Genomic DNA, 107,239 nt, shown 5'->3' with positions numbered 1-107,239 from the left:
GCCCGCGATGCGGCTCGGGGGCGAGGAACGGCGCGTCGGTCTCCACCAGGATCCGGTCGAGGGGCACGCTCCGGGCGATGTCGCGCAACGCGTGCGCGCGCCGGAAGGTGACGATGCCGGAGAACGAGATCGACAGCCCGAGCTCGAGCCCGGCCTCGGCGAGGCGCCGGCCCGACGAGAAGCAGTGCAGCACCGCCCGGAACGGCGTCCGACCCATCTCGTCGGTGAGCACCCGCTCCATGTGCTCGTCGGCATCCCGGGCGTGGATGACGAGCGGCAGGCCGGACAGGCGCGCCGCCTCGATATGGGCGCGCAGCACCCGTTCCTGCACGGCCTCGGGGGCGCCGTCGGGGTAGTGGTAGTCGAGCCCGGCCTCGCCGATCCCGACGCAGCGGGGATGCGCGCGCGCGAGGCCCGCGATCGTCTCGGCGGGCACATCCGGCTCCTCGGCGGCCCCGTCCGGATGGGTGCCGACGGTGAACCAGATCTCGGGGTGGGCCTCGGCGATCGCCCGGTAGGTCCCGGCCCGGGCGACCCGGGTCGAGATGGTCAGCATCCCGGTGACGCCCGCCTCCCGGGCACGGGCGATCACCCCCGGCAGGTCGGCGGCGAAATCCGGGAAATCCAGATGGCAGTGGCTGTCGATCAGCATCGTGTCTCGGATCGCTGTCAGGCCGCCGGCGCTTCGGGCCGCTCGAACCTCGGGAAGACCGGAGCCGGGGCGGGGAGCGCCGTGCCGGGTACCAGGCGTCCGCCCTCCCCCGCATCGGCGAGGTTGCGCCGGTCCGCCGGAACGGCCAGCAGGTCCAGGAGCTTGGAGGCCGCGGTCGGAACGAACGGCTGGACCAGGATGCCGAACGCCCGCAGCGATTCCAGCGTCGTGTAGAGCACCGCGTTCATCCGGGCCGGATCGGACTTGCGCAGGCGCCACGGCTCCTGCCCGGCGAAGTAGCGGTTGGCCTCGGCCACCACCGCCCAGATCTCGGCCAGGACGCTGTGGAGCGCGAGATCGCCCATCAGGCTCCGCACCCTGTCCGGGAGAGCGTCGGCCTGGGCCAGCAGGGCACGATCGGCCTCGTCCAAGGAACCCGGCAGGGCCCCGGGATCCGGCACCGCGCCGTCGCAATTCTTGGCGACCATCGAGAGCGAGCGCTGGGCGAGGTTGCCGAGGTCGTTGGCGAGATCGGCGTTGATCCGGCCGATGATCGCCTCGTGGCTGTAGCTGCCGTCGCCGCCGAACGGCACCTCGCGCAGCACGAAGTAGCGCACCGGGTCGACCCCGTAGGTGTCGGCGAGCTCGAACGGGTCGAGCACGTTGCCGAGCGACTTCGACATCTTCTCGCCCTTGGAGAGCAGGAAGCCGTGGCCGAAGACGCGCTTGGGCAGGGGCAGCCCGGCCGCCATCAGGAAGGCCGGCCAGTAGACCGCGTGGAACCGGACGATGTCCTTGCCGATGACGTGCAGGTCCATCGGCCAGAACTTCTTCAGGGGATTCTCCGCGTCGGGGAAGCCGGTGACGCTCAGGTAGTTGGTCAGGGCGTCGACCCAGACATACATGACGTGGCCGGGATGCCCCGGCACCGGTACCCCCCAGTCGAAATTGGTGCGGCTGACCGAGAGGTCCTTGAGGCCGGAGCGCACGAAGCTCGCCACCTCGTTCCTTCGGGTTTCCGGGCCGATGAAGTCGGGCTGGTCCTCGTAGAGCTTCAGCAGCCGGTCCTGATAGGCGGACAATCTGAAGAGAAAATTCTCCTCCTCCATCCACACGACCGGGGTGTCGGTGGCGAGGCTGCGGCGGCTGCCATCCTCGAGCAGGCGGGTCTCGGCCTCGTCGTAATAGGCCTCGTCGCGCACCGAGTACCAGCCGGCATACGTGTCGAGGTAGATGTCGCCGTTGGCCTCCATCCGTCGCCAGATCTCCTGCGCGGCTTCGTAGTGGCCGGGCTCGGTGGTGCGGATGAAGCGGTCGTAGGCGCAGTCCATCCGGTCGGCCATCGCCTGGAAGCGCGCTGCGGTGCCGTCGACATACGCGCGCGGGCTGGTGCCGGCCCGGGTCGCCGCCTGCTGGATCTTGAGGCCGTGCTCGTCCGTGCCGGTGGAGAACAGCACGTCGTAGCCGTCGAGCCGGTGGAAGCGGGCGATGGCGTCGGCGGCGATCACCTCGTAGGCGTGACCGATATGCGGCGCGCCGTTGGGGTAGGAGATCGCGGTCGAGAGGCCGAAGGTTTTTTTGGAGTGCGCCGGGGCGTTGGACGTCACGTCGGGGTGTTCCGGATCATCGCAGGAGGTTGCCCGCGTTGTCGCGCGGCAGCGGCGGGGACGCAACAGCCGCCGGGATCGGGAACCGCCCGGACGATCGTGACCCCAGACGGTCCGGGACCTTTTGCGGGTCCAGGGCAGCGCCCTGGTCGTCCCGGCGCGCAGAGGGGTTACGAGGCCGCCTCGGCGAGATCGCCGAACAGCGACAGCACCACCGGGCGCCGGTCGAGATTGTAGATCGCCGCCTCCCGGGCGGCGCGGCCGAACCGGTCCGCGACGTCCACCAGGGCGGCGAGGCGGGCGGGCGGCTCGTTCCGGCGGCGGTCGAGTTCGGCCGAGACGAAGCGCAGGACCGCGTCCTGGGCGGCCTCGAACCGCGCCTCGGCGTCGCGCCCGGCCAGGGTCTCGGCGAGCTTGAGCACCCGGCCCCAATCGGGCGTCTGCGCCCGGGCGAGCAGGGTCTCGACCTCGGCGACGAGGCCGGCCGTGACCGGGTCGAGCATCGCCAGCGCCCGGGCGACCGAGCCCTCGCACTGGGCGACCGCCCGGGCCAGGGCGGCCTCCTCCGGCTGCGGGAACGGCTCGGGCAGGCCGCGCACCACCTGGGCCACCGCCTCGGGCGCCAGCGGGCGCAGCATCAGCACCCGGCAGCGGGAGCGGATCGTCGGCAGCAGTCGGCCGGGCTGGTGGGCCAGGATCAGGAACAGGGCGCGCGGCGGCGGCTCCTCCAGGACCTTGAGCAGGGCGTTGGCCGCGTTGGCGTTGAGGTCGTCGGCGCTGTCGAGGATGCAGACCCGCCAGCCGGAATCGGTGGCGGTCGAGGAAAACAGGTCCAGGGCCCGGCGGACCATGTCGACCGAGATCTTGGTGGGCAGCGTCTTGGCGCCGACGGTGCGGTGGCGGCGCAGGGCCACGAGGTTCGGATGCGACAGGCCCGCGACCTTGCCGGCGACGGGGTTCTCGTCCGGCACATCGAGCCCGGCCGGCCCGCCGCCGGCGGGATAGGCCAGCAGGCGGCGGGCGACCCGGTAGGCCAGCGTCGCCTTGCCGATCCCGGGCGCGCCGCCGATCAGCCAGGCATGGTGCAGGCGCCCCGCCGCGATCCCCTCCGCGAAGGCGGCCGCCGCGGCCGCGTGGCCGACCAGCGCCCGGGTCTCCCGCGGGCGCGCGATACCGGGGAGGTCGCCGGGCTCGACGTCGTCGGCGGCCCGGTCTGCCGGTTTCATGGCGCGGGGTTCAGGCGGCATCGCCGCGGCTTTCCTTGAGCGGCAGCAGGCCCGGCAGGCGGGAGGCCACCGCGGCGCGGATCGCGGCTTCCACCGCATCGGGGTCGCGGCCGGCATCGATCACCGCGCAGCGTTGCGGCTCGGCCCGGGCGATCGCCAGGAAGGCATCGCGCAGCCGCGTGTGGAAGGCGAGCGATTCCGCCTCGAACCGGTCGGCCCCCTGCCCCGTCCCGGCGCTGCGCCCGGCCGCGCGGGCGAGCCCGGCTTCGGGTGGCAGATCGAGGATCAGGGTCAGGTCGGGCCGGGTCGGGCCGACCACGACCCGCTCCAGGGCGGCGATCACCGCCGGGTCGAGGCCGCCCGCCGCGCCCTGGTAGGCCCGGGTCGAGTCGATGAAGCGGTCGCACAGCACGATCTCGCCCCGGCGCAGGGCCGGGCGGATCAGGCGGTCGAGGTGGTCGATCCGGGCTGCGCTGAACAGCAGCGCCTCCGCGAAGGGGCCGTAGGGCTTGGCGACGCCGCCGAGCAGGGCCACGCGGATTTCCTCGGCCCGGGGCGAGCCGCCGGGCTCGCGGGTCACGCGGACCTCCCGGCCCGAGCGGGACCGCAGGGTCGCGGCCAGGCGGGCGACCTGGGTCGACTTGCCGGCGCCCTCCCCGCCTTCGAAGGTGATGAAGGTTCGCTGCGAAGCGTCCTCGAAGCCTGGCACGATCACGGGCGTCCAATCACGTCGGATCGGCCGTACGCTCGCCGGACTTCGCGTCCTTCTTGCCGACGCGGTCGAAGGCCTTGCGCACGAGGCCGGTACCGAACTCCAGCGCCGCGTCCATCGCCCGCTGCGACAGCGTGCCAGGCTCCACCGTCGCGCCGGCGAAGAGCGGCTGGTCGAGGGCGACCGTGTCGCCGCGCTGGATCCGCAGGGTGCCGACCTGCTGGCCCTCCTCGACGGGGGCCATCAGCGGCCCGGTATAGACCACCTTGGCGCTGACCCGGTCGCTGGAGCCGCGGGGCAGCAGGACCCGCACCGGCTTCTTCGAGACCAGCGGAACGGAGCCCGCCTGGCCGCCGAACACGGAGGCGTCGGCGACCGTCTCGCCGGCCCCGAAGATCTGCCGCGTCTCGAACGCGCGGAAACCCCATTCCATCAGCTTGCGCGCCTCGGAGGCCCGGTCCCGGGCGGTCTTGAGCCCCGAGATCACCAGCACCAGGCGCTGGCCGTTCTGCACCGCCGAGCCGGTCAGCGCGTAGCCGGATTCCTCCAGGTACCCGGTCTTCAGCCCGTCGGCGCCGATGTCGAGCGCCAGGAGCGGGTTGCGGTTCTGCTGGCGGATCTTGTTCCAGGTGAACTCCTTCTCGGCGAAGATCTTGTACAGGTCCGGGTAGGTGTCGATCAGGTGGATCGCGAGCTTGGCCATGTCCCGGGCCGTGACCTTCTGGTCGGGGGCCGAGTAGCCGGTGGCGTTGCGGAAGGTCGAATTCGTCAGCCCGATCTCCTTGGCCCGCCGGTTCATCAGCCCGGCGAAGGAATCCTCGGTGCCGGCCATGTTCTCCGCGATGGTGATCGCGGCGTCGTTGCCCGACTGGACGATCAGCCCGCGCAGCAGGTCCGACATCTTGATGCGGCTGTTGACCTGGGCGAACATCGATGAGCCGCCGCCGCCCGCCCCGCCCCGCTTCCAGGCGTCCTCGGTGACGGTGAACTCCGTATCCATCGCCAGGCGGCCGGATTTCAGCGCCTCGAACACGATGTCGGTGGTCATCAATTTGGCCATGCTGGCCGGGGAGAACCGCTCGTCGGCGGCCTTCTCGAACAGCACCGAGCCGGAATCCGCATCGATCAGGATCGCGTGCGGGGCCGCCGTCTGGAAGCCCTGAGCGGTCGCGCCCGCGAGGCCGGCGCCCAGCGCGCAAGCGGCCGCCAGAAGGGTGAGAAGGGTCCTGCGCATCACCGGTCCGTCCCGCGCCTGCCGCCCGGCCGGAGAAACTCCCGCCGCATCCGGATAACAAGCGTGACCATATTACGGTTTCAGCGCCGGATCGAACGCGAAATGCCGCATTGCGGAACGGCGTGCCGTCCGGGACGCGCCGGGGCTGCCCTCAATAGATCCCGGCGAGGCGGGCATGCCCCCCGCCCGACGCCGTCCGGGTGGGGGCCCCGGCTTTCACAGGGGCCGGAGCCTTCGCGGCCGCCGCGACCTTGGTTGGCACCGCCGCCTTGGCCGAGGCCGGGGCCGCGGTCTTGGAGGCGAGCATCGTCGACCCCTTGGCGGCGCCGGAGGCCAGATGCGCCAGGGTGGACTTGGCCGAGGCCGGCAGCGCCGCGGGGGCCGCCGCGGCGAGTTTCGTCGGGGCGGGCGTTCCGGGCCGTGCCGGCCGGCCGGCGGCGACGGTCTTCGCGGCCGCGCCGTGACCCTGGGCCGGGTTGAGGCCCGCGACCTTCAGGTCCGCCCCCTTGAGGCTCGCGCCTTTGGCGCCGGCCCCCGCATGCTCGGCGACCTGGATCGGCGCGGGCCGGAAATCCCGCACCTTCTGGGCGGTCGGCTGGACGGCCGCCGGTACCCGCATGGCGGCCGAGGCGAGCACGATCGGAGCGCGCACCGGGGCCGGCCGCTCGGGCCGCGACGCCGGGGCCTCGTCGGACTGCGCCCGCTCGGGGGGCGGCTTGAAGGCCAATGGCTCGGCGGCCGAGCGGGCGTAGCGCTCAGGCTCCTCCGAGGGGCCGAGATCCGCCATCATCACGGTCGAGCGGCCGGCCGGCTGCCCGTCGGTGCGCAGGCTGGCGAGCAGCTTGCGGTCGTCGCTGCCGGCGACCGCGGCCTTGCCGGCATACTCGACCCGCACCCGCGCGGTGCCGCGCCGGTGGAAGCCCAGGGCCTCGGCCGCCTCCTCGGAGACGTCCATGACGCGGCCGGCATGGTAGGGGCCCCGGTCGTTGACCCGCACGATCATCGAGGCGCCGTTGTCGAGGTTGGTCACCCGGGCGTAGCTCGGCAGCGGCAGGGTAGGGTGGGCGGCCGCGATCGAGTGGCGGTCGAACACCTCGCCGTTGGCGGTCATGCGGCCGTGGAAGGCCGAGCCGTACCAGGAGGCCAGGCCCTCTCGCACGTAGCCGCGGGGATCTTCCTTGGGCACATAGGTCTGGCCGGCCACCACGTAGGGCTTGCCGGTGTAGCGGCGCCCGCCGCCCTTCGGGATCACGTCGCCCTCGTTGTAGAGGCGCGGGCTCGCCTTGACCCCGTATTTCGGGTCGATGCCGTTGCCGGAGCTGAGCTTCTGCTGCTGGGGATTGGTGGCGCAGTTGGCCGTGGCCAGGGCCACGCCCGAGACGGCCAAGAGCCGCAGGGCGAGGCGCGCAGGCCGGGGAAGGGTCGTGCGCACCATATCGGGGTTCACCAAACGCGACGCGGGACAACGGCCCGGAAACGGGCCGGCACCGGCCGCGCCCCAAGGGCTCAGCCAGTCCACCCAGAATTGTAGCGGTCGCGTAAAGGAAGCCTGAACGATGTCGGCTGTCGCGGTTCAGGCGTTGCAGCCGAGCCGCTCTAAAACCTCGCGTGCCACATCAGGATTTGCCAGCAACGGTCTGATAAATGGATGCTTTGAGGTTTATGTAATCAAGACCGGGCGCTCTCGAGGTGCTCGCATTGCGCTGCCCGAAAAGACCCGCGCCAGCGGCGCCGGGCGGTCGAGAGCGCGCAGGACCGGCCTGATGGCCCGGGCGCATCCATCGCCCGGGTGGCTGTCGAAGGGTCTGCACGGAAACGGGCGACCCGCTACGGATCCCGGATGTCCGAGGACGCATCGGCATCCGCCCCGTCATTTCGGGGCTTGGCTGCGCGGCCCCGATGACGGGGTTGTTGTCAGAGCTGCCTCTGCAGACACCCTGCACGGATCGCGTTCGGGATCCTGTGCGGAGGCAGGGTCGAGCCTCGCCGGGGTCAGCGCGGCGGGGTGTCGGTCAGCTGCGCGATGGAGCGGGCGCCGCGCTGCTTGAACAGCAGGTCGAGCCCTTCCAGCATCAGGGCGTGCATCTTGGTCCGCTCGGCATAGGCGAGGTCCCGGAGCTGGTCGTAGACCGGGGGCTCCAGGTAGACCGACATCTGCCGGGCGCGCTGCTTCAGCGTGGCGGCGGGCTTCGCCGCCGGGGGCGCCAGCGCCAGGGTCACGATCTCGGCGCCCTGCGGCCGGGCCGCGTGCCGGTCCGGCGGGTTCGCCGAGGCGACGATCGCCGCGAGGCTGAGCTTAGGCGGCTTGGACATGTCGGCCCGTCTTCAGCGACTGCGTGCGGCGCTCGATCCACGACCAGAGGCGCCGGACCTCTCCGGCGGCCTGGCCCTTGGGGTTGAATTCGGTGACGCCCTGGCCGAGGCCGATCGCGTCCTGGTGGTCGGTGCGGGCGACGATGTTCACGTCCGGCAGGATGCCGAGCACCGCCAGCCCGTCGGCTGCGTCCCGGACCCGGTAGGAGCGGGGCGGGGTCTGGTTCAGCACGAAGGCGAACTTCTTTTCGAGCCGGTAGACCGCCGCCAGCGTCGGCTTGAACGCCCGCAGGTCGGCCGGGGTCGGCCGGCACGGGATGATGCACAGGTCCGCCGCACGGATGGCCGAGAGCGTGCCGGTTGAATCGACCCCCGGCGTATCGATGAACACGTAGTCGTAGGCCGAGTCGCGCAGGCGCTCCATCACGGCGTCGATCTGCGTCGCGTCGATCTGCGCGACCTCGGGACCGTCGGCGGTGCGGTGGTCCAGCCAATCCGAGATCGTGGCCTGGCGGTCCATCTCCAGGATGCAGACCGTGTGGCCCGCCTCGCGGGCGGCGACCGCCAGGGAGATGCACAGCGTGCTCTTGCCGCTGCCGCCCTTCTGCGTGACGAAGGTGATGGCTTTCATCCTGGGCATCCTCCAGAAGGCCCCGCGCATCCGCCGGAAGCGCTGGCATTCACGAATGCCGCGCCCTCGTCGGGCAACCTCAGGTGCGCAATCACGGGCTGCCGCGATCCTGTGACCCAAGGATGTCGAGCGGCACGGTGCGTCCAGCATGGTTAACGAGGCGTTAAGATGCCCTGCCGCCGGTGCACCGCTGGATCGGGTCAGGGTGTTCGGTCATCGCATGCAATCTAAACCTCAGGTTCATATGTCGGCAGTCTTGTTCCGGAACGGCCTTTTCAGCAGCTCTAGGATGCCGTAGCGTCAAGGTAGCCGGCGCCGGAGCTGCGATGGATTTTATAACCTCAGGTTTGGCGGCGTTCGAAACCCCGGCGAGGAATGGCATGGCCGACGCCCCGATCCCGCAATCCGTTCTGGACGCCTCCGGCGTGGTCGGGACGTGGGTCCACGATCACTGGGCCGATCGGCTGGCGCTCTCGGGCTCCCTGGCGGGGCTGCTCGGCCTCGACCCGGTGGCGGCCGCCACGGGGGTGTCCCTCGCGGCGTTCCTCGACCGCACCCATCCGGAGGACCGCATCCGGATCGAGAGCTACCTGCACGCGGTGTCGGAGACCGGCGGCACCTTGGAGGCGGAGTTCCGCACCCGTGACACCCGCACCGGCGTCCGCACCTTGCTGATGCGCGGCCGGATCGACCGCGATCCCTCGGGCCGCACGCTCCAGGGGCGCGGCATCGCCATCGACCGGACCGAGGTGCAGGCGGCCAACCTCGTGCAGAGCGAGCGGGTGGTGAACCGGATGGCCGAGCACGTCATCGCCCTGCGCGACCTCGCCCACGTCCTGGAGCGGCCGGCGCTGGTCGAGCGGATCGAGCGCCTGATGATCGAGATCGGCTTCGAGCTCGCCCGGTTCCTGCCGGAGCCCGAGGACGAGCCGCGCCACTGAGCGCAATGCCCCGAACGATGGGTTCCGGCATTCGGCCCAAGACGATGCCGCGCCCGAGCCCGTGCGCAGGGTCGAAGTGCGATTGATCGCGCCCACGCCCCCAAGCTACGGTCCCGGCAAGACTTTGCCGGGAGGATTCCGATGGCCCGCGACACGATCTACGACCGCGATCTCGACCGTGTGCCGGCCAACCACCAGCCGCTGACCCCCCTGCTCTATCTCGACCGGGCGGCGCGGGTGTTTCCCGACCAGGTCGCGGTGGTCCACGGCCCCCTGCGGCGCTCGTACCGGGACCTCTACGCCCGCGCCCGGCGCCTGGCCTCGGCGCTGGCGCGGCGCGGGCTCGGCCGCGGGGATACCGTGGCGGCGTTCCTGGCCAACACCCCCGAGATGGTCGAGTGCCATTACGGCGTGCCGATGACCGGGGCGGTGCTCAACACCCTCAACACCCGTCTCGACGCCGCCGCGATCCGGTTCTGCCTGGAGCACGGCGAGGCCAAGGTGCTGATCACCGATCGCGAGTTCTCGAAGACCGCCGCTGCGGCCCTCGAGGGCCTGGCGACGAAACCGTTCGTGATCGACGTCGACGACCCGGATTACGACGGCCCCGGCGCGCGCCTCGGCGAGACCGACTACGAGGCGTTCCTGGCGGGCGGGGACCCGGAGCACGACTGGGCGCTGCCCGACGACGAGTGGGACGCGATCACGCTGAACTACACCTCGGGCACCACCGGCGATCCGAAGGGCGTGGTCTACCACCACCGGGGCGCGGCGCTGCTGGCGCTCGGCAACGTCATCACCGGGGGGCTCGGGCAGCACCCGGTCTATCTCTGGACGCTGCCGATGTTCCACTGCAACGGCTGGTGCTTCCCCTGGACCCTGTCGATCGTGGCCGGCACCCATGTCTGCCTGCGCCAGGTCCGCGCGGAGGCGATGTACCGGCTGATGGCCGAGCACGCGGTCACGCATCTCTGCGGCGCGCCGATCGTGATGCAGATGCTGATCAACGCCCCCGATGCCGAGCGTCGGGACCTGCCCCGACGGGTGGCGTTCTTCACCGCCGCCGCCCCGCCGCCCGAGGCGATCCTGGCCGGCATGTCGGAGGCCGGGTTCGACGTGACCCACCTGTACGGGCTGACCGAGAGCTACGGCCCGGCCGTGGTCAATGCCTGGAACGCGGATTGGGACGCGCTCGCGGCCGACCAGCGGGCGGCCAAGAAGGCCCGCCAGGGCGTGCGCTACCCGGTTCTGGAGGCGCTCGACGTGCGCGACCCGGACACGATGGTGCCGGTGCCGGCCGACGGCACGACGATCGGCGAGGTGATGATGCGCGGCAACGTGGTGATGCGCGGCTACCTCAAGAATCCGGCGGCCACGCAGGCCGCCTTCAAGGGCGGCTGGTTCCGCACCGGCGACCTCGGGGTGAAGCATCCGGACGGCTACATCCAGCTCAAGGACCGCTCGAAGGACATCATCATCTCGGGCGGCGAGAACATCTCGTCGATCGAAGTGGAGGACGCGCTGTTCAAGCATCCGGCGGTGTCGGCCGCCGCGGTGGTGGCCAAGCCCGACCCGAAATGGGGGGAGACGCCCTGCGCCTTCGTGGAGCTGAAGCCGGGCGCGTCGCCCAGCGCCGACGAACTGATCCAGTGGTGCCGCGGGCGGCTGGCCGCCTACAAGCTGCCCCGCCACGTGATCTTCGGCGACCTGCCGAAGACCTCCACGGGAAAGGTCCAGAAATTCATCCTGCGCGAGCGGGCCCGTCAGGACGAGGCCTGAGCGGCCTCATTCAGGCCTGCGGGGGCTGCCGAGGCTCCGCGCGGACCGTGGCGCGCACGGGTTTGGCGGCACGCAGATCGGACGCGACCTGGGCGATGAAGGCCTGGATCGACATGAGGCTGAACAGGGCGATCGAGGCGACCAGGGCTGCGGAAACCAGGATCTTGGCGGTAGCGGGGTCCACGGCGTGACGTCCTTAGCTCGTCTCGCCGCGGGCTGACCGGGCGAGGGGCGCCGATCCCGGCGCCTGCGATGACAGGAAGGTGGGCGCGCGGCCGGGCTTTCACCAGCGTCGCCGTGGTGGGCCTGGCATGCGTGTGGGTTCGGGCTCTCCGTCACCGGGCCGGATCCTGCGTCAACCGGAGGTGCTGGCCGTACGCCCCGATTCCCGCAATAAGCCCGCGCGATGCGACGTGCATCCGGGGAGGGACGTATGGCCGGTAACGGGATCGCTGCGGGGATCGCGGGCCGCATTTTTGGAGCGTTGCTGGCCGTTCAGGGCACGATCCTGGCCGCGCTGCCGGTGCGGGCCGAGGCGCCCGCCCCCGGGCCGGTCACCCGGGCGAGTTATTTCTACATCGGCGGGCGGTATCAGAAGCTCGGCGACAAGACCGTGATGGTCGGCCAGATGTTCGTGCAGGCGCGTGCGCCGGCCGAGATCACCCAGCCCTACCCGGTGGTGATGGTGCACGGTCTCGCCCAGACCGGAGTGAACTTCCTGGCCACCCCGGACGGCCGGCCCGGCTGGGTGCAGCGCTTCGTCGAGAAGGGCTATCAGGTTTACGTGGTCGATCAGGTCGGACGCGGGCGTTCGGGCACCAACCCGGAGGTCTACGGCCCCTACGACCGGCTCGGCACCCGCACCCTCGAGAAGACCTACACGGCACCGGAGGTCTACGACCTGTTCCCGCAGGCGAAGCTCCACACGCAATGGCCGGGCGGTACCGGGGTGCAGGGCAATGCCGGGTTCGACCAGTTCTTCGCCAGCCAGGTCCCGTTCCTGGCCAACAGCCAGCAGACCGAGGAACTTGTCGCCCCGGCCCTGCTCGCGCTCCTGGAGAAGGTCGGGCCGGCGATCCTGCTCACGCATGGCCAGGGCGCCCTGTTCGGCTGGGCGGCCTCGGATGCGCGGCCCGATCTGGTGAAGGCCCACGTCACCGTGGAGCCGAATGGGCCGCCCTTCTTCGACGTGCAGTTCCGCGGCGGCAAGGAGTTCTGGGAGAAGTCCGGCGACGGCCGCGCCCGCGCCTATGGGTTGACCCGCATGCCCCTGACCTTCGACCCGCCGGTCAAGGCGCCGGAGGATCTGATGGTGGCGCAGCAGGCGAAAGGATCCGATCCCAAGGCGGCGGAGGGCCAGATCCGCTGCTGGCTGCAGGCCGAGCCGGCCCGGACCCTGCCGAACCTCGCCAAGGTGCCGGCCGCATTGGTGACCGCCGAGGCCTCGTTCCACGCCACCTACGATGCCTGCACGGTCGCATTCCTGACCCAGGCCGGCGCCAAGCCCGACGCGATCCGGCTGGCCGAGCGGGGCCTTCACGGCAACGGCCACATGGTGATGCTCGAGTCCAACAGCGACGCCGTAGCGGATGCCGTGGCCGCCTGGATCGCGGGCCGCGTGAAGTAGCCGCCTCGGGATCAGGCGCCGCGGCGCGTCCCCCCGGCGTCCACAGGCATTTCCGCCGCAGCGTTGGTGACAGCGCCCTCCCCGCTCTGGCGGCCCCTCCATCGCTGCGTGTTGAAACCGCAACAGCATTCGCCTTCCGCGCGCGACCCGCTTGCGGCCAAGCGTGGCGGATCGTACTGAAAGTTGTAGAAACCTCAATAATAACAGCAGTTTATCACAATTCTAAAGAGCGGGGCAGCCCCGCCGGGCCCGTCCCGGCGCATGCGGGCGGCTGCCCGAAGCGTCGTGCAGGGCCCAGTCAGATGCCAGTCGTTCACCCCCGTCCCGGCGCCCTGCGCGCCCGCCGCGCCGGCGCCTTCCTGGCCGGCGCCTCCCTGGCCGTTCTGGCGCAGGTCGTCCCGGCCCTCTCCCAGGACGCGACGCCGCCGCGCCGCGGCATCGCCAATCCACCCGCCGGGGGCAGCGTGCAGCTCGACGAGATCAGCGTCGAGAGCCGTGGGGGCGGCCCGGTCCAGGCGGGGCGCTCCAATACGGCCTCGCGCAGCGTGGAGAGCCCGACCGGCCCAATCGACGGGTTCGTGGCGAAGCGCTCGAACACCGCGACGAAGACCAACACCCCGCTGATCGAGGCGCCGCAATCGATCACCGTGATCGGGCGCCAGCAGCTCGACGCCCAGAACGCCCAGACTTTGACCCAGGCCACCCAGTACGTCGCGGGGGCCTATGGCGGCGTGTTCGGCGCGGATTCGCGCATCGACTACCTCACCCTGCGCGGCTTCGTGGTGAGCGATTTCGGCATCTACCGGGACGGGCTGCAGCAGCTGAACTACGGCTTCGGCTACTTCAAGACCAACACGTTCGGGCTCGAGCGCATCGAGGTGCTGCGCGGCCCCGCGGCGGTCCTGTTCGGGGCCGGCAGCCCCGGCGGCATCGTCAACCAGGTCACCAAGCGCCCGACGCTCGATCCGTTCGGCTATGCCGAGGTCGGCGGCGGCTCGTTCGGCCAGAAATACGCCGCCTTCGACTTCGGCGGCCCGGCCGACCAGGAGGGCCACTGGTTCTACCGGCTGACCGGCTACGGCCGCCAGGGCGGGACGCAGGTCGAGGGCGCCCCGGACGACAGCTTCTACATCGCACCGGCCGTCACCTATAAGCCGGACGGGGCGACGCGCTTCACCTTCCTGTCGAGCTTCCAGCACGACAACACCGCGGTGACGTCGAACTTCCTGCCGTATCTCGGGACCGTGCGGCCCAACGCCTCCGGGCTTCGGATCCCGCGCTCGCTCAACGTCGGCGATGCCGGCTTCAACACCTTCCAGCGCGACCAGGCGTTCCTGGGCTACGAGTTCGAGCACGACTTCAACGAGACGTGGACCTTCCGGCAGAACCTCCGGTACTCGTTCCTCAAAAGCTTCCAGAACTCGGATATCGGCCAGCTCGGCTACAGCAACCCGGCCCAGACGCTGCTCGCCCGCTACCAGTTCCGCGACAGCGCCAAGGTCAACCTGTTCCAGGTCGACAACCAGGCCGAGGCGCGGTTCTTCGATGGATACTTCCGTCACGACCTGCTGATGGGCTTGGACTACAAGGATTACCGCCTGAACGACAACCAGGCGTCGCTGTTCCCCGCGAGCGACCTGAACATCCTGGCCCCGGTCTACGGCCTGCCCACCGGGACGCCGTCGCCGTACCTGATCAATTCCGACGCGTTCAAGCAGCTCGGCCTCTACCTGCAGGACCAGATCAAGGTCACCGACCGGCTCACCCTGCTGGTCGGCGGCCGCCAGGACTTCGCGGACAACCGGGTGGTCGACAAGCTCAACAACGGTCTGGGCAACAACGGCCGCAGCGACAACGGCACGACCTACCGGACCGCACTGATCTACAACTTCGACAACGGGCTCGCCCCCTATGTCAGCCTCTCGACCTCGTTCCAGCCGCTGATCGGCACCGACATCAACAACCAGACCTTCAAGCCCGAGACCGGCAAGCAGGTGGAGGGCGGCGTCAAGTTCGAGCCCCCGGGCCAGGGCTACTTCCTCACCCTGGCGGGCTTCGACATCCACCGCCAGAACGTGCTGACCGCCAATCCCGGCAACCCGCTGTTCAACGCCCAGCTGGCCGAGGTGCGGTCCACAGGCTTCGAGGCCCAGCTGGTCGCGAGCCTGGCCGAGGGCCTCAACGTGGCGGCCTCGTACACGATCTACGGGCTGACCAACGAGCGGGGCGGCCCGGAGCTGATCGGCAAGGTCCCGGTCAACATCCCGGAGAACTTCGCCAACGTGTTCGTCGACTACACCATCCCGAACGGCGACCTGCGCGGCTTCGGCTTCGGTGGTGGCGTGCGCTACGTCGGGCGGTCCTTCGCCGACGTCGGCAACACCCTGCGGGTGCCGGACTACGTGCTGTTCGACGCGCAGGTCCACTACGACTGGGAGCGCTGGCGCCTGCAGGTCAACGCGACGAATATCGGCGACCGCCGCTTCGTCTCGTCCTGCCAGACCTCGACCTCCTGCTTCTACGGCGACGCGAGGCGGGTCCTGGCGAGCGTGAGCTACAAGTGGTGAGACGCGGGCCGCGCGTGGCCTGAGTCACGCGCGGCGGGATCGTGAAGGCGGGGCGACCGGGCCAGCCGCGATGCGGAAGGCCTGGGCTCAGCGGCCGTGGCGGCGCATCATGTGGCGGCGATGGTGCCGGCGCATCATGTGATGGCGGCTCCGCATCACGCCCCGGGAGGACATCCGGGCACCGCGGTGCATGCCACCGAAATTGCCGTTGCCGGTGGCGGCAGCGTTCCGGTCGAGGCCGTCGCCCGGGGCGGCGAGGCTCGGGCTGGCGGCGCCCAGGACGAGGCCGAGCGCGAGGGTCGCGCCGAGGAGGATCTTGTTCATGGGGTCCGGTCCCTTCGCGACCCTGCGCCGCGCCGACCGAACGGATCAGTGATGCGCAAGTTCCAGGCCGTCAGGCGGCCGGACCCTCCACGATCGCGAACAGGGCGGGCTGCACGGCCTTCGCGTCCGGCACCGGGACCGCCCGGATGCGCGATGGCAGCGGCCCTCCGAGCAGATCCAGGAAATCCCCCGAGGCGGCGATCTCGAGCTCGGCGGCCTTGGCCCGGGCCTCGAGGCGCGACAGGGCGTTCATGGCGGGGCCCAGCACGGTGTACTCGGCCCGCACCCCGTCGTCGAACACGCCGACCAGGAGGTCGCCGGCATGCAGGGCGACCACCACCCGCAGGGTGAACATCCCCGCCTCGGCCCGCGCTTCGTTGAGGGCGGCGATCCGGTCCTGGAGCGACAGGGCGCAGGCCAGCGCCGCACGGGCCTGCGCGCGCGGTCGGCCGACCACGAACTGCACCAGCACGGCGTCGCCGACATACTTGTCCACGAGGCCGCCCTGCTCGGCCACCGCGGCCTGGGCGGCCGCCCGGACGGCGAGCAGGGCCGTCACCATCGCCTCGGGCGGATGCTCCCGGCTCAACCGGGAGAAGCCGCGGATGTCCAGCACCATCAGGCAGGCATGGCGCCGGTGGATGCCCATGGCGGCGTCGGCGTCCTCCGCGGCGAGGTCCAGGGCGACCGTGTCGGGCACGAAGCGCGCGAGCTGGGCGCGCTCGTGCTCCATGCGCAGGGCCCGGGTGACCGCTTCGCGCAGGCGGGTCATGCCGTCGACCACGAGCAGCCCGGCCGCCACGAAGGTGGCGAGCCCGGTGACCTGCGCGGTCGGGAACGAATCCGGCCCCGGGAACAGCCCGGGATCGGCCAGCCCGACCAGGAAGGCCGCGCTCCAGCACGCCGTCACCACCCCGCAGAACAGCAGGGTCTGGGCGACCCGCATGCTCAGGCCGGTCTGGAGCAGGAGCAGGAAGGCCGGCAGGCGGCTCACCGCGTCGGCGCCGAGGCCGGCCCCGCCGCCGGCCAGCATGTGCTCGATGATCACGTAGACGGCGAGCCCGGCGTTGAGCAGCGTCCCGGCCCAGCTGTAGGCCGCCGCCGCGGGGCCGCCGCCCCGCTCCCCGAGCCCGAACCAGATCGTGCCGACGCCGTAGAGGCCGAGGATGAACCAGTGGCTGAAGGCGTGCAGCGAGCCGTCATAAGCCTGGGCCGCCATCAGCAGCACCAGCACGATCACGATCCGCAGCCCGAGCAGCCGCAGCCCGCCGCCCGCCTGCATGGCGCGCAGGACCGCGGCGTCGTCCTGGCTCGTCTCCGCCTTGCGCGCAGAGAGGTCCCGGGCGGGCTTGGGGGCGCAAAGCGGTTGGGTCCGGGCGCCGCCCGTGGCCATCACGCGCCCCGGTCGAGGCGCCGGGCCGCGCTGAAGCGGTTGAGGAAGCGCGGCTCCTTCTCGGGGGCGATCCGGATCGCGAGGTGCACGGTGCCGTCGGCTTCCGCGCGCCGATCCAGGATCTCGGCGTTCTCGTAGAGCCAATTGAGCGCCGCCCCGTCCTCGGGGGGCAGCGACACCGCGAAGCTCGTCCGGTGGCGGCCGATCCGCGCCTCGATCCGGGCGGTGAGCGCGGCGAGCCCCTCGCCGGTCAGCGCCGAGACCAGAACCGGCGCGTCGCTGTCGCGGTCGTTGCGGGCCTTGGCCTGGCCGCTGAGGTTCATCAGCCGGGTGCGCTCGTCGTCGTCGAGCAGATCGGACTTGTTCCAGACCTCGATGATCCGCTCGGCCGTGGTCTCGATGCCGAGCTCGCGCAGCACCTCGCCGACATCCTCGGCCTGGGCCTCGGAATCGACGTGGCTGACGTCGCGCACGTGCAGCAGCACGTCGGCCTCGATCGCGTCCTCCAGGGTCGCCCGGAACGCCGCGATCAGGGCGGTCGGCAGGTCGGAGATGAAGCCCACCGTGTCCGACAGGATCACGGTCTCGCCGTGGGGCAGCTTGGTCGCGCGCGCGGTCGGGTCGAGGGTGGCGAACAGCATGTCCTTGGCGGTGACCTCGGCGCTGGTCAGGGTGTTGAACAGGCTCGACTTTCCGGCATTGGTGTAGCCCACCAGCGCGACGATCGGGTACGGGACCCGGGCCCGGCTCTGCCGGTGCAGGCCGCGGGTCCGCACCACCGCGTCGAGGTCGCGCTCGATCCGGGTCATGCGCTCCTGGATCATGCGCCGGTCGGCTTCGATCTGGGTTTCGCCGGGGCCGCCCAGGAAGCCGAAGCCGCCGCGCTGGCGCTCCAGGTGGGTCCAGGACCGGACGAGGCGGGACTTCTGGTAGGCGAGGTGGGCGTGCTCGACCTGAAGCGTGCCCTCGCGGGTCGAGGCGCGCCGGCCGAAGATCTCGAGGATCAGGCCGGTGCGGTCGATGACCTTGGCGCCCCATGCCTTCTCGAGGTTGCGCTGCTGCACCGGCGAGAGCGCGCAATCCATCACCACGAGACCGATCTCGCCGGCCCGGATCAATCCGGCGATCTCCTCGACCCGGCCCTTGCCGAGATAGGTCGAGGGGCGGATGCGCGGCAGGCTGACCGCGAGGCTCTCGACCACGTCGAGCTCGATCGCGGCGGCGAGTCCGGTCGCCTCGTCGAGGCGCGCCTCCACCGAGCGGGTCGGCTGGGCGGGCCCGTGACCCGGTCCCCCGGGCCCGGGGGCGCCGCGGGCCAGATAGGGCCCGATCACCAAGGTGTGGGTCGCCGCGGCAATCTCGCCCTCGGGCGCGGCCTGTGCCTGGAGCCGGGCCTCGCCGGACGTCAGCGTCTCACTCATGCAACCTTTAACGCCGCCCGCGCGCCGGCAGCTTCGTTCGAGAATTCGGATTTTCGAGATGGGGATTGGGCGGGGCCGGGCCAAGGTGCCGGGCTTCAAGATGCCGGGATTCGAGAGGCTGGGATCGGAGAGCCCGTTCGACCGGGAAACTCCGTGTTCCTCGTCCTCCGCGTGCGGGGGAGGGATGCCTGCGAAGCGGGTCGGAAGAGGGAAGCAACGCTTCCGGAAAGGCAGTGTCCGGCGTGAAATCCCGAACCGTCGCGCTGCCCCCTTGCGGGACTTCATCCCGACCCGAGCCGGTCTGACGGCCGGCCCATCCCCGCATAGGGGAGAGGAGCAGAGGGGAGAGGAATGGCGCCTGTCATCTCCGGGCTTGAGCTGGTCCCGATCACAATGCGATCGGGACCAGCTCTAAGGCCTTGATGTACCGCGCTCGCTTACGACGAGCCGGCCTCCACGTCGGCGGCGGGCGCTCTAGGCGCCCTCTCCAGCCTTGGCATGATCCGGAACGCGATCTGTCGATCCGCCAGCCTACTCCGCAAGTCCACAGAGGAAGACAGGCAAAGCCGCCCTCCCCCACAAGACAATCACGCCTTCTCGGCGGTCTCGTCCGGCTCGAACAGCTGCACCGGGTGGCCCGGCATGATCGTGGAGATCGCGTGCTTGTAGACGAGCTGCGAATGGCCGTCCCGGCGCAGCAGCACGCAGAAATTGTCGAACCAGGTGACCACACCCTGGAGCTTGACGCCGTTGACGAGGAAGATGGTCAGCGGGATCTTGTTCTTGCGGACATGATTGAGGAACGTGTCCTGAAGGTTTTGTGCGCGTTCGCCCGCCATCTTTTTTGCCTTTTTGTTGTCCCGGCGCGAAAGGCTCGGGTTGGGTACGCGACGTCGGAATCTGTCACGTGGTTGGGGCCGTCACGTGCGGGATCGTCCGATCATCCCGCACGGACCGAGTCTACAGCATGACGGCGTGAAAGCCCGGGGGCAAGCAAGCCCCGTTCCGCCCGATCCGTGACGGATCGGCTTCAGTTTCACGGTTCGTCCCCCGTCTCCGCCCCCTCTCGGCCCGGCGTGCTACGGGCCGATGCCCAGGGACTTCAGCTTGCGGTGCAGCGCCGAGCGCTCCATCCCGATGAACTCGGCGGTGCGCGAGATGTTGCCCGAGAACCGCGCGATCTGCGCCACGAGGTACTCGCGCTCGAAGATCTCGCGCGCCTCGCGCAGGGCCAGGCTCATCAGCTTCTCGCCGCCCGCCCCCCCCGGGGTGGTCGGCACCAGGGCGCCGATCTCGGAGGGCAGCATCTCGGAGGTGACCTCCTGGTCCGGGTCGGCCTGGGTCAGGATCATCAGCCGCTCGACGTTGTTCTTGAGCTGGCGGACGTTGCCCGGCCAGTTGTGCGACTGGAGCACCGCCATCGCGTCCTCGGCGATTACGCGCTTCGGCAGGCCGGTCTGGGACGAGATGTTGTCCATGAAGAACTGGATCAGCTCGGGCACGTCCTCCCGGCGCTCCGACAGGGCCGGCACGCGCACCGGCACCACCGAGAGCCGGTGGAACAGGTCCTCGCGGAAGCGGCCCGCGGCGATTTCCTCGGCCAGATCCCGCGACGAGGACGAGATGATCCGGACATCCACGTGGACCCGGGTGGTGCCGCCGACGCGCTGGAAATTCTGGTCGACCAGGACGCGCAGGATCCGGTTCTGGCTCTCGCGCGGCATGTCGGCGACCTCGTCGAGGTAGAGGGTGCCGCCATGGGCCTCCTCCAGGGCACCGACCCGTCGGCCGGACTCGCCCTCGACCCCGAACAGCTCCGCCTCCATGGTCTCGGGCAGGATCGCGGCCGCGTTGAGCAGCACGAACGGGCCGTTGGCGCGGGCCGAGGCCTTGTGCAGGCTGCGCGCCGCGAGTTCCTTGCCGGAGCCCAGCGCCCCGGTGATCATCACCCGGGCGTTGGTCGGCGCGACCCGGTCGATGGTCTGGCGGAGCTGGTTGATCGCCAGCGAGCCGCCGACGATGCGGTTGGGATTCCCGGAGCGCGCCGTCAGGTCGCGGACCTCGCGCCGGAGCCGGGAGGCTTCCAGCGCCCGCTCGGCCACCAGGATCAGCCGGTCGGCCTTGAACGGCTTCTCGATGAAGTCGTAGGCCCCCGCCTTGATGGCCGAGACCGCGGTCTCGATGTTGCCGTGGCCCGAGATCATCACCACCGGCAGGTCGGGGTTGGCGGCCTTGATCAGGTCGAGCACCTGCAGGCCGTCCAGGCGCGAGCCCTGCAGCCAGATGTCCAGGAACACCAGGTGGGGCCGGCGCGCCTCGATGGCGGCCAGCGCCTCGTCGGAGCCGCCGGCCGTGCGGCAGCGGTGGCCCTCGTCGTCGAGGATGCCCGCCACGAGGTCGCGGATGTCGGCCTCGTCGTCGACAATCAGGATATCGGCGCTCATGCGTGCATCTCCGCGATCCGGGGGGCCGTCGGTGCGGCGCCCTTCTCCTCTGTCGTGACGGGGCTGGTCTCGGGGCCGGACGGCTCGGGCCCGTGCTCGCGCGGGACCCGCATCTGCACCTGCCCGCCACGGCCGGCGGGGTTGTCGTTCAGCGCGATCCCGCCGCCGTGCTCCTCAAGCACCTTGCTGACGATAGCAAGTCCCAGCCCGGTGCCACCTTCGCGTGTGGTCATGTAGGGCTCGAGCAGCCGTTGGCGCCCCTCCACCGGAAAACCCTTGCCGTTGTCGGTCACCGTGATGACCGCGAAGCCGTCCTCGACCGCGAGACCGAGCGCGATCTTGCCCTTGCCGAGCTCGTCCGCCGGCACCTCGGCCACCGCCTCGACGGCGTTCTTCAGGATGTTGGTGATCACCTGGCTGAGCAGCCTGATGTCGAAGGCCGCCACGATCTTCTCCGCGTTGCCCGCCCCGCCCTGCGCCGAGAACGCGAAGTCGATGTCCGGGTGCGCCACGCGCATCATGAACAGGTTCTGCTTGGCGATCTCTGTGAGGTCGTTCGGCGCGATGGCCGGCTTGGGCATCCGGGCGAAGGCCGAGAACTCGTCGACCATGCGCTTGATCTCGTCCACTTGGCGCACGATCGTGGCGGTGCACTGGTCGAACACCTCCTTGTCGGCGGTGATGACCTTGCCGTACTTGCGCCGGATGCGCTCGGCGGAGAGTTGGATCGGGGTCAGGGGGTTCTTGATCTCGTGGGCGATGCGGCGGGCGACGTCGCCCCAGGCGGAGCTGCGCTGCGCCTGGACGAGGTCGGTGATGTCGTCAAGGGTCACCACCGAGCCGCGCGACGTCCCCTGGGCCTGCTCGCTCGTGACCCGCACGGTCACGGTGCGCTCGCCCCGCGACCGGGTGAGCTGGAGTTGCTGCTGCTGGAGGGCGCGCGGGCGGTTCTCGCTCTCGGCGAGCACGGGGGCGAGCTCCGGCACCGCGCGGGCCAGCGGCTGGCCGATCAGGGTCTCGCTCTCCAGGTCGAGCATCCGCTCGGCGGCCGGGTTGGCGATGGTGACGAAGCCCGCCGCGTCGAGGCCGATCACCCCGGGCGAGACCCCCGACAGAACGGCCTCCGTGAAGCGGCGGCGGGTGTCGATCAGGTCGTTGGCGGCGATCAGGCCGGTATGCTGGCGGCGCAGCTCCTGCGTCATCTTGTTGAACGCCTCGCCGAGATGGGCCAGGTCGCCGCTGGTCTTCTTGGTCGGCACCTGGGCGTAGAAGTTGCCGGACGCGACCTGGTCGGCGGCGTTGATCAGCCGCCGGATCGGCGCCACGAACCGGTTGGCGAAGTTCATCCCGAACCACACCGCCGACAGTAGCGCGATCAGGGCGATCAGCAGGAACACCGACGCGAAGGTGATCTGGATCGAGCGCCGGAGCGAATCGTAGGTCAGGTACTCGGCCGCCGCAGCTCGGGAGACGCCCGGGAATTCGATGGCCAGCTGGCTGACCTCCCGCTGCACCATCAGTACCGCGTCGTCGTAGGCCGGCATCCGCAGGAGCGCGGCGAAGACGCGGCCCTCCGAAGGCAGCAGGCAGATCGGGTCGGTCGATGTCGCCGCCTCCTCGAAGGCCGCCGCCGAGGGCAGCCGCACCTGCTTGAGCACGTCGATCTTGGCCCGGGCGACCACGTCGGTGGGCCCGCGCATGATCTGCGCCACCGGCAGGCCGAGATTGGTCGCCCGCGTGGTCAGGAAGTTCTCGAACCAGGCCCGGTCCCGGTCGAAGTTCGGGCGCGCCCGGGTCAGGTCGTCCACCAGGATGCGGATCTCCCGGGCGAGCGACTGGCACTGGTTCTCCTGGTAGGCGTCGGCCACCTCGACGGATTTGAGCACCACGTCGCGGACCCGGTCGGTGAAGCCGAGCGACAGGCCCCGGTCGATGGTCACCGACGCCACCACGGCCAGCAGCACGGTGGGCAGGATCGCGATCAGCGAGAACAGGCCGACGATGCGCGAGTGCAGCCGGGCCACCGCAGCGTTGGCCTTGCGGGCGTGCAGGAAGACCCGCGCCTCCCAGGCGATGACGAAGACCAGCCCGAGCACCAGGACGGCGTTGATGCCGAGCAGCGTGACGCCGTAGGCCGGCGTCGGGGTCACCCGGATCACCCCGGCCAGGATCAGGAAGGTCGCCAGCGCCGAGATCAGCGCGGTCACCACCACGGCGGCGCCGATCCAGCCCGGCCCGCGCGGCCCGGGCCGCAGCGATTCCGCGAGCGGCGTGCTCAGCTCCTGGGACTGCGGCGAATCCGGTGTGGTCTCCTGGGATGCGATTGCTTGGGATGCCGCTTCTTGGGATGCGGTCTCTTGGCCCGCATCCCCCGCGGTATCCTCGCCCGCCCAATCGCCCGCCCCCTCGCCCGGCGGCTCAGCGGACGACGGTGCAGCCCCCTCGGGGGCCGGCGCAGGGCCTTCCACAGGCTTTGAGCGTCGCAGGAACGGCATGACTGGTGCAGGGCCACAACAGTGTGGCGGAATTAATACGAATCGCGGCGTCAGGGCGGCGACCGGTGATCCATTCCGCCGCAGAGCATCCTGCTTGACCCCGCCGGAAGTGGCCCGTACCCCCGCCTTCGGAGGCGAACGGGGTCTGGTGGCCCCCCTGGTCTTCAAAACCAGTGGTACGCCAACAGCGTACGGTGGGTTCGATTCCCATCCGCTTCCGCCATGTATGCTCATAAGTCTTTGTAATCGATCTGCAATTTGGGCTGCATCAAGTTCGGTCCCAATCCCGGTCCCAACTCGAATTTGTGATCTTTGGCGGATCTCTGCGGACGATAGCGGACGAGACGATCGTGTCTTCTCGGTGATTAGGTCTGGTTCGATGGCGACCGTAATGGTCGTCTAGCTTGTCAACGAAGGCACGGATGTCGGCCTCGGCATGGCAAGAGCTGCATTGTGGATCAAAAGTGACAGCCTGAGCCTCCACCCGTAGGGCCAGGGCCGGTCTGCGTTCGAAGCGTAGTCGCTCTATCGCCGTCGGTCACAGTTGACGCATTTCATGCGTCGCCATCGAGATGCGTCTCTGCGCCACCCGGGCTAACTCCACGAGGGCTAGCGCAGGTAATGCGTCGGTCGGTCGCGCCGAAATCGAAGCGCAGCTGTAAATTTTCGTCGGGCTTGCGGGAAACTCACTCATCGGCTCCGCCCGAGCCGCGGAGACTCGGTTCAATGCCCCCCGCCATCGCCCTCGATGCTATCCCGACGCCCGCTCGGTCCGCTCATTGACTAGGCGCGCCATGACCACGGACAACGCCGCCGGTCCGGACCCCGGCTTTCCCGTAAATGCAAAGCCCCCGCCGAGCGTCGGCATCTTCTGGGGTGTGCCAGAGGGCGATCGCACCGTGCTGGTAATCGACCGTACCTCCCTGGCGGGGGCGGAAGCCTACGGCGATTGCCTCACCCACCCCCGTGGACACCATGAGGTCTGGGAGGCCTGGCGCAAGCTGGGGGCCACGATGCTGCGCCGCCGCGGCCTACCGCCGGCCATCGCCGGCCACGAGTACGAGGCGTTCCCGCGCGGGCGGGTGGTCTACATGCGCGGACCCGCGCTGTTCACGCTGTACGCCGACCGGCACCTTCAGCGGCCGGAGGCAATCGCCGAACTCGTGCGGCTGTTCGGCCTTGCCGGGGAGCGCCACGCGGTGCGCTCGGACGCGCACTACCGCACCAACACCTAAAGAGGTCACACAACATGGGCGGTAGCTCAGACGACATTGAGGCGCTCCTCGTCGACTGCCACGACCTAAGCAACCCGACGCCGGGGATGCTGCCGGCGATCTTCCGCGACATCGTCGGACGGCTCGACGCGGAGCGCTACGCCTACGCCGTTGTCGGACGCATCGCGCTGACGCTGCACGAGCAGGCGCGATACGTCGGCGTGATCGAGATCGTCGCCGACCTCGGCGCGGACGGGCGCGAGCGTGCCGCGGATCTCGTTCAGGCGACACGGGTGCGGTTCGCGCCGCACATGGACCCGAAGCTGTGCCCGCGGCCCATCGAGGTGACGCTGCGGCCCTGCGTCTGCGCGACCGAGGTCGGTTTGCTGGCGAAGGCGATCACCCGCCCGTGGTTCGGCGTCCCTGCGCGGCTGGCGAACGCGGAGCACCTGCTCTGGCTGTGGTGCCGAACGGACGGCATCGATCATCCAGCGGACGCCTCCGCGCTGATCACGGGGGGCACGGTCGACCTCTACCGCGTGCAGAGCCTTCTGCGTGAGACGGACGACCTGGAAGAGACGGGGCAGACGCGGCTGCGGCTGGCGATTGGCAACGCTGTCCTGTCGACGACGTCTTCGTTCAACCGGTATATGAGCGAGCGGCGCGCCCGGCTCGACCCGTACTATGTGCCGGTCTGGCGCCGCATCCTCGAAGATGGTGACGAGTCAAAGCCTGGCTGATCAAGTGCAAGTTTGCTCTGCCCCCACTTTCTGTGGCGTCGGCAGCGACCGAAGTCTTTGGCAGTTCGCGTTGCAAATGCAGGACGTCGCTGTGCGCTCGGACGCGCACTGTCAGCCGGACGTGAAGACGTAGGTAACTCACGCGTCACGGCGACCGGCACCCGCGCGAGGACATCGGCGCCATCGCTACAGAGGCCAGCGGCGGATCCGCCTGCGCACCACACTCCGGACGGGGCTATGTTTCTCCGAAACGCGCACAGACCGGATGTGAAGAGCGCCTCCCCGCCGGACTGCCTACCCCCGCCGGCTGGCGGACCGCCGACGCCGGCTACACCTGCGGCCATCCCCGCCGACGTACCAACTGGCTCGACGCACGTCAGGCCCCGTCCGCCCTTCAGGGGTCCGACGATGGCCAGCCCCCGCTCGGCCCCAGACACGGCAGCCTCCTTGCTGAATGCCGGTCGTGCTCACCTCTTGGGCGGCGATCACCATCCGGCGGCCCCCCTCACCCCGACAACGGCGTTTCCGGACGTTTCGCGGCCCCGCCAAGTGTTTGAAACTTGAAGAGTCAGAATGGCCTAGTTCGGCCGACAAAGGGGCTACGCGGCGACCTGCGAGCTGTAGCTCGCCCCTAGCGCAACAACCGCCCTTCTACCCCACTTGACCCGTCTTAGCCGTCTCGCCAGTTGGCAAAATCTTCGAGGACCGGACGCTCTCATTCGGCTCAAACGGCGACCCGTGAAGATACCATCTGTCAGCCAATTTCGGGCATCGAGGGCGGCCTCCCATCGACCACCCCATACGGAAGGGCTGAGCCCACGATGCGAACGATCGTTTATGCTGATGGCGGTTGCGACCCTAACCCCGGGCCAGGGGGTTGGGGGGTCGTCGTTGCGGCCCCGGACGGCACGGCCGAGCTGTGCGGCGGAGAGCCCGGCACCACGACCAACAACCGCATGGAGCTGACAGCTGCGATCAAGGGCCTCGAGCATTTCCCGGCCGGGGCCGCGATCGAGATGCGGTGCGATAGCCAGTACGTCGTCAAATCGGTGACCGATTGGATGCGCGGTTGGAAGGCGAAGGGCTGGCGCACAACGACGGGTGACGTGAAGAACGTCGACCTCATGAAGCGCCTCGACGAACTGAACGCGGCGCGCGACGTGAAATGGACCTGGGTCCGGGGGCATGCCGGCGACCGTCTCAATGAGCGCGCTGACGCTCTCGTCCACCGGGGCCGTCGCGAAGCGAAGCTCGGCAAGCTCGAGTCGCGGAACAGTGCTGCGCCCCTACCTGCGACTTCCCCTGCCCTTGCCGCTGCGCCAGCTTCGCCGAGCCAAGGCGCCGCCCTCCGCGTCGATCTTGCGCTTGGCCTCCAGGTCACTCGGGCTGCGAAGGCGGCGGGTGTCACGCCCGACGCTCTGGTCGACGATGCAATCCGGTTCTACCTCGAGATCGGACCGAGCGAGGTCGCCCGCCTGCGGGCGAGCCGAGCATAGGCGACGAGACCGATTGCGGCGACGCCTGGTCACCGGTTCGATCCCGGCTCCGCTAAATGCCTGCGCCGCTCGAGCACCAGACGGTCCATTCCTGGGCAAATAGCGGTCGATCAGCGAGGCATCCCTGAAGGTCTGCTTCGTTTCGACACCGGATGGTCACCCACCTGAAGCTGACTGTTCGCTGCCGGGCGGCGGGCTGATGTCTGCTCATGGCGCATCTCGGACCCAAGTGACCGGACGGCGCTTTGACGCACGGCTGCGCGTGTCGAGCGCGTGTCCCACCGGCTACATCACATCCAACCCGTTTCACCTGCGCCTAGACCCCGGGCAGGCCCACCGCCGCTCCCCACCGCCAAGCCTCGCTTGCCGTGCGATCGCCGCCGCTCCCCGCCGCCGTCCCACACCTGCCTACCCTGCGCCAGTGTCGGCCGCCGACCGCGGCGCCTGTTCATCTCTCCGCCCCTCCCGGGAACCCCGTCTCGGCCGCACCCCCGCGGCCGTCACGAGGCCCCTGACCATGCACGTCAGCATCACCCTGCCCCGGCTCGCCGAAACCGGCGACCTGCATGACACCCGCGGCATCCCGACCGCACTTGCCGACACCGCCCGCACCATCCTCGACCCCTCCGGGCTCGGCGCACCGCCATCCCACCTCCCCGTCATCCCCGAAGCCGCCCGCCGCCGTCACCACGTGTTCGTCCCCGCCGACCACCGCTTCAAGGCCGCGGCCCGCTTCCTCCAAGCGCTCTGGCGCGAGGACTGTGACCTGCCAATCGGCACCCATCTCGACCGCGCTAATTCGCACCGTGTCCGCCGCCTCGGCTCACGCATCTCCCTCGCCGCCGGCCGCACCGGCGCCAACTTCATGACGCCCTCCATCGCCGCCGTGGCCGCCCGCGCGCTCGCCTACCGCGAACCTGGCGCCGCGTATGACATCAGCCGCCTGCGCACCAACCTGCTGTCCTCGCAGCCGCTCGCGTTCAACCTGTTCGGCCCCCTCGCCGCCGACCCCGCGCTCGCCACCCGCTTCATGGCAGAGCTGTTCCCCGGGACTCTGGCAGAGGTCACCGAAATCCTGTTCGAGCACTCGCCGGGCCGCGGCGATCCACGCTTCACCGCCGACCGAACCGCGTTCGACATCGTCCTCCGCGGCATCACCCCCACCGGCGCCCGCGCACTTATCTGCATCGAGATGAAGTACAGCGAAGCCGGATATGAACCTGCCCCACCGCCCAACCCGCGGCACACGGAGATCGCGCATACGACCCCGGGCCTGTTCATCGCGCCCGACGACCCGACCCTGACCGGCCCAGCCTGCCAGCAGCTCTATCGCCAGCACTGCCTCGCGAGCGCCATGCTCACCGCCGGCCTCGCGGACACGGCCACGCTCGCCTTAATCGCCCCCGCGCACAACCAACTCGCACACGCAGCCACCGCAACTTACAAGCGCCAACTCCTGGACCCGGCGGCCGGCCTAATCCCATTCGTCCCGCTCACACTGGAGCACGCGTTCACCGCCATGGCCGCCGCCGGCCTGCCTGTACAAGCCGCGGCGCTTCATCGCCGTTATACTGACTGGTGGCTCCTCGACGGTGAACTCGAACTCGCGATAGGAGCCGGCGCATACGCACCCGCTGCTGAGGCACTGGCAGCGCCCGCGCACATGCAGACCGTTGACACCATCAGCGCGAGCAAGCCGGTCAACCGTTCACGACCGCAGCGCACGCGGCCCGCGACCCGGACCCGAGCTGCTGCGTGATGGCAGAATAAACAATGCACGATACGAGCCGGCGGCAAGCACTTGCTGTCGGCTCGAACCCGTCTCTGACGCAAACTCACACCGCCGCGCATGCTTAAGCGCCACTAGCCTACCCCACGCAGGCACATCTCTGGTTCTACCCGCTTCGTGCACCGTGCAAGTGTTTGAAACTTGAGAGGTTCGAGCGGCGCGGTTCTGCACACAAGCGGCCTTATCCACGACCGGCGAGCTGTAGCTCAGCCCCGCCGTGACAACCGCCCATTTCGCAACGACACCATCGCCGCCGCCGGCAGCCGCCTGATCCGCGTTCAGGTGACGACAGCTAGGCCAATCCAAGCTTCTCATGCGCCTCGGCGGGCGTCATCTGCCGTATGGATTCTTCGGAAAAGCCAAGCTCACGAAGCGCTGCTCGCTGACGGTTCGTGATCATCAGCGACACCGCAGGAGACGTTACAGACGCGGTGCCCATAGCGTTCAGCCCGGCGTCCTCGGCGCGGCCGGCCGGGTCGAGGAACGCTTCCTCTTCCGCAGCCAGATTGAGGACCAACCGAAGATAGTCGTCAGTTCCCGCCATTCACGACCCTCATTGCTCATATGCCGGCCTGAGGAGTGCGCCGGATCAGCCTCAGGACGGCGGTACCGCCCGCTCTGACGAAGCAGCAGGCTATAGCCGTCGGGGTTGTTCCATCAGGGCTGTGTCTTGCCTACCGTCGCCCCGAGTGGAAACGGTGACGCCAGCCCTCATCCAGCCTGCGTTCCTCCGCGCTCTCCTCCGGGACAGCTTCCAGACGCAGGAGGATCATCGCAAACTTGTTCTGCTCAAGGTAAACCTGCTCGTAGAGGGACGGCGCGCGGAGGTCGCGCTTCACGTCGATCCAGAGATCGGAGCTACACGCATCGATGTCGCTCGCGATGTTCGGCTGATGTGGACCACTGTGATAGAGCGAGCCTGTCGGGACCGGGCTGCCGACCGCGGAGATGATGGCCGGAAAGGAGAGGCTGCGGTAGCACCGCTGCACCCGGCCATTGCCCGCCACGACGATGGCGATCCTCTCGGGTTGGTATTGCACGTAGGCCCGAGCCGCCACCTCCTTGCCGACCGCGAAGTCGCGCGCGAGCATGAGAACGTGCTGCAGATTGGGCTCGCGAAAGGCCGCCATGGCTCCCCGCAACAGGTGCGGGGGCATCAACATGAGAGTGGCGAAGCGATTGGCCTCGACCTCCCTGCGCTGCCGCTGATCACCCTCCTTCGCTGTGACGCGGAGAAGGTCAGAGCTCTTGCACATGAACCGGCCGGATTGATCCGGGACGTGGTGCGCCATCAGAAAGTGGGCGAGTTCATGCGCGATGGTGAAGCGGCGACGCGGTTCGCCCCCGCGCTTGACGAGGATGGTGCCTTCGGACCGCTTCGCGTCGGTAACGAGGCCACCCTCGAACTCGTCGGTGTAGAGGTCCTCTATTCCGAGAATGCCAAGGCGCGCGCACAGGTCTTGGATCGGCACGGGCACCGAAAGGTTCGGCTCAGCCTGTAGGATGCGTTTGACGAGCGCCTCAGGCGAGGCCGCGTCTACGAGGTCCATCCTGCTGATTGGCATCCGCGCAGCCCCATCCCGTCCCTACAGGCCGCTACCCACCCGCGATCCCAGGACGGGACTACAGGGAGTTCGTGCAGGCGGTAAGCCGAAGGACCGGTTTTGCGCCTGTCGGCGATCCGGCATGGCGTAGTCTGGCCGAAAGCGGCTCGTCTGCTTCCGAAACGGTCCGACGCAAAAGCAGACTATCCCTTTACGACCCTGATCGAGCATAGCGGTTCAACATTTGCCAAACCGAGAGCGGACGCGCTCTCACGGCCTTGTTTTAAGGCTGTCATGCTCGCGATTGGCCGCCTCAATCGCCTCGCCATTGTCGAGTGCCCACGCGCAGAGCGCCTCGAAGGGTTGGCGCAGGGAATGGCCAAGCGGGGTGATCGCATACTCGACGCCAATGGGCGCGGTCGGCAGCACTGTCCGGGTCACCATACCGTTGCGCTCCAGCCGCTTGAGCGCGTCCGCCAGCGCCTTGTGCGTGATGCCGTCGAGCCGCCGCTTGATCGCGTTGAACCGTGCCGGTCGCGGGCAGAGCACCGTGAGGATCAGGATCGTCCACTTGTCGGCGATCTTGTCCAGCACCGGGCGGACCTGCGCCATGTCGGCGAGCGCGCACGCGGATAGGATATCGAGATCAGTATCATCGGCCATATCTAGGCTAACCTAAGTGCGTTCTTGATAGCAGATATATGCCGTGTATCTCATGCGCCGTTGCAGATGAAGGGATGCCGCGATGGCTCGCATGGTGGACAAGGTTGCGCTCGTGGTCGGCGGGGCGAAGGGCATCGGCCTTGCGGTCGCCGAGAGGCTGGCGGTCGAGGGCGCGTCGGTCGTCTTCACCGGACGGCGCGCCGACGAGGTCGAGGCAGCCGCCGCGAGGATCGGGCGCGGTGCGCGGGGTCTCGTCGCGGATGCGGCCCTACAGGAAGATTTGCACCACGTCGTGGCGACGGTGCGGGAGACACATGGCCGGATCGATGCGCTGGTCCTCAACGCGGGCATCTCGGAACCGGCGACCCTGCGCGACGGGACGCCCGAGCATTTTGACCGGCACTTTGCGGTCAACGTCCGTGGGGCCGTCTTCGGGTTGCAAGCGGCGTTGAGTGCGATGGGACGGGGTGGCTCGGTCGTGCTGATGGGGTCGATCGCCGATGCCGCAGGAATCACGCCCTACGGGACCTATTGCGCGACGAAGGCGGCGCTGCGCTCTTACGCGCGCACATGGACAGCAGAACTGGCTCCGCAGGGTATCCGCGTGAACGTGGTGGCCCCCGGCCCAACTGACACCGCCATGATGGCCAGCGTGCCTGAGGAGCAGAGGGCCGCACTGATCGCGCCAATCCCGCTCGGCCGCATGGCGCGTCCCGAGGAGGTGGCGGCGGCCACACTGTTCCTTCTGAGCGACGAGGCGAGCTTTGTCGCGGGGGCCGAACTGTGCGTCGATGGTGGGATGCGACAGATCTAACCCCTCAATCGCAGTTTCAGCGTGTCCGCTTCGGTCAGTTTGCATCCCCGAAGCGGACCGTCGCAAAACCACGATTTTTGAGACCCTCCGGACCGGTTGCTTGCGACCCAAACTGTCGTGCATTCCGAAGCGGATCAATCCCAAAAGCATTCGTCGAGCGGAGCGTGCTGCGCACGTGGCTGTCGAGCCATCTTTGCGAAGGAATTCCCCCATTTGCGGAACCGCTATGCGGCTTCCGCGACCTGCTCCCTTTGGAGGTCCGGTGCGCTGCCGCCATGCTGCTTGAGCGGCCGGTTGCCGGAGAGGCGACGCAGCAGGACGTAGAACACCGGCGTCAGGAAGAGCCCGAAGGCGGTGACGCCGATCATGCCGGAGAACACGGCGACGCCCATGGCGCTGCGCATCTCGGAGCCGGCGCCGGTGGCCGTCACCAGGGGCAGGACGCCCATGATGAAGGCCATCGAGGTCATCAGGATCGGGCGCAGCCGTAGGCGGCTCGCCTCGATCGCGGCCTGAAGCGGGGAGCGACCGGCGAATTCCAGTTCGCGGGCGAATTCGACGATCAGGATCGCGTTCTTTGCCGAGAGGCCGACGAGGACGATCAGGCCGATCTGGGTGAAGACGTTGTTGTCGCCGGCCGAGAGCCAGACGCCGAACATCGCCGCGAGCAGGCCCATCGGCACGATCATCAGGATGGCGAGCGGCAGCGCCAGGCTCTCGTACTGGGCGGCGAGCACAAGGAAGACCAGGAGCAGGGCGAGCGGAAACACCCACATCCCGGAGTTGCCCGCGATGAACTCCTGATAAGTCAAGTCGGTCCACTCGAAGGCAAAGCCCCGCGGCAGGGTCTCGGCCGCGATGCGGGCGGCCGCCGCCTGGGCCTGGCCCGACGAGTAACCGGGCGCCGCGCCGGCGTTGATGTCGGCGGAGAGAAAGCCGTTGTAGCGCATGGCGCGCTCCGGACCGGCCGTCTGCCGGACGTGCAGGAGAGCCGCGAGCGGCACCATCTCGCCCGAGCCCGCACGCACCTTCAGCGCCCCGATGTCGTCCGAGCGGGCGCGGAACGGCGCGTCGGCCTGGACCCGGACCGAGTAGGTCCGGCCGAACCGGTTGAAGTCGTTGACGTAGAGGGAGCCGAGATAGATCTGCAGCGTGTCGAACACGTCGGTGACCGGGATGCGGAGCTGGCGGGCCTTCGTGCGGTCGATGTCGGCAAAGAGCTGCGGCACGTTCATCTGGAAGCTGGAGAACAGGCCGGCGAGCTCGGGCGCCTGCGCCGCCTTAGCTAGGAAGGCCTTGGTCGCGTCGTTCAGCGCCTCGTAGCCGAGGCCGGCTCGGTCCTCGATCTGGAGCTTGAAGCCGCCGATGGTGCCCAACCCGTTAACCGGCGGCGGCGGGAACATCGCGATGAACGCCTCGGGGATCGCGGCGAACTTCTTGTTGAGTGACTGCGCGATGGCGCCCCCGTTCAGGGCCGGCGAGCGGCGCTCCTCGAAGGGTTTCAGGGTCGAGAACACGATTCCCGAATTCGAGCTGTTGGTGAAGCCGTTGATCGAGAGGCCCGGGAAGGCGACGGCGCTCTCGACGCCCGGCTCCTTGAGGGCGATCTCGCTCATGCGGCGGATCACGTCCTCGGTCCGGTCGAGGGTCGCACCATCCGGCAGCTGCGCGAAGCCGACGAGGTACTGCTTGTCCTGCCCTGGTACGAAGCCGCCGGGGATCTGGCGGAACAGCATCACGGTCAGTCCGACGAGGACAAGGTAGAGCACCATCATCGTCGCCTTGCGCGAGACGACGAAACCGACGCCGCGCCCGTACCCGTCCGAGGCCCGCCCGAAGGCACGGTTGAAGCGCCGGAAGAACCAGCCGAGCAGCCCATCGAGGATTCGGGTGAGGCGGTCCTTGGGGGCGTGGTGGTCCCTTAGGAGAAGCGCCGAGAGGGCGGGCGAGAGGGTCAGCGAATTGACGGCCGAGATGACGGTGGAAATTGCGATGGTGAGGGCGAACTGCTTGTAGAACTGACCCGTCAGGCCACTGATGAAGGCGAGCGGTACGAACACCGCCACGAGCACAAGTGCGATGGCGATGATCGGGCCCGAGACCTCGCGCATGGCCTGGTAGCTGGCCTCGCGGGGCGACAGCCCGCGCTCGATGTTCCGCTCGACGTTCTCGACCACCACGATGGCGTCGTCGACGACGATGCCGATGGCGAGCACGAGGCCGAACAGGCTGAGCGCGTTGATTGAGAACCCGAACGCGTGCATCACCGCGAAGGTGCCGACGATGGAGACCGGCACCGCCAGCAGCGGGATGATTGAGGCCCGCCACGTCTGCAGGAACATGATCACCACGACGACGACGAGGGCAATCGCCTCCAGCAGGGTGTGGATCACGGCCTCGATGGAGGCGCGCACGAACTGCGTCGGATCGTAGACGATCTCGTAGTCGACGCCCTCGGGCATGTTCCGCTTGATCTCCGCCATGGTCTGGCGGACGGCATCGGAAATCTGGATCGCGTTGGAGCCGGGCGACTGAGAGATCGGGAGCGCCACGGCCGGCTTGTTGTCGAGGAGGGAGCGCAGGGCGTAGTCCGAGGCGCCGAGTTCGATCCGGGCGACGTCGCGCAGGCGGGTGATCTCACCGCCCTCGCCGGTCTTGACCACGATGTCGCCGAACTGCTCCTCGCTGGTCAGCCGGCCCTCGGCGTTGAGCGACAATTGGAGGTCGAGCCCCGGGATCGCCGGCGAGGCGCCGATGACGCCGGCCGCCGCCTCGACGTTCTGGGCCTGGATCTCGCGCACGACGTCGCCCGCCGAAAGCCCGTGCTCTGCGACCTTCTGCGGATCAAGCCAGATACGCATCGAATAGTCGCCGGAGCCGAAGAGCTGCACCTGCCCGACGCCGTCGAGGCGGGCAAGCCGGTCCTTGATGTTCAGCACCGCGTAGTTGCGCAGGTACGTCATGTCGTAGCGCCCATTCGGCGAGACGAGGTGCACCACCATGGTCAGGTCCGGCGAGGACTTCACCGTGACGATGCCGAGCTGGCGCACGATCGCCGGCAGGCGCGGCTCGGCCTGCGAGACGCGGTTTTGGACGAGCTGCTGCGCCTTGTCGGGGTCGGTGCCGAGCCGGAACGTGACGGTGAGCGTCATGATGCCGTCGGTCGTGGCCTGGCTCGACATGTAGAGCATGCCCTCGACGCCGTTGATCTGCTCCTCGATCGGCGTCGCCACCGTCTCGACGATGACCTTCGGGTTGGCGCCTGGGAAGGTCGCGCGCACGACGACTGAGGGCGGCACTACGTCGGGGTACTCGGAGATCGGCATCGCGAAGAGCGAGATCAGGCCCATGATGAAGATAAGCACCGAGAGCACGCCCGCAAATATCGGCCGGTCGATGAAGAACTTCGAGAAATTCATGCCGCTCTCCTGAGGGCGAGAGAGATCGCGCGGCGTGGGATTGCGCGCGGCTAGAGAGGGCGGTCGCGAGACGGCCGCCGTGAATGATTTTCGGTAAGGATGCGTCGGCGCCGGCCGTCAGCGCAGGGCGAGCTGGCGCGCGGCGGATGCGGCGTCCTGAGGCCGGGCGCCCATGGAGACGGGCTCGGGCCGCAGGAGCATGCCGGGGCGAACCCGCTGCAAGCCGTTCACGATGATGCGCTCGCCGCCGGACAGGCCCGAGGTCACGACGCGGAGCCCGTCGACGGCCCGGCCGAGGGTGACGGCGCGGAACTCGGCCCGGTCGTCCGCACCGACCATGAGCACGAACTTCTTGTCCTGATCCGTGCCGACCGCCCGCTCGTCCACGAGGAGCAGCGATTGGGGCGCGGCCTGACCAAGACGCATGCGCGCGAACTGGCCGGGGATGAGATGACCGTCGCCGTTGGCGAAGCTGGCGCGGACCCGAATGGTGCCGCTGCGCGCGTCGACTTTGTTGTCGATGAACTGGAGATGCCCGCCCGCCCGGGCACCATCGGCGGTGACCATCTCGACCGGGATACGATCGAGTCGACCGCGCTTGCCCGACGGTTCGGCGAGCGACGCCAGCGCCTTGAGGACGACGGTCTCGTCCGCGTCGAAGCTGGCATAGACGGGATCAACGGAGACGAGCGTGGTCAGAACTGCAGCGCCGGCGCCGGTGGCGACGAGGTTGCCCGGCGTGATCTCACGGCGCCCGACGCGGCCCCCGACCGCAGCGCGGACCTCCGTGTAGCCGAGGTTCAGTCGCGCCGCTTCAAGCGTCGCCTTCGCCGCATCGAGGCTCGCCTTAGCTTCCTTGAATGCGTTGGAGCGCACGTCCAGGTCGCGGGCCGTGACGATCTGCTGGCCCGACAGCCTCTGCCCGCGCTCCAGGTCGCTCGCGGTCAGAGCAACGCGCGCCTCAGCGCCGGCGACCTGCGCCTCCAGGCGCTGCACCTCGGCGGCGTAGGGCGCCGGGTCGATGGTCACCAGCAGGTCGCCGGGCCGGACCAGTTCGCCTTCGATAAAGTGCGTCGCCTGGATCGCTCCGCCGACACGAGCCCTGACCTCGACCCGGTCGACGGCTTCGAGGCGTCCAGAGAACTCGTCCCAGAGAACGACCGCCCGGGGCGCGACGGTCGCCACCGGCACCGGCATCGCTTGCTCGGTCGGTGCCGGGGCGGCGACCGCCTCCATCCCGCGTGGCGTCAGGGATGCCAGGAACTGGACGGAGGCACCCGTCAGCAGGGCGAGTGCGATGCCGACACCGAGGCTGCGGCGGACGCCGGAACGGGTAGGAGGGGAATGAGGCGCAGGGTTCACGACCGGCTCCGACATATGTAAAGCTTGCTACACATGTCGGCATGGACGCCGGCCGTCAAGAGACTTATCTACCACTCGATACAAAAGTTGGAGCCTGCAGACAATGGTGATGGGGCGGCCCCGGTCCTTCGACATGGACAAAGCCCTCGACGAGGCGATGGAGGTGTTCTGGCGCCATGGTTACGACGGCGCCAGCCTCGCCATGCTGACGAAGGCGATGGGTATCAAGGCGCCGAGCCTCTACGCCGCCTTCGGTAGCAAGGAAGGCCTGCTGAAGGCCGCCCTGGATCGCTACGCGCTGCGGCGCTCCGAGCACATGCGCTACGTGCTGACCGGTCCCACCGCGCGCGATGTGGCCGAACGATTCCTCAGTAGCATCGCCGAGAGCCATACCGACCCGGCCAATCCGCCCGGCTGCCTCCTGGTCCAGGGCGGCCTCGCTTGTGGCGCCGGCTCGGAGAACATCCCGTTCGAATTGGCCTCCCGCCGGGCGCAGACCGAGACGGAACTCCTCGGGCGCTTCGTCCAGGCCAAGGAGGCCGGCGATCTCCCGGCCGATGCGGACCCGGTGGCGCTGGCGCGATTCCTGTCGACCGTGGCCTCCGGCATGGGGGTCATGGCGTCGTCCGGCGCGAACCGCGACGCCTTGCGCACGGTGGCGTCCGTCTCGCTTAACGCGTTTAAGAGGAGCGGACAGGCTTAGGCCATCGCAGGGTCTCGCATTTGGTGCATTGACCGAAAGCTGACCTACTGTTCACCACCCCACTCGGACGTGAAGCAGACGGACAGGTCTCAACCCAAGCTGGCCGTACAAGCCGGTCCCTGTCACCCCCTAAAATGGATGTCCGGACGCGCATCGCTGCGGTTCACCCTGCGCGGTCAACCTTCGCTAATCCGTAGCTCCGGCTCCTCGGCGCACATCGCGGCTAGGAAATCGATGAACCGGCGCACACGGGAGGGCATTCGCCGTCCGGCAGCGATAACCGCGTTGATGGGAAAAGGCGGGGGCGCATACCGGTTCAGAATTTGAACGACTTCGCCCGAGGCTCTCTCATTCGTGAACAGCCAACTCGCATGGTGAGCGATGCCGAGACCCGCGAGGACCGCGGCACGAACATGCTCGGCGTCGTTCGTGCGGAACGCTCCCCCGCCATCGACAGTCACCAGCCGGCCATCCACGTCGAAGCCCCACCCGATGAGATCCCCTTGATAGACATAGCTGATACGCTGGTGGTGGCGTAATTCATCCAATGTCTCTGGCGTGCCATGTCGGGCAAGGTAATCGGCGGAGGCCAGGGTGATCATCCGCATGTCGCCGATGTGACGCGCGACAAGCGCGGAGTCCGCGAGCCGGCCGATACGGATCGCGACGTCCATCCCCTCCTCGATGAGGTCGACGTGCCTCCCGGAGACCTCCATCTCGATGGACACGTCGGGGAAGGCGCTTCTGAAGTCGGCCAGCCGGGGAATGACGAACATCCTCCCGAATGCGGGAGAGAGGGTGACGCGAACCAGTCCCGAAGGGGCCGACTGTCCCGCGGACGCCTTCTCTTCGGCAAAGTCGAGATCCTGCAGGATGCGGAGGGTGTCCTCATAATAATCCTGCCCTGCAGGCGTCACGGCGAGGGTACGGGAGTTCCTCGTAAGGAGTTGCGTCCCGAGGCGCGCCTCAAGCGCAGCGAGCTGCTTGCTAGCCGTCGGCTGGCTGACGTTCAGATCTCGCGCGGCTTGCGAAAAGCTTCCGCTTTCGACGACGCGTACGAACATCCGCATCGCATCCAACTTATCCATCATTTCCATTCCGAGAGAGAATATAATCTATAGCCACTGACTGCCTAGAGAGGTTGGGCATATGATGTAGATTAAGGATGAGAGGAAAGTTCATGACCAATCGCAAGATCCTTACGCCGGACACCAGCCATCCCATCGCCATCAGCAAATGTCCGGTGATGGTCCTTGTCAGAAGGGATATGCTGCGCATCGCACGGACACGCAGCGCGCTGACGCTTGCAGAGGCGTCCTATGAGCCTGTTCAATACATACCTTGTGGTGACGTCGACATGTCCCACTTGGAGCGATCACGACACACGACCTACTGCCCGTACAAGGGCGAGGCGAACTACTTCAGTATACCCGCCCTTGGGGAGGCCGGGCTGAACGCCGTCTGGACCTACGAAGCACCCTTCGAGGCGGTAGGCGACATCGTCGGCCATCTCGCCTTCTACCCCGACCGGGTGTCGGTCGAATTTGCTGATTAGGCCAGTCTCCGCGCGGGAACCATCATATCGTCCATTCCCAAATAGAATAGTTCGTATGGCATTACCGTCAATGCCATTCCTGTTTCGAATGTGAAACATCCACTCCCGATGACCCGCTTCGGGTCCGGAATGGAAGGGACGATCATGACGATGAAGATCTACGGCGATCCGGGTTCGGGCAGCTTGCGCCGGGTAACCACCGCCGCGAAGATCATGGGCATCGAACTGGAGCGCGTGAATGTCGACCTATTCAAGGGCGAGAGCCAGACAGACGCGTTCAAGGTGCGCCTCAACCCGCATGGCCTGACGCCGGTCCTGGAGGACGGGGACTTCATCCTCTACGAGGCCGCAGCGATCAACCTGTACCTGGCCAACAAGGTGAACTCGCCGCTGCTTGGGACCACGGAGAGGGAACGCTCTGAGGTCCTTCAATGGATGTTCTGGTCGGGCGAGCAGTGGCGGACCTACACCGTCACGATCTTCGACGAGCGGATCGGCAAGACCATCATGAAGCTGCCGAAGGACGAAAGCCTCATTGCCTTCGCCGAAGGCAAGATCCGCGCGGCGGCGAAGGTGCTCGACAAGCATCTTGAAGGCCGCGAGTTCATGGTCGGCGACGTGTTGACCCTGGCCGACCTCGATGTCGCAGCCCCCTTCTCCCAGGTCGACCGCGCACGGTTCCCGTTCGGGGATTACCCCAACCTAGTTGCGTGGCACGACAACCTGCTCCGGTCTTTCCCAGCGTGGGCTGAAACGAAGGCCGAGGTCGACGACCGGATGGACACCTTCCTAGAGAGCGTCGGCGTGAAGCTCTGACATCCCGCCTCCGGGTCCGGCCTTCTCTCCGACGAGGATGTTGTGCCCCGCCCGAACCATGACGGTCCCTTTCACGTGATGCCGTGCGGTCAATTCCTCGTCGAGATGTCCATCGGTCAAGCCTCGGTCGGGTCCCGCTCATCGACGAACGCCACACGGAACCGACCCCATGCACATCAACCTCACCGGCAGGAAAGCCATCGTGACGGGATCAACCGCCGGCATCGGGCGGGCAACGGCCGAAGGGCTGGCGCGTGCCGGCGCTGCGGTGGTCTTGAACGGTCGCGGCAGCGTGCGCGTCGACGAGGCGGTGCGGCAGATCCGCGACGCCATTCCCGGGAGCGACGTATCCGGTGTCGCGGCCGACCTTTCGACAGTGGAAGGCGTGAATGCGGTCGTCACCCAGGTTCCCGACGCCGACATCCTCGTGAACAACGTCGGCACCGCCTATCTCCGCCCCTATGCGGGCATCGAGGATATCACCGCCATCCCCGACGGGGACTGGCTCAGCCTGTTCCATCTCAACGTGATGAGCGGCGTGCGCGCGACCCGCCACTACCTGCCACGGATGGTGAGAAAGGGCTGGGGTCGGGTCGTGTTCGTCAGCAGCGAGTCCGCGGTCAACACCCCGAAGGAGATGCTCGACTACGGCATGACCAAGATCGCGCAGCTCGCCGTGTCACGCGGCTTAGCCGAGGCCGTCGCGGGTACCGGGGTCACCGTGAATGCGATCCTGCCCGGTCCGACCAGGTCCGAGATCCTCGGCAACTTCATGGCGCAGCAGGCGAGGGATCAAGGCATCACCCAGGAGGAGGCCGAACAGGCCTTCCTGTCGTCGCTGCGTCCGACGAGCCTACTCGGGCGGTTCGCGACGACCGAGGAGGTCGCCAACATGATCGTCTACGCCTGCTCGGAACAGTCCTCCGCGACCAGCGGCGCGGCGCTGCGCGTCGACGGCGGCGTTGTCCGCTCCGTAGCCTAGGTTGGCTCAGTCGGTCGGCGCCGTCCATTGGATCGTGCCGCAGGTCCACCCTTCAGGCCTTCTCAACGGCTGAACCCGCCCGGCTACGCTTCCTTTGTGTATGCCCGATTGTTCGAGGGCGGGTTCGTGACCGACCTGCCGCGTTCTAGCGCTACACGGCGTTCCAAGAGGATGACCACTTGGTGCCCCAGCCGGCGCCTTGCGTTGCCGATCCAGTGCACGCCTTGCCGCAGGATAGTCGAGAGTTCCTCGAAAGGTCCGCCCGGGGCTCCAGTGGCTGCTGACCCGCTTAACGGACGCTACCGGTCAGCTCTCGCTCGTGGACCGTAGTGCCATGCGTAAGCATCCATGACGGACCTCACGAGGTCTCTGAGCGGCTCCTGTAATTCGGGGGTCCGCGACCGATTACGGATCTCGACGCCGTGGCGCTCGCTCCGGATAAGGCCGGCCTCGCGCAGCACCTTGATGTGTTGGGATAGGGATGACCGAGGGACCACGCGCTCGCCCGTGTTCGCCAAAGCCGTGCACGTCCCGCCGGAACAGACGCCCTCAATCTGCGCGAAAATCGCCGCGCGCTCCGCGTCGCCCAGGGCGTGCAGGATCGCGTCAGGCCGTACGTCCTCGATGGCGGGGTGGGATGGCTGGCGCATGGGGTTTCCATAAACGGCCTTGACAGCGAGTTCAATAATCCAGAAAACCTGAATAACGGGATAAAGGAATTTAAAGCTGCCTTGGCGCGGCGGTCCCGGTTCGGAAGGTCTCAACATGGATAAGCTCACTGGGAAGGTCGCGGTCGTGACCGGAGCCTCCAAGGGCATCGGCGCGGCCATCGCCAAGGCGTTCGCCACCGAGGGCGCCAAGGTGGTGGTGAACTATGCGTCGAGCCGCGAGGGAGCGGACGCCGTCGTCGAGGCAATCAGGCAAGCCGGCGGAGAGGCCATCGCGGTCGCCGGCGACGTTTCGAAGGCGGACCAGGCGCAAGGCCTGGTGGACGCCGCGGTCGCGGAGTTCGGGCGACTGGACGTGCTGGTGAACAACGCCGCCATCTACGCCATGGTGCCCATCGAGCAGGTCACTGAGGATTACTACCGCCGCACCTTCGACGTGAACGTTCTCGGTCCCCTGCTGACCACCCAGGCGGCGCTCAAGCACCTCGGCGAGGGCGGCAGCATCATCAACATCTCGTCGAACGCGACGACCCTGTTGCCCCCGACGTCCGCCGTCTATGCGGGCACAAAGGGGGCCCTTGAGGCCATCACCGGCGTGCTCGCCAACGAGTTGGGCGGGCGCAGGATCCGGGTGAACGCGCTCCTTCCCGGCGTCGTCGAGACCGAGGGCACCCGCGCCATGGGGATGATCGGCTCGGACTTCGAGCAATACGCGATTGCCCAGACCCCGCTCGGACGTATCGGACAACCGGACGACATCACCGGCGCCGCGGTCTTCCTGGCCTCGGACGATGCCCGCTGGATCACCGGCGAGCGCCTGATGGCGAGCGGCGGCTTCCGTTGAGCGCGCGAGGAGGTTTCCCAATGTCCGTCCCCGACACCGCTCCGCTGTTTCGCCCCTTCCATCTCAAGTCGCTCGACCTGAAGAACCGCATCGTCATGGCGCCGATGACCCGCGCCATGGCACCGGGTGGCATCCCGCGCGAGGCGAACGCGGCCTATTACAGGCGTCGGGCCGAGGGACAGGTCGGGCTGATCCTCTCGGAGGGCACGGTCGTCGACCGCCCCGCGTCGCGCAATCATCCCGACGTACCGTCCTTCTACGGAGAGGCCGCCCTCGCCGGGTGGAAGGGCGTCATCGACACCGTCCACGAGGCCGGCGGCCGGATGGCGCCGCAACTCTGGCACACCGGATCGACCAAGCACCTGCAATGGGAGCCGGACGCCCCGGTCGAGAGCCCCTCCGGCCTGTTGGCACCAGATGCGCCGCGGGGAGAGGCCATGAGCGAGGAGGCCATCGCCGACACGGTGGCGGCCTTCGCCTCGGCGGCGACCGAGGCCAAGCGGCTCGGCTTCGACGCAGTCGAGATCCACGGCGCGCACGGATACCTCATCGACCAGTTCTTCTGGTCCGGCACGAACCTGCGCACCGACCGGTACGGGGGCGCGACCCTCAAGGAACGGGCTAGGTTCGCGGGCGAGACCGTCGCCGCTGTCAAATCGGCCATCGGGCCCGACCTCCCGCTCATCCTGCGCGTCAGCCAATGGAAGCAGCAGGACTACACGGTCAGGCTCGCCGAAACGCCGAAGCTCATGACCGAATGGCTACTGCCCCTGGTGGAGGCGGGCGTGGACATCCTGCATTGCTCCCAGCGCCGGTACTGGGAGCCTGAGTTCCCGGAGATCGATGGCGAGGACGGCCTCAACCTCGCCGGGTGGGCCAAGAAGCTGACGGGGGCGGCGACGATTGCAGTCGGGTCGGTCGGCCTGTCCGCCGATTCATCGTCCGCGTTCCGTGGCGAGAGCTCCACCAGCGTGGGACTGGATCGATTGGTCGAGCGCATGGGACGGGACGAGTTCGACCTCATCGCGGTCGGACGGGCGCTGCTCAGCGACCCCAACTGGGTCCTGAAAACACAAGGACGGGACCCGGAATCCCTCAAGGGCTTCGACTTCGCCTCCCTCTCCGAACTGGTCTGATCCCCGCAGGCTGGCGCGAAGCATTCCAAGAGAGGCCGCTAACATGGAAACCACGGCTTTGACCGCCAAGCGGTACGGGCAATCCGACGTGCTGGAGTTCACCACGTTCGAACTTCCGCCGCTTGGCGTTGGGCTTGCGCGCATCGCCGTGAGGGCAGCCGGGATCAATCCGGTCGATGCCCGCCGGATGACGGGCGAGCTCCGCCACGGCACCCCTCCGCTGTCGTTCGGCACCGAGTTCGCCGGCACGGTCGTCGCGTTGGACGGCGATGCCGGGGGATGGAGGGTCGGCGACGAGGTCCTGGGATCAGGTGGCGACTTCACCCATGCCACGGTCATCGACGTTCCCATCGCCAACCTGGTGAAGCGCCCGTTGTCGGTTCCCTGGGAGGTCGCCGGCTCGCTGGCCGGGGCGGCGCAGACCGCCGTGACGATTATGGAGGAGCTCGGCCCGATCTCCTCGCTCCTCGTGCACGGCGGCGCGGGAGGCGTCGGGTCGATTACGCTGCAACTGGCACGACGGCAGGGCATCGCCGTCGTGGCCACCGGCTCGGAGGCCAACCAGGATTACCTCGCCTCGCTCGGCGCGATCCCGGTCGTGTACGGACCTGGCCTCATCGAGCGGCTGGAAATGGCCTGGCCGGATCGGTTCGATGCATCCATCGACATGGCGGCTTCGGACGAGGCGACGCAAGCCTCGCTGGACCGCGTGAGACCGGACGGGCTCATCGGGTCCATAGCCGCGATGCAACCCTCCTCGCTGCGCATCAAGCAGATCTGGAGACGGCGGGACCCAAGGGTGGTCGAGCGCATCGTGGACGGCATCGCGGCAGGCGACTTCGCTTGGAAGGTCAGCGCAACCCACCCCTTCGCTGACGCACCGAAAGCCTACGATGCGATCCTGCAAAGGCATGTCCGAGGAAAGAGTGCGCTCGTCTTCTGAGCCGCCGAGGGACCGAGCCCCTCCAACATCAATGGTCCCAACCGCCTGTGCCAATGACCGACACAAGCCTTAAAAAACAACCTTAGATAGAGATATGACCATGAAAGTATTCATGACGGGTGCCACCGGCTACATCGGAAGCGCCATCGTCCAAAGGCTGCTGGAAGCAGGGAACCGGATCGTGGCACTCGCCCGTTCCAACGATTCAGCACGGAACCTGGAAAGCAAAGGCATCGAGCCTCTCCACGGTGCCCTCACCGATACGCAAACCCTCACGCATGCGGCCGAGGCGGCAGACGGCGTCATCCACAATGCCTTCGACATGAGTACGGGCGACTTCGCGGCATCCAATGCCCTCGATGCCAAGGCCGTCGAAGCCTTGATCGCCGGGCTGCAGGGGAGCGACAAGCCGCTCGTCTACACCAGCGGGACGGGGGTGTTGGGAAACACCGGGTCGGTCGTCTTTGATGAGGATACCCCCATTGCGGCGTCGGAACTGCCCGCCGTCCGGGCGCTCCAGATGCGCCTCGAAATCGAGAAGATGGTCCTGAACGCGCCGGGCCTGCGCGGCATCGTGCTGCGACCGCCCAACGTGTACGGGCGTGGCGACGGCCGCGCCGTGTTCTGGATGATACGGGCCGCCGCCGAACGATTGGGGGCAGTCCCCTACGCGGACGGGTCAGCCGACAATCTCTGGACCTTCGTCCATGTCGACGACCTGGCCGACCTCTTCGTACTCGCCCTCGAAAAGGCCCCTGCCGGGCAGCTCTTCCACGCCGGGGCCCAAAACGGCCTACTCACCCAGGACATAGCCGTCGCCCTCAGCCACGGCATGGGGCTGGGCGGGAAGACCGTGGCCCTGGAACGTGCCGCCCTCGCCGAAGCTATCGGCTTTCCGCCGATGGCGGATTACTGGTCTTCGAACAGCCAGTCATCGAGCGCGAAGGCCCGTCGAATGCTGGGGTGGGAACCGCGGCACGTAGACCTCCTCGGCGAGGTGGCCCGGGCCTCGGTCTAGGTCGGTTCCCGCACGGCACGTCCCAGACCCCGCAACCTTCCTCGCTTCATCCGCACATTCGGCTCGCTTCGTCGAGGCATCACCCATGTCGAAAAGCATCTTTGTCATCGGCGCCACCGGCTACCTCGGCGGCGTGCTCGCTCGGCACTTCGTGGAGGAGGGGTACGAGGTCACCGGCCTGGCGCGGACGAAGGAGGCCGGCGCGAAGCTGGCAGCGGACGGGATCACGCCGGTGTCGGGCAACCTCGACGCTGCCATGGCCACCGTGTCGACGGCCGCACGCCACGCCGACGCGGTGGTCTACGCCGCTCAGGTCGAGTTGGATCGCGAACCCGTCGTCCTTGAACAGTTGTGCGAGGCGCTGGCTGGGACGGGCAAGACGCTGATCTTCACCTCCGGAAGCGGCGTCTTCATGAAGCGAACGGGCGGTGAATGGACTTCGGACGCGATGGCCGAAGACGACCCGTTCGAACCCGTCGCATTCCTGAGCGAGCGGGTGAGGACGGAGCGCATCGTGCGTGCGGCGACGGAAACAGGAGTTCGCGGCATTGTTATCCGGCCGCCGGCGATCTGGGGGCCGGGCGACAATGGGCAGGTGGCCCGGGTCTATCGCACCGTCGCGACCGCGGGGGCGGCCTGCTACGTCGGTTCGGGCTTGGCGGCTTATTCGAGCATCCACCACGCCGACCTAGCTCGGCTGTACTCGCTGGCCATCGAGCGTGGCGTACCCGGCGCCCTGTATCATGCAGCCGGTGGAGAGTTTGCCTGGAGGTGGATCGCGGAGGCCGTCGCCCGGGACCTGGGCGTACCGACCCGCAGCCTTTCGATGGAGGAGGCGCACAAGATGTTCGGTCCGCGGGGCGCGATGATCTATTCCGCGTGCAGCCGCTCGCTCGACCACCGCGCCCGGACGGAGCTCGGCTGGAAACCGGTCCATGGCGACATGCTCTCCCAGGTCGGGGAGCCGCGTCTGCGCGCACTCGCGCGGCCCGCCCCGGAGGGACCGGATGCCGCCTCGACCGGACATGCCTTCCCCGGTCAGTGAGCCGCCCTCGCGCGTCGTCGAGCCCGACCTTCGAACACGAATTGACCTTGATTTCGAGACGGAGCGGTTCGAGGGTCGCATGAACCGGCAGGTCGACGCCAAGCTTTCCTGGCGCAGGTCGCTGGAGCCCGACCAGCTCTGGTTCTTCTACTACGAGCACGGGCTTGCCGGCGTCATGCCGGTCTGGGGCGGCTACCACCGGCTGTTCTTCCTCGGTGACGACGCCGGCGTGCCTGACCGCGACCCGACGCTCGACGAAATCCAGGCGTTGGCGCGCGAGGTCGTGGGCGACGAGACACTGACGCTCTCGGACCTCCAGTGGTCCACCCACAGCCGCTTCCAGAGCGGCGTCTCGCCGGGCTACGCCAAGGGACGTGTATTCCTGGCGGGCGACGCCGGGCACCTGTCCCTTCCCATCGGCGGCCAGGGCATGAACGCGGGGCTCCACGATTCCATCGAAATCGCGTGGCGGCTGGCCATGACCCTGCGGGGCGAGGCCGCTCCCGTCTTCCTCGGTTCCTACGATGGCGAGCGCGGTGGCGAGCATGCCCGCCTGTGCGAGCAGCAGAACAAGGGAATGCGGACGTCGGTCTATCGCGGCGCGGTCACCGACACGGTTCTGAGTGTGGCCACCAGGATCCTGCCGAACATCGGTTCGCTGATCCTTGGTACGAACGACCTGCAACAGATCTCCGTGGGCTATCCGAACAGCCTGCTCAACGACGACCACCTGACCGGCATCGGCGACCGGATCACGGGTCGTGGGGTTCGGTCCGGCGAACGCGCGCCGGACGCGGAGGTCGTCCACCGGGGCGAGACCACCACGCTGTTCCCGTTCCTCTACAACCCGGACGGACGCACGACCGGATGGGCGCTGCTGTGCTTCGACGGGCGCTCGGACAAGGCGGGGCAGGCCCTCCCGGATGCGATCCGGGCGGTGGCTCCCTGGAAAAGCCTCCGACCGCGCCTCGTGCTCGCCGGCCCATTGGTCGCCGGCGCCGACGCCCTTGTTCTCTCGGACATGGACGGCAAGGCGCACGGCGCCTACGGGCTCGAAGGGGAGCCGGCGCTGGTGTTGGTCCGCCCCGACGGTCACATCGCCTTCCGCGGTGATGCCGACCGGCCCGACCGCCTTGTCGCGTATTGCCGGAAGGTCTTCGGCACGGAAGTGTAGTCATACGGCTCCGGGGCGGTACCTTCCTCGCAGACGGTATCCTTCAGGCGTAGATGCTTGCGAAGGGCCAGCAGGTCCGGTCCATCCGCGGTCAGCCTCGGCTTGGCCAGGGTCGTCGCGCAGGGAACCTTGCGTCACCCCGCGGCGTAGGAGGCCAGCTCGTCGGGCGTCCCGTTGGGGAATGCTCGCTTCAGGTGGTCCAGGAATGCCGACACACGGGCGCTGAGCAGCCGGCGCGAGGGGTAAAGCGTCCAGAGCGCTATATCGGGGCCATCGACATCGCCCCAGTGGAGCAGGGTGCCCGCGGCGAGGTCGTGGCCGACCAGCGAGACCGGCAGGCACCCGGCCCCGACGCCGGCTCGGACCGCATCGCGGACCATGATGAGTGACGATAGCCGCAGCACCGGCTCGAAGGCGATGCGCGATAGTCCGCCGGGTGCGGCGACCTTCCAGGCATCGCTTCCGCCCGGGCCGCGCACCACGGCCGGTACGGTCCGGTTGCCCGCCGGCCGAGCCAGTTCCGGGCTCGCCACCACGACCAGACGGTCACGCAGGAAGACGCGCCCCACCAAGCTCTCGTCGATGTCCGGGTTGACCCGGATCACGAGGTCGTACCCCTCCTCCACCATGTCGACGCCCCGGTCCTCCGTCGTCACCTCCAGCCGAACTTCCGGATGCTTGGCTGCGAACCCGGCCGCCAGCTTTCCCATGGCGACCTGCGAGAACAGGAGCGGCGCACTGATCCGAAGCCGGCCGCGCGGCTTTGTGCTGCCCGAGGCAATTGCTGCCGCGGTCTCTTCGAGTTCAGCCAGCAGCATGCCCGTCCGCTCGTGCAGGGCACGCCCTTCCTCGGTGAGCTTCAGCGTGCGCGCTCCGCGCTCGAACAGGCGCAGGTCGAGGGCGGCCTCCAAGTCAGCCACCCGGCGAGACAGCGTCGCCTTCGGACGCCCGGCCGCCCGCGCGGCGCGCCCGAACCCGCCGTGGCGGGCGACGAGGTTGAAGTCGGCGAGGGCGAGGAGATCCATGCGTTCCACCAGAGAGACGGACCGTCCAGATATAGCGACTTTCGGAGCGGACGTGGATCGCTAAATTCCGGCTTGTCACCAACAGCAACCCGGAGAAACACCATGACCATCCTCGTCACCGGCGCCACCGGCACCATCGGCCGCCATGTCGTCGACCATCTCGTGCAGCGCGGTGCCGATGTCCGCGCCCTTGTCCGCGATCCGGCCAAGGCCGGCCTGCCGGCCGGCGTCGCCGTCGTCCAAGGCGACATGCTGGACGTCGAATCCCTGAGGAGCACCTTCGCGGGCGTCTCGACCATGTTCCTTCTCAACGGGGTCGTGGCTGACGAATTCACCCAGGCTCTGATCGCGCTCAACGTCGCCCGGGAGGCCGGGATCAAGCGGATCGTCTACCTCTCGGTGATCCACAGCGACGTCTACGTGAACGTGCCGCACTTCGCCGGCAAGTTCGGCGTGGAGCGGATGATCGAGCGGATGGGCTTCGAGGCCACCATCCTGCGCCCGGCCTACTTCATGAGCAACGAACTGACGATCAAGGACGTCGTCCTGCAGCACGGCGTCTACCCGATGCCCATCGGCGCCAAGGGGCTTGCCATGGTCGACGGACGCGACCTCGGTGAGATCGCGGCCATCGAACTGATGCGCCGCGAAGAGGCCACCGGGCCGCTCCCCCTCGACCGGATCAACGTCGTCGGTCCCGAGACGCTGACCGGCGCGGACGTGGCCAAGACCTGGTCGGAGGTGCTGGGCCGCCCGGTCGCCTACGGTGGCGACGACACCGCCGGGTTCGAGCAGAACCTCCGCCAGTTCATGCCGGGGTGGATGGCCTACGACATGCGCCTCATGGCCGAGCGCTTCCTCACCGACGGCATGGTCCCCGAGGCCGGCGACGTCGAGCGCCTGACCGCACTCCTGGGCCGCCCCCTGCGCACCTACCGCAACCTTGCGGCCGAGATCGCGGCCTCGGCCTGACGGCTGGGCCACACGCAATCATCAACGGAAGGACCATCGTCATGATCTACTCGACCGCGACCGTCCCGGTGAACCCGGAAGGCGAGACCAAGTTGAGCCGTACCCAGGCTTGGCAGGGCTTGGTCCTCAAGGCCCGCGACGCCCGCCAGTTCCTGCCGCCCAACCTCTGCACGCGTTGCGACGTTGTGGAGGAAAGCGCGACGCACATCGTGCGCGAGGCCACTATCGCGGGCGTCGACCTGCGCGAGATCATCGCCTTCGAGCCCGAGGCCAAGGTGACCTTCTTCCAGGCCACCGGTCCTCGGGAGGGCGCCATCGTGAACGAGCTGTTCGAGGATGACGCCGGCGCGCTCCATCTCCGGTTCTACTGCTACCTCGGCCTGCGCGGGAAGGCGCCGGGTGGACCCGAGGAGCAGACCGAGCAGGCGCAGTTCGACGGCGACAAGGGCTACAGGGCGGCCCTGCTGTCGACTCTGACGCGCACGCGCGAGCTTCTTGCGGAGGGCAAGCTTTGAAGCTTTGTCACAGGGCTGCCGTCCAAGGCAGCCCTACCCGGCACGGCGGCCGCTTCCGGAAGAACCAACCGAAGCATTGAGCGTCGGTTAGGACTGGGCAGTCACTCGCTACCTGAGCCGCCGACGATCATCATCTTGCGTTGCCGGAATGGGTTCGCCCTGATCGCGAGCTGACGCCCCCTCCGGCTTCGCGCCGTCGTTCATCTGAGGCTTAACTCGGGTCCGCCTGGTGAAGTGACCCGAGCTCGGATGCGGTCCCGCCTTCCGGCCGTCCTGATCAGGGCGTCATCCCCTTGGCCCCGAGATCCTTCAGCGCCTTGTCGGTCTTGCGCAGGTCGAGGCCCATGCCGGCCTGAACTCCAGGCGCCTTGGTGAACTGGATGTCGGCGTATTCCATGACCTCGATGCGGTTACCCCAGGGATCGAGGAAGTCGAGGAAGGCTCCCTCGATCATGCGTGCCCCAGCGGCCTCGGCCAGGGCCCTCGCACGGCTGCGGTCGTCGACCACCAAGCCGAAGTGCCCATCCGGCCGGAAGTCGGGTGGGCGCGCAGCCGCCGCGGACGTCTCGGCAAGCGCGAGGAACTGGTCTCCCAGGTCGATGAAGGCGTGTCCCTCAACCCGGCCGCGTAGGGTGAACGAGAAGATCGCCGCGTAGAAGGTAAGCGCGGCTTCGAGGTCGCCCACCTCAAGCGCGACATGGTTCACGCCGACGAGCCTCGGCTTGGTCTCGGTCCCCATCGGTCGCTTCATCGGGCAGGTCCCTTTCCGAACGCAGGCGGGCAGGCTTCGTGCCACGGCGCATTCAATGTCGAAGGTGCGAGGCCGCCCTTTGGTTCGCCGGCATCGCTCGCCACGCATGGACGCTCGCCGACGCGACCATTTGGGGTTTCGGTGCGAGACTAGCTGGGTGCGGCCGCCGAACGTCAGCCTCGTGCCTTCAGTCCATGATCGTCCGTTCGTTGGTGGCGTCGAACTTGTGGAGACCGCCCACCATCCTGCTCGACCACCTCCCGACGAACGCAACGGTGTCCGATGCCTCAAGGTGAGCCGTCAGCGAGGCCTGGTCCCGCCAACGCTCCACGACCAGCATCCGTCCGGCAGCCGCATCCTCCGCGGCGACTGAATAGAACAGGCATCCCTCCCGCGCCCTCGTTGCGGGGGCAAGCGCCTGAACGTCGGAGAGGAACCGAACCGCATCCATTGCCTGCACCTGGACGTATCCTATCAGGATGATCATCGAAGCCGCCATCCTCATGCGACCGTGAGCACGATCTTGCCTTGGATGTGCCCCTGGGCCGCCCGCTCGTGCGCTTCGCGAGCTTCAGCCAGCGGGTAGGTGCTATCGACGACGACGCGGATCGTCCCGGCATCGAGCAGGCGTGCGAGTTCCGCCAACTGCGCTCCGTTTGAGCGCACCTGGGTCGTCGAGACCGTGACGCCCAGCCTCTCCGCTTCCCCGGCGCCGGTAAAGCCAAGGGGAAAGATCGGGAACAAGGCGCCGCCGCGCTTCAGGGTCCGTAGGAAACGGCCTGTCGTGGGGCCACCGACGGCGTCGACGACCAGATCGACGTCATGCGCGACGTCCTCGGGTGCCGTCTTGGTGTAGTCGTTGAACGCGTCGGCGCCGAGGTCGCGCAAAAACGCCTCATGCTTACCCGATGCCACGGCGATGACGCGTGCACCCTTCAGCTTCGCGATCTGCACCGCGAAGTGGCCTACGCCGCCCGCGGCCCCGTTCACGAGGACGGTCCTTCCTTCGAGCGGCGCCATCTCGTGCTGGGTCGGCTGAAGCGGATTCGGTTCGGCGTGCCCGAGCTCGACCAGGAACTGCCAGGCGGTGAGCAGCGACATCGGTGCTCCGGCGGCGTGTACATGGTCGATGCCCGTCGGCTTGAGGGCAACTTCCGAGGCCGGCACGCTGACATACTCGGCATAGGCTCTGCTGCCCCCCGCGAGGCCGCCGGGAAAGCGGACCATCGCGTACACCGGGTCCCCGACGGAAACGCTCTTTACGTCGTCGGCGATTGCCTCGACGACACCCGAGATGTCGGTTCCCGGAATGGCGGGAAAAGCGACCTGCGGCTGCCACTCGGGAGGAAGCATCCGGTACCCGTCGCGCAGGTACCAGTCGGGGGGATTGAGACCGACCGCATGGACGCGGACGGACACTTCGCCGGACCTCAATTCCGGCTTCGGGGCATCCTCATAGACCAGCACCTCGGGACCACCGAACTCGTGAAATCGGATCGCTTTCATCGTTTCTGTCGCCATAACTTCCACCTCCGCCGCAGATGATGTATCCGTTTACCGGAGCACTGCCCCGCATATCCGGAGCGGTGCTCCGTTTGTCAAGTGAGGGCGATGCGAGCGGACGCGAGAAAGAACTACGACCACCTGCTGGTCGTCGCGCGTGGGGTCGTGGCCGAGGAGGGCGCCGACGCGTCGCTGCGCGAGATCGCCCGTCGGGCGGAGGTGGGCCTCGGAACGCTTTACCGGCACTTCCCGACGCGCGAGGCCTTGCTCGAAGCCCTGCTCCGCACGAGCTTCGACGCCCTCACGGACAGGGCGCACGAACTGGAAGGGTCGACGGCGTCAGAGACCGCGCTGACCTCATGGATGCGCGAGATCGTGGCGCTCACGCATGATTTCAGAGGTGCCATCGCCGCGATGGTGAAGGCCATCGCCGAGCCGGACTCACCGCTCCACGCCTCCTGCGTCACGATGAAGGCGGCCGGCACCCACCTCCTCGTCCGCGCCCAGGAGGAGGGCAAGGCGCGAGCCGACCTCAACGGCACCGACCTGTTCGCGTTGGTGAGTGCGCTCGCCTGGCTCCACGACCAGCCGTCGTTCGCGGCACGCGTCGATCACCTCTCCGACGTCATCGCCAGCGCCATCCTGACCAAGCCTTGACGGTTGCCTCGATCCGTCGCCGCGTGAGGGCTGAGGCGTCGCTGGGAAGGGGTGATGGGAGGCTTCAGGGCTTGGCGCCGCCCGGGGAGCACCGGTGCGGCCCATTCAGGTGAGCATCGTCCTTCTCACTTGCCGGCGAAGTGCTTGCCGATGTTATCCATGCAAACCGCCATGAAACCCTTCCACTGCGTTTTGACGAAGAGCATCAGCGGGAGTTTCGCAAACCGGTTCTTTGCGATGAAGGTGTAGGTCCACCTGACTTGAACGCCGCCATCGCGTTCCTCGAACCAGAACTGCCCACGCGCCTCGACCATCAGATGCTTCAACGAGAAGCTCGGGTTACTGACGCGGTAAGCGAAGTAGGAAGCACGCTGATAGTGCGTCACACCCTCGCTGACGGTGCTGCCGTCCGCGAGGTGTACGGTGCGGTCGGAACCGGGCTCATCCCACGGCCCCGAGACGTTCGAGGTGAATGCGACGGCCGGCACGAGGCCGTAGCCGGTAAGGATCTTCGGGAGGACGTCTTCAGCCGCCACGAAATCGAAAACGTCTTCGATCCGGCCCGGGACCAATCTTTCCTGAGTGACCGCGACTTCAAGGACGTTGGCGAGCGTACGCTTCGAATCGCGGTTCGGGGCGCGGTCGACGATTGCGTGGGACATGTGAACCTCCGTTGGTGACGATCAGGGGGTGGCCGATGCCCAATATCTACGTCTTGCCAATTCATCCGATAATCCGCCATTGTCGGGACGGGCTGTACGGGAATTTGGACATTGGGGGCCAACGTCGACGATCTCACTGCCTTCCTGACGGTCGCGCGGTCGCGAGGATTTCGTGAGGCTGCGCGCTCGTTGGGCGTGAGCCCGACGACGCTGAGCGAGACGGTACGACGATTGGAAGCGCGGCTCGGCGTGCGGCTGCTCCATCGCACCACCCGAAGCGTGACCCCGACCGAAGCAGGCCACAGGTTGGTGGAGCGGCTCGTTCCCGCGCTCGGCGAAGTTCAGGCGGCACTGGATAGCGTGAATGCTTTCCGCGACACGCCCGCGGGAACGCTGAGGCTGAACGTTCCGGTCAGCGCGGCGCGTCTTGTACTGCCTCCCCTGCTTGCCGGCTTCCTGAGGTCGTATCCGGATATCCAAGTCGAGGTCGTCACCGAGGACACCATCGTCGACGTGCTGGCAGCCGGGGCGGACGCTGGTATCCGCTATGACAACCGTCTCGAACAGGACATGATCGCTATTCCCATCGGGCCGCGCGTCCAGCGGTTGGCGGTCGCTGCCGCGCCCTCGTATCTCGCGGCTTGGGGTGAGCCCATCCACCCGAGCGATCTCCTTCGGCATCGGTGCTTGCGCGGGCGGTTCGACAACGGTTCGCTCTTCAGCCCCTGGGACTTCGATCGGGCTGACGAGCTCATTCGCATAGAGCCGCAGGGCCCCCTGATCGTCAGCATCAGTGGTGCGATGGACCTCGCCGTGGATATGGCTGTCGCCGGTTCCGGCATCATCGCCCTGTTCGAGGACTGGCTTAGGCCTCATTTGAAGGCCGGCACCTTAGAGCCCGTATTGCCGGATTGGTGGCCGTCCTTCCCGGGTCCATTTCTGTATTATAGCGGCCGCCGCTTGGTACCGCCGCCGCTACGGGCGTTCCTGGACTTCATCAAAGCCGCCAATGAGGGGAGCGACTTTCCGGCGGGGCAGAGCAAAGAAGGCGGTATCCGGAACCCTTCGTTTCCGGAAGGCTGACGCTGCTGCTCGACCTTCCCGCTGGTATGGGTTCATGGCTTTCGGTGCAGCCTCGACGTCGGTGTCGATTGCCGGAAGCGGCGACTGGTTGCGCTCTGCGAGAAACTTCCGAAGCTGCCCCTGCCTGCTTCTAAGGTCACGCGATGAGCGGCCCGCCGGCACAAGCCCCGGATTAACCAGACAGGCCGACGGCGGATCCGCAGGACCTCGAAATACCGTAGCGCGTAGCGGGTGCCGTTACCCCGCATGCGATACCTTCGGAGTCGCGAAAACGGCTCCCCCAGTCGTTGGCCGACCCGGATCAGCCCATACGCCGCTCGCGGGCGTAGTTGATCGGCGGCTTGCCGACGTGCCGCGCGAAGGCGACGCTGAACGTGCTCGCCGAGCTATAGCCCACGCGTTCGGCCACCTCGGCCATTCCCGCCGGCTCGCGACTCAGCACGTCCTTGGCCAACGCCATGCGCCATGCCAGCAGGTAGTCCATCGGCGTGACGCCGACCTCGCGCCGGAACCGTTCGAAGAACGTGGACCGGGACAGCCCCGCTTCCCTGGCGAGGTCGGCCACCGTCCAGGCTCGGGTGGGATGTTCGTGCATCTGCCGAAGCGCCGCCGCAAGCCGGTCGTCGGCAAGCCCGCGCAGCAGTCCGGATGGCGCCGCCGGCCCCGTGGTCGAGCGGAACGCCTCGATCAGCAGCACCTCCAGCAACCGGGCCAGGACCACGTCACGGCCGGGCCTGTCGCTGCGCGTCTCGCCGTTGACGAGGCTTAGGAGCGTGGTCAGCCGTTCCTCACCGCGGACATGTACGAATCGCGGCAGAAGCGACACGAGCAGATCCGCGTCGTCCGACGCGAAGGCGCAGTGCCCGACGATCATGCGGACGTGCGGTGCCTCACCCGGTGCGCCCAACCGGAAAACCCCCGGGCTTACCTCGACGGGGTCAGGCCAAAAGCCGGGTGCCGGTGGTTCGAGGCTGGAGGTCGTGAAGGCATGGGCTGCCGGGATGAGGACGAAGTCGCCCGTTTGAAGAACGACCTCGGCCTGCCCATCGACGGCAAGACGGCATGCCCCGTCGAGCACGGCGGCGTAGAACGGGCGTCCGTTGTCGGAGCGGCGAACGGCCCAGTGGCCACCGCCGCTGACCAGCTTCGAGAACGAGGCATTGGGCCTGAGCAACCCGACGACATGTGTGAGGGGATCGGTCATTCTCGGACGCTCGCCAATGCAAACCGGACTTCAGCCCGTATCACGTCCGTAGACCCCCGCCTATCACTCTTGGCGCTTCAAACGGGAGGTCCCATGAACACCATCCTCATCACCGGCTGCTCGTCCGGCTTCGGCCTTGAGACGGCACGCCACTTCCTCGATCGCGGCTACTGGGTCGTCGCCACCATGCGCACGCCGCGTGAGGACGTCCTGCCCACCTCCGACCGCCTCAAGGTCCTGGCGTTGGATATCACCGACGCGGGCAGCATCTCCCACGCCATCGAGGCGGCCGGACCTATCGATGCCCTGGTCAACAATGCGGGCGTCGGGCTCCTGAACGCCTTGGAGGGCGTCTCGATGGATGCCGTCCGCGAGGTGTTCGAGACGAACACGCTCGGCACCATCGCCATGACCCAGGCCGTGCTGCCGCAGTTCCGGGCGCGGGGGGCTGGGGTGATCGTCAACGTGACGTCCAGCGTGACGCAGCGTCCCTTGCATCTGCTGTCGGTCTACACCGCGAGCAAGGCGGCGGTGAATGCCTTTACCGAATCCCTTGCCCTGGAGCTGGATCCGTTCGGGGTGCGCGCGCGGCTGGTCATTCCCGGTCGCGCCCCGGAGACCGCGTTCGGCGCCAACGCCCGCGCCCGCATGGGCATGGACGTTCCGGAGGCCTATGCCGGCTTGGCCACCCAGGTCTTCGCTCGGTTCCAGCAGTCGACGGAGGAATTGACGCGAGCCTCGGACGTCGCGGAGGCGGTCTGGCGAGCGGTCACGGACCCGTCATGTCCGATGCGCTTACCCGCGGGCGCGGACGCGGTGGCGGAAGCTATGGCGGCCTGAGCCCTGGGCTCTGCGATCTCGGCTTCACCTTCCTTCAGGTCACGTCAGGAACCATCGCGCTCAACGTCCCGACGATCAGCGGACCGGCGCTCTTGGCTGCCTGCCGTCATCATCACGCCTTTCGGGATGCCGCGCTCGAAGGGCCTCCGGTACGCGTTCTGACCAAGATGTGGGCGGGAGCGGCTCCCGCCCGGCATTCCTCAAGGAGAACGACGATGACGACCGGTAAGGTAGTGGTGGTGGCAGGGGTCGGACCGGGTAACGGGGCAGCACTCGCCCGGCGTTTTGCGGTCGGCGGCAACCGTGTGGCGATGCTCGCGCGTGACAAGGCCCGTGTGGACGCACTCGCTGCGGATATCGACGGAGGGCAGGTTTATGCCTGCGACGTGGCGGATGAGGGGTCGGTCAAGGCAGCCTTCTCCGCGATCAGGGCCGAACTGGGTGAGGTGGACACGCTCCTGTTCAACGCCGGCAGCGGTGCCTTCGCAGATGTCGAGAACATCACGGCCGAACAGTTCGAGGCATCCTGGCGGGTGAACGCGCTCGGCGCCTTCCTCTGCTCCCGCGAGGTGATCCCCGCCATGAAGGCGGCAGGCGAAGGGAACATCGTCTTCGTCGGAGCCACGGCGTCCCGTCGCGGCAGCAAGATGACGGCCGCGTTCGCACCAGCCAAGGCGGCACAGCGCAGCTTGGCGGAGTCGATGGCGCGCTCGCTCTGGCCAGCCGGCATCCATGTCGCCCTCATCATCCTTGACGGCATCGTCGACCTTGAAAGCACGCGCCTGGGGATGCCCGGCAGCCCGATGAATTTTTCTTAGACCCGGCGGGTGTTGCCGAGATCGCGTTGGACCTGACCCGTCAGTCGCGGCGAGCATGGAGCTTCGAGGTCGAGGCTCGGCCGTTCGGTGAAACTTGGTAGGTCAACGGCTAGCCTGAGACGGCGGAAGAGCCTGCCACCTGCGTTCCCGAAGTCGGTCGAGCCGTATACCACCCAACTGCGTCGTAAGAGGGAGCGTACTATCCTCGGAAGTAGTCGTAGGAATGCCACCCTTCAGGTCGTGAAGGCTGACCGGGGCGGCAGACTTACCAACTTCTCCGGGTGTTCGTGCATCAGCTTGCGCTGACGCCGGGTGTAGGGGCCGCCAATCCCATGGCGGCCCATGTGCGATCAGTCCTTCGCGCGATAAGCATCCGGTATAATGAACACATCACCGGCCCGAGCGTAGCCGCCGTCCTTGACCTCTTCTATCAGCACCATGGTGTGTGGTCGAACGGCTTCGCTAAAGTAATCGACGAACAGGTTCGTCACGCGGTGGACGATCTCTTCCTTCTGCGCGTGGCTGAGCGCCGCTTCTGGGACCTTGATGTTAGCAAACGGCATCAGTCTTCTCCACGGTGGGTGAGTTGAACGGCGGCGTGGTAGGCGGGCTGGCCCAACAGCCTCAGCGCTTCTTCTCACGTGCCTTGCGGGCGGCATCGTTCAAGGTCGTCACAGCCTCGTCGAAGCGGTGCTCAGCTTCGGCGTTGCGCTGAAAGGCGACGCGCTGCACGAGGATCTCACGCGGCGTTGGCTGCTGCTGGAACAGAGCCATGACCTCATCGATGAAGTCGGCGAGTGGCAGGTAGCCATCGCGGGTGGCTTGGCCGGGGGTCAGATCGGTCTGTACCGCCGGGGGCACCAGTTCGATCACTTCGATCCTGCCCTTCAGGACCTCTCGTAGCGATACCGTGTAGCTGTGAATGGCGGCCTTCGTCGCTGAGTAGGTCGGTGTCGCCGTCAGGGGAACGAAGGCCAGTCCGGAGGACACGTTGATCAGTGCCGCATCAGGGCGGCCGAGCAGATGCTCGATCAGGGCGTCCGTCAGCCGGATTGGGCCGAGCAGGTTGGCGGTGATCGTCGCTTCGGCGTCTGAGAGGTCGCGGGCCTGATCCAGCGCCTCGAAGCGCATGATCCCGGCGTTGTTGATCACCACGTTCAGGGCCGGGTGCTCGGCCACGATCCGCTGCGCGAACCCGGCGATGTCTCCGGCGTCCGCGATGTCGAGCGGCATCGCGTGCATGCCCGGGCGGCCGCTGGTGACCCGTTCCAGTGCCTCCGCCCGGCGACCGACGACGATGACGGTGTTGCCCAGATCGTGGAAGCGATGCGCGAGAGCCTCTCCGATCCCGGAGCCGCCTCCGGTGATGAGAATGGTGTTGCCTGAGATGTTCATGACGGCGACCTTCGTTGTTGTCGCCGACGAAATTATCGATCACGCTCTCCAGGCTGAAGTAGGCACCGAAAAGATTTGTACTTACCGAAAGGAGAGCGTCGGATGCGTAGGGCTACCCCGGATCCCATCATCGAGGCCCAACGGAAGGGACCGATCCCGAAGGACGTCGATCCGACGATCGAGGTGCTGGTGAACGACATCATTGCCAAGGTGGCCGACAAGTGGACCATGCTGATCCTTGAGGCTCTGGACGAGCATGGCACCCTACGGTTCACGCAACTCGGCAAGGCGGTGGGTCGGATCAGCCAAAAGATGCTGACGCAGACGGTCCGGCAGATGGAACGGGATGGTCTCGTGCGACGCACCGTGCATCCGGTGATCCCGCCGCACGTGGATTACACGCTGACGCCGCTCGGCCAGAGCTTGGGGGCGGCGTTCTGTGGTGTGTGGATCTGGGCTGAGACGCACCACGCTGAGATCGAGCGCGCACGTCGGGCGTTCGCGGCGGCGGTTGAAGCGTCCGATGTGTCCGCCTGCGTCGAAATACCGTGAAGGCTACAGGGTTGCTTTAAACGGTTTGCGGACCCTGACCCTTGCCTGGAAGCGGACATGCCGCATTCGACCCTCCATCGCCGTCCAGGGCAGTGAGGCGATCATCGGTCTGGTGCCTCCGAGTATCCTGGATTGCGTCGACGCACCTGCCTATCGCCGTTACTACCGCTCAATCCGGTCCTGCGAGAGGGTTCTCCTGCTTGCGCGTCAATTATAAGGAAGCGCAACTCATGTGGGGGTATGATCCGGCCTTGCTTGCGACCATGTTCGGCGTGGCGCTGCTGGGTGGCGGTGTGGACGCTATCGCAGGTGGTGGCGGCCTGATAACCGTGCCGGCACTGATCCTTGCAGGGCTCGACCCGGTTAGTGCGGTAGCGACTAACAAGCTGCAAGGCAGCGTTGGCGCCTGCTCGGCGACTATGGCTTTTGCCAGACGCGGGCTGATCGTATGGGCGCAAGTTTGGCCAATCGCGCTCGCTGCCGCCGCCGGTTCAATCCTCGGCGCGCTGTCCATTGGGCTGTTGCCGCGAGCCGTTCTGGATGCTGGCGTTCCGGTACTGCTCGTCGGGATTGCTCTCTATTTCGCCTTTGGACCACGAATGAGCGAACAGGATGCGACCGCGCGCCTTTCACCGGCTGCGTTCGCACTGAGCTTCGCACCAGCTGTGGGGTTCTATGACGGAGTGTTCGGCCCTGGTGCCGGCGCCTTCTACATGATCGGCTTCGTGACGATTCTCGGCCTCGGTGTTGTAAGAGCGACCGCACACACGAAGCTAGCCAATGCCGCAAGCAATCTCGGCAGCCTCGGCCTGTTCGTCGTCGCGGGTCATGTGGTGTGGCCAATCGGATTTGTCATGACGGTTGGTGCCTATCTTGGTGCTCAGATCGGCTCAGCACTCGCGGTCCGCATGGGCGCCAAGCTCATTAGGCCGCTTCTAATCACCATTGCTAGTGCAATGGCTCTACGTCTACTCTCCGATCCCACCAACCCGTTGCGTATGGCGGCAGTAGCCCTGCTGCCGAGTTTTGGAATCTGAAAAAGCGTGAGCATCCGAGCGTGCGCGAACTGCGGGTGCCCAATGACCCGGTTGCTCTAGGGCACGTTCAGCGGACGTATCCGGGTGTCCATGTCAAGGATAGGTGTCGGAGAGGCAGCCGCGACAACCCTTGCGCTTGTCGTGCACGAACTCGCCACCAACTCCCTCAAGTACGGTGCTCTCTCGATTTCTACCAGGACCCTCGACGTCTCCTGCTCCCTCTCCGAGCTTCCGCATTCGCGGGAAGTCGACCGAAAGCGGACCGGCGCCTATCCTGAAGAGTTTCGGTCGCCGCGAGGCGTACGAAAGTCGTGGATGAACGAACCCGCGGGATGGCGGGCGGTCCTATGGGGATTTGGGTTAGGCGTCGCCCCCAGGGGCGGGGCAACGGTGGGCAAACCTCGCCGGTTGCGAGGCTGAGGGCTGCCGGACTGGCGGGCCCCCGGGTCTTGGCGAAGCCGACCGGGGTTCGACGATCGCGGTTGCGCGGCCCATCCTGGCATTCGGCACACGGTGAGGCATGCCCCGGGGCGCGGCTCCGCGGGTGGTTGGCGGCGTCAGGCCATGCCGGGTCATGGCGAACCGGCCCGGTGCGACGTGGAGCGGAACGGCGGCCCCCGGGGCTGATGCCAGCCCGCGAAGGACCCGACGATCATCATGGGACCGCCGCAGCAGGGGCAAGGCGAGCGGGCCTTGCCGGGGCTGTCCTGCGGATCGGGCGCGTCGGCGGTGGGGCGAGGCGGGGCCGGGACGCCGAGGATCGCGCGGATGTGGGCCAGGCCTGCCTTCCGGTTTGCGCCCGTGAGGAGGCCGTAGTGCCGGATGCGGTGGAAGCCGCGCGGCAGGACATGGAGCAGGAAGCGCCGGATGAACTCCGTGGCCGACAGGGTCATGACCCGCGGCCGTCCGGCCTCGTCGCGCCGGTAGTCCTTGACGCGGAAGCTGACACTCGCCCCGTCGAAGGCGAGGATGCGTCGGCTGGAGATTGCGACGCGGTGGGTGTAGCGCGCCAGGTAGGCGAGCACGGCCTTCGGCCCGGCAAACGGCGGCTTGGCGTAGACCACCCAGCGCTTCCTGCGCACCGGGGCGAGCGCGCGGGCGAAGGCTCTGGGATCCGAGAGCGGAGCCAGGGTGCCGAAGAAGACGAGCGTCCCGGCCTCGTGGAGGGCGGCGAGCCCTTCGAGGAACAGGCGGCGGAACAGCATGCCCAGCACCCGCACCGGCAGGAGGAAGGCAGGGCGCAACGCGACCCATCGGGTCCCGTCCGGCGAGAGGCCTCCGCCGGGGACGATCATGTGGAGATGGGGATGGTGGGTCATGGCCGAGCCCCAGGTGTGGAGCACGGCGGTGAGACCGATGCGGGCCCCGAGGTGCTTCGGGTCGGCGGCGATCCGCATCATGGTGGTGCTCGCCGCTCGGAACAGCAGGTCGTAGACGGCGGCCTTGTTGTGGAAGGCGATGGCGGCGATCTCGGCCGGCAGGGTGAAGACGACGTGGAAGTAGCCGACCGGCAGGAGGTCGGCCTCGCGCGCGGCGAGCCAGTCGCGGGCCGCCGCACCCTGGCAGCGGGGGCAATGCCGGTTGCGGCAGGAGTTGTAGGCGATGCGCAGGTGGCCGCACGCATCGCAGCCCTCGACATGGCCGCCGAGGCTGGCCGTGCGGCAGTGCTCGATCGCCGCCATCACCTTCAGCGTGTCCAGGCTCAGATGGCCGGCCTGATCGGCGCGGTAGGCTGGACCGGCGGCGCGGAAGACGTCGGCCAGTTCGATGGTGGCGGCCGTCGTCGTGCCCGTCGTGGCGGGCATCGCCTCAGCCCGGCGCGGGCCCCTGCCTGTGGAACAGGGCGAGCCTGTCGAGGGGGCTGGTCACGGCCCGCACCGTCCGGGTGGCGACCTTGGCGTAGAGGGCGGTGGTGTCGAGCCGGCTGTGCCCGAGCAGAACCTGGATGACGCGGATGTCGACGCCGTCCTCCAGGAGATGGGTGGCGAAGGAGTGGCGCAGGGTATGGGGACCGACGCGCTTGGGGATCCCGGCCGAGCGCGCCGCCTCGACGACGACGCGGTGCAGCTGGCGCGTGCTGATCGGCCGTGTCCAGTCCTGCCCGGGGAACAGCCAGCCCTGGCGCTGCAGGACGCCCTGCCGGTGCCCCTCGCGCCACCAGCGCCGCAGCAGGTCCAGGAGATCGGCCGACAGCATGGCGTTGCGGTCGCGGCCGCCTTTGCCACGCTCGATCCGCAGGAGCATGCGGGTCGAGTCGACATCGCCGATCCGAAGCGCGGCGACTTCGGCCACGCGCAGTCCCGCGCCGTAGGCGAGGGACAGGGCGGCGAGATGCTTCAGGCAGACCGTGGCATCGAGCAGACGCCCGACCTTGCCGGCGCTCAGCACGTCGGGCAGGGTGCGCGGCTGGTTGAGGCGGACCAGCCCCCGGGCGAGATCGGGGCGGTTGAGCGTCTGGACGAAGAAGAAGCGCAGGGCGGAGACGATGGCGTTCATGGTCGGCACGCCGAGGCCGACCTCCTGCTGGGCGATCTGGAAGCGGCGCAGGTCGTCGCCGGTCGCGGTATCGGGTGATCGCCGCAGGAAGGCGGCCAGCCGCCCGACGTCGCGGATGTAGTTGCGCTGCGTCGCCCGGGAGAACCGGCGCAGGGTCATGTCGTCGATCAGGCGCTGGCGCAGCGAGCCGCCGGCAGCGGCGGGAACGGCGAGGATGGTCATGGGATGGCTCCACTCGAAGTAAGGGAGCCGGGATCGTCCGCCCGGGCTGGGCGGCGCTCAATTGGCGCAGGGCGCTCGGGTCAATCCGCTAGCCTCGAAGCTGCCACCCATCCCGCGCGAGCGGGTTCGTTCATCCACCCATCGCGGTCGTTCAAGCAAATCGGGGGGCTTGTGAGCGGAACGACGGCCCCTCGGCGAGGGAATCGCGAAGATCCCGATCCGTGTTGCCATCCTCAATCTAAGGGGCATTACACGGTTCGTTTGACGGTACTGGTCGCATCACCCCGACCGCGGTAGCATCCCACGATGCTCAGGTCCCTCGCCCTTCTCCGGCAGACGGCGCAGCCCTCCTCGGTCATCGGCGACGGGGACGAGCACATCACGATCGTCGACGGCGGCACCGACTACGCAAGGCCCTGGCATTGGCACGACGGCCTCATGCTGCTGTTGCCCTGGTTCGGCGTCCTGAACCTGAAACACGAGGGGCGACGCGACGGTGACTGGGTCTCCGACGACCGTTTCGCCATCGTCCCCGCCATGCACGCCCATGACACGAGCGCCTGTCGTTCCAACCAGACCCACATCGCCCTGTACATCGACGACAAGGCCTTACGCCGCATCGAGACGCGGATCGGCTCGCTCGAACGCGTCCGAGCATCGATCCGCAGGATCGCCATGTTTCCGGTCACACCGGAAATCCGCACCTTGCACTCGCTGTGTCGCGACGGCGGCGGTGACGCGGTAGGGCTGGAGGCCGTTCGCGACCATCTCTCAACCGCGTTGCTCATCCGGCGCCTCGGAGCCATCGAGCGGGGCCGGACCCTCCCCTCGGCTTCGCATCGGGGTCAGGGCGCGGTCTTGGTTCGCGAGGCGAAGGCCTTCGTCGCCGCACGCATGGACCAGGACGTCCCGCTCGACCTTCTGGCCGATCGCCTCGGCGTCTCGCGTCGGCATCTGACCCGCCTGTTCCAGGCCGAGGTCGGTCAATCGGTCGGAGCGTTCCAACGGGCCCACCGCCTCGACGCCGCCAAGGACCTGTTGATCTCCACGGACCTTGCCGTCGACGAGATCGCGTTTCGGGTCGGCTTCGAGAGCGGTTCTGCGCTGTCGCGCGCCTTGCGCCAGCGTGACGGCGTGGCGGCCACGGACATCCGTTCCTCCTTGAACGCGATGGCCCGCCCGGTCGCGAGGTAAGGCCCGCACGGTCGCGCGGCCGCTCCCGGTTCCTGCAACGATACGGGTTCACAGCGCCTCCGAGATTTGGAGCGCCCCGATCGAGGGACGGAAGCCATGAGCGAAGTCGAGGTCGTCCGTGTCTTCACGTCCGGCGGCGCGGGAGGAAATCCCTGCCCTGTGGTCGTTGATGCCGGCGCCATGGACGCGGACGCGATGCGGGCGGTCGCACGGCGGCACGGTCATGAGAGCGGCTTCGTACTGACAGCCGAGGACGACACGCACGACTACAGGTTCCGGTTCTTCGTGCCGAACCATGAGATGGAGATGTGCGCCCACGCCACCATCGGCGCGCTTTGGATCCTGGCCCGGAAGGGACGGGTGACGACAGCCTCGGTCCGGATCGCCACGGCGAGCGGTCCCGTCACCGGGTTCGTGAGAGGGCGCGAGGACGGGTCATGGCGCGTCGAGATCACCCAACCCGCCGGACGGGTGGTGCCGCTCGCGCCGGATCGCGTGGACGCCGTCTGCGCGGCCTTGGGCATCGGTCGCGATGTCCTCGCGGACCTCCCGGTGCACAATGCCGCTACCTCCCGCGTGAAGACCCTCGTGCCGATGCGTCTACCGGAGGGCCTTCACGCCCTTGCCCCCGACCCGGCATCCGTCGAGGCTGCCTGCCGGACCATCGGTTCGACCGGGCTTTACCCCTACGCCGTGGTCGACGGGCCGGGTCGTGCATTCGAGGCGCGCCAGTTCCCGCGGTCGTCCGGTTACCCGGAAGATGCCGCGACGGGCATCGCCGCGGCGGCGCTCGCGTTCGGTCTCCTGCACGACGGAACCATCGAACCCGATGATCGCCCGATCCTGATCCACCAAGGTCGGGCCATGGGCTGCCTGTCGGAGATACAAGTCCGGATCGGCTTCGCCGGGGACCGCCCCGTCGGCTGCCTGCTCGGGGGTGAGGTTGCGCCCGGGGCTGAACTTCGTCCCGGTCCCGAAGGAACGCCGGCATGAACGCCATGATCCTCGCCCGCCTGGCGGCAGCCGGGTTGGCCTTGCAGCGACCGACGATGCCGGCGGCCAACTACGTCCCGTTCGCGCGCGCTGGCTCCCTCCTGTTCGTGGCTGGGCAGACGCCGGTGCAGGACGGCATACCCCGGTATCTCGGCATCGTCGGCGAGGATGTGACGGTCGAGGACGCACAGGCCGCGGCACGCCTATGCGCCCTCAACATCCTCGCCCAGGTCGGCGTCGCCCTCGGGAATGAGCCCCGTCGCGTGCGCTGCCTTCGGCTCGGCGGGTTCGTCCGCTCCCGGGATGCCTTCACCCAACAGGCGCGCGTCATGGACGGCGCCTCGGACAGACAGAAATGCAATGAACGTCGGCGGCACTCCCAGGATGAAATTCATGTGAATGGCCCAGCATGGCAGCCGGCACAATTAATGTCCGCTATGGGGAAGCGGCCGCGGCTGCTCGAATGACCGGGATGGGCGCAAAGCGGAACGTCCGCTATTGGTATTCTCGGGCCTACAGTGAACGGACGGCGCTTCGACGCTCCGCTGCACGCGTCGAACGCCTGTCGCGCCCGCTAAATTCCGTTCACCCTATTCTTAGCAAGCCTATCGCCGGCGTACCGACGACCCTCTCCGCTGGCCTTCCCTTCCCCAGCCCCGAGGCGGTACGCCTACCGCCGCCATAAGCTCTCCGCTGCCCTGCCATCCGCTCAGCCGCTTTCGAGGCTCTCAGTCTAAAGGCAGGCTTTCATGATCAATACTCTTTGTTCATTCGAGCCTGCGGCTGGGATGCCTTAAGTCGTCCTTGGATTCTTAATGAACCCGAGCCACTTTTTAGGCACGAGTGCGTGCAGGCGCGGTACGGTCCGTTGGTTTAAGCCGGGCACGCCAGATGGAGCGCTCGACCAAATCTCCGATCACGCTCGCCAGAACTTCGGCGACAGCCTCGCTGCCGCGGGCGTTGAGAGTCCGCTGAGAGACGACCACGGAGAGCCGCCAGGATGGGGTCGGATCTACGATCGGGATAGCAACCATCTCTCCGCGCTCGATCTCCGCAGCCAATGCGAAGTGCGGCATGACAGTCGCAAACGCCTGAGCTCGCACCAGCTCTGCGATCGCCGGCAAGCTCTCGCAATCCGTAGCAACCGGTGTGACGTCGTGGCGGGCCCCAAGCTGCTCAATCACGACCCGAAGGACGTTCGGCCGCCCTGGAAGTACGACAGGTAAGTTCTGCTTGAAGACTTGTTCGAATTTGATTTCATGCTGCGCCGCCAGCGGGTGGGCTGCCGGGACGACGAACATCAGAGCCTCGACCATCATTTCGGTCCAAGCCACATGCTCGAAGGCCTTGTGGTCGTAGAGCAGCGCCACATCCAGGCGGCCGGATTGAATCCACTCGTCGAGCGTACCGCTCATGGCTTCGACGATGTGCAGTGTGATGTTAGGCAATGCCATCGCCATCGCGCGATGCAACGGCAGGGACAGGCCCCGGCAGGCCGACGTCGGCAGTCCGACCGAAATGCGCCCGCTCGGACTCGTCGATTGGGATCGAACACTCTCTTTGGCTCGCTCGACCTCTTGGAGGATACGTCGGGCATGCTCGTAGAATTTAAGCCCCAGCTCTGTCGGTGTAACGCCCCGGGCATGCCGGAACAGCAACTCGATGCCGAGCTCCTCCTCGAGATTTCGCATCTGCTGGCTGAGAGAGGGCTGTGCGATCCGCAAGACCTCGGCGGCCCGAGAGACATTTCCGCTCTCGGCGATCTGGGCGAAATAGCGAAGCTGACGAAGATCCATGCTGATCCTATCGAATCTTCGGTAGCATCGGCGCAGCGCGCCGCCGATGTCAAACTGCTCTAGCGCTGTGCAATCTGCGCAAGCTATGTGCACGAGGGCATGTTTTTCGATGTGTTCACAGTGGGTTGGTGAGCGCATCCTCCGGTGTAAATCGCCTATGATTAATGCTCATAGGAAATTCCGATACCTCGTATCGGAATTTGGTCTTTGATGATGGCTGTATTCGGCGCGTAGCCTTGCGTTAATTCGCCGAGCATCAGGGCCGAACCCGGGCTGCTATCTGGAAATCGGAGACCATAGCATGGATGCGCACAAGTATTTGCGCGGCCTCTCTCTGGCTGCCCCGCTGATACTCACTATCCCGGATGCGGCCCTGGCGCAGCAGGAGCCGTGTATCGGCAATTCTGCAGCGATAACTGGTCCTGCGGCCTTCGGTGGACAGGCCATCAAGATGGGTGCCGAGATCGCCATCGACGAGATCAACGCCAAGGGCGGCGTTCTGGGCAAGCCGTTGCGCTTCGTACAGTACGACGATGCAGGCGCTCCGCCTCGCGGCGTCGACAACACTCGCCGCATCGCACTCGCTGACAAATGCGTGGTGGTTCTGGGCGGCTACCACTCTACCGTCTCGGTGGCGCAGGTCGAGCCAGTCCATGCCATCGGCATCCCGTTCGTCGGAGTGCTGGCCGCCAACACCCAGGCGATCGAGAACGGTCGCAGCCCGAACTACATGTTCCGCGTCTCAGCCAAGGACAAATGGGTCGCCCGCTTCCTGGTGGAGCAGGCAGCGAAAGTTTCGAAGAGTGGCAAGATCGCGTTCTTCTACGAGAACACAGGTTGGGGCAACGGTGCGGTGCCCGATGTCAAGGCGGCGATCGCCAAGGCCGGCAAGGAGCTTGTCGCTACCGAGACCTTCAACTGGAACGATCAGGACATGACCCCGCAGGCGATCCGCGCACGGGACGCGGGCGCGGATGTGGCCCTTTTCTGGGCTCTCGACCGCGAGGGCAATCAGCTGGTCCGCTCGATGGACAAGGTCGGCTACAAACCCACCGTCATCGGCGCCTGGGGCATCGCCGGCAATCTCGGCGAGCTTGCTGGCCCACTCGCTAACGGCATCGAGGTTGTCCAGACCTACAGCTTCATGGGTGATCTCGACCCGAAGGGTCAGGCGCTCTGGCAGAAGGTTCAGGCCAAGTACGGACTGAAGGATCCCTCGCAGATCAAGATGGGCTCCGGCATCGCCAACACCTACGACGCAGTCCACATCGTGGCTCAGGCGATCGAAAAAGCTGGCGCTTATGATTGGAAAAAGGTCCGCGAAGCTCTCTACCAAGTCAAGTACGACGGCTTGGTCGCCAAGTACGACCCCGCCTTCGACGCCTCCGACCCGGAGCGGCAGGACGCGATCTTGCCGAGCTACTACAAGCTGACCGTCTGGTCCGACGGCAAGCTGCTGCCGATTGGACAGACTCCCTACGGTAAGTCGAACTGAGGCACGCGCCTTTCACCCCTTCCCTAGCGGGAGGGCTGGGGCGGTTCGTCCGGATCCCCCTCGCCGGGCCGGACCGCCCCGACTCCTGTGGACGCTCTGCACGCTTCGCATTGAGAGGCCCGCGCAGTCATGACGACCGCCCTGCAGTATACCCTTTCGGGCTTGGCGATCGGGGGCATCTACGCCTTGGTCGCGCTCGGCTTCCACATCATGTGGTCGGCTGCCAAGGCCGTGAACTTTGCCCACGGCGATACTCTGATGATCGGCGCCGTGATCGCCGTGATGGGCCTTGACGCCGGCATTCCGCTGCCGCTCGCCTGCCTACTGGCAGTTCTGGCGGGGGGAGTATTCGGCGTCGTGCTGGAGCGCCTTGCGGTGCGGCCATTCATCGGCGCTAACGCCTCGATCGGCTGGATGCTCACCACCATCGCGGTCGGCATCATGGCGGAAGCTCTCGCCACCATGCAGTTCGGCGGCTTCTCACGCCCGCTGCCCTCGCCTGGCGTCGCCCGAGCAATCTCGGTCTTCGGAGCGGGCGTCTATCCTCAGGAACTGGTGATCCCGGCTGTCGCAGTGCTGGCGATGATCGGTCTGCACCTGATGCAGCGGCACACGCTCGTAGGGCGTGCGATGCAAGCGGTCGCCCACAACCGCCAAGCCGCGGCCCTTATGGGCATCGACGTCGACCGGATCGTGATGTTCTCTTTCGGTCTTGCCGCCCTGCTTGGCGCTGGAGCGGGCGTACTTGTTGCCCCCGTGATCCAGGCTTCGGCCAGCATGGGCGTGCTCCTGGGTCTCAAGGGTTTCGCGGTCGCGATCATCGGCGGGATCACCAGCGGGCCAGGCGTCGTCGTGGCCGGCCTCGCTTTTGGCATCATGGAGAAGTTCGTCGAAGGCTACGTCTCGACGGCGGCCCGCGAGATCGTCGGCTTCAGCGTGATGATCTTGGTGCTGCTCGCCTGCCCTCAGGGCCTGTTCGGTCGCCGGGAGATCTTCAAGGTATGAAGGCTCTCCACCTCATCGGCTTCGCGCTATTCGCCGCGATCCTCGTCGCCGTGCCGCTCACCTCCGGCAACGAGTACGAGCTACGCCTGTTCATGCTGTTCCTGATCTACGGCCTGATCGCGGTCGGTCTGAACGTCCTGGTCGGCCTCACCGGCCTCGTTTCGCTCGGGCAGGCGGGACTGTTCGCGCTTGGATCCTATGCCGGCGCGATCCTGGCGATCCGTCTCGGCCTGGACCTCGTGCTCGCGAGCCTTGGCGCTGCTGTCGTGGCGGGGGTCTTTGGCGCGGCGCTCGCTTATCCGAGCGTGCGCGTCCGCGGCGTCTATCTCGCCGTGGTGACGATCGCCTTCGGACTCATCGTCGAGAACGTCGCGATCGAGTGGCAGGGGCTGACCGGCGGCACCACCGGGCTCAGCGGCATCCCAGGCCCGAACCTACTTGGTTACCCCCTATCGGGTTACGCCTTCTACGCCGTGCTCGCCGTCACCCTCTTCCTGGGGACGCTCGCGACGCACAACCTGAAGCACTCTGGCTACGGCCGGGCGATGCTGGCTGTCTCTCAGAGTGAGACCGCGGCGCGCAGCCTCGGGATCGGCGCGACGGGCATCCGGACGCTTGCCTTCGCGGTCGCAGCTGTGACGGCGGGCGTGGCCGGCAGTTTCTATGCCTTCCTCAACGCCTACATCTCGCCCGACATTTTCACGTTCTCGGATTCCGTTCGCTTCCTGCTGATGGTGATCCTGGGCGGAGCGGCCTCGACCTTCGGGCCGGTGCTCGGGGCCTTCATCCTCACCTACCTGCCGGAGGTTCTGCAGCGCTTTGCGGAGTGGCAGAAGTTCGCCTACGGCGCGCTGCTCCTCGCCGTGATGTTCGGACTGCCAGGCGGCATCCTCGGCACGCTCGGCAATGTCTACGCCCGGCTGCGCCCGGGTCCGCGCGGTGTCGACCCGGCTGACGGTACGGCCGCCAGCGCGATCCTGGCTGGGCGTGCACCCGCCGCGCTGGAGACGAACGGTCTCACCGTCCGCTTCGGTGGCCTGACGGCTCTCGACGCGGCAACTGTCCGGGTCGCTCCCGGTGAGATCCACGCCTTGATCGGTCCGAACGGTGCCGGCAAGTCAACTTTCGTCAACACGATCTCGGGTTTCTACCGGCCGAGCGACGGTGGTGTGCGTCTCGACGGCACCGAACTCGCCGGTCGGAAGGTCCACGACATCGCCCGGCGTGGCCTGGCCCGTACCTTCCAGAACACCGAGCTGTTCGGACAGATGACGGTGCTGGAGAACGTTATGGTCGGCGGCTTCCCTCATCTTGGCTACGGTTTGCCGAGCGCGATCCTGCGCACGCCCCGCTTCCGCCGCGAAGAGGCTGCTTGCCACGCTGCAGCCATCGGCCTGCTCGACTTCGTCGGCCTCACGGACGCGGCTAACGAGCAGGCGCGCTATCTGCCCTTTGGCCATCAACGCCGTCTGGAGATCGCCCGGGCGCTCGCCACACGACCTCGCCTGCTTCTCCTCGACGAGCCCGCCGCCGGCTTGACCACCGGGGAAATCGACGAGCTGGAGGTCATGATCCGCAAGATCGCCGGACTTGGTGTGTCGGTGCTGCTCATCGAGCACCACGTCGACCTGATCATGGCAGTCGCCGATACCGTGACGGTACTCGACTATGGTCAGATCATCGCGAGCGATCGGCCGGACGTCGTGCAGGCCGATCCGCGGGTGATCGAGGCCTATTTCGGCGGCCCTTCCACCATCCTCAGCGAGGAGGCTGCTTGATGACCGACGCTCCCCTTCTCTCGGTCGATGACCTGGAGGTGCGATACGGCGCGGTCACCGCGCTGCGCGGCGCCAGCTTGAGCGTTCGCCGCGGCCAGCTCGTCGCTGTGATCGGCAACAATGGGGCCGGCAAGACTTCCCTGATGCGCGGCCTCACCGGGCTTGTGCGGCCGAGCGCCGGGCGTGTCCTGTTCAAGGGGGAGGAGATCACGCGGCTTGCCGCCCACGCCAAGGTGGCCCGTGGCCTCGTGATGGTGCCGGAGGGGCGGCTGATCTTCCCCGACCAAACGGTCGAGGACAACCTCATCCTGGGCGCCTATGCCCACGGCGGTCTGAAGACGATGCGGTCGAAGGAGACCCTGGAACGATCGCTCGCCCTGTTTCCGCGGCTGCGTGAGCGTCTTCGTCAGCCCGCAGGCAGCATGTCGGGCGGCGAGCAGCAAATGCTGGCCATCGCCCGCGGCTTGATGGCCGAGCCCGACCTCCTCGTCATCGACGAACTCTCGCTCGGCCTCGCCCCCCGGATCGTCGAGCAACTGATCGGCGTCCTGCGCGACCTCAACCGGCAGGGCCTCACCATTCTTCTCGTCGAGCAGCTCGCATCCTACGCGCTCGCCATCGCCGACCACGCCTTCGTGGTGGCACAGGGGCGCGTGGTGCGGGACGGCCCGAGCGTGCTTCTCGCCCGCGATCCGGAGGTCATGGAAACCTTCCTCGGCAAGAAGAAAGCCGCCTGAGAACGACACCTCGAAGACCCGATCCGACGCGGCACCAGGCGGCGCTGCGAACGGTCTCTCATGCCCGATAAGGAACCGTCATGCCCCAGCGCGTCGTCGACCTGAGCCTCCTGATCGAGGACAACATGCCGGCCCACAAGCTCTTTCAGAGGCCGGTGCTCACCACCCATCTCAGCCACGAGAGCTCCGCTGCCCTTGAACTCGGCGTCCCCGGCGACGCAATGACGTTCCAGACGAACTTCATCGCGATGCTGGACCATGTCGGCACGCACGTCGATGCGTTCCTCCACGTGAACCCGAACGGCCAACCGGTCGACGAGATGCCGCTTGAGATGTTCATGGGTAAGGCGGTGTGCTTCGACCTGCGCCACATCCCCGACCTCGGCGACATCACGGTCGCCGATATGGAGGCGGCTGAGGCCAAGAGCGGCGTGAAGATCGATGGTCACATCGTCCTGCTCTGCACCGGCTTCCACGCTCGCAACTACCCGGGGCCCGACTCGGTCTGGAAGAATCCGCTGCTCACCGCGGAGGCAACCAAGTGGCTGCACGCGCGTGGCTCGAAGATGCAAGGCGTCGAGGGTCCCTCCACCGACAAGCCGAGCGACAACATTTTCGCCCAGCACCGTCTGTGCCGAGACCTCGGCATGAGCCACTGGGAGTGGCTGGTGAACCTGGAGGAACTCCTGGGCAAGGGCGAGGTCCAGTTCTTCGGCGTGCCCCTGAAGTTCAAGGGCGGGTCCGGCTCGCCGGTACGCGCCTTCGCCATCGTCAACGACTGACTCGATCGCGGCGCCTCTTGGGCGCCGCCCAAGACGGGAGGGTGGTTCGATGACGGCCGAATTCGACTTCATGACCGCGCTCGAGTTGCGCCGGCTCGTCGCGACGCGCGCGGTCTCCCCGGTTGAGCTGACTGCGCGAGCCCTCTCGCTGGCAGAGTCCAGCCAAGCGACGCTAAATGCATTCTGCCACCTGATGGGGGACGAGGCCCGCGCCGCCGCCCGGCGGTCCGAGGAGGCGGTGATGCGCGGTGGAGTCCTCGGGCTCCTCCATGGTCTACCGGTCTCGGTGAAGGATCTGATCGCGGTAGCAGGCGTGCCCTATGCTTCGGGCTCGCGCGCCATGGCGGGCAATATTGCGGCCGCTGATGCCCCCTCCGTCGAGCGGCTGCGGGCTGCGGGCGCGATCATCATCGGCAAGACCACGACAAGTGAATTTGGGGCCAAGCCGGTGGGCGACTCGCCGCTCACCGGAATCACCCGACATCCCTGGAATCTCGAAAAGACGCCGGGCGGATCGAGCGCCGGCGCGGCCGCCTCGGTGGCGGCCGGGATCACGCCGTTTGCCGTGGGGACGGACGGCGGCGGATCCTTGCGCATCCCGGCCTCGCTCACCGGGCTCGTAGGACTCAAGGCCCAGTTCGGGCGCGTGCCGGTCTGGCCAACATCGGCGACGCCGACGCTGGCCCATGTAGGCTCCCTCGCACGCAACGTGGTCGATGCGGCCCTGCTAACGACTGCGATATCCGGCTACGACCCGCGCGATCCCTTCGCGGTGGCTGGCCCGGTGCCCGATCTTCTCGGCGCTGCGCAAGCTTCAGTGGCCGGCCTGCGCGTCGCCTGGAGCGCGACCCTCGGCTACGCCCGTCCCGATCCGGAGGTTGCCGCGATCGCCCGCACGGCCGCCCTGGCGCTCGCCGACCAGGGCGCGGTGGTCGAGGAGATCGACACCGTCTTCGAGACCGACCCGGCAGATCTCTGGACCGCGGAATTCTACGCCGGCATCGGGACCAGGCTGCGCGGCATCCTCGAGACCCGCCGCGACCTGCTCGATCCGGCGGTCGCCGACGTGCTCGACGCCGCGCTCGCCCAGGAGATGCGTGGGTACTACGAGACGGTTTTCGCGCGCTACGCGCTGCGTGACCGCATGGTCCGCTTCTTTGCGGACCATGACGTCCTGCTCTCGCCGACCCTGCCGATCTCGTCCCTGGAGGCCGGCCGGAACATCCCCGAGGGGCTCGGCGACCGCAGCCTCGTCTCCTGGGCGTTCTACACTTATCCCTTCAACCTCACTGGTCAGCCTGCGGCCTCCGTCTGCGCGGGCCTTGCCCCGGACGGCATGCCGGTCGGTCTCCAAATCGTCGGCCGCACTCTGGGCGAGGCCGACGTGGTGCGAACGGCTGCGGCGATCGAGCGAACGCAGCCGCCGGGCTACAACATCCGACCAAACCAAGGCTGGTGAGAGGCAGTGCTGGTGGAAGCGGCCCAGGCCAGCGGCTCGACCGAGGGGCCCAATGAGCCCCTCGCCGCGCAACCCGTAGAACCGCGTGCGCTAGACGCGCCCGGTGGTGCTGAGGATCTCTTGAACTCAGGCTGATGAGATCAGGGCTGAGGCGCGCAACTGCGAACGACACCGTTCTCACGAAGATACCCAGTCGAGCATCCGATTATTCGATCACCGTCGAGCTGATGATGACGCAAGTACAAGCGGGCCAGTTGCTTGAGAGCCTCGACCGGTCGGATTTCACGGCGAAGCACTGGCGCATGTACGTGACCGCCGCGCTCGGCCATTTGTTCGACGGCTTCGACATCAACATGATGGGCTTCGCGTTGCCCGGCATCGTCGCGGCCTTCACGCTGAGCCCGGCCGAGGCCGGCGTCCTGGCTTCCAGCGTCTTCATCGGCATGCTGATCGGCTCGACCTGTGTCGGCTTCCTCGCCGATCGGTTCGGGCGCAAATGGACGATGGTCGGCTCGATCGCTGCCTACTGCGTCCTCAGCTGCGCCGTCGCGTTCGCCTGGAGCCATGACTCGCTCCTGGTGCTGCGGATCCTTCAGGGCATCGGACTGGGCGCGGAGGTGCCGCTCGTGTTCACGTACCTCTCCGAATTCATCCCGGCCCGCCGACGCGGGCTCATGCTCGCCTCGACCGTTGCGTTTTGGCAGGGCTCAAGCTTCATCGCGGCGATGGTCGCCCTCCTCGTCATCCCGGCGTTCACGTGGCGGGGGATGTTCATCGCGGGAGCCGTTCCCGGCCTCGTACTGATCGTGCTCTGGGCGCTTTTGCCCGAATCCGTTCGCTTCCTCATCGCTCGCGGTCGCCTCGACGAAGCCGACCGCATCGTTGACGGCCTCAGCACCGTCGACCCGCGGACGCTGCCGCCGACCGTCCATCGACCGCCGGCCGAGCCGGCACGCCTGAGCGCGATCCTGCGCGGCGGCTACTTCCGACCGACCGCGAGCATTTGGCTGATGCAACTCACCGGCGGGGCGGTGTTCTTCGCTGTGGCGATCTGGCTGCCGTCGATTTTCGCACGCATGGGCTTTCCGGTCGTGAAGAGCTTCGCCTTCACCGGCCTGATTGCGGGGACGGGCGCGCTGGGCAACATCGCGGGCGGCCTGCTGCTGGATCGCTGGGGGCGGCGCACGACCGTCCCGGTGTTCCTGTGCATCGGTGGTCTCCTCATGTTCGCTTGGGGGCAGGCCACCGAGTCCTGGTCGATCCTTGGGCTCGGCGCGCTGACGGCGTTCTTCGCCTCGGGTGGTGCGGGCGGACCACTCTTCGCCTACACGAGCGAGGTCTACCCGACGCGGTACCGCGCCGTCGGGACGGGCTGGGCCGCGGCCTGGCAGCGGATCGGCGGGATCGTCGCGGCGCCGGCGCTCGGATGGATGCTGGGTAACGGCGCCCCCAATTACGCCTTCTTCACCGCCCTGGGCATGCTGCTGCTGATCGGAGGCGTCGGGGGCTACCTCCTCGGCTACGAGACCCGCGGTAAATCGCTGGAAGCGGTCACGGCGGAACTCTCCGGTACGACAGGTCAGGTCTGAGACGATGCCGCACTTCGAACGCGACGGACGCCGGCTGCACTACGAACTGCTCGGCCGGGGCGACCCGGTGATGCTGATCCACGGGTTCACAAACGCCGGCTGGTCCTGGATGAACCAGGTCGCCGCTTTGGTATTCGCCGGCTACAGCGTGATCGTGCCCGATCTCCGCGGGCACGGCCTGTCGGATCCGGCAACCGACGTCACGACCGTGGACGATCTGACTCGAGACGTCATCGGGTTGCTCGACCATCTCGCGCTCGAGCGCGTCTCGGTCTGCGGGTTGTCGCTCGGGGGCATGATCGCGCTGACGCTCGCGCTCGAGCAGCCGCAGCGGATTGACCGGCTCGTCGTCGCGAACTCGCGGGCTGCGTTCAACGACCCGGCGACGGCGGATCTTGTCGCCGGCTGGGTAGAAATGTTTTGTCAGCCGGGCGGGCCACTCAAGCGTTTTCAGGCGACGTGGCCTGTGATGCTCAATGCGGCGTACCGGCAGAGCTCGGCCGGACGAGCGACCTTCGCGACGTGGTGCCGCTTAGCCGAGCGACATAACGGATCCTCGCTCGCGAACGTTGCCCTCGGCATGCGCGCGTTCGACGTCGCCGGTCGCCTCCGGACCATCACGCATCCCACCCTGGTGATCGCGGGCGAGGAGGATAAGCTGTTTCCGCCCGCCGTCGCGCGCGAGGTCAGCAACGCCGTGGCCGGTGCGCGGTTCACGGTCATTCCTGGGGCGGCGCATATCTCGTCTCTCGACAGCGCGGAGGCGTTCAATACCTGCCTGCTCGACTTCATCGCCGATTGATCGAGACCGCTGAACCCCTTGATGATGCCTTGCTGGTACGGGTGCTCCGCTCAGTGCGGTGGGACGTTCCAACCCGCTTGCTTCAGCCGGGCGCTGCCGGTCGGGCCCGTCACGAAGGCGATGAAGGCGCGTGCCGAACGCTGGACCTGAGTCCGCGTCGTGACGGCGGCGGCGTAGGGCGTACTCGCGTTGAGGGCGTCGGGCAGGAAGCCCGCGAACGCCACTCCGGGTGCGTCGATGAGTTCGCTGGCTTGTGTCAGGCCGATCGTCCCCCTGCCCGAGGCGACGGCTGCGGCGACCTCGGCTCCGGTGGTGCAGAGAACTGCCTTCGCGTGCACCGCATCGATGAGCCCGAGTCGCGTCAACATCACGTCGAAGAAGGCGCCCGACGTGCCGCCACCCCTCGGATCGATGTAGGCCACGGTGGGTGCCGCGAGGAGCGTCGCACGAAAACCCGCCTCGCCCGTCAGGTCGGGGAGAGCGGTCCCAGACTTGACGGCGGCGCCGAGCCGCATGCGTGCGACTTCGACCTTGGTCTCCGCGCGAACGTCCCCGCGCGCGACGAGCGTGTCGACGCCGGCCAAGGCGGTCATGACCACGTCGGCGTCTTCGTGCGCGGCAAGCTTGGCGAGGACGCCGCCCGCATTGGTGATCGTCAGGACGAGGTGGTCGCCGGTCTGCCGCTCGAACAACGCGATGAGGTCGCGCAGGCTCGACGCGTAGACGCCCGTTGCGAGCACGCGGATGTCGGCGGCCGCCGCGGGCGTGCTCAGCACGGTCGTACAGCAAGCGATCGACAGAAGCTGAGCTCGGCGCATGGCATCTCTCCTTGGGCGCGACGCCTCCGTCTTGCGGACCAGCGGGGCGCGCTTGATTTTGCAGCACGGAGCGCCGTGCTCCACAAACCGTGTGTCGCGTCCGCCGTTGTCTGTCCCTTATTGGGGGAGCCCTCCCCCGTCCGAGCGCGGCCCCGGTGATGCGGGACCCAGTGGTACCCGGACGCGTCTCCTCGCGGCATCGCCGCCCAATCGCCCGGGGGGCAGCACTCCCGGACGGTGATGCCGGGCTGTCGGCTAGATGGCGAAGAGCGGGCGGTAATCGAAGCTAGGGCGTGCTGCTGACATCGTCTCGCGGAACTCCCGCCCGAACCGCGGTGCAGGGCGTCGTTTATGTTCTACGCCTGCTCGCCTGGCAGGACGGGGATCAACGGGGGGCGCGTGCGGCCCAGTCCCAACGCGAGCGCGGCGCCCGTGGCCGTGACCAGCGCGAGCGGCAGCAAGCCCAGCGCGTAGCTGCCGCTCGCGTCCTTGATCACGCCCATCAGATACGTTCCGATGAAGGCGCCGAGGTTGCCGATGGCGTTGACCTGCGCGATCCCGGCCGCGGACGCGCCCGGCGGCAGCCATTCCGTGACCAGCGCCCAAAACGGGCCTTTGACTGCGTAGGTCCCAAGGATTGCCAGGAACAGGATCCCGACTGTCGGCCAGAGCCCCTGCGCAGCCAGCGCTGCCGCGAGACAGAGTGCGGTGAGCGCCTGAGGCCCGGCGACGTGCCAAGCTCGTTCCCCCGTACGGTCCGAGCGTCGGGCCCAGAGCACCATCAGCCCGGCCGCGATCCCGAACGGCACCGAGTTGAGCATGCCGATCTCCATCGTCGTGAGGCCGTAGGACTTGAAGATCTGTGGCTGCCAGATCGACAGGCACGCGCTCGCGCCGACACTTCCGGCGAAGATTAAGCCCGCCGCCATCACGCGCCGATCGGAGATCACCCGCCAGACGGAAGGCCGCACTGTTGGCTGCTCCGCGCGCTCCGCGGCCAGGCGTCCAATCAGCCAACCGCGCTGCGCCTCGTCGAGCCAGGGCGCTCGGTCCGGCCCCTCCGGCAGAAATCGCAGGACGAGCAGGCCGAGAACCACGGCCGGCGCCGCCTCGACGATTGACATCAGCTGCCAGCCGCGCAGACCCAGCCAGCCGTCGAGCCCGAGCAGGGCCGCCGAGATCGGCGAGCCGACGAAGTTCGACAGGGGCACGGCCACCGCGAAGAGGGCGATCACGCGGGCGCGGTAGGCCTTCGGGAACCAGCGCGTCAGGTAGAAGATCACGCCGGGATAGAAGCCGGCCTCCGCCGCGCCGAGCAGGAAGCGCACCGTGCAGAACGAGAGTGGGCCGATGACGAACGCGGTGGCCGCGGAGATGAGTCCCCAGGTGATCATGATGCGGGCCAGCCAGAGGCGGGCACCGAACCGCTCGAGCATCAGGTTGGAGGGCACCTCGAACAGGAAATAGGCGACGAAGAAGAGACCGGCGCCCAGGCCGAAGACCGAGGACGACAGGCCGGCATCGGCGTTCATCTGCAGGGCGGCGAAGCCGACGTTGACGCGGTCGATGAAGGCGACGAGGAAGCCCAGCATCAGGAGCGGCATGAGCCGCATCGTCACGCGCCGCATCGTTACCCGCTCGATCTCGGACAGGATCTCACCGCTCGCCGATGTCACGGACCGCTCCGGGATCTGAGAGACAACCGCGCGCGGCCTTTGGCCCAAGCGCGTGAGCGTGGCAGCACAGGGCGTGCCAGCCCGGATGGGTCCTTTAGGTCCCGACCCTGAGCGGGGCGGCGAGCTTGCGCAGGTAGGCGATGACCGACAGAGCGGTGATGCGACCCGTGCGGGGGTTCTCATCAGTCGGCACGTTCTCGATCGTCATCGAGAATCGCGCCGCGTCGGCCTCGACCTCGATGCGGTGGGTGTTGCGGTCGAGGATGGGGTCGGCCCAGATCTCGAGCTCAGTCCGATCCGGTCCGATGCCGGCGAGCGAGAGCGCGACCGCGACGTTGAGGTTTGCCGGAAACCCGCGGGCCGCCTCGCGTGGGCTGCCGGCAAAAACCCGCATCGGCTCGGTGATCCCAGCGATCTCGATGCCGTTTTCAACGAGGTAGGGCGCGCCGACAAGCCCGCGCACGGGCTTGCGGGTAATCATGCGCACCGTGTGGATCGTGCCCTCCGCGGCGGCCGTCACGGCGTCGAGGCCGAGCAGCGCGCCAGTCGGGACGACGATCTGCCCCCCGTGGGCGCGGGCGAGCTCCACGAGGTCCTCGTTGTCGAGGAGCGCTCCGCAGCTCAGCACGACGGCCGTCTTGCCCGCCCTCACGAACGGCCGCACGATCGCGGGGAGGTGCTGGGATGGTGCGCATTCCAGAACGATATCGGCCCGCGGCTCCAGGGCGTCGAACGCGGTGACGACCTCGGGCGGCTCGGCCAGCGCCGCGAGTTCGGCGCGAGCCTTAGCGGCGTCGCGGACCGCGACGGCGGTCAGGCTCAGTCCCGGTATAGCGCCCCCGTCGAGCGCCCGCGCTACGGCGCGCCCGACCGTGCCGAGGCCGGCGATCGCGACGCGGCCGCCTCGGACCGGCGACCTGGATGCTTCTTGCAGCGCCATTCTGGATTCCCATTCAACATGGCCGGGGAGGCTGGCCACAATCCGTCTGCATCGGCCATGCCGAGGAGCTGAATCGATCGGCCTCTATCGACTCCCGTCGCGGACCAGCGGGCAAACGCGCGGTCGCACAGAAGCCGTTCTGTCGGGCCATCTGTGTCATCAAATCGGATATTCGTTTATGGCATCAGATCGGCCGATTTAAGTTTGCTTGCGAGTCGCGGATAGACCTTCAATGTATTTCCGGCGTAGATCTTCGCCCGATCGGTGTCGGACACTTCAGCCGCATCGACATAGCGCTTGGTGTCATCGTAGGCGTGGCCGGTTTCAGGATCAGTGCCGTTCACCGCGCCCACCATCTCCGAGGCGAACAGCACATTCTCATGCGGCACGACTTTGAGCAGCAGGTCGATGCCCGGTTGATGATAGACGCAGGTGTCGAAGTAAACGTTGCGCATCAACTCGGACAGAGGCGGCCTCTTCAGGTCCTGCGCGAGACCTCTGTAGCGGCCCCAATGGTAGGGCACAGCGCCGCCGCCGTGGGGGATGATCAGGCGAAGCGTCGGGAAGTCCTTGAAGAGGTCCGAGGTGACGAACTGCATGAACGCACTGGTGTCACCGTTGATGTAGTGCGCGCCCGTCGCGTGGAAATTGGGATTGGCCGAGGCGCTGACATGCACCATGCCCGGCACGTCCAGTTCCACCATCTTCTCCCAGAGGGGGTACCAGAATCGATCGGACAGAGGTGGGTCCGTCCAGTAGCCCCCCGAGGGGTCTGGATTGACGTTGCAGCCGACGAAGCCGAGATCATTTACACAGCGCTCCAGCTCGGCCGTGCAGTTTTTTGGCGAGACGCCGGGTGTCTGTGGCAGCTGGCAGACGCCGACGAAATTCTTCGGCATCAGGCTCGCGACACGGTGGATCATGTCATTCGATACGATCGACCAGTCGAGGCTGGTGCGCGCGGTGCCAATATGGTGGCCCATGCCCCCCGCCCGCGGTGAGAACAGGGCGAGTGAGATGCCCCGCTCGCTCTGAAGCTTCAGCTGGCGCCCGCTCACACTCTCGCGGATCTCGTCGTCGCTCACTCGTAGACTGGACGGGCTCGGCGATTGAGCGGGGTCGTTGATGGCATCGATCTGACGCTTGCGCCAAGACAACAGGGCCGGCGGCTCGGTGGTGTAGTGTCCGTGGCAGTCGATCACGAGGCCTGTATAACGGGGCCCCTGCGGCGCTGGCTCGGCGCGTGCGGTGTCCATTGTGATGGCCGCGGCGACAGCTCCAAAGCCCGCGAGGCCGCGGATGAAGCCGCGGCGCTGCAGGCAGCAAGGGCAGGCGGCGGCCCCCGTCGGGTCGGTCGCGGCGATCATCGCGATCCCCCCGCAGAAGCGCGTTGGACCATGTGGGGTTCATCCGGACCTGACGGAGCCGCGAGGGCAGGACGAACGACAATCCCTAAACGTCGTAGCATGCTGGCGCCTCTAGATTTTATGCTTCAATCTCGACCGCACAACTGACGCCGCAAAGTCAAATTCGTCCAGTCGCACGGCTGACACCCCGTCCAGGTTCAGCGACGCATTTGGCCGAATGTCGCTCCCGATGGACCGGCAATCGAAGGAGGTCTGCAACTGAGCTGCCGATGATGTCACGACAACGCGTTCGAACACGATTGACCGGTGACCGTCGCTTCCCGGCACATAGCCGGCGCCCCTGAGCGACCGGCTGGACGCGGCGCCAGAAATCGGCTTGCTGGGGATGTCGGCGCTGTGTTGCCACCGCGCTCGGGGCTTATTCTCGCCGCTAAATCCTCAATCAGCAAACGGCTCGCAGTTCGAGGATATGATCTGCGATTGCGCGTCTTTAGATTAATATGCGGGGTCGCAACATAAATTGGTGCGTAGGTTTAATATTGACATGAAGCATGTTGGGTCTATTTTAATAGCGCCGATATAAATTTGTCGGCGGCGCCTCACTCTTGGTTGCGGGGTTGACTTTTACAATAAATCTAAAATCTTCTGATTGGTCCTGCTGTGCACAGCAGATAGCTCCTCTCGCACCACTTTTGCTCCCCTCAAACCCCTTCTCATCAGAGTGAGGCGTCTCTCAGTGGGGGCGCTCTATATCCGGGAGCCGCCTCGCCGCTTGCCCTGCGGGTAGGACAACGCGAGTTTGCAAGCCGAACGGCATTGGTGAAAGGCGATCACCGAGTTTACGTAGGCGGACCGCAAGGTGTGAGGAACGGCTCGCCTCAGATCTCCAGTCCGAGCCAGAGTGCCAGCTGACCGAAACAGCCGGGTCTGATCGGTCGTGTTGGACAGGGTCATGACGCGTCTCCGTCAGAGGGGGACGTCGTTCAGCGCTCCGGCGAGAACCTCGAGGGCTTCATGCCGCCCCTCCGTGGCCGTCTGCCCGCATGCAAACCCCGTCGGTCTGATCCAGCGTCACACCGTCAAAACGGCCCTCGCCGTCGAGGCGCCCACAGATGCGAAACGTCTGGTTGGCAGTGAGTGCGGACACGCCCCGGTGCATGAAGTGGCGCGGAACGTGGCCGATCAGCCGAGCGGCCTGATTCATTAGCAGCGTCGCCTGGATGGGGCCATGCACGACTAGATCGGCGTAGCCCTCCACCTCGGTGGCGTAGGGGCGATCGTAGTGGAAGCGATGGCCATTGAAGGTCATCGCTGAGTAGCGGAACAGGAGCGTGGGTGTCGCCACGACCGACCGTGTCTCTGCGTAATCAGACGGCAGGTCTCGCTGCGGCGTCGATGCCACGACCGATGAGGCGCCCGGCTTGTCCCGGTAGACGATGTCTTGCTGTTCGCGGATGGCGACGCCGCGTGCCGTCGACACGACATGATCGACTGTTACGAAGCAGAGGCGACCGCTGCGGCCCTCCTTAAAGACCACGTCCCGCACCGTCTCACGGCGCGTCACCAAGTCATCCAGGCGCAGGGTGTCGAGAGTTTCGACCGTGCCACCCGCCCACATCCTTCGGGGAAGTGGCACTGGCGGCAGGAACCCACCCTTGGCCGCGTGTCCGTCCGGCCCAAGGGCGTCGGCCGGCGGCGTTTCGGGCGCCAGACACCAATGGAGCGCTGGCGGAGCAACATCTCCCTCCCCCGGTGCCAGAAGCTGCCCGAACGTAGCGTGGAATGCGTCGAAGATGCGCGGCGTGATCCGGTCCGCCTTCTCGCGCGACCGACCGATCCAGGATCGTAGAAGGTCGATGTCCACCGGCTCCGAGTTGCGCTTCATGGGATCACCCGTCGTCGCGAGGTCGGCCTATCGTTCATGGGTCGAGGAGGTTCGATCGGCCAAGTGCCGGGACCGGGCCATAGGTGCGCTCCTCGCCCCGCACGACGGCAGCCGGAGCCGGGAAGGCGACGGGGCCGGTCGAGGTGTCCACGGTGATCCGCCGTAGGTGCGGATGGCTCGCCAACGCCTCCATATCGTTGACTGACGCGAAAGCGGTATCTGCCTCCGTCAGCCGGGCTATCGCCTGGGCCTCGTCGAGGCCCCCAAAGGCGTGCGCGACCAAGGCGTCGGTCTCGCCGCGGTTGCGCGTGCGCGCGACGTTGGTAGCGAAGCGCTCGTCCTTAGCCACCGCGTCGTCGCACAGAAGTAGGGCGCAGAATTTCACCCATTCCCGGTCGCTCTGGATCGAGATCAGAATCTGTTTGCCGTCCCGCGTTTTGAATACGCCGTAGGGGGCGATGGACGGGTGCGCGAGGCCGACCCGCTTTGGCGACCGTCCACCTTCGTGATGCAACAGTGGCACGGTCAGCCAATCGGCCATCACGTCGAACATCGAGATCCGAATATCGGCGCCGCGGCCGGTAATGCCACGGGCAATCAACGCTTCCAGGATCGCCGCTTGCGCGGTGGCGCCCGTGGCGATGTCCACGATCGAGATGCCGACGCGCGCCGGCTCGTCTGGCCCCCCCGTGATCGAGGACAGGCCGGACTCGGCCTGAATCAGCAAGTCGTAGGCTTTGCGGCTCGCGAGCGGCCCCGTCTCGCCGTAGCCGCTGATCGAGCAGGCGATCAGACGGGGATACTCCACGCACAGGGTCTCGACCCCAAGCCCCATCCGATCGAGGGCGCCGGGCTTGAGGTTCTGCACGAGCACGTCCGCTCCGACGATCAGATCACGCAGTGCGCGTCTGCCCGCGTCCGTGGACAGATCGAGAGTCCGGGATTCCTTGCCGCGGTTGAGCCACACGAAATAGCTGCTCTGCCCGCCGGCCACGACGTCGTCGTAGCCCCGGGCGAAATCGCCCTCCGGCCGTTCGACCTTGATCACTCGCGCCCCCGCATCCGCGAGACGGGCGGTGCAGAACGGGGCCGCCACCGCTTGCTCGATCGCGACGACGACGAGACCCTCGAGGGGAAGCTGCGCCGACATCAGAATGACCGAGGCAGGCCGAGGATATGCTCGGCGACGTAGGAGAGGATCAGGTTCGTGGAAATCGGCGCGACTTGGTAGAGACGGGTCTCCCGGAACTTGCGCTCGACATCGTACTCCGCAGCGAAGCCGAAGCCGCCGTGAAACTGGATGCAGGCGTTAGCCGCCTCCCAGGACGCTTTCGCCGCGAGGTACTTGGCCATGTTGGCCTGGGCGCCGCAGGGCTGGTGCGCATCGTACAATCGGCAGGCCTCGTAGCGCATCAGGTTGGCCGCCTCGATCTCGATGAAGCTCTCGGCGATCGGGAACTGCACGCCCTGATTTTGTCCGATCGGGCGGCCGAAGACATGGCGCTCCTTGGTGTAGGCCGTAACCTTGTCGATAAACCAGTAACCGTCGCCGATGCATTCGGCCGCGATCAGGGTGCGTTCGGCGTTGAGCCCGGTGAGGATGTATTTGAAGCCCTGGCCTTCCTCGCCGATCAAATTTTCGGCGGGGATCTCCAGGTCGTCGAAAAACAACTCGTTGGTCTCGTGATTGACCATGTTGAGGATCGGTCGAACCGTCATGCCCTTTTTCTGAGCCTCGTGCAGGTCGACGATGAAGATCGACATGCCCTCGGACTTTTTGGCAACCTGATCCAAGGGTGTGGTGCGGGCGAGCAGAATCATCAGGTCAGAGTGCTGAACCCGTGAGATCCAGACCTTTTGCCCGTTGATCACGTAGCGGTCGCCTTTGCGAACCGCGAGAGTCTTGATGCGGGTCGTGTCGGTGCCGGCGGTCGGTTCGGTCACACCCATCGACTGGAGCCGCAATTCGCCCTCGGCGATGCGAGGCAGGTACTTGCGTCTCTGCTCCTCCGACCCGTGCCGGATCAGAGTGCCCATGTTGTACATCTGCCCATGGCAGGCACCCGAGTTGCCGCCTGAGCGGTTGATCTCCTCCATGATCACAGAAGCCTCGGTGAGCCCGAGACCTGAACCGCCGTATTCCTCCGGGATGAGAGCGGCCATCCAGCCGGCCTTGGTCAGCGCGTCGACGAATGTCTCAGGGTAGCCACGCGCCTCGTCGATCTTCCGGTGGTATTCCGCTGGGAACTCCGCACAGAGGCTTCGCACCGCATCGCGGATGTCACTGTAGCTGCCGTGATCGATCGTCTGCATGGTTCGTTCCCTGGACGTTTTTGATTTCGATGTCCGAACGTTGCCGTCAACGCATCGCGTGGGGGCCGGGCACGTCCTGCGTGAGCCTGCCTCCAGTCCCTGGATGTCACGCGCCCACCGACGCCGAACCAGTAACGGCACCGGCATCGAGCACGTTAATTCAGTCCCGTGCAGCGCTGACCGGCTGGGCTATTGAGCACTCTCATGTCTCAGGAACGGCACGCACGACGTCGATGACCGTCCCGTCTCGGTACTCGACGACGGCTACGATCCGACCGTCGTGGCTTCGGTCGCGGGGCGGAACTGGCGCCAGTTCCGCCGCACGGTTGGCCAATGCGTCGATGGTGGTGAGCGGTAGGCCAGCCGCGTGGAGCCGCTCGGCCAGCTCCGGGCGACGTGGGTTCACGGCGATTCCGCCGTCCGTTACGACGACATCCACCGTCTCGCCCGGCGTGGTGCGCGTGGTGACACGTTCAACCACCTTTGCGTGGCGCCCGGCGGCGAGCGAGGTCGTGATTACGGTCAGCTTGGCGCCCGCCGCGGTATCGGCGTGCCCTCCGGATCCGCCCAGAATAACGCCGTCGGTCCCGGTGGTCACGTTCACGTCGAAGGCGCGGTCGATCTCGGCAGCACCGAGGATCGTGGCATCGATGCGGTTCACGACGCAGCCGCGGTTGTGCGGGTTGGCATACATCGAGGCCGACATGGTCTGATGCGCCTCGCTGCGGCGAAAGCTGTCCACCGCCGCGTGGTCGAAAGCCTGCACATCCATCAGCGCGCGGAACAGGCCGGCGTCGAACATCTCGACGATGCCCGCCGTGATGCCGCCCGCCGCGAAACTCCCCTGCACACCCCGCTCAGACATGATCCGCCCGAGGTATGCAGCTGCCGCCAGTGAGGCCCCCCCTGCCCCCGTCTGGAACGAAAAGCCGTCCTTCAAGAGGCCGGATGCCGCGATGACTCGGGCGGCCGTGTCTGCGATGCCGAGCGCGATCGGGTTCGTGGTCGCCAGCGTCGTGCCTGAGACGATCTGCGATGGGTCGCCGATCGAATCCACGGCCACCACGAAGTCGACCCAGTCCTGGCCGATCTCGATCGGCACCGTGGGATAAGGCACGAGGGTGTCGGTGATCGCCACGACGCGTTCGGCCCCTTGAGCGTCCGTCACCGCGTAGCCGAGCGGCCCGCAGGCTGCCCGGCCGACCGCGCCTGTGAGATTGCCGTAGGCGTCGGCGGTGGGCGCGGCGACGAACGCCACGTCGATCCGGAGGTCCCCAGATTCGATGCAGCGCGCCCTGCCCCCGTGCGTGTACATCAGCACCGGACGCGCCAGGATGCCGTGCGAGACTGCCTTCGCCAGGGGCCCGTAGATTGTGCTCGCGGCGAGGCCGATGACGACCCCGCTGCGGATATGGCCGATCAACGGCGCGTGGACCGGGAAGAGCGCGCTGGCCGCCACGGTGATGTCTCGCAGCCCCGCGCGCGCGACTGCGTCGAGGACACGGTTGAGCACGCCGTCGCCGTTGCGCAGATGATGGTGGAACGAGATCACCGCGCCGTCGCGCAGGCTGCAGGCGCGGATCGCGGCGTCGATATCGGGCAGGACTTTGTCGGCTCCGGGCCGAGCGGCGTGCACCGTCCGGACGGCACGCCGCAGAGTGCCGAGATTGTCGAAAGCGCCCGTATAGGGCCGGACCGCCCCATAGCCGGCAATCTCGGAGGGAAGCTCACGGACCGTATCGGCCATCAGGTGCTCGCGGACGCCAGGATGTCGGCGGCACGGCGCACCACAGGAGCGTCGATCATGCGCCCGTCGAGTTCGAATGCACCGCGCCCCTCCGCCTGTGCAGCGATGTTGCCGGCTACGACGCGGCGCGCCCAATCGATCTCCGCCGCCGTCGGTCCGAATCCTTCGTTGAGGATAGCCACTTGCGCCGGGTGCACGGCGAGCGAACCACGGAAGCCAAAACGTCGGGCCCGCTCCACCGTCGCACGAAAGGCGTCCAAATCGCGGTAGGCACCGATGCTGTCGATAAAGCCGAGAGGTAAGATTCCTGCGGCCCGCGCCGCCCGCAGGACGGCAAAACTCGGCACCAGCAACGTGTCGGGATCAGGCACGCCACCCATCACGGCGGCGTAGTCCTCGGGGCCAAGAGTCATGGCCGCGATGCGGGGGTGCGAAGCAATCGCATCGAGATGCGGGAACGCCGCCGGCGTCTCGACCTGCAGGACGAGGCGTACGCTACCGTGCAGCATACCTCGCTCGGCCTCGATTCCAGCGACTGCGTCAGCCACTTCCGCAACGTAGCCGGCATGCTCGACCTTCGGTACGACCAGCGCGGTTAGCCCCGGCACCACCGCGGCCTCGAGGTCGCGCACGAGGTCGCGCAGGCCGTGATTGACCCGGACCATCGCCACTGCGCCATCGCGGGAGACCGCGCGGATCGCGTCCGCCAGCCGGTCGCGGGCACCGGCTTTTTCGCCGGCCGGCACGGCGTCCTCCAAGTCGAGGACCAGCCCGTCCGCACCGCGCTTGTGCGCGCCGTCAATGAAGCGCGGCACGTGCGCGGGCACGAACAACAAGGAGCGCCAGCGCGGGGCTGGTTCCGGCGTCGGAATGCTCATGGGCATCTCCTCATATCGCCCCCAGCGCCCTGGGCAGCCACAGCGACAGGCCCGGCCAGTAGGTCACGAGGACGAGGAAAGCCAACATGGTCAGCAGCCACGGCATCACGGCGACGGTGAGTTCGGAGATGCCCATATGGGCGATACCGCTCGCGACGTAGAGGTTGAGCCCGACCGGTGGGTGGCACAGGCCGACCTCCATGTTCACCGCCATGATGATCCCGAAGTGAATCGGATCGATGCCGAGCTTGATCGCGATCGGGAACAGGATCGGCGCCATGATCAGCAGGATCGAGGACGGCTCCATCACGTTGCCGGCGATGAGCAGGATGATGTTGACGACAAGCAGGAAGACCAGCGGGCTGAAGTTCATCGCGATGAGCCACGCCGCCATCGTCTGTGGGATGTTCTCCGATGTCATCAGAAACGAGAACAGCACCGCGTTGGTGATGATGTACAGCAGCATCGCGCTCATGTTGGCCGAGGCCAGCAACACGCGCGGCACGTCGGAAAGTTTCAGGTCCCGGTAGACGAACACTGAGATGACGAAGGCGTATACGGCGGCTGTGGCCGCCGCCTCAGTCGGCGTGAAGATGCCGGCGTAGATGCCACCGATCACCATCACCACGAGGAACAGGCCCCAGGCACTCTCCCGGAAGGCGCGCAGGCGCTCCATCCAAGACGCTTTCGGCATCCGGGGATAGCCGCGCTTCTTGGCAATGATGAAGGTGACGGCAGCCAGCATCGCCGAGAGCACGATGCCCGGCATCACCCCGGCCAGGAACAGGTTGCCGATCGAAGAGTTCGTCGACACCCCGTAGAGCACAAGGATGATCGAGGGCGGCACGAGGATGCCGAGCGCGCCCGAGGTGGTGATCACGCCGGCGCCGAAGCGCTTTGGATAGCCCTCGGCCACCATCGCCGGCAGGATGATCGATCCGATGGCGACCACCGTGGCGACACTCGACCCTGAGACGGCGGCAAAGAGGGCGCAGGCAACGACGCCCGCGAGGCCCAGTCCCCCTGGCCAGTGGCCGACGAGCGACGTGGTGAAGTTGATCATCCGCTTGGCGACGCCGCCATGAGCCAGGAAATTGCCGGCCAGGATGAAGAACGGGATCGCCATGATCGAGAAGTTTTCGATCCCGGTGAACAGCTTGAGCGCAACGCTCTCGATTGGCACCTGGGTCAGGGTGAACAGGAATGTTAGCACCGTCAGGCCGAGCGCGATCGAGATCGGCATGCCGGTGAGCATCAGGGCGATGAGCAGCCCGAAGATGATCAGTCCACTCATGCCGGGCCTCCCTCGCGCGCCAACTGGATCGGGTCGACGCCCTCGACGGTTTCGACGCCGTCGACATGGGCGTGATCGCGCGCTGGCAGGTGTCCCGTCCTGTAGAAGGTCCAGGCTACTTGCAGGAAGCGGAAGCACATCAGGTAGGAGCCGAGCGGGATCGCGAGGTAGACGATCCAGACCGGGATCTCCATGTCCGGCGTGGTTTGCTCGGTGTGGCCAATGCGCCAGACGAAGTTGGTCCCAAGCGTTCCGACAATGCCGGTAAACAGCGCGCCTGCTCCAAGGCTGACGAGAACCATGGTGCGACGCGCGCGCGGTGGCAGGCGGTTGACCAGCACGTCCACGCCGACGTGAATGCCGGTGCGCACGCCGTAGGCCGCCCCGAACTTGGCGACCCAGATGAACATGTAGATGCACAATTCCTGCGACCAACCGAAGTCGAGCCGGTCGGTATAGTCTTGCAACGCTGGGATGCCCGAGAGGAAGCGATGCACCACGGTGGCGAAGGTGATGACCGTGGCTGCCGCCATCAGCGTGCCGATCAGTAATTCTTCGAGCCGATCGAGAATCTTGAGGATCATGGTGTCGAGACCCAATAGCGGATTATCGGATCAGTTGTTCGGCGCGCCCTCGGCTTCCTTGTTCAGGGCCGCGACCAAGTCCTTGCCGACGCGCGAGGCCATCTCCTTCTGGACGGGGTTCAAAGCCTTGCGCCACGCGGCGTTCTCGGCCTCGGTCGGGGTGTAGACCTCAGTCTTACCGGTGGAGCGGATGTCAGCGAGCGCCTTCTCGTTCTGCTTGTCGGCGATCTGGTGCTCGTAGTCCGTCGCATCCTTGATCGCGCCCTCGAGCGTCGTGCGGATGTCGGCGGGCAATCCGTCCCAGAAGCCCTTGTTCACGATCACCGCGTAGCCGACGTAGCCGTGATAGGTCAGGGTCGCGTGTTTCTGCACCTCGTTGACCTTCTGCGTGGTGATGTTGGACGGCGGATTTTCCTGGCCGTCGACCACGCCGGTCTGGAGCGCCTGGTAGAGTTCTGAGAACGCCAGCACCTGCGGCAGCGCGCCGACCGCCTTGAACTGCGCCTCGAGCACCTTCGAGGACTGGATGCGAAACTTCAGGCCTTTCACATCTTCCGGCCCGTGCATCGGCCTGTTGGACGTCAGGATCTTGAAACCGTTGTCCCAGTAGCCGAGGCCCTTGATGCCCTTGGACTCCAGCTTCTTGAACAGGCCTTGGCCGATGGGACCATCCTGTACCTTCCGCAGCACCTGCTCGTTTGGAAAGATGTAGGGGAGATCGAAGGCCTCAAATTCCTTGACGCCGAGCGGCCCGAATTTGCTCGTGGACGGCGCCAGCATCTGCACGGCGCCGAGTTGAAGCATCTCGACCTCTTCCTTGTCTTTATAAAGCGTGCTGTTCGGGTAGATCTCGACCTTGACCGCACCCTTGGTCCGCTCTTCGGCGAGTTGCTTGAAACGCTCCGCACCCTGACCCTTGGGCGTGTCTGTCGTCACGACGTGGCTGAATTTAATGACGATCGGGCTCTGCGCTGCCGCCGGCGCGACCAGGGCGAGCGCACAGGCAAGCGTGCTTAAAATGTGGGCTTTCATCGACGCCTCCCGATGTGATTCCGCGTCGTCGCGCGGTTTGTATTTTGGATAGCCTTACAGCTGACAAAGCATGGGGCAAGTCCTAATGCCTGCCGCGCGCTGACGGATCGCGCACATTCTCTAGGGTGCAGATCATGATATTGGCGATGACGGTATATATTTGGCGTAAATCATAAGTGCCCTCGATCCGTCGTGGGGGGCGGCGTGGCGGCGTGGCGGCGTGGCGGCGAGAGCTAGGCTGATGCCCACCGATGCCGGCATCACCGTCGCCCTCTCGCTCTTGGAACCTTCGACTCTGGAACCCGAGGTCTGGCCAAAGCCGGTCTCCGGCGGACGCGCGGGGGACAGCTGTATTTGTCTGACGGGCCTTGCTCGCCCAAGTTTTCGTCAGGCGCCGGTGCGATATTTTTGCGATTGAGCCCTCACTCGGCACCAAGTCGAGCGGTGAGTTTGAGTCACTGTCAAACGACCTCCGCTGATTTGGCGCCGAATCCCGGCGACCATCTGCAAAACAGCCTACCAGGCGGTCGTTCCGCCATCGGCTGTGAGCACGCTGCCGACGACGAACGCGGAATCGTCGGAGGCGAGGAAGAGAATGGCCCTGGCGATCTCGTCCGGCCGTCCCATGCGTCCGATCGGTGCTCGCCCGTCCAACTCACGCTGCATCGCCGCCGGATCTGGCGCAGCGGCTAGCATCTTGTCGAAGTACGGCGAGAAGATCGTCCCCGGGGCGATGCAATTCACCCGGATGTTCTGATCGATGTGGTCGAGCGCCATGGCCCTGGAAAGGGCGACCACGCCACCCTTCGAAGCGACGTAGGCGGCGCGGTCGCGAATGGCCGCGCTCGCGGTATACGAGCCGGTGTTGACGATGACTCCGCCGCCCTGTTTTTCCATCAGCGGGATGACCGTCCTGGCGCACAGATAGACACCCTTCAGATTGGTGGCCATCAATGCGTCCCAGGCTTCCTCCTCGGTTTCGACGACCGAACCACGTGCCCCGTATCCTGCGTTGTTGACGAGAATATCGATCCGACCGTGGCGTGCGACTGCCGCTGCGACCCCCGCCGTTACCTCGGCTGCACGCGACACGTCCATCTCAACGGCGGTGGCGCGATCTCCGATATCCCGTGCTGCCCGTTCGGCTGCCGCGCCATCGCGGTCTGCGATGACGACAGCTGCTCCCTCCGCGGCGAAGAGCGAGGCGGTCGCACGGCCGATGCCGCTCGCGCCGCCGGTAATCAGAGCGACCTTGTCGACGAGGCGCATGAGGCAGATCCTAGCTCTTCAGATACGGGCAGCGGGTCTCGGATAGGGGCTGCATCGCGTCGCCGCCGGCGATGTGTCCGGTTAATTTGTAGTAATCCCAGGGGCGTGCCGACTCCTTCGGGGATTTTACTTCGACGGTGTAGAAATCGTGGATCAGCCGACCGTCCGGCCTGATCTCGCCATCGCTGACGAACACGTCGTTGACACGCGTGGCGCGCATTGTTTCTGCAACGACCCGGCCGTCGTCGGAGCCAGCTTTCGCGATGCCGCGCAGGTAGTGGAGCACGGAAGAATACACGCCGGCCTGGATCTGGCCGGGCATGCGTTTGGCCCGCTGAAAAAAGCGCTGGCCCCAAAGCCCGCTTTCGTCGTTGCGATCCCAATAGAAGCCGGTCATGAGCAGCAGACCTTTGGCTTGCTCGAGGCCCAGGGCGTGTATGTCGCTGATCACCGCCCCCGGGAGAAATAGTTTCTGGTGAGATGTAATTCCAAATTCGTTCGCCTGTTTGACGCAATTTATCGTATCGCTTCCAGCATTCAGAAGCCCGATAACCTGCGCTCCTGATCCCTGCGCCTGCAGAAGGAAGGACGAGAAATCAGGGGAGGCGGTCGGATGCTGCGCGCTCCCCAAGACTCGTCCCCCTGCACGCTCGACGCTCCGGGTCAGATCTGCGCGCATCTGATGGCCGTAGGCATAATCGGCAACGATCAGGAACCACGTCGTCTTACCCTGATCCATGAGGATGCGGGCGGGGCCAACAGTGTTGGAGTAGGTATCGAGAACCCAGAGGAAACCTGTCTTCGAGCAGCCTTCGTTCATCAGTTGCCCGCTCGCCGGTCCGCATAAGAGCGTGATCTTCCCACGATCCGCAGCAAGGTGCTGGACGGCCAAAGCGACGGATGAGTTCGGCAGATCGGCGATTGCGCCAACGCCCTCCACATCGAACCATTGCCGCGCGATGCCGGCGCCGACATCCGCCTTATTTTGATGATCCGCTGAGATGATCTGAATCGGCCGGCCGAGTACTGTGCCGCCAAAATCTTCGGCCGCCATCTGGGCCGCAATGATGCAAGTCGGGCCACTGTAATCCGACAGTGAGCCGGACAGGTCGCTCAGGACGCCTATCTTGATCGGGTCCGCCGCCGAGGCCGGCCCGGTGAGCAGCGCCGGCATGCACAAACTGCTCGACGCCCCGGCCAGCACAGTGCGACGCGTCAAGTATCGGCGTTCCGCCACCATCGGTGACCCTCCCGTGAGAAGCGCCGATTCCGGCTATTCACACTGACCTACCATCTGTATGACTGTATGACAATACGCTCGAGGAGAGGTTCAGTGAGATCTCGGTCCGCCGTTCTGCGCGCCACGCCATGCGCGAAGCCCTATGCGCAGACCTTGCCCTTGACGATTGAGGAGATTGAACTCGACGATCCGGGGCCGGGAGAGGTGCTGGTGCGCGTTGCAGCGGCCGGACTGTGCCATTCGGACCTTTCGGCCATGAACGGCGATCGCCCCCGGCCCGTCCCGGTGGCTCTCGGGCATGAGGCCTCAGGCGTCGTGGCCGGCCTCGGTGCGGGCGTCGACGATCTTGCGGTTGGCGATCATGTGGTGATGTCGTTCCTGCCGACTTGCGGTGTCTGCGGTCCCTGTGCGGAGGGGCGCGGGGCACTGTGCGAACCGGGGCATGCAGCAAACGGGCGCGGTACGCTGCTGTCCGGGGCGCGGAGATTTCACTGCGACGGCATCGAGCTCAACCATCACAGCGGTGTCTCGGCCTTCGGCGAGCATACTGTCGTCTCACGGCGCTCGGTCGTGCGGATAGGCCAAGATATCCCCCTCGTCGAGGCTGCCTTGTTCGGTTGTGCGGTCATGACGGGCGTGGGCGCCGTCGTGAACACTTGCGCAGTGCGCCTCGGCGAGAGCGTAGCCGTCGTCGGACTCGGTGGTGTCGGACTCTCGGCCGTGCTTGGAGCGGTGGCGTGCGGCGCCAATCGCATCGTGGCGATCGACCTTTCGCCGGCCAAGCTTGACGTAGCGCGCGAGATCGGCGCGACGGATGTGTTCCTGGCTGATGCGCCCAACGTCATCGAGGCCGTCCGGGACCTAACGGGGGGCGGGGTCCACTATGCGGTGGAGATGGCGGGCTCGGTTCAGGCCTTCGATCTTGCGCTGAATGTCACTCGCCGCGGCGGCACCACAGCAACGGCGGGACTGGCGAATGCCGCCCAACGGTTCCAGATCCCGCCGCTGGCTCTCGTCGGCGAGGAGAGGGTCATCAAGGGCTCGTACATGGGCAGCTGTGTGCCCTCCCGCGATATCCCCCGCTTCATCGACCTATGGCGTCAAGGTCGCTTGCCGGTGACGCGGCTTTTATCGAGCACGGGACCGTTGATTGATATCAACGCGGCATTCGACCGGCTCGACCGAGGCGAGGTGATCCGACACCTCGTTGTGATGTGAGGCGGCCTGTAGACAATCGCTACGTGTCAGCCATTGGAAACGAAGGATATTTGACCCCGTGGCCCGTCGAAGAGGATGGCACGCCTGGACCCGTACTCCCCACCCAGGCATCGTAGCGCACTGTGACGGATTGAATGTTGATGAGTGATACTCTGCGGGTAGTCCCCACGCCCATGCGGCGGCAGGTCGAGGAGGGGCTTCGCTCGGCGATCGTGAGCGGGCGCTTCCTGCCCGGAGAGCACCTGTCCGATCGCGTACTCTGCGAGTTGACGGGGGCCAGTCGTAGCGTGGTGCGAGAGGCCGTCCGGCTGCTCGAGGCGGAGGGGCTGGTCACGGTGCAGCCCAACCGCGGCCCATTCGTCGCGCATCTCTCCGTCGAGGAAGCCTCGCAGATTTACGAGCTACGCAGCGTACTGGAGGCGTTGGCCGGTGAAGGGTTCGCGTTGCGTGCGACCGACGAGGAGCGCCGTGCGTTGCGAGAGGTCTTCGAGGAACTCGCTCGCTGTGGGCCAGACACAGAGCGGGAGACCCTGCTTGCGATCAAGCAACGGTTCTACGGAGGGCTGCTGAAGGGCGCGCGCAATGCCTATGTCGCCCGCATGCTTGAGCAGCTGATGAACCGCAATATGCAACTGCGCGCGATGTCGTTGTCGGATCCAGGCCGCCTGCCTTGGACGATCAAGGAGATCCGGCGGGTCGTCGAGGCGATCGAGCGACGCGATCCCAACGAGGCATTCATTGCGTGCCGTGAGCACGTGCAACGGGCTGCAGACGTAGCGCTTCGGATCCTGCGAGCGCAGCGAGACATCCCCTTGAGTGGGCCATCTGGCAGCGACTGAGAGCGAGCGCGTGCCCCGGTCTGATCGCCTGCCGGGAGGGGAGCTTGATGTTCAGGCGACGTATGTGCCGTGAATGGCCGCAAAGCGCGCCATCCACGGCCGCCACGATCAGGCGGGCCCGACGGGCTCACCCGAAACCGCGCCCTCAGCCTTCAGCACCTCGTGTGCGGCTTTGAAGGCATCGAGGCCCGCAGGGATGCCGCAATAGACGGTCGCGTGAAGCAGGATTTCCTTGATTTCCTCCACGGAGACGCCGTTGGCGAGCGCGCCCTTCACGTGAAGTTTCAACTCAGCTGGCTTGCTGAGCGCGGTGAGCATCGCGAGGTTGAGCATGCTGCGCGTGCGCCGATCGAGGCCGTCGCGCGTCCAGGCGTAGCCCCAGCACCACTCGGTCGTGATGCGCTGAAACGCCATCATGAAATCGTCGGCCTTGGCGAGCCCGCCATCGACGTACTCTGCGCCGAGTACGGCGCGCCGCACCGCCAAACCCTTCTCGAACTGTTCGCTCTCAGCCATCACACCCGCTCCATATCACAGACCAATCGAACAGTCCGCAATCGCATACTGTATGTCAATAAGACAAATGCGATTGGTGGTTCAGTCGGAGGTCGCGCTCGTGGCGCGACAGCGATTTCTCGTCTCGCATGACATCGTTTCACGCCACCGGTCGCTCAGCGGGGAATCACGCTGAATTGCAGCATTCCCATCGGCGCCTCCACGCCGATACGGGCGCGGTATGGGCTGCATGTCCGTGAACACTAGGCAGATGGCGGCACGTGAAGTTGAACCGCCTCGACGTCAGGCCGGTCGAGGCGTGGATAGCGCGCCATCACCAGTGGATCGTGTCCCGGAATGATATGCGCTTCGCTTTCGGCAAGTTCATGGAGGCGCGCCCAGCTCTCGGCCATCGCCGCCACGTCAACGACGATCGGGTAAGGATTTCCGGTCTCCATATTGGCGTAATAGTGCGCGGCGTCGGAGGCCAGCACGACGGCGCCCCGGACGGTCTCGACGCGCACGCATTGCAAGCCGCGGGAGTGGCCTGGGACGAGGTGCACCGACACGCCGGGAAAGAGCGTTGCGTCGCCGTTGGTGAAGCGCACCTGGCCGGCGTAGACCCGCCGGACCATCTCAACCACGTCTTCGACCGCGAAAGCGTTGCGTAGCCGGCCGTGACACATGCAGCGGCCGGTAGCGTAGGCCATCTCCGCGTCCTGGAGGTGAAATCTCGCCGCGGGAAACGCCGCCAGATTGCCCGCGTGGTCGTAGTGCAAATGCGTGATGATGACGTCGGTGACGCTTCCTGGCTCGACGCCGACCGCACGCAGCGCATCGCTCGGGTGCTGCAGCAGGACCCGGCCCCGGGCACGGGCTTCCGCCTCGCCAAAGCCCGTATCGACGAGGATCGTTCGCTCGTCGGAGCGCAGCAACCAAACAAAATAGTCCATCGGCATTGGCGTATCGTGCGCGTCTCGGCTGCCATCCGGTGGGAAAATGAAGTTTTCGTGCGCAAATCTGGCATGGGTGGCGTAACGGATCGCAAGGACTTCGTAGGTCATCGTTCTCTCAACCCCCTTCCTCGCCTGAAACAGAGCCGCCAGGCTGGGCCTTAAATTCGTGTGATCGTGGGCCTCTGGGTCTGCCCCGTGGGTCAGCGTGTTGGCGAAACGCCAGAGGCAAGCCCCCAACCCAAATGTGACCACCGTGCTACCCCGCGGACGCGAGCCTCTGCAGTCGACAATCCACGCTGTCTTACAATCAGATTGACGGAGTGTCGATTGACGCGCTGCGACCGGTTTGACAGTGTGCCGGTCAACGATGGGCCGAACACGGACCACTGGGAGGACCACAATGTCGGACAATGCCGCCGGAGATCGGCGTTTGCGGCTCGACCGGAGGCAGTTGGTTGGCGCGCTGGGCGGAGCGGTCGCGGCGCCCTTCCTGATCCGGAGCGCGCAGGCTGCTTCAGCGGTTAGCATTGGGGTTATTCTGCCCCTGTCCGGAGCGAATGCTCAGTTCGGGGTCAATTCCCGGAATGGCATCCAGCTCGTTGCAGATCAGATCAACGCGGCCGGCGGTATCAAGAGCCTCGGCGGCGCTCGGATTGAACTCGTCGTGGCGGATGCCACCTCGACGCCGACGCAGGCCGCGACAGTCGCGCAGCGCATGATCACCCAGAACCGAGTTTCGGCGATCCTCGGCGCATTTGCGTCGTCGCTGACACTCGCAATTTCCGAAGTGACGGAGCGACGCGATATCCCGCTCCTGACGATGTCGTTCTCGGACCAGATCACCGAACGCGGCTTCAAGAGCGTGTTTCAGGTCGTCGCCAAGGCTTCCATGATTGGCGCAGCTCAGTTCGATGGAACGCTTGCGATCGCGAAAAAGGCCGGGACCGACCTGAAGCAGGTCGCGATCCTGTTCGAGGATACCGCCTACGGGACATCTCAGGCGGGCGGGCTGCGCAAGGCTGCGGCGAAGGCCGGCGTGCAGGTCGTGATGGACGAGGGCTACCCGCTCGGCATCACCGACGTGACCCCGCTGATCAATAAGCTGCGCACATCCGGTGCCCAGGCGGTGTTTCCGGTCTCCTACCTCAACGACAGCCTGCAGATCATTCGGGTGATGCGCCAGCAAGGGCTGACCATCCCGGCGATCGGCGGCGCGGCGGGCTACGTCATTCCGGACTTCAAGAGCGGTCTCGGAGAGTACGCGGAGGGCATTCTCTCGATCAGCCCCGCAAGCTGGGACCAGGATCCTGCACTGACCGACGCGTTCAGCAAGCGCTATGGCTACTTCATGGTGCACGAGGCGCTGGAGCACGCGGTCTGCCTCGACGTATTGGCGCAGGCCTTGGAGAAGGCCGGCAAGTCGGACCCGGCCTCCCTGCGCGATGCCCTACACGGCACGCGTTTCGATGGCGGCTGGACCAAGGTGATGACCGGAGGGGCCGTCCAATTCGATGCGGCCGGTCTGAACACGTTGGCTGAGCCGTTGATGGTGCAATGGCGGGGCAAGGAGCCCGTCACCGTTTGGCCGGAGCGGTTCGCCAAGGCTCAGCCGGTCTGGAAAGCCTGACGTGGCGCTCATCCAGGCCATTCTCGACGGGATAATGATCGGCGGCGTCTACGCCGTGATCTCGATCGGTCTGACGCTGGTGTTCGGCGTGATGGGCATCATCAACTTTGCCCAGGCCGAATTTCTCATGCTCGGCATGTTCATCGCGTGGTTTGCCTGGGCCAAGCTCGGGCTCGACCCGCTGATCGGCGCCTTTCTGGCCTTCGGGCTCGTCTTCCTCTTCGGCCTCGCCGTGCAGCACTGGCTGGTCCGTCGGGTGATGCGTGCGCCCGAAGTCGCGCAGATCTTCCTGACAGTCGGCTTGCTGATCGTTCTGGAGAACGCCGCGCTGCTCGCCTTCGGCTCAGATTTCCGCTCGGTATCGACACCCTACCAAACCGCCGCTCTCCGGCTCGGGCCGCTGTTCATCAGCGTGCCCTATCTCGCCGCCTTCGCGATGTCCGCACTCAGTGGCCTGGGGCTGTGGTGGTTTCTGCGGGTGAGCTGGTTCGGTCGAGCGATGCGGGCGACAGCCCAAGACCCGATGGCGGCGCGGTTGTCGGGCATCGACGTCGACCGGATGCGTCGCCTCGCTTTCGGCCTCGGTGTCGGACTCTCCGCGTTCGGAGGCGCGGTGATCCTGCCGTACCTGACGGTCTATCCCACGGTCGGCAGCCAGTTCACGGTCTTGATGTTCACGGTGGTGGTGCTCGGTGGCCTGGGCAGCGTGGCGGGCGCCGTAGTCGGTGGCCTCGCGGTCGGGGTGATCCAATCGCTCTCGGGACTCGTCTTCCCGATCCAGCTTCAGAACCTCGTGCTGTTCGTGGTGTTCATCGCGGTCCTAGCGGTTCGCCCCGAGGGTCTTCTGGGGAAGGCGCGATGAGCGTTTTCGCCACGTCCCTGCCCTCAGCGGGAGCGCCGATCTCACGGCGATTTGTGCCCGCCGTGGCGCTCGCGGCTGCGCTGATCGTGCCGCTCGGGCTCGACGGCGACGGCTACGCGATCCGCGTCATCGCCCTGGTGTTCCTGTTTGCGGCACTGGGCCAGAGCTGGAACATCGTCGGGGGGCTCGCAAACCAGATCTCGCTCGGGCACGCGGCCTTCTTCGGGATCGGTGCTTACACCTCGACGCGACTCCTGATCGACTTCGGTCTGTCGCCCTGGTTCGGGATGCTCGCCGGAGGCGTCCTCGGGGGAGCCGCCGCCGCCTTGATCAGCCTCCCGACGATGCGGCTGCGCGGCCACTATTTCGCCCTCGCCACCCTCGCCTTCGGGGAGGTCATGCGCGTCGTCGCCAACGCCTGGACCGGCCTGACCGGCGGCCCCGTTGGCATCTCCGTTCCCTATTCGGCGCCGGGACTGTGGATGCTGAGCTTCAAGGGCACGCTCCCGTTCTACTACTTGAACCTCGCCGCACTCGTGGGGGTGACGGCGGTGTTTGTCGGCATCCGCCGCTCGGCCTTCGGCTACCGACTCCGCGCCGTGCGAGAGGACGCGAGCGCCGCCGAGGTCGTCGGCGTCGACACCGCGCGTATCAAGATCCAGGCGGCCGTGATTTCCGGGGCGTTGACCGCAATGCTCGGGACGCTCTACGCCCAAATGAACTTCTTCTTTGATCCCGACGCGGTGTTCGGTGCGGCGCCGATCTCGGTGCGCATCGCCCTCATCGCGATTGTGGGCGGCATCGGTACGGCAGCGGGCCCGATCCTCGGTGCGATCCTGATCGTGTCGTTGGAAGAAATCGCCAACGTACTGCTCTCGGGTCAGGTCGCCGGACTGTCGAACCTCGTCTACGGCGTGATCCTGATCTCGGTGATCATGATTCAGCCGCACGGACTCGTCGCCTTCGGACCAGTCTTCCGGTGGTCCCGGCGCGTCCCGGCCGTGGATGCACCGAAGTGACCGCGCCGGGCACGCCGATGAGCTCAATCTTGGCGTTGCGCGGCGTCGGCAAGCGCTTCGGCGGGCTGCAGGCGCTTCAGGATGTGAGCTTTGAGGTCCGGCGTGGGGAGATCTTGGGTCTGATCGGTCCGAATGGCGCCGGGAAAACCACCCTGTTCTCGACACTGGTCGGCCTGCACCGGGCGGATGCCGGGACGATCCAGCTGGAGGGCCGGAATCTCGTCGGGCTCAAACCCCACCGGATCGCACGGCTCGGTCTGACCAAAACCTTCCAAAACGTCGCGCTGTTCATGGACACGGACGTTCTCGACAACGTCGTCATCGGCGCCTTGCTGCACCACCCGTTGCCCGAGGCACGCGTCCGCGCGCTCGCCTGCCTAGAGCGCGTCGGGCTCGCCAGTATCGCGCACAAACGGGCGGGCGACCTCTCGTTTCCCGAACGCGCCCGCGTCGAGGTCGCCCGTGCCCTGTCGACCGAGCCGAAGTTACTCCTGCTCGACGAGGTCATGGCGGCTTTGAACGCCGTGGAGATGGCGGAGATGATGGACCTGATCCGGGCGCTGCGGGCGGACGGGCTCACCGTCATCGTGGTCGAGCATCACATGAAGGCGATCATGGCGCTGTGCGACCGCATCGTCGCGCTGAGCTTCGGCCGGCTGCTGGCGGTGGGTTCGCCAGACGAGATCGTTCGACACCCCGATGTCGTCACCGCATATCTTGGGCGCGCCTATGCCGAGTGAGGCCGTCGACCTCCTGAACGTGCGCGACCTCCATGCGGGCTATGGCAAGGCGGACATTTTGCACGGCGTCTCGCTGCGCGTCGGCGCGGGCGAGTTCGTCTGCGTCATCGGAGCCAATACCGCCGGCAAAAGCACGCTTCTGCGGGCGATCTCCCGCCTCGTGCCCCGGGCACGTGGGGCCATCAGCTTTTGCGGCACCGACCTGATGTCTATGCCGGCCCACGCCGTGCCGGCGCTCGGCATCGCCCACGTGCCCGAAGGGCGTCACGTCTTCGGTGACATGACGGTCGAGGAGAATCTGTGGCTCGGCGCGTTCAGCCGGCGGCGGGAACCGAGCCTCGGCGAGCGGATCGAGACGGTCTACGCCCTCTTCCCCCGGCTCGCCGAGCGGCGCAGGCAGCGCGCTGGCTCGATGTCGGGGGGCGAGCAGCAGATGGTGGCCCTCGGGCGCGCGCTCATGCTCGCCCCGGGTCTGCTGATTCTCGACGAGCCGAGCCACGGACTCGCGCCGATCGTCGTCGAGGAACTGCACCGAGCCCTGTCCGACATACACGCCCGCGGAACCGCCATCCTCTTGGTGGAGCAGAACACGGCGCTCGCCCTCGATGTCGCAAGCCGGGGCTACGTCTTGGAGGCCGGTCGCATCGTGATCGAGGGGACCGCGGAGATGTTGCGGACCAACTCGCAGGTGCGAACCGCCTATCTCGGGATCTGAGCGCCGGATGTTCCATCTCCCTTTCCAGGCTGCCGTCAGAACAAATGATCATCCGGCCGAGGGGGCGACGCGTTTGGCTGCCTCCTGGGCAACGGGCTGAGGGACCGAGATGCTGGATTTTATCGCGACGCTGACAGCGCGCCTCCCCCGCGCCCTAGACGATCCCGAGTTGCGGGCGTCGGCGCGTGGCCTGGACGCGCGCGTCCGACTCGCGTGCGGCGACGCGAAGGTCGACCTCGTGTTCGCGCCGGATACGCCGACGCGATGGTGTGATTCCGCCGGCGGCGTTGTCGACGTCGCTCTGACCGCGCCGCCGGCGGTTTGGGAGGCCGCCCTGGCGGGGGTGCCGCCGCCGCGGCACCAGTCTTTCACCGCCCTGCAACTGGCAAATCCCGACGCCATCGTGTCGGGCGACCCACTGCGGGTGGCCCAGGCGCGCCCGGCCCTGGAGCGGCTGCTCGAGGTCCTGCGGCTGGTGGCAGCACCGACCACCAGCGGTGGTTCGCCGCCTCAGCCCGTTGCCCGGGATATGGGCCAGGTGATCGGACGCTACGTGTCTCTGATCACGCAGGAGGGACCGTGCGAGGTCTTTTTCGAGGCGGCGGGTTCTGGGTCGCCGGTGGTGTTCCTGCACACGGCCGGGGCCGATTCCCGGCAGTACGGCGCGTTGCTGTCGGACGTGGCATTGGCGCGGGACTGGAAGCTCCTGGCATTCGATTGCCCCTTTCACGGGCGATCGCTGCCACCCCTGGATTGGGACGGGGGCGCGTATCGTCTCGACGGCGTACGCTACGCTTCGTGGGTCACGACGTTTCTGGAGACAGTTGTGTCGGCGCCAGCGATTCTGGTCGGCTGCTCGATGGGTGCGGCGATCGCCTTGACGGTCGCTGCCGACCGCCCCGACCTGCTGCGGGGAGTCATCGCTCTGGAAGCGCCGCTGCGCTCATCGGGGCGCCGCAACCCCTATCTCGCCCATGCGGCCGTCTCAGGGGGAATGCACAACAGCGCCTACGTGCGCGGTTTGATGAGCCCGACCAGCCCGGAAGCGTGGCGGCGGCGCGCCGCGTGGATCTACGCGCAGGGTGGACCGGGCATTTATACCGGTGATCTGGCCTTCTACAGCGACGAGTTTGACGGGGCCCGGGTCGCGCCGCAAATCGATGCGGGCCGGCTTCCGGTCCACCTCCTCACCGGGACCTACGATTACTCGGCCACCACCGACGATGGTGCGGCGCTCGCGGCCCTCATGCCGGGCAGCAGTTTTCACGAAATGCCGAACCTCGGACATTTCCCGATGTCCGAAGACCCGGACCTGTTCCGCCCTTACTTCACGCGGGCACTCGAGGCGATCCGGGCTGCCGGCTGACGAATAGAAGATCCATGGAGGAGAGAACGATGGCGGACCACAAGATCATGCCACCCGCGACGCTTGGGTTTATCGGCCTGGGTAAGATGGGACTTCCGATGGCCGTACGGTTGATCGAGGCCGGCTACGCCGTGCGCGGCTACGATCCAGCCCAGCAGGCCCTCGACAACCTGGTCGGCGCTGGCGGCACGGCATGTACGTCCGCCGCGGCAACGGCGACGGGCGCGGCGGCGGTGATCACCATGTTGCCCGATGGCGATACCGTGCGCCGCGTGGTTCTCGACGACACCGATCCGGTCGGCACCGCGATGACCCGGGGCGCAGTCTTGATCGAGATGAGCTCCTCGGCACCACTCTCGACCCGGGCGCTCGGGGAGAGACTGGCGGGGGCTGGGATCGATGTCGTCGATGCGCCGGTCTCGGGCGGTGTGAAGAAAGCTGTCGCCGGTACATTGTCCATCATGGCAGGCGGCGAGCCGGCAGTGATCGAGCGCATCACGGGCGTGCTGGACGCGATGGGCGGCTCCATGTTCCGAACCGGCGCCTTGGGTTCAGCGCATGCCATGAAGGCGCTCAACAACTACGTCTCTGCCGCCGGGTTGATCGCCGCCTGCGAGGCGGTGCAGATCGGCGCTGCGTTCGGCCTCGACCCAGAACTGATGACGGATATTTTCAACGTCTCCACCGGGCGCAACAATTCCACTGAGAACAAGCTCAAGCCCTTCATCATCACGGAAGCCTACAATTCGGGTTTCGGGCTCGCGCTCATGACCAAGGATATCGGTATCGCGGTTGATCTCGCCAAAGAGCTGGCGCGGCCCGCACCCTTTTCCCAGGACGTCGTCGCATTCGCCCGCCGCGCCCTAGAACAGCTGGGACCCGCCGCCGATCACACCGAAGTCGATCGTTATCTCAAGAACTTGGCCGCCAAAGATGTTGGTGAGCCTGGTGCGTCAGCACAAAGCCTTAAGTCATAGCGACACCAGGAACGCGGCAACGGTACCCCCTCACTGTTGCCCTTTAGAGGGTCAGAGGTGTTGGATAGGGCCGGGTCCTCGCAGTGCTACGCGAGAGACTGCGGCCGGGAAGGCTCCGCGGGGCTCACTGCGGAACGGCGCCGATCTCCCGCAGATAGATTGCGGTCGCCGGATGCAGCCACGCGGCCGGCACGTTCGAGACCAGGTTGCGCGGATCGCTCTCGTGTCCCTGTGCATAGTGGCGCGCCAGCGTGTTCCGCCCCTGATCGATCGCCCGCACGAGGCGCGAGACGTAGGCGTCATCGAGCCCTGGCCGGCCTAGAATGAAGCTCCAAGAGCCGACGGTCTCGAGCGCCGCGTCTTGTCCCTTGAACGAGCCCGCCGGGACGGTCAGGCGTCGCAGCGACGAGCGGAGCGCGAGGATCTTCGGGACTGCTTCCGGCGCCGGGCCGAAGAACCGAGCGCCGCCGGGCGCGTCCGCGAGGGTCTTGAAGCCCGGCCAGCCGAGGCTCGCGCCCCACAGGGCAGCCGCTCGGCCATCGCGGACTTGAACGGCGCCGTCGCCGGCATCGTCGAGAAGGATCGGGCGGATGTCGTGCTCGGGATCGATGCCTGAACCCAGGAGCACGGTACGCCCCATCAGCGTAAAGCCGGAGGCGCGCGTGCCGAGCGCGACGGCGCACCCGCGCAAGTCCGCCACGCTGTGGATTGAGCTGGCCGTCGGGACCACGAACAACCCGGGCGATGCGTCGATCGGGGCGACGACGGTCAGGCCGGGTCCGGAAGGTGGCTGAGCATTCAACGCGTCGAAAGCGTACTCGCCTTGCACGAGGGCCAGATCGAGCTTGCCTTCCCGCAGCAGTGCGAGGTTCTCGGTCGAGCCCTTCGTGATGCGAGGCTCGATCGTCAGACCGGGATCAACCTCGTTGACTGCTGCGACGAGCGCGCGACCGAAGGCGGGGAACGAGCCCCCCGGCGTTGCCGTGCCAAGCACGATACGTCTGGTCGCTGCGCCCTCCTGACCCCGGCTCGACGTCGGGGCGAGGGCCAGACATGCTAGGAGAAGACGGCGTGAGATCACGATAATCGGCCTTTCCGTGGATGAGCCAGACCGAACTACGCGACCGTCCCTGGACCGCACCGCGTCTTGTGCCTCGCACCACCATCTTGATGGCGGTGCCCCGGCCCTGCTCAGGAGGCCGAGATACGTGCCTAAGGTTGAGCGATAGGTCCGGTCGGTGATGGCCCCAGCCTGTCGGCCGCACAGGAGGGAGCAGATGATCTTGAAGCTAACAGAGTGGTCGTCACACCGCCTCACTCAGAACGAGCTGCCACGGCGCAATCGCCCCCTGCCCTGACTGGCCGCGGACATGCCGATCCATCGTCCTAGTCCATGTGTACGAGGAAACGTGCGATCGCATCGTGAATCATCGCGACGATCTGTGCCTCCCGTCGCTCGAATTCCTCGAGCAGTCCTGAGACCGCAACGGCGAGGGGACGGCCCTTGCGGTCGATGCGGTTGGGTAGTGGCACCGCGATCGACCCGGCGCCGGACGTGACGAGGCCATGCGAGAAGAAATGGCCGTCCTGCCGCAAACGGGCCACGTTGGCCAAGACGGCTGCGACTTGAATCGGGGGTTGCTCGGGCGGGGCCTCCGCGTTCGTGCGCCGTACGAGTGGGCCGATCTCGGCATCCGGGATCCCGGCGAGAAGCGCGGTGCCAGTTGCCGACCACACCACAAGTCGGCGCGTGCCGGGTGGGACGTGAAAGCGCATCGCGGTTTGCGCCTGCAACACGTGGACGTACTGCGAGTAGATGGTGTTGCGTGCCGCTAGGATCACCGTGCCGCCCGTGCACTCGGACAGATGCTCGAGCATGCGCACGAGACTACCGTCGCGCACCGGCCCCTTGTCGAGCCACGCGCCGAGCAGCGCGACCCGCGGCGACGGCAGGAAGCTGCGGTTATCGGCGTCGTAATCGAGATAGCCGAGTTGGGCGAGGCTCTTCAGGAGCATCGAGGTTGAGGATTGCGGAAAGCCTAGGCGTTCGGCAATCTCCGAGACCCGAGCTTCGCGCTGAAGCACGTCGAACAGCTCCAGGATCTGAAGCACGCGGCCCGCGGACTTCACGAAAGCCAAGGAGGGACCGACTGCATCGGCCCTGACCAAGAGGTCCGTGCTCGAACCCGCTCCGGTCTTTACCCGAGGCGTGAAGCGGTCGGGGGCAATCATACCCGGCTCCAGGCCGGTAGTGCGAGGAGGCTGTGAACGGCCTCGAACGTGATATCCGCGCACCGTGAAGCCCACCAATAGGCTGTCCGCCCGGCAATCATCTGAGTCGCCCGCAACTCGAACGAACATGGCGTCTGCGGCGCGATCTCATGGCATGTCCAATCATCGTGAATGGAGTACGGGCCGCTTGGGTCCAGCTGCCGTCATGAATGCATCACCGCATCCGCGCTCGACGACGTATAGTGCGAATCATCCGCCGCTCCATCACAGATGTGATATCGCTCAGCAGATCCACGATGACGGTTGAAGACCAATCCCGGCTCTGTCCTACTCGAGGGCGAGCGCCGGACAGTGATGCTGTCCGGACGTGCTGAGACCGCGCGCCAAGGGCGGCTCTGCTCGGGAGGAATGCCGATGCCGATCCGCCTCGCGGCCGTCGCCGCGCGTCTCGTCTCCGTGGCGCTGCTATTGTCCGCTTTGAGCGGACCGACCCGCGC

99 protein-coding genes, 1 tRNA gene and 1 pseudogene (2 of these 101 running past the window's edge) are annotated in these 107,239 nt (G+C 66.9%); 50 read left to right on the top strand and 51 right to left on the bottom strand.

Annotated elements, in window-relative coordinates; translation table 11 throughout:
* From ACYQPG_RS17720 to ACYQPG_RS17685, 8 genes are all read right to left on the bottom strand, one after another.
* Positions 1–652, bottom strand: the 5' portion of a protein-coding gene (locus tag ACYQPG_RS17720) for a TatD family hydrolase (RefSeq protein WP_147941692.1). The gene continues 143 nt to the left of window position 1, outside the view; 652 of the gene's 795 nt are visible here — the first part of the coding sequence; its start codon is at positions 650–652; its stop codon lies beyond the left edge, outside the window.
* Positions 653–669: 17 nt separating this feature from the next.
* Complete coding sequence (gene metG / locus ACYQPG_RS17715; RefSeq protein ID WP_147910711.1) at positions 670–2,259, bottom strand: methionine--tRNA ligase; 1,590 nt, start codon at positions 2,257–2,259, stop codon at positions 670–672.
* 170 nt (positions 2,260–2,429) lie between these two features.
* A complete protein-coding gene (locus tag ACYQPG_RS17710; RefSeq protein ID WP_419828422.1) occupies positions 2,430–3,485 on the bottom strand; it encodes a DNA polymerase III subunit delta' in 1,056 nt (351 codons plus the stop codon).
* A 10-nt stretch (positions 3,486–3,495) separates the two neighbouring features.
* Positions 3,496–4,200 carry a dTMP kinase gene (gene tmk, locus ACYQPG_RS17705; protein ID WP_147941695.1) on the bottom strand — a complete coding sequence of 235 codons (705 nt, stop codon included), beginning with the start codon at positions 4,198–4,200 and terminating at the stop codon, positions 3,496–3,498.
* A gap of 10 nt (positions 4,201–4,210) precedes the next feature.
* Positions 4,211–5,431 (bottom strand): D-alanyl-D-alanine carboxypeptidase family protein, encoded by a 1,221-nt coding sequence (locus ACYQPG_RS17700; protein WP_147910714.1) that lies wholly within the window; start codon positions 5,429–5,431, stop codon positions 4,211–4,213.
* A gap of 151 nt (positions 5,432–5,582) precedes the next feature.
* Positions 5,583–6,866 carry a septal ring lytic transglycosylase RlpA family protein gene (locus ACYQPG_RS17695; protein ID WP_419828421.1) on the bottom strand — a complete coding sequence of 428 codons (1,284 nt, stop codon included), beginning with the start codon at positions 6,864–6,866 and terminating at the stop codon, positions 5,583–5,585.
* 557 nt (positions 6,867–7,423) lie between these two features.
* Entirely contained in the window at positions 7,424–7,744 is a 321-nt protein-coding gene (locus ACYQPG_RS17690; protein WP_050736065.1) for a ribbon-helix-helix domain-containing protein, read from the bottom strand.
* Positions 7,728–8,375 (bottom strand): ParA family protein, encoded by a 648-nt coding sequence (locus tag ACYQPG_RS17685; RefSeq protein ID WP_147907815.1) that lies wholly within the window; start codon positions 8,373–8,375, stop codon positions 7,728–7,730. The genes ACYQPG_RS17690 and ACYQPG_RS17685 overlap by 17 nt, the downstream gene beginning before the upstream one ends.
* Positions 8,376–8,755: 380 nt before the next feature.
* Between ACYQPG_RS17685 and ACYQPG_RS17680 the strand changes: the two genes are divergently transcribed.
* Positions 8,756–9,316 carry a PAS domain-containing protein gene (locus ACYQPG_RS17680; RefSeq protein WP_147941115.1) on the top strand — a complete coding sequence of 187 codons (561 nt, stop codon included), beginning with the start codon at positions 8,756–8,758 and terminating at the stop codon, positions 9,314–9,316.
* A 141-nt stretch (positions 9,317–9,457) separates the two neighbouring features.
* A complete protein-coding gene (locus ACYQPG_RS17675; RefSeq protein WP_147907817.1) occupies positions 9,458–11,095 on the top strand; it encodes an acyl-CoA synthetase in 1,638 nt (545 codons plus the stop codon).
* Positions 11,096–11,105: 10 nt separating this feature from the next.
* Here the strand turns inward: ACYQPG_RS17675 and ACYQPG_RS17670 are convergent, their stop codons facing one another.
* Positions 11,106–11,279 (bottom strand): hypothetical protein, encoded by a 174-nt coding sequence (locus tag ACYQPG_RS17670; protein WP_187193607.1) that lies wholly within the window; start codon positions 11,277–11,279, stop codon positions 11,106–11,108.
* Between the two features lie 249 nt (positions 11,280–11,528).
* Between ACYQPG_RS17670 and ACYQPG_RS17665 the strand changes: the two genes are divergently transcribed.
* Together ACYQPG_RS17665 and ACYQPG_RS17660 are read left to right on the top strand one after the other, a co-directional pair.
* Positions 11,529–12,722, top strand: a complete 1,194-nt coding sequence (locus ACYQPG_RS17665) for an alpha/beta hydrolase (RefSeq protein WP_147941114.1) — start codon at positions 11,529–11,531, stop codon at positions 12,720–12,722.
* Between the two features lie 302 nt (positions 12,723–13,024).
* Positions 13,025–15,289, top strand: a complete 2,265-nt coding sequence (locus tag ACYQPG_RS17660; protein ID WP_419828420.1) for a TonB-dependent siderophore receptor — start codon at positions 13,025–13,027, stop codon at positions 15,287–15,289.
* An 87-nt stretch (positions 15,290–15,376) separates the two neighbouring features.
* Here the strand turns inward: ACYQPG_RS17660 and ACYQPG_RS17655 are convergent, their stop codons facing one another.
* The 6 genes from ACYQPG_RS17655 to ACYQPG_RS17630 all read right to left on the bottom strand — a co-directional run bounded on the left by ACYQPG_RS17655 (position 15,377) and on the right by ACYQPG_RS17630 (position 23,366).
* The gene (locus tag ACYQPG_RS17655) at positions 15,377–15,613 is read right to left on the bottom strand and encodes a hypothetical protein (RefSeq protein ID WP_147907819.1); all 237 of its coding nucleotides are present in this window, start codon (positions 15,611–15,613) and stop codon (positions 15,377–15,379) included.
* Positions 15,614–15,683: 70 nt separating this feature from the next.
* A complete protein-coding gene (locus tag ACYQPG_RS17650) occupies positions 15,684–17,006 on the bottom strand; it encodes an adenylate/guanylate cyclase domain-containing protein (RefSeq protein ID WP_419828419.1) in 1,323 nt (440 codons plus the stop codon).
* Entirely contained in the window at positions 17,006–18,427 is a 1,422-nt protein-coding gene (hflX, locus tag ACYQPG_RS17645; protein ID WP_419828418.1) for a GTPase HflX, read from the bottom strand. The genes ACYQPG_RS17650 and hflX overlap by 1 nt, the downstream gene beginning before the upstream one ends.
* Before the next feature lie 587 nt (positions 18,428–19,014).
* Positions 19,015–19,266 carry an RNA chaperone Hfq gene (gene hfq / locus ACYQPG_RS17640; protein ID WP_007563033.1) on the bottom strand — a complete coding sequence of 84 codons (252 nt, stop codon included), beginning with the start codon at positions 19,264–19,266 and terminating at the stop codon, positions 19,015–19,017.
* Between the two features lie 240 nt (positions 19,267–19,506).
* Positions 19,507–20,871, bottom strand: a complete 1,365-nt coding sequence (gene ntrX, locus ACYQPG_RS17635) for a nitrogen assimilation response regulator NtrX (protein ID WP_147907822.1) — start codon at positions 20,869–20,871, stop codon at positions 19,507–19,509.
* Complete coding sequence (locus ACYQPG_RS17630; RefSeq protein WP_419828417.1) at positions 20,868–23,366, bottom strand: sensor histidine kinase NtrY-like; 2,499 nt, start codon at positions 23,364–23,366, stop codon at positions 20,868–20,870. The genes ntrX and ACYQPG_RS17630 overlap by 4 nt, the downstream gene beginning before the upstream one ends.
* A gap of 130 nt (positions 23,367–23,496) precedes the next feature.
* Here ACYQPG_RS17630 and ACYQPG_RS17625 point away from each other — a divergent pair.
* From ACYQPG_RS17625 to ACYQPG_RS17605, 5 genes are all read left to right on the top strand, one after another.
* Positions 23,497–23,589 (top strand) — tRNA-Sec (locus tag ACYQPG_RS17625).
* Positions 23,590–24,160: 571 nt separating this feature from the next.
* On the top strand, positions 24,161–24,601 hold the full coding sequence (locus tag ACYQPG_RS17620; RefSeq protein ID WP_147899555.1) for a hypothetical protein: 441 nt from the start codon (positions 24,161–24,163) through the stop codon (positions 24,599–24,601).
* 14 nt (positions 24,602–24,615) lie between these two features.
* Positions 24,616–25,320, top strand: a complete 705-nt coding sequence (locus tag ACYQPG_RS17615; protein WP_461231390.1) for a hypothetical protein — start codon at positions 24,616–24,618, stop codon at positions 25,318–25,320.
* A gap of 821 nt (positions 25,321–26,141) precedes the next feature.
* Positions 26,142–26,816, top strand: a complete 675-nt coding sequence (gene rnhA, locus ACYQPG_RS17610) for a ribonuclease HI (RefSeq protein ID WP_461231389.1) — start codon at positions 26,142–26,144, stop codon at positions 26,814–26,816.
* 517 nt (positions 26,817–27,333) lie between these two features.
* Complete coding sequence (locus ACYQPG_RS17605; RefSeq protein WP_461231388.1) at positions 27,334–28,575, top strand: PGN_0703 family putative restriction endonuclease; 1,242 nt, start codon at positions 27,334–27,336, stop codon at positions 28,573–28,575.
* A 322-nt stretch (positions 28,576–28,897) separates the two neighbouring features.
* On the opposite strand, the gene ACYQPG_RS17600 is transcribed toward ACYQPG_RS17605, so the two are convergent.
* The 3 genes from ACYQPG_RS17600 to ACYQPG_RS17590 form a co-directional block, all read right to left on the bottom strand.
* Positions 28,898–29,149, bottom strand: coding sequence for a hypothetical protein (locus ACYQPG_RS17600; RefSeq protein WP_461231387.1), 252 nt, complete (start codon positions 29,147–29,149; stop codon positions 28,898–28,900).
* Between the two features lie 130 nt (positions 29,150–29,279).
* A complete protein-coding gene (locus ACYQPG_RS17595) occupies positions 29,280–30,155 on the bottom strand; it encodes an ImmA/IrrE family metallo-endopeptidase (protein ID WP_461231386.1) in 876 nt (291 codons plus the stop codon).
* 264 nt (positions 30,156–30,419) lie between these two features.
* Positions 30,420–30,812: a winged helix-turn-helix transcriptional regulator gene (locus ACYQPG_RS17590; protein WP_419829782.1), complete on the bottom strand. Its 393-nt coding sequence runs from the start codon at positions 30,810–30,812 to the stop codon at positions 30,420–30,422.
* 82 nt (positions 30,813–30,894) lie between these two features.
* Here ACYQPG_RS17590 and ACYQPG_RS17585 point away from each other — a divergent pair, with 82 nt between their 5' ends.
* Positions 30,895–31,626, top strand: coding sequence for an SDR family NAD(P)-dependent oxidoreductase (locus tag ACYQPG_RS17585; RefSeq protein WP_147942017.1), 732 nt, complete (start codon positions 30,895–30,897; stop codon positions 31,624–31,626).
* Positions 31,627–31,850: 224 nt separating this feature from the next.
* Here the strand turns inward: ACYQPG_RS17585 and ACYQPG_RS17580 are convergent, their stop codons facing one another.
* Together ACYQPG_RS17580 and ACYQPG_RS17575 are read right to left on the bottom strand one after the other, a co-directional pair.
* Positions 31,851–35,045, bottom strand: a complete 3,195-nt coding sequence (locus ACYQPG_RS17580) for an efflux RND transporter permease subunit (RefSeq protein WP_461231385.1) — start codon at positions 35,043–35,045, stop codon at positions 31,851–31,853.
* A gap of 117 nt (positions 35,046–35,162) precedes the next feature.
* The gene (locus ACYQPG_RS17575; RefSeq protein WP_461231384.1) at positions 35,163–36,422 is read right to left on the bottom strand and encodes an efflux RND transporter periplasmic adaptor subunit; all 1,260 of its coding nucleotides are present in this window, start codon (positions 36,420–36,422) and stop codon (positions 35,163–35,165) included.
* An 88-nt stretch (positions 36,423–36,510) separates the two neighbouring features.
* On the opposite strand from ACYQPG_RS17575, the gene ACYQPG_RS17570 reads away from it, so the two are divergent.
* On the top strand, positions 36,511–37,110 hold the full coding sequence (locus tag ACYQPG_RS17570; RefSeq protein ID WP_461231383.1) for a TetR/AcrR family transcriptional regulator: 600 nt from the start codon (positions 36,511–36,513) through the stop codon (positions 37,108–37,110).
* A gap of 176 nt (positions 37,111–37,286) precedes the next feature.
* Here the strand turns inward: ACYQPG_RS17570 and ACYQPG_RS17565 are convergent, their stop codons facing one another.
* Positions 37,287–38,201: a LysR family transcriptional regulator gene (locus tag ACYQPG_RS17565; RefSeq protein ID WP_461231382.1), complete on the bottom strand. Its 915-nt coding sequence runs from the start codon at positions 38,199–38,201 to the stop codon at positions 37,287–37,289.
* Between the two features lie 89 nt (positions 38,202–38,290).
* Here ACYQPG_RS17565 and ACYQPG_RS17560 point away from each other — a divergent pair, with 89 nt between their 5' ends.
* The 3 genes from ACYQPG_RS17560 to ACYQPG_RS17550 all read left to right on the top strand — a co-directional run bounded on the left by ACYQPG_RS17560 (position 38,291) and on the right by ACYQPG_RS17550 (position 40,463).
* Positions 38,291–38,665, top strand: coding sequence for a DUF427 domain-containing protein (locus ACYQPG_RS17560; protein ID WP_461231381.1), 375 nt, complete (start codon positions 38,291–38,293; stop codon positions 38,663–38,665).
* A gap of 144 nt (positions 38,666–38,809) precedes the next feature.
* Positions 38,810–39,481, top strand: a complete 672-nt coding sequence (locus tag ACYQPG_RS17555) for a glutathione S-transferase family protein (protein ID WP_461231380.1) — start codon at positions 38,810–38,812, stop codon at positions 39,479–39,481.
* Positions 39,482–39,650: 169 nt separating this feature from the next.
* Complete coding sequence (locus tag ACYQPG_RS17550) at positions 39,651–40,463, top strand: SDR family NAD(P)-dependent oxidoreductase (protein WP_461231379.1); 813 nt, start codon at positions 39,651–39,653, stop codon at positions 40,461–40,463.
* A 299-nt stretch (positions 40,464–40,762) separates the two neighbouring features.
* Here the strand turns inward: ACYQPG_RS17550 and ACYQPG_RS17545 are convergent, their stop codons facing one another.
* Positions 40,763–41,113: an ArsR/SmtB family transcription factor gene (locus tag ACYQPG_RS17545; RefSeq protein ID WP_461232474.1), complete on the bottom strand. Its 351-nt coding sequence runs from the start codon at positions 41,111–41,113 to the stop codon at positions 40,763–40,765.
* Between the two features lie 115 nt (positions 41,114–41,228).
* Here ACYQPG_RS17545 and ACYQPG_RS17540 point away from each other — a divergent pair, with 115 nt between their 5' ends.
* The 6 genes from ACYQPG_RS17540 to ACYQPG_RS17515 all read left to right on the top strand — a co-directional run bounded on the left by ACYQPG_RS17540 (position 41,229) and on the right by ACYQPG_RS17515 (position 47,291).
* Positions 41,229–41,975 carry an SDR family NAD(P)-dependent oxidoreductase gene (locus ACYQPG_RS17540; protein ID WP_461231378.1) on the top strand — a complete coding sequence of 249 codons (747 nt, stop codon included), beginning with the start codon at positions 41,229–41,231 and terminating at the stop codon, positions 41,973–41,975.
* A gap of 20 nt (positions 41,976–41,995) precedes the next feature.
* A complete protein-coding gene (locus ACYQPG_RS17535) occupies positions 41,996–43,111 on the top strand; it encodes an NADH:flavin oxidoreductase (protein ID WP_461231377.1) in 1,116 nt (371 codons plus the stop codon).
* Positions 43,112–43,154: 43 nt separating this feature from the next.
* Entirely contained in the window at positions 43,155–44,054 is a 900-nt protein-coding gene (locus tag ACYQPG_RS17530) for an NADP-dependent oxidoreductase (protein WP_461231376.1), read from the top strand.
* 94 nt (positions 44,055–44,148) lie between these two features.
* Positions 44,149–45,072 (top strand): NAD-dependent epimerase/dehydratase family protein, encoded by a 924-nt coding sequence (locus ACYQPG_RS17525; RefSeq protein WP_461231375.1) that lies wholly within the window; start codon positions 44,149–44,151, stop codon positions 45,070–45,072.
* A gap of 85 nt (positions 45,073–45,157) precedes the next feature.
* The gene (locus tag ACYQPG_RS17520; protein WP_461231374.1) at positions 45,158–46,117 is read left to right on the top strand and encodes an NAD-dependent epimerase/dehydratase family protein; all 960 of its coding nucleotides are present in this window, start codon (positions 45,158–45,160) and stop codon (positions 46,115–46,117) included.
* Entirely contained in the window at positions 46,008–47,291 is a 1,284-nt protein-coding gene (locus tag ACYQPG_RS17515; RefSeq protein ID WP_461231373.1) for an FAD-dependent monooxygenase, read from the top strand. Before ACYQPG_RS17520 ends, ACYQPG_RS17515 begins: the two co-directional genes overlap by 110 nt.
* A 134-nt stretch (positions 47,292–47,425) precedes the next feature.
* Here the strand turns inward: ACYQPG_RS17515 and ACYQPG_RS17510 are convergent, their stop codons facing one another.
* Positions 47,426–48,316 (bottom strand): LysR family transcriptional regulator, encoded by an 891-nt coding sequence (locus ACYQPG_RS17510; protein ID WP_461231372.1) that lies wholly within the window; start codon positions 48,314–48,316, stop codon positions 47,426–47,428.
* 102 nt (positions 48,317–48,418) lie between these two features.
* On the opposite strand from ACYQPG_RS17510, the gene ACYQPG_RS17505 reads away from it, so the two are divergent.
* Both ACYQPG_RS17505 and ACYQPG_RS17500 read left to right on the top strand, forming a co-directional pair.
* Positions 48,419–49,288: an NmrA/HSCARG family protein gene (locus ACYQPG_RS17505; RefSeq protein WP_461231371.1), complete on the top strand. Its 870-nt coding sequence runs from the start codon at positions 48,419–48,421 to the stop codon at positions 49,286–49,288.
* Between the two features lie 41 nt (positions 49,289–49,329).
* On the top strand, positions 49,330–49,803 hold the full coding sequence (locus ACYQPG_RS17500; RefSeq protein WP_461231370.1) for an AtaL-like protein: 474 nt from the start codon (positions 49,330–49,332) through the stop codon (positions 49,801–49,803).
* A 277-nt stretch (positions 49,804–50,080) separates the two neighbouring features.
* Here the strand turns inward: ACYQPG_RS17500 and ACYQPG_RS17495 are convergent, their stop codons facing one another.
* The 3 genes from ACYQPG_RS17495 to ACYQPG_RS17485 all read right to left on the bottom strand — a co-directional run bounded on the left by ACYQPG_RS17495 (position 50,081) and on the right by ACYQPG_RS17485 (position 52,075).
* Positions 50,081–50,554: a VOC family protein gene (locus ACYQPG_RS17495; RefSeq protein ID WP_461231369.1), complete on the bottom strand. Its 474-nt coding sequence runs from the start codon at positions 50,552–50,554 to the stop codon at positions 50,081–50,083.
* 187 nt (positions 50,555–50,741) lie between these two features.
* Positions 50,742–51,041: a putative quinol monooxygenase gene (locus tag ACYQPG_RS17490; RefSeq protein WP_461231368.1), complete on the bottom strand. Its 300-nt coding sequence runs from the start codon at positions 51,039–51,041 to the stop codon at positions 50,742–50,744.
* Positions 51,042–51,055: 14 nt separating this feature from the next.
* Positions 51,056–52,075, bottom strand: a complete 1,020-nt coding sequence (locus ACYQPG_RS17485; RefSeq protein WP_461231367.1) for an NADP-dependent oxidoreductase — start codon at positions 52,073–52,075, stop codon at positions 51,056–51,058.
* A 90-nt stretch (positions 52,076–52,165) separates the two neighbouring features.
* Here ACYQPG_RS17485 and ACYQPG_RS17480 point away from each other — a divergent pair, with 90 nt between their 5' ends.
* Positions 52,166–52,714: a TetR/AcrR family transcriptional regulator gene (locus ACYQPG_RS17480; protein WP_461231366.1), complete on the top strand. Its 549-nt coding sequence runs from the start codon at positions 52,166–52,168 to the stop codon at positions 52,712–52,714.
* Between the two features lie 125 nt (positions 52,715–52,839).
* On the opposite strand, the gene ACYQPG_RS17475 is transcribed toward ACYQPG_RS17480, so the two are convergent.
* A complete protein-coding gene (locus ACYQPG_RS17475) occupies positions 52,840–53,376 on the bottom strand; it encodes an SRPBCC family protein (RefSeq protein WP_461231365.1) in 537 nt (178 codons plus the stop codon).
* Positions 53,377–53,487: 111 nt separating this feature from the next.
* On the opposite strand from ACYQPG_RS17475, the gene ACYQPG_RS17470 reads away from it, so the two are divergent.
* Positions 53,488–54,459: a LysR family transcriptional regulator gene (locus ACYQPG_RS17470; protein ID WP_461231364.1), complete on the top strand. Its 972-nt coding sequence runs from the start codon at positions 53,488–53,490 to the stop codon at positions 54,457–54,459.
* A 301-nt stretch (positions 54,460–54,760) separates the two neighbouring features.
* Here ACYQPG_RS17470 and ACYQPG_RS17465 read toward each other — a convergent pair whose 3' ends face one another.
* The gene (locus ACYQPG_RS17465) at positions 54,761–55,663 is read right to left on the bottom strand and encodes an AraC family transcriptional regulator (RefSeq protein ID WP_461231363.1); all 903 of its coding nucleotides are present in this window, start codon (positions 55,661–55,663) and stop codon (positions 54,761–54,763) included.
* A 93-nt stretch (positions 55,664–55,756) separates the two neighbouring features.
* Here ACYQPG_RS17465 and ACYQPG_RS17460 point away from each other — a divergent pair, with 93 nt between their 5' ends.
* Both ACYQPG_RS17460 and ACYQPG_RS17455 read left to right on the top strand, forming a co-directional pair.
* A complete protein-coding gene (locus tag ACYQPG_RS17460; RefSeq protein WP_461231362.1) occupies positions 55,757–56,503 on the top strand; it encodes an SDR family oxidoreductase in 747 nt (248 codons plus the stop codon).
* Entirely contained in the window at positions 56,446–57,321 is an 876-nt protein-coding gene (locus tag ACYQPG_RS17455; protein WP_461231361.1) for an SDR family NAD(P)-dependent oxidoreductase, read from the top strand. The genes ACYQPG_RS17460 and ACYQPG_RS17455 overlap by 58 nt, the downstream gene beginning before the upstream one ends.
* 350 nt (positions 57,322–57,671) lie before the next feature.
* Here ACYQPG_RS17455 and ACYQPG_RS17450 read toward each other — a convergent pair whose 3' ends face one another.
* Together ACYQPG_RS17450 and ACYQPG_RS17445 are read right to left on the bottom strand one after the other, a co-directional pair.
* Positions 57,672–57,884 (bottom strand): tautomerase family protein, encoded by a 213-nt coding sequence (locus ACYQPG_RS17450; RefSeq protein ID WP_461231360.1) that lies wholly within the window; start codon positions 57,882–57,884, stop codon positions 57,672–57,674.
* Positions 57,885–57,945: 61 nt separating this feature from the next.
* Positions 57,946–58,716 (bottom strand): SDR family oxidoreductase, encoded by a 771-nt coding sequence (locus ACYQPG_RS17445; RefSeq protein WP_461231359.1) that lies wholly within the window; start codon positions 58,714–58,716, stop codon positions 57,946–57,948.
* A 102-nt stretch (positions 58,717–58,818) separates the two neighbouring features.
* On the opposite strand from ACYQPG_RS17445, the gene ACYQPG_RS17440 reads away from it, so the two are divergent.
* The 3 genes and pseudogenes from ACYQPG_RS17440 to ACYQPG_RS17430 all read left to right on the top strand — a co-directional run.
* Positions 58,819–59,268: a winged helix-turn-helix transcriptional regulator gene (locus tag ACYQPG_RS17440; protein WP_461231358.1), complete on the top strand. Its 450-nt coding sequence runs from the start codon at positions 58,819–58,821 to the stop codon at positions 59,266–59,268.
* Between the two features lie 230 nt (positions 59,269–59,498).
* Entirely contained in the window at positions 59,499–60,305 is an 807-nt protein-coding gene (locus ACYQPG_RS17435; RefSeq protein ID WP_461232473.1) for a TSUP family transporter, read from the top strand.
* A 60-nt stretch (positions 60,306–60,365) separates the two neighbouring features.
* Positions 60,366–60,533: pseudogene (locus tag ACYQPG_RS17430) on the top strand (histidine kinase); the annotation flags it as partial.
* Positions 60,534–60,877: 344 nt separating this feature from the next.
* Here ACYQPG_RS17430 and ACYQPG_RS17425 read toward each other — a convergent pair.
* Together ACYQPG_RS17425 and ACYQPG_RS17420 are read right to left on the bottom strand one after the other, a co-directional pair.
* Positions 60,878–62,110 carry an IS91 family transposase gene (locus ACYQPG_RS17425; protein WP_461231357.1) on the bottom strand — a complete coding sequence of 411 codons (1,233 nt, stop codon included), beginning with the start codon at positions 62,108–62,110 and terminating at the stop codon, positions 60,878–60,880.
* A 4-nt stretch (positions 62,111–62,114) separates the two neighbouring features.
* On the bottom strand, positions 62,115–63,023 hold the full coding sequence (locus ACYQPG_RS17420) for a tyrosine-type recombinase/integrase (protein WP_461231356.1): 909 nt from the start codon (positions 63,021–63,023) through the stop codon (positions 62,115–62,117).
* 306 nt (positions 63,024–63,329) lie between these two features.
* Here ACYQPG_RS17420 and ACYQPG_RS17415 point away from each other — a divergent pair, with 306 nt between their 5' ends.
* The 3 genes from ACYQPG_RS17415 to ACYQPG_RS17405 all read left to right on the top strand — a co-directional run bounded on the left by ACYQPG_RS17415 (position 63,330) and on the right by ACYQPG_RS17405 (position 65,677).
* Positions 63,330–64,217, top strand: a complete 888-nt coding sequence (locus tag ACYQPG_RS17415; RefSeq protein WP_461231355.1) for an AraC family transcriptional regulator — start codon at positions 63,330–63,332, stop codon at positions 64,215–64,217.
* A gap of 96 nt (positions 64,218–64,313) precedes the next feature.
* A complete protein-coding gene (locus tag ACYQPG_RS17410) occupies positions 64,314–65,210 on the top strand; it encodes a PhzF family phenazine biosynthesis protein (protein ID WP_461231354.1) in 897 nt (298 codons plus the stop codon).
* Entirely contained in the window at positions 65,207–65,677 is a 471-nt protein-coding gene (locus ACYQPG_RS17405) for a RidA family protein (RefSeq protein ID WP_461231353.1), read from the top strand. The genes ACYQPG_RS17410 and ACYQPG_RS17405 overlap by 4 nt, the downstream gene beginning before the upstream one ends.
* Before the next feature lie 366 nt (positions 65,678–66,043).
* On the opposite strand, the gene ACYQPG_RS17400 is transcribed toward ACYQPG_RS17405, so the two are convergent.
* On the bottom strand, positions 66,044–67,006 hold the full coding sequence (locus tag ACYQPG_RS17400; RefSeq protein WP_461231352.1) for a LysR family transcriptional regulator: 963 nt from the start codon (positions 67,004–67,006) through the stop codon (positions 66,044–66,046).
* A 301-nt stretch (positions 67,007–67,307) separates the two neighbouring features.
* Between ACYQPG_RS17400 and ACYQPG_RS17395 the strand changes: the two genes are divergently transcribed.
* The 8 genes from ACYQPG_RS17395 to ACYQPG_RS17360 all read left to right on the top strand — a co-directional run bounded on the left by ACYQPG_RS17395 (position 67,308) and on the right by ACYQPG_RS17360 (position 76,653).
* Entirely contained in the window at positions 67,308–68,501 is a 1,194-nt protein-coding gene (locus ACYQPG_RS17395; protein WP_147897447.1) for an ABC transporter substrate-binding protein, read from the top strand.
* A gap of 129 nt (positions 68,502–68,630) precedes the next feature.
* Positions 68,631–69,506 carry a branched-chain amino acid ABC transporter permease gene (locus tag ACYQPG_RS17390; protein WP_147897448.1) on the top strand — a complete coding sequence of 292 codons (876 nt, stop codon included), beginning with the start codon at positions 68,631–68,633 and terminating at the stop codon, positions 69,504–69,506.
* On the top strand, positions 69,503–71,284 hold the full coding sequence (locus ACYQPG_RS17385) for a branched-chain amino acid ABC transporter ATP-binding protein/permease (RefSeq protein ID WP_461231351.1): 1,782 nt from the start codon (positions 69,503–69,505) through the stop codon (positions 71,282–71,284). Before ACYQPG_RS17390 ends, ACYQPG_RS17385 begins: the two co-directional genes overlap by 4 nt.
* Positions 71,284–72,021 (top strand): ABC transporter ATP-binding protein, encoded by a 738-nt coding sequence (locus ACYQPG_RS17380; RefSeq protein WP_461231350.1) that lies wholly within the window; start codon positions 71,284–71,286, stop codon positions 72,019–72,021. Before ACYQPG_RS17385 ends, ACYQPG_RS17380 begins: the two co-directional genes overlap by 1 nt.
* 80 nt (positions 72,022–72,101) lie before the next feature.
* Positions 72,102–72,803: a cyclase family protein gene (locus tag ACYQPG_RS17375; RefSeq protein ID WP_461231349.1), complete on the top strand. Its 702-nt coding sequence runs from the start codon at positions 72,102–72,104 to the stop codon at positions 72,801–72,803.
* Between the two features lie 49 nt (positions 72,804–72,852).
* Positions 72,853–74,262 carry an amidase family protein gene (locus ACYQPG_RS17370; protein ID WP_461231348.1) on the top strand — a complete coding sequence of 470 codons (1,410 nt, stop codon included), beginning with the start codon at positions 72,853–72,855 and terminating at the stop codon, positions 74,260–74,262.
* 230 nt (positions 74,263–74,492) lie between these two features.
* Positions 74,493–75,851, top strand: coding sequence for an MFS transporter (locus ACYQPG_RS17365; protein ID WP_461231347.1), 1,359 nt, complete (start codon positions 74,493–74,495; stop codon positions 75,849–75,851).
* A 4-nt stretch (positions 75,852–75,855) separates the two neighbouring features.
* Complete coding sequence (locus ACYQPG_RS17360) at positions 75,856–76,653, top strand: alpha/beta fold hydrolase (RefSeq protein WP_147941365.1); 798 nt, start codon at positions 75,856–75,858, stop codon at positions 76,651–76,653.
* A gap of 50 nt (positions 76,654–76,703) precedes the next feature.
* Here ACYQPG_RS17360 and ACYQPG_RS17355 read toward each other — a convergent pair whose 3' ends face one another.
* The 14 genes from ACYQPG_RS17355 to ACYQPG_RS17290 form a co-directional block, all read right to left on the bottom strand.
* Positions 76,704–77,471: a molybdate ABC transporter substrate-binding protein gene (locus ACYQPG_RS17355; protein ID WP_461231346.1), complete on the bottom strand. Its 768-nt coding sequence runs from the start codon at positions 77,469–77,471 to the stop codon at positions 76,704–76,706.
* Positions 77,472–77,827: 356 nt separating this feature from the next.
* The gene (locus ACYQPG_RS17350; protein ID WP_461231345.1) at positions 77,828–79,147 is read right to left on the bottom strand and encodes an MFS transporter; all 1,320 of its coding nucleotides are present in this window, start codon (positions 79,145–79,147) and stop codon (positions 77,828–77,830) included.
* 94 nt (positions 79,148–79,241) lie between these two features.
* On the bottom strand, positions 79,242–80,087 hold the full coding sequence (locus tag ACYQPG_RS17345; protein ID WP_461231344.1) for an aspartate dehydrogenase: 846 nt from the start codon (positions 80,085–80,087) through the stop codon (positions 79,242–79,244).
* Between the two features lie 176 nt (positions 80,088–80,263).
* Complete coding sequence (locus ACYQPG_RS17340) at positions 80,264–81,343, bottom strand: amidohydrolase family protein (protein ID WP_246689958.1); 1,080 nt, start codon at positions 81,341–81,343, stop codon at positions 80,264–80,266.
* A 1,123-nt stretch (positions 81,344–82,466) separates the two neighbouring features.
* Positions 82,467–83,339, bottom strand: a complete 873-nt coding sequence (locus ACYQPG_RS17335; protein WP_461231343.1) for an HTD2 family dehydratase — start codon at positions 83,337–83,339, stop codon at positions 82,467–82,469.
* A gap of 34 nt (positions 83,340–83,373) precedes the next feature.
* The gene (locus tag ACYQPG_RS17330) at positions 83,374–84,489 is read right to left on the bottom strand and encodes a CaiB/BaiF CoA transferase family protein (RefSeq protein ID WP_461231342.1); all 1,116 of its coding nucleotides are present in this window, start codon (positions 84,487–84,489) and stop codon (positions 83,374–83,376) included.
* A complete protein-coding gene (locus ACYQPG_RS17325; RefSeq protein ID WP_461231341.1) occupies positions 84,489–85,652 on the bottom strand; it encodes an acyl-CoA dehydrogenase family protein in 1,164 nt (387 codons plus the stop codon). Before ACYQPG_RS17325 ends, ACYQPG_RS17330 begins: the two co-directional genes overlap by 1 nt.
* 202 nt (positions 85,653–85,854) lie before the next feature.
* Positions 85,855–87,399, bottom strand: a complete 1,545-nt coding sequence (gene citF / locus ACYQPG_RS17320) for a citrate lyase subunit alpha (protein ID WP_461231340.1) — start codon at positions 87,397–87,399, stop codon at positions 85,855–85,857.
* Positions 87,399–88,277, bottom strand: a complete 879-nt coding sequence (locus tag ACYQPG_RS17315) for an HpcH/HpaI aldolase/citrate lyase family protein (RefSeq protein WP_461231339.1) — start codon at positions 88,275–88,277, stop codon at positions 87,399–87,401. The genes citF and ACYQPG_RS17315 overlap by 1 nt, the downstream gene beginning before the upstream one ends.
* A 10-nt stretch (positions 88,278–88,287) precedes the next feature.
* Positions 88,288–89,571 (bottom strand): TRAP transporter large permease, encoded by a 1,284-nt coding sequence (locus tag ACYQPG_RS17310; protein ID WP_147852806.1) that lies wholly within the window; start codon positions 89,569–89,571, stop codon positions 88,288–88,290.
* Positions 89,568–90,155 carry a TRAP transporter small permease gene (locus ACYQPG_RS17305; protein ID WP_147852822.1) on the bottom strand — a complete coding sequence of 196 codons (588 nt, stop codon included), beginning with the start codon at positions 90,153–90,155 and terminating at the stop codon, positions 89,568–89,570. The genes ACYQPG_RS17310 and ACYQPG_RS17305 overlap by 4 nt, the downstream gene beginning before the upstream one ends.
* A gap of 30 nt (positions 90,156–90,185) precedes the next feature.
* The gene (locus ACYQPG_RS17300; protein WP_461231338.1) at positions 90,186–91,187 is read right to left on the bottom strand and encodes a TRAP transporter substrate-binding protein; all 1,002 of its coding nucleotides are present in this window, start codon (positions 91,185–91,187) and stop codon (positions 90,186–90,188) included.
* A gap of 516 nt (positions 91,188–91,703) precedes the next feature.
* Entirely contained in the window at positions 91,704–92,456 is a 753-nt protein-coding gene (locus ACYQPG_RS17295; RefSeq protein ID WP_147852808.1) for an SDR family oxidoreductase, read from the bottom strand.
* Positions 92,457–92,466: 10 nt separating this feature from the next.
* The gene (locus tag ACYQPG_RS17290; RefSeq protein ID WP_461231337.1) at positions 92,467–93,630 is read right to left on the bottom strand and encodes an ABC transporter substrate-binding protein; all 1,164 of its coding nucleotides are present in this window, start codon (positions 93,628–93,630) and stop codon (positions 92,467–92,469) included.
* 159 nt (positions 93,631–93,789) lie between these two features.
* Between ACYQPG_RS17290 and ACYQPG_RS17285 the strand changes: the two genes are divergently transcribed.
* Both ACYQPG_RS17285 and ACYQPG_RS17280 read left to right on the top strand, forming a co-directional pair.
* Complete coding sequence (locus ACYQPG_RS17285; RefSeq protein WP_461231336.1) at positions 93,790–94,914, top strand: zinc-dependent alcohol dehydrogenase family protein; 1,125 nt, start codon at positions 93,790–93,792, stop codon at positions 94,912–94,914.
* Between the two features lie 140 nt (positions 94,915–95,054).
* The gene (locus ACYQPG_RS17280) at positions 95,055–95,753 is read left to right on the top strand and encodes a GntR family transcriptional regulator (protein ID WP_210247776.1); all 699 of its coding nucleotides are present in this window, start codon (positions 95,055–95,057) and stop codon (positions 95,751–95,753) included.
* A gap of 108 nt (positions 95,754–95,861) precedes the next feature.
* Here ACYQPG_RS17280 and ACYQPG_RS17275 read toward each other — a convergent pair whose 3' ends face one another.
* Both ACYQPG_RS17275 and ACYQPG_RS17270 read right to left on the bottom strand, forming a co-directional pair.
* A complete protein-coding gene (locus ACYQPG_RS17275) occupies positions 95,862–96,269 on the bottom strand; it encodes a carboxymuconolactone decarboxylase family protein (protein ID WP_147852812.1) in 408 nt (135 codons plus the stop codon).
* Positions 96,270–96,511: 242 nt separating this feature from the next.
* Positions 96,512–97,312, bottom strand: coding sequence for an N-acyl homoserine lactonase family protein (locus tag ACYQPG_RS17270; RefSeq protein WP_461231335.1), 801 nt, complete (start codon positions 97,310–97,312; stop codon positions 96,512–96,514).
* 292 nt (positions 97,313–97,604) lie between these two features.
* On the opposite strand from ACYQPG_RS17270, the gene ACYQPG_RS17265 reads away from it, so the two are divergent.
* The 7 genes from ACYQPG_RS17265 to ACYQPG_RS17235 all read left to right on the top strand — a co-directional run bounded on the left by ACYQPG_RS17265 (position 97,605) and on the right by ACYQPG_RS17235 (position 104,510).
* Positions 97,605–98,831: an ABC transporter substrate-binding protein gene (locus ACYQPG_RS17265; RefSeq protein WP_461231334.1), complete on the top strand. Its 1,227-nt coding sequence runs from the start codon at positions 97,605–97,607 to the stop codon at positions 98,829–98,831.
* Between the two features lies 1 nt (position 98,832).
* Complete coding sequence (locus tag ACYQPG_RS17260; RefSeq protein ID WP_461231333.1) at positions 98,833–99,693, top strand: branched-chain amino acid ABC transporter permease; 861 nt, start codon at positions 98,833–98,835, stop codon at positions 99,691–99,693.
* Positions 99,690–100,712 (top strand): branched-chain amino acid ABC transporter permease, encoded by a 1,023-nt coding sequence (locus ACYQPG_RS17255; protein ID WP_461231332.1) that lies wholly within the window; start codon positions 99,690–99,692, stop codon positions 100,710–100,712. Before ACYQPG_RS17260 ends, ACYQPG_RS17255 begins: the two co-directional genes overlap by 4 nt.
* 17 nt (positions 100,713–100,729) lie before the next feature.
* Entirely contained in the window at positions 100,730–101,452 is a 723-nt protein-coding gene (locus ACYQPG_RS17250; protein ID WP_461231331.1) for an ABC transporter ATP-binding protein, read from the top strand.
* Positions 101,442–102,167, top strand: a complete 726-nt coding sequence (locus tag ACYQPG_RS17245; RefSeq protein ID WP_461231330.1) for an ABC transporter ATP-binding protein — start codon at positions 101,442–101,444, stop codon at positions 102,165–102,167. The genes ACYQPG_RS17250 and ACYQPG_RS17245 overlap by 11 nt, the downstream gene beginning before the upstream one ends.
* A 109-nt stretch (positions 102,168–102,276) precedes the next feature.
* Entirely contained in the window at positions 102,277–103,533 is a 1,257-nt protein-coding gene (locus tag ACYQPG_RS17240; RefSeq protein ID WP_461231329.1) for an alpha/beta fold hydrolase, read from the top strand.
* 29 nt (positions 103,534–103,562) lie between these two features.
* Positions 103,563–104,510: an NAD(P)-dependent oxidoreductase gene (locus ACYQPG_RS17235; protein ID WP_461231328.1), complete on the top strand. Its 948-nt coding sequence runs from the start codon at positions 103,563–103,565 to the stop codon at positions 104,508–104,510.
* Between the two features lie 124 nt (positions 104,511–104,634).
* On the opposite strand, the gene ACYQPG_RS17230 is transcribed toward ACYQPG_RS17235, so the two are convergent.
* Both ACYQPG_RS17230 and ACYQPG_RS17225 read right to left on the bottom strand, forming a co-directional pair.
* The gene (locus ACYQPG_RS17230; protein ID WP_461231327.1) at positions 104,635–105,591 is read right to left on the bottom strand and encodes a TAXI family TRAP transporter solute-binding subunit; all 957 of its coding nucleotides are present in this window, start codon (positions 105,589–105,591) and stop codon (positions 104,635–104,637) included.
* 305 nt (positions 105,592–105,896) lie between these two features.
* Positions 105,897–106,742, bottom strand: coding sequence for an IclR family transcriptional regulator (locus tag ACYQPG_RS17225; protein ID WP_461231326.1), 846 nt, complete (start codon positions 106,740–106,742; stop codon positions 105,897–105,899).
* Between the two features lie 414 nt (positions 106,743–107,156).
* Between ACYQPG_RS17225 and ACYQPG_RS17220 the strand changes: the two genes are divergently transcribed.
* A protein-coding gene (locus ACYQPG_RS17220) for an ABC transporter substrate-binding protein (protein ID WP_461231325.1) crosses the window boundary here: on the top strand, positions 107,157–107,239 show its 5' end (the start). The gene runs 928 nt beyond the window's last position; only the first 83 of its 1,011 coding nucleotides appear in the window; its start codon is at positions 107,157–107,159; the stop codon falls past the right edge of the window.

Source organism: Methylobacterium sp. CM6246 (genome assembly GCF_054818005.1).
The sequence above is the reverse complement of the archived record's forward strand: the minus strand, read 5'-3'. Positions and strand labels throughout refer to the sequence as shown.

Bases quoted from the DNA above. Each gene is read 5' to 3' on its own strand.
- ACYQPG_RS17675 (WP_147907817.1), top strand. From the start codon at position 9,458: ATGGCCCGCGACACGATCTACGACCGCGATCTCGACCGTGTGCCGGCC.
- ACYQPG_RS17390 (WP_147897448.1), top strand. From the start codon at position 68,631: ATGACGACCGCCCTGCAGTATACCCTTTCGGGCTTGGCGATCGGGGGC.
- citF (WP_461231340.1), bottom strand. From the start codon at position 87,399: ATGGCCGATACGGTCCGTGAGCTTCCCTCCGAGATTGCCGGCTATGGG.
- ACYQPG_RS17480 (WP_461231366.1), top strand. From the start codon at position 52,166: ATGCGAGCGGACGCGAGAAAGAACTACGACCACCTGCTGGTCGTCGCG.
- ACYQPG_RS17570 (WP_461231383.1), top strand. From the start codon at position 36,511: ATGGTGATGGGGCGGCCCCGGTCCTTCGACATGGACAAAGCCCTCGAC.
- ACYQPG_RS17395 (WP_147897447.1), top strand. From the start codon at position 67,308: ATGGATGCGCACAAGTATTTGCGCGGCCTCTCTCTGGCTGCCCCGCTG.
- ACYQPG_RS17295 (WP_147852808.1), bottom strand. From the start codon at position 92,456: ATGCGCCTCGTCGACAAGGTCGCTCTGATTACCGGCGGCGCGAGCGGC.
- ACYQPG_RS17410 (WP_461231354.1), top strand. From the start codon at position 64,314: ATGAGCGAAGTCGAGGTCGTCCGTGTCTTCACGTCCGGCGGCGCGGGA.
- ACYQPG_RS17710 (WP_419828422.1), bottom strand. From the start codon at position 3,485: ATGAAACCGGCAGACCGGGCCGCCGACGACGTCGAGCCCGGCGACCTC.
- ACYQPG_RS17590 (WP_419829782.1), bottom strand. From the start codon at position 30,812: ATGGCCGATGATACTGATCTCGATATCCTATCCGCGTGCGCGCTCGCC.
- ACYQPG_RS17325 (WP_461231341.1), bottom strand. From the start codon at position 85,652: ATGCAGACGATCGATCACGGCAGCTACAGTGACATCCGCGATGCGGTG.
- ACYQPG_RS17505 (WP_461231371.1), top strand. From the start codon at position 48,419: ATGACCATCCTCGTCACCGGCGCCACCGGCACCATCGGCCGCCATGTC.
- ACYQPG_RS17315 (WP_461231339.1), bottom strand. From the start codon at position 88,277: ATGAGCATTCCGACGCCGGAACCAGCCCCGCGCTGGCGCTCCTTGTTG.
- ACYQPG_RS17660 (WP_419828420.1), top strand. From the start codon at position 13,025: ATGCCAGTCGTTCACCCCCGTCCCGGCGCCCTGCGCGCCCGCCGCGCC.
- ACYQPG_RS17650 (WP_419828419.1), bottom strand. From the start codon at position 17,006: ATGGCCACGGGCGGCGCCCGGACCCAACCGCTTTGCGCCCCCAAGCCC.
- ACYQPG_RS17630 (WP_419828417.1), bottom strand. From the start codon at position 23,366: ATGCCGTTCCTGCGACGCTCAAAGCCTGTGGAAGGCCCTGCGCCGGCC.
- ACYQPG_RS17265 (WP_461231334.1), top strand. From the start codon at position 97,605: ATGTCGGACAATGCCGCCGGAGATCGGCGTTTGCGGCTCGACCGGAGG.
- ACYQPG_RS17490 (WP_461231368.1), bottom strand. From the start codon at position 51,041: ATGATCATCCTGATAGGATACGTCCAGGTGCAGGCAATGGATGCGGTT.
- ACYQPG_RS17550 (WP_461231379.1), top strand. From the start codon at position 39,651: ATGCACATCAACCTCACCGGCAGGAAAGCCATCGTGACGGGATCAACC.
- ACYQPG_RS17460 (WP_461231362.1), top strand. From the start codon at position 55,757: ATGAACACCATCCTCATCACCGGCTGCTCGTCCGGCTTCGGCCTTGAG.
- ACYQPG_RS17545 (WP_461232474.1), bottom strand. From the start codon at position 41,113: ATGCGCCAGCCATCCCACCCCGCCATCGAGGACGTACGGCCTGACGCG.
- ntrX (WP_147907822.1), bottom strand. From the start codon at position 20,871: ATGAGCGCCGATATCCTGATTGTCGACGACGAGGCCGACATCCGCGAC.
- ACYQPG_RS17485 (WP_461231367.1), bottom strand. From the start codon at position 52,075: ATGGCGACAGAAACGATGAAAGCGATCCGATTTCACGAGTTCGGTGGT.
- ACYQPG_RS17580 (WP_461231385.1), bottom strand. From the start codon at position 35,045: ATGAATTTCTCGAAGTTCTTCATCGACCGGCCGATATTTGCGGGCGTG.
- ACYQPG_RS17450 (WP_461231360.1), bottom strand. From the start codon at position 57,884: ATGCCGTTTGCTAACATCAAGGTCCCAGAAGCGGCGCTCAGCCACGCG.
- ACYQPG_RS17530 (WP_461231376.1), top strand. From the start codon at position 43,155: ATGGAAACCACGGCTTTGACCGCCAAGCGGTACGGGCAATCCGACGTG.
- ACYQPG_RS17240 (WP_461231329.1), top strand. From the start codon at position 102,277: ATGCTGGATTTTATCGCGACGCTGACAGCGCGCCTCCCCCGCGCCCTA.
- ACYQPG_RS17500 (WP_461231370.1), top strand. From the start codon at position 49,330: ATGATCTACTCGACCGCGACCGTCCCGGTGAACCCGGAAGGCGAGACC.
- ACYQPG_RS17680 (WP_147941115.1), top strand. From the start codon at position 8,756: ATGGCCGACGCCCCGATCCCGCAATCCGTTCTGGACGCCTCCGGCGTG.
- ACYQPG_RS17475 (WP_461231365.1), bottom strand. From the start codon at position 53,376: ATGTCCCACGCAATCGTCGACCGCGCCCCGAACCGCGATTCGAAGCGT.
- ACYQPG_RS17605 (WP_461231388.1), top strand. From the start codon at position 27,334: ATGCACGTCAGCATCACCCTGCCCCGGCTCGCCGAAACCGGCGACCTG.
- ACYQPG_RS17310 (WP_147852806.1), bottom strand. From the start codon at position 89,571: ATGAGTGGACTGATCATCTTCGGGCTGCTCATCGCCCTGATGCTCACC.
- ACYQPG_RS17420 (WP_461231356.1), bottom strand. From the start codon at position 63,023: ATGACCATCCTCGCCGTTCCCGCCGCTGCCGGCGGCTCGCTGCGCCAG.
- ACYQPG_RS17415 (WP_461231355.1), top strand. From the start codon at position 63,330: ATGCTCAGGTCCCTCGCCCTTCTCCGGCAGACGGCGCAGCCCTCCTCG.
- ACYQPG_RS17375 (WP_461231349.1), top strand. From the start codon at position 72,102: ATGCCCCAGCGCGTCGTCGACCTGAGCCTCCTGATCGAGGACAACATG.
- ACYQPG_RS17365 (WP_461231347.1), top strand. From the start codon at position 74,493: ATGACGCAAGTACAAGCGGGCCAGTTGCTTGAGAGCCTCGACCGGTCG.
- ACYQPG_RS17585 (WP_147942017.1), top strand. From the start codon at position 30,895: ATGGCTCGCATGGTGGACAAGGTTGCGCTCGTGGTCGGCGGGGCGAAG.
- ACYQPG_RS17370 (WP_461231348.1), top strand. From the start codon at position 72,853: ATGACGGCCGAATTCGACTTCATGACCGCGCTCGAGTTGCGCCGGCTC.
- ACYQPG_RS17330 (WP_461231342.1), bottom strand. From the start codon at position 84,489: ATGTCGGCGCAGCTTCCCCTCGAGGGTCTCGTCGTCGTCGCGATCGAG.
- rnhA (WP_461231389.1), top strand. From the start codon at position 26,142: ATGCGAACGATCGTTTATGCTGATGGCGGTTGCGACCCTAACCCCGGG.
- ACYQPG_RS17445 (WP_461231359.1), bottom strand. From the start codon at position 58,716: ATGAACATCTCAGGCAACACCATTCTCATCACCGGAGGCGGCTCCGGG.
- ACYQPG_RS17405 (WP_461231353.1), top strand. From the start codon at position 65,207: ATGAACGCCATGATCCTCGCCCGCCTGGCGGCAGCCGGGTTGGCCTTG.
- ACYQPG_RS17575 (WP_461231384.1), bottom strand. From the start codon at position 36,422: ATGTCGGAGCCGGTCGTGAACCCTGCGCCTCATTCCCCTCCTACCCGT.
- ACYQPG_RS17535 (WP_461231377.1), top strand. From the start codon at position 41,996: ATGTCCGTCCCCGACACCGCTCCGCTGTTTCGCCCCTTCCATCTCAAG.
- ACYQPG_RS17695 (WP_419828421.1), bottom strand. From the start codon at position 6,866: ATGGTGCGCACGACCCTTCCCCGGCCTGCGCGCCTCGCCCTGCGGCTC.
- ACYQPG_RS17600 (WP_461231387.1), bottom strand. From the start codon at position 29,149: ATGGCGGGAACTGACGACTATCTTCGGTTGGTCCTCAATCTGGCTGCG.
- ACYQPG_RS17270 (WP_461231335.1), bottom strand. From the start codon at position 97,312: ATGACCTACGAAGTCCTTGCGATCCGTTACGCCACCCATGCCAGATTT.
- ACYQPG_RS17280 (WP_210247776.1), top strand. From the start codon at position 95,055: ATGAGTGATACTCTGCGGGTAGTCCCCACGCCCATGCGGCGGCAGGTC.
- ACYQPG_RS17290 (WP_461231337.1), bottom strand. From the start codon at position 93,630: ATGCCGGCGCTGCTCACCGGGCCGGCCTCGGCGGCGGACCCGATCAAG.
- ACYQPG_RS17360 (WP_147941365.1), top strand. From the start codon at position 75,856: ATGCCGCACTTCGAACGCGACGGACGCCGGCTGCACTACGAACTGCTC.
- ACYQPG_RS17665 (WP_147941114.1), top strand. From the start codon at position 11,529: ATGGCCGGTAACGGGATCGCTGCGGGGATCGCGGGCCGCATTTTTGGA.
- ACYQPG_RS17425 (WP_461231357.1), bottom strand. From the start codon at position 62,110: ATGCCCGCCACGACGGGCACGACGACGGCCGCCACCATCGAACTGGCC.
- ACYQPG_RS17440 (WP_461231358.1), top strand. From the start codon at position 58,819: ATGCGTAGGGCTACCCCGGATCCCATCATCGAGGCCCAACGGAAGGGA.
- ACYQPG_RS17540 (WP_461231378.1), top strand. From the start codon at position 41,229: ATGGATAAGCTCACTGGGAAGGTCGCGGTCGTGACCGGAGCCTCCAAG.
- ACYQPG_RS17510 (WP_461231372.1), bottom strand. From the start codon at position 48,316: ATGGATCTCCTCGCCCTCGCCGACTTCAACCTCGTCGCCCGCCACGGC.
- ACYQPG_RS17465 (WP_461231363.1), bottom strand. From the start codon at position 55,663: ATGACCGATCCCCTCACACATGTCGTCGGGTTGCTCAGGCCCAATGCC.
- ACYQPG_RS17300 (WP_461231338.1), bottom strand. From the start codon at position 91,187: ATGAAAGCCCACATTTTAAGCACGCTTGCCTGTGCGCTCGCCCTGGTC.
- ACYQPG_RS17355 (WP_461231346.1), bottom strand. From the start codon at position 77,471: ATGCGCCGAGCTCAGCTTCTGTCGATCGCTTGCTGTACGACCGTGCTG.
- ACYQPG_RS17495 (WP_461231369.1), bottom strand. From the start codon at position 50,554: ATGAAGCGACCGATGGGGACCGAGACCAAGCCGAGGCTCGTCGGCGTG.
- ACYQPG_RS17225 (WP_461231326.1), bottom strand. From the start codon at position 106,742: ATGATTGCCCCCGACCGCTTCACGCCTCGGGTAAAGACCGGAGCGGGT.
- ACYQPG_RS17250 (WP_461231331.1), top strand. From the start codon at position 100,730: ATGAGCTCAATCTTGGCGTTGCGCGGCGTCGGCAAGCGCTTCGGCGGG.
- ACYQPG_RS17380 (WP_461231350.1), top strand. From the start codon at position 71,284: ATGACCGACGCTCCCCTTCTCTCGGTCGATGACCTGGAGGTGCGATAC.
- ACYQPG_RS17690 (WP_050736065.1), bottom strand. From the start codon at position 7,744: ATGTCCAAGCCGCCTAAGCTCAGCCTCGCGGCGATCGTCGCCTCGGCG.
- ACYQPG_RS17345 (WP_461231344.1), bottom strand. From the start codon at position 80,087: ATGGCGCTGCAAGAAGCATCCAGGTCGCCGGTCCGAGGCGGCCGCGTC.
- ACYQPG_RS17525 (WP_461231375.1), top strand. From the start codon at position 44,149: ATGACCATGAAAGTATTCATGACGGGTGCCACCGGCTACATCGGAAGC.
- ACYQPG_RS17595 (WP_461231386.1), bottom strand. From the start codon at position 30,155: ATGGACCTCGTAGACGCGGCCTCGCCTGAGGCGCTCGTCAAACGCATC.
- ACYQPG_RS17275 (WP_147852812.1), bottom strand. From the start codon at position 96,269: ATGGCTGAGAGCGAACAGTTCGAGAAGGGTTTGGCGGTGCGGCGCGCC.
- ACYQPG_RS17385 (WP_461231351.1), top strand. From the start codon at position 69,503: ATGAAGGCTCTCCACCTCATCGGCTTCGCGCTATTCGCCGCGATCCTC.
- ACYQPG_RS17335 (WP_461231343.1), bottom strand. From the start codon at position 83,339: ATGAAGCGCAACTCGGAGCCGGTGGACATCGACCTTCTACGATCCTGG.
- ACYQPG_RS17685 (WP_147907815.1), bottom strand. From the start codon at position 8,375: ATGAAAGCCATCACCTTCGTCACGCAGAAGGGCGGCAGCGGCAAGAGC.
- ACYQPG_RS17555 (WP_461231380.1), top strand. From the start codon at position 38,810: ATGACGATGAAGATCTACGGCGATCCGGGTTCGGGCAGCTTGCGCCGG.
- ACYQPG_RS17565 (WP_461231382.1), bottom strand. From the start codon at position 38,201: ATGATGGATAAGTTGGATGCGATGCGGATGTTCGTACGCGTCGTCGAA.
- ACYQPG_RS17255 (WP_461231332.1), top strand. From the start codon at position 99,690: ATGAGCGTTTTCGCCACGTCCCTGCCCTCAGCGGGAGCGCCGATCTCA.
- ACYQPG_RS17435 (WP_461232473.1), top strand. From the start codon at position 59,499: ATGTGGGGGTATGATCCGGCCTTGCTTGCGACCATGTTCGGCGTGGCG.
- hfq (WP_007563033.1), bottom strand. From the start codon at position 19,266: ATGGCGGGCGAACGCGCACAAAACCTTCAGGACACGTTCCTCAATCAT.
- ACYQPG_RS17615 (WP_461231390.1), top strand. From the start codon at position 24,616: ATGGGCGGTAGCTCAGACGACATTGAGGCGCTCCTCGTCGACTGCCAC.
- ACYQPG_RS17245 (WP_461231330.1), top strand. From the start codon at position 101,442: ATGCCGAGTGAGGCCGTCGACCTCCTGAACGTGCGCGACCTCCATGCG.
- ACYQPG_RS17305 (WP_147852822.1), bottom strand. From the start codon at position 90,155: ATGATCCTCAAGATTCTCGATCGGCTCGAAGAATTACTGATCGGCACG.
- hflX (WP_419828418.1), bottom strand. From the start codon at position 18,427: ATGAGTGAGACGCTGACGTCCGGCGAGGCCCGGCTCCAGGCACAGGCC.
- ACYQPG_RS17340 (WP_246689958.1), bottom strand. From the start codon at position 81,343: ATGGACACCGCACGCGCCGAGCCAGCGCCGCAGGGGCCCCGTTATACA.
- ACYQPG_RS17620 (WP_147899555.1), top strand. From the start codon at position 24,161: ATGACCACGGACAACGCCGCCGGTCCGGACCCCGGCTTTCCCGTAAAT.
- ACYQPG_RS17560 (WP_461231381.1), top strand. From the start codon at position 38,291: ATGACCAATCGCAAGATCCTTACGCCGGACACCAGCCATCCCATCGCC.
- ACYQPG_RS17515 (WP_461231373.1), top strand. From the start codon at position 46,008: ATGGCGACATGCTCTCCCAGGTCGGGGAGCCGCGTCTGCGCGCACTCG.
- ACYQPG_RS17655 (WP_147907819.1), bottom strand. From the start codon at position 15,613: ATGAACAAGATCCTCCTCGGCGCGACCCTCGCGCTCGGCCTCGTCCTG.
- ACYQPG_RS17235 (WP_461231328.1), top strand. From the start codon at position 103,563: ATGGCGGACCACAAGATCATGCCACCCGCGACGCTTGGGTTTATCGGC.
- ACYQPG_RS17455 (WP_461231361.1), top strand. From the start codon at position 56,446: ATGTCCGATGCGCTTACCCGCGGGCGCGGACGCGGTGGCGGAAGCTAT.
- ACYQPG_RS17400 (WP_461231352.1), bottom strand. From the start codon at position 67,006: ATGGATCTTCGTCAGCTTCGCTATTTCGCCCAGATCGCCGAGAGCGGA.
- ACYQPG_RS17520 (WP_461231374.1), top strand. From the start codon at position 45,158: ATGTCGAAAAGCATCTTTGTCATCGGCGCCACCGGCTACCTCGGCGGC.
- ACYQPG_RS17700 (WP_147910714.1), bottom strand. From the start codon at position 5,431: ATGCGCAGGACCCTTCTCACCCTTCTGGCGGCCGCTTGCGCGCTGGGC.